Below are 115,343 nucleotides of genomic sequence, written 5' to 3' on the forward strand. Positions count from 1 at the left end.
AGCGCCGGAAGTGGTAGATTAGTAATACAGAATGTACAAAAAAACATTGAATTTCAGACATCTGAGGTTCAATGGGATAATCACTGGGTAATGCTTTAGAATGATGCTTTTCTAACCCTTTGTTTTGAAAGATTCATAAAAAATCCGATAACGAAAATTGTGACGTTTGCCATACTAAGATCTCTAAATGGAGGTGGTGCATGGTTTTCGCTCGCATGCTTTTTAAGACACTACTGGTTTTCGCTTTGTTTCCACTCTCAGTGTGGGCAAATGTAGGCAATGTTGAGCCAAACAAACCGTCTGAAAATGCAATTACATGGATACAACAAGCTGAAGCTGAATCGGGTGTAGTGACCTACACCCAAGATTTGGCTGTGATCTACGAGTACTTTTCTTTCTCCCCAATTTGGCACGATTACCGTGCAAAAGATGAGCTCGAAACGCAGGTCAATATCATTTCGTTAGCTGGGATCAGCCAAGAATTTGAGTGGCGCGCCGTGCTGCTCAGAGAGCTGAGAGTGAGCGGCGATTGGCGTGCCTATGACGTGTTTGCAACAGACAGTTTGCTAGCGCTGATGAGTTACAACGCACAAGTGCCACTGCACGGCAAAAGCTGGTTTTTCGGCACAGACATTAACGAGACGTTTCCTGCACCAACAAAAACACAAACCACAAACCTTTTGATGGCTGCTAGCCGAAATTCACTTTACGACTATGTGTTTTCGTTGCGTCCTGATACCCCACAATACCGCGAAATGGCAAAAGCCATCGTGGCACTGCAAGATGAAAACACCAGCTATTGGCCCAAGTTCACGCAGCGTGGGTTGATCAAACATGGCAACAAGCTGGTGGATTCAGACAGCTTGATCACCAGCCTAGAGCGTCATGGTGTGTTGAGTACTGAAGACGCTCAACGCCTTAAGCTAAAACATGTGGGTTTCTATAACGCGGTAATGGTACAAGCGGTGAAGCGCTTCCAACAAAGCCATGGCCTAAAAACGGATGGCGTGATTGGCAACAAGACCCGCTATTGGTTGAACAAGTCTGTCGATAATCGTATTCAAATCCTCGCGCTAAACATGGAGCGCCTGCGTTTGTGGCCAACCGGGCGCGACCGAATTCTGCTGGTTAACATTCCAAATTACGAAATGGAATTGTGGATGGATAAGCAGCTTATTCTCGACAGCAAGGTTGTTGTGGGAAGACCAAGCCGCCGTACGCCCTTGTTCACATCGCGTTTGGATTCCGTGGTTTTCAATCCACATTGGAATGTGCCTGTTACCATCATGCGCAAAGACATTCTTCCGAAAGTGAGTGTCGACAATGATTACCTCTCGAAGCACAGATATACCGTGTTGAGCAGTTGGTCTAACGGCGAAGTGATCCCGCCTGATTCGATTGATTGGGAGACGGTCACACCGAACAATTTCCCGTACCGATTGCAGCAATCGCCGGGTAACTTTAACGCGCTAGGTCGTTACAAATTCAACACGCCGAATGGCAATGCGATATACCTTCACGATACGCCAGCCAAGGGTTTGTTTAATCGTGCGAGCAGAGCCTTCAGTTCGGGGTGTATTCGTGTCCAAAAAGCCGAAGTGTTGGCAGAGGTCTTGCTCGATAAATCGGGCCTTGAGATGGGTGACTACGATTACTACCGCAAAACCCCTGAGACCAAGTGGGTCACGCTGCGCAAGAAAATCAGTGTGCATACCATTTATCAAACCGCTTGGGTTAACGAGGAAGGGGAAGTGCAATTCCGCGAGGATGTGTATGACTACGATGCGCGTCCAAAACGCAGCAGCGATCCATCAGCATCTTTAACGGCGAGCACCAATCAATCCTAAGGACGAGCTCTGAACTTTAACGCACCAGATTCTTTAAAGGATCGGGTGTAGAAAGAGCAGGTAAGTGAATTAACGCGCAGTGATGACATTTTTCACCACTGCGCTTTTTTGTGGCCGCTAGGTAGGCAATCCTGTGAAAATACGCTCCATGCAACACAATTGCATATTTTTACATTTTACTGACAATGCTAAAAACTGACGAGAAATCATCACGAAACGCTGCTATTTACAGCGATTGACTCACTTAAGACACACTTGTGGGTTTGATTCCTTTCTTCGCTCCCGTTAGATTTCACGGTGTTTCGAGAGTCTTTCTTAAACAAAGGCGTGTTTCGCTAGTCGTTCGGACTCTTTTTATAAGATCTACTTTTGGGAAGTTGTAACTTGTGAAAAATGGTTTGGATACCCAACGTCGTCGTCTGATTCTCGGCGGAGCGGCGTGTGTAGTTGCGGCAGCACTACCGAATGCAGCGTTTGCGCTGCCCCTAACGGCAGGGAAACCGCGTAATTTGGCAATGACAAGCATAAATACAGGTGAGCACCTTGATGTTTGTTATTTCAACGGCCAGCAGTACATTGAGAAAGAACTGCAAGCGCTTAACCACCTGTGTCGCGATCACCGTCGAAACGTTGAAACCGAGATGGACCCACTTCTTTACGATCAACTCGCTGCAATCTGCGGGTTGGTTAACGCTAAATCGCCGATCACCATGGTGTCAGGTTATCGCTCGCCAGCGACGAATGAAATGCTGAGAAAGAGCGGTGGTGGTCAAGCGAAGAAGAGCTATCACATGACAGGGCAAGCCATGGACATCTTCATTGAAGGTGTACCGCTCGCAACGCTAAAAGATGCGGCGCTTTCGCTAAAAGCCGGTGGCGTTGGTTATTACCCTCGAAGCGGATTTATCCACGTTGATACAGGTCCCGTTAGAACATGGAGAGGTTAAACCCTCACGCGCGATAACATTCCCCTGTAGAGAAATGAAAGGCACATTGCGTGCCTTTTTTTGTTTCTCGCTTTTGCTTTTCCGCATTCATCTTTCCGTTTTCACCTTTCCGCTCTCACTTAACCCTATCAGCGCTAAGCCTGTTTCCAAGCGAATAACTGTGTTAAGCGGTTTCTGGTTCGGCCTTTTTCAGGTTCGTTGTGATGTATCGCTGTCGCTTCTTTTCTTTTAGCTTGGTGATGTCCACCATGACTAAACCATCAATACAGTCCGCGAAGTCAGGGTCGATATTGAAATCGATGAATTGGACGCCCCCGGGTTCACACAGCTCGCTGTATTGTTTGTAGAGTGTGGGAATGCCTGTTTCTAAGTTGTCTAACAATGCCTTGAGCGTTTTTAAGTCAGACTGATAGTCATTGCCTCGAAAGTGTTGAACCAGCTCACTTTCTATTTGTGTATCCAGATGGAACGGCCGTTTAGAGTGCGCCACCGAATGATTCGCCCCAAAATAGGTGCGATAGAAAAAGATAAGTAACTCTTTAGCGGCTTGTGGCAAGGCGTTGCTGATGGTGACAGGGCCAAATAAATAACGATAGTGCGGATGTTTGGTTAGGAAAGCACCAATGCCGAGCCAGAGGTATTCCAAACTGCGCTTGCCCCAGTATTTCGGCTGCACAAAGCTGCGCCCTAATTCGAGCCCTGACGCTAATATTGGCGTCATGCCTTTTTCAAAGTTAAACAGGGTGTGGGTATACAAGGCTTCTTTGCCGTGTTGTGCGATCACCGCTTGGGTATCGCAGAAGCGATATGCGCCGACAATATCCAATGCTGTTGGATCCCACAGCACGAGATGGAAATAGTGTTGGTCGTATTTGTCGATGTCTCTGCGCTGTCCCGTTCCTTCCCCAACAGCACGAAAGGCCACTTCCCGCAATCGTCCAATTTCTCGCATGACGTGAGATTCCGCTTGATAACGGTATAAGTAGATTTCTTTTCCATCGGGTGTTTCACCAAGGCGTTCACTTTGCGTGATTTCTTCTTTTAGTGCCAACCTTGGCTCAGGGGCTGCAATGGCTGACTCGGTGGGGAACACACCTTCTTTGCCTTTACCGATGTTGTAGAGGTGTTTTTTGAACAATCTGACGCGGGTTTTACTGGGTAAATTGGCGCTGCTGCTATAGCTCGAATAAGGGATACTTTCTCCTATGGTGAAGGTGATTTTGTTGTCTTCTTGCGCAAACATTTCATTGATGAGAAGTAAGGTTGATAGTGGCTTGTACACCAAGGACGCCCCATAAAACATCGCTGAATTTCGTCCATCGACATGAATCGGTAAAATGGGCGCGCTCGCTTTGCTCGCCATGCGCAGAAAACCGCTGTGCCACACCTTGTCTTTCACGCCTGTCGCGCCCATGCGTGAGACTTCGCCTGCGGGGAAGATGATTATCGCACCCTCATTGCGCAGCCAGGCATCAATGTTTCTGAGGTTTTCTTTTGGTGTCCCTCCTGACATGTTGTTCACGGGGAGCAGGCAACTGTGAAGTGGTTCAATTTGCATGAGCAGGTTATTGGCGACCACTTTAACGTCAGTGCGAATCTCGCGAACCAATTTGAGTAAGGCTAAGCCATCAAGCGAGCCAATGGGGTGATTGGCGATGATAACAACGCGCCCGTTGGAAGGAATACGTTCGCGTTCTCTGTCACTCGTTGCGTAACTGAATGTGAAGTAATCCAGCACTTGTTCTACAAACTCGAACCCCTTGAGGTAGGGGTATCGCTCGGCAAAATCGACAAAGGCTTGTTGATGCAGAAGGCGTTGAAGTGTGGCACTGACAGGGCGTGCTAACCAGGGCTTGTGCGCCAAGGCAGGGTATTTGTTCTCTAAAAGCGCGTCGATATTAAACATAGTGTTCCTTTCACCCATTGTGCGGCTTACGCGGCTTGGTCTTCCTGAGCGGGTTGTTTGTAGGAGGCTTGTGGCAACAAGGTGTTGTATACCGCAATCAGCTCTGGCTTTTCCGTCCACCGAATCAATTCAAGCGCGCCGTCGTCTTGCTCTATTAATGCGGTGCAGTTTTCAATCCAATCACCATCGTTAAGGTACAAGGTGTCACCCATGGTTTTCATGTCTGGGTGATGGATGTGTCCACACACGATGGCGTCAGCTTTTTTTCGCTGGGCATATTGAACTGCGGCGCTTTCGAAACGAGAGATTGCCACGTTGGCAGATTGCACACGTAGCTTGATATAGGACGCCAGTGACCAGTAGGGAAAGCCCAATTTTTGTCTGATACGCGATGTCCAGCGGTTGAGGAAAAGTAGAAAGTCATAACCCACATCGCCCGCGATGGCGGTTAATCGACTGTGGCACACCGCGCTGTCAAACTCATCGCCATGCACGGCCAATATCTTTTTCCCTTGCACTGTTTCGTGCATGTGATGCGCACGCACTTCAACTTTGCCAAAGTCGAACTTCAAGTATTTTCTGACGACATCATCATGGTTGCCCGGAATGTAGATAACGCGTGTGCCTTGGTGGGCGCGGTCAATCAGGAGTGATATCACTTGGGTGTGACTGTCTGGCCAATGGCGCGAGAATTTCATTGAATAAAAATCAACGATATCTCCGACCAAAATGATGGTGTCGGCATGATGTCGTTGAAGGAAGTTAAGCAGGTAATGGGCCTTACAATCTTTGTTGCCTAAATGGAGATCTGATATCCAAATCGTTCGAACGTGTATGGGGTTCATAAGCATCCGTTGATGAGTGATTAACAAGTTGATTCACGGTTTTACGCTACTGATCCTTAATGACGTTGTTGTTTCATTGTGGTGACAAGCTGATGGCAGGGTGCTTTCAGGCGGATGACCAGCGAGGGTATGGCTCATTAACCTTCTGATTATGCGTGTGAAATGCAGGGGATGTAGGCGTAGCACAATGCGTTGGCGTTAAACTCTTGGCGCACCCATGCTATGCTTTGGCCGTTTTCAGTATTTTTCGATAATTCACGGATTCTTTTATGGCATTGAAGTTTGAAATTGTTCCCGTTACTGGCTTTCAACAAAACTGTTCTATCGTTTGGTGCGATAAAACTAACGAAGCAGCGTTGGTTGATCCAGGCGGTGATGTGGCAAAGCTCGTCGCGAAGGTGAACGATCTGGGCGTGAATATCACAAAGGTATTACTGACGCATGGTCACTTAGATCACGTCGGTGGTACCGAAGAAGTGCGAGCGGCCTATTCCGTGCCAGTGATTGGTCCAGAGAAGCAAGATGCATTTTGGCTGCAAGCATTGCCAGCGCAAAGTGACATGTTTGGTTTTGCTCGCACGGAACCGTTTGACCCAGACCAGTGGTTGCAAGACGGTGATGAAATCACCTTGGGTGAGAGCACATTGAAAGTGATTCACACGCCAGGGCATACGCCTGGTCACGTGGTACTTGTGAGCGAAGAAGATCAACTCGCATGGGTGGGTGATGTGCTGTTCAACGGCAGCATTGGCCGTACCGATTTTCCGAAAGGGGACCATGCGACGTTGATTAGCTCGATCAAAAACAAGCTGTTCCCACTGGGTAACGACATCACGTTCATTCCGGGACACGGTCCAACGTCGACGTTTGGTAACGAAAGAAAGAACAATCCGTACGTGGCTGATGAAATGCCAATTTGGTAATTCACTTCGTATGAAAATGACACAGTAGCGCTGACTGCTGTGTCATTGCTCAGACGCTGAAAGCCTGCCAGCCGATGCCAAATATTGGCGTGTTAACCCTACAAAATCTTCCAACGGTCTATCCAACAAATCTTCGCTAACGAAAACATCGTAGCCTAACAGTTCTCGGTTGTAGGCCATGCGATTTGCCAACATTGCAACCAAACCTTTGTAGGTTTTTCCAGTAGAAGAAACGTACGGCTTATCGTCAAACATCATGTCTTCTAGGGACGTGGAATTGGGTTCTTCCGCACGTCGATACGCACTCAGTAACAGTCCTCGTTGCTCCATGATGATATGACTTGCTAGGCGAAAGCTGATGCTGTCCAAGAACGGTTCATAATCTTTCAGACGAATGCCTACCCAAGGTAGAGGGTGGTGCCAACCTTCTTGCGACACACTCGGGATACCGATCTCGCGAATGTCTCGCCATTTAACGCTCCAGCCGCCTTTTGGGGTGTGGTGTTGGATGTGCATGTTTGACAGCGAGAAGGTGAGGCGCTGCTCATCGACGACGCGTGAAATATACAAACCCAAGCCACCCAATAGACATAGTCCTAAAAAGGCAGGCACGGCTTTTATTTGCGGATTTAGCAGAATTAACGACAAGACGATGATGACGAGCGCGATAACTGCGACCGTAAAGTATTTACCGACATGTTGATTTGGGGGATAAATCAGCAAATTCTTTTTCACTTCTGTTTGGGCTTCCTTTTTTATTACCTTTGTTAAGCGTAGTCAGATCACTTGCTCAGAGGAATGTGTCTGCGCGATAAATAAACAAAATCACAAGAGGTTTCCGAGACTTGACTCAAGTTTCGCGTCAGTGCTGCGTTAAAGCTACAAAACGGGTCGGTTTTTTGGTATAAAACGCGCTTTGTTTTTCACCCTGCGGTTTCAGGGGATGCTGAACGTAGTGCATCGGAGTAGGACGATTTAATGAAAATCTCTCATAAACGTAAAGTTCAACTTAAGCTTCAAAAACACATCAAAGCAGCAAAATCATTTGCAGCTAAAACTGTGACGAAAGAAGCACCAGCGAAAGTTGCTGCTGTAGCAAAGCCGGTTGTTGAGCCAAAAGCCGAAACGGCAAAAATTGTTTCAGAAATTTCTCTGACACCTAAACAACAACAAGTGCTAGACATTGTTCGTCAAAATGCAGAAGGCATCAATCCTAAAGGCATTGGTCTTGCTGCAGGTCAAGAAGAAGCAAAAGCCGCTTCTTGGGCGACATCAGCATTGAAAAAATTGGCGGAAGAAGGCGTTGTTGAACGCGTTCAATTGGCAGGCAACAAAGTGATGTACAAAGCACTTTAATCGCATTTGCTAACTCGGCAGAGTTTTTCTGTTTTTAAGCCAGCCTTAGGGCTGGTTTTTTTGTGTCTATTTTGAGGTGTATATTAAGCGTTTGTTAATGGTAAGTAGCTGTGTTTTATGTGTTTATAGTTCGAATGAATTTAAACGATGATCAGTGCCAAAGTTTTTATTTTTTGCCAAGATTTTGTAATTTATAAGCTTATATTGGTCTTAAGATACAACGTTCTAACGACACGGGTGAAAGGAGCAAATTGTCACCTTCTGACGTGTGTTATTTAAAACTAAAACAAGAAACTGATCACTAACGGAGCGCAGGATGACGGGCCGTTTCGAACATACTGAAAGCATTATGTCGCATGCTGTAAATTTTGATTACACCCACTTTTTAAGTGAGTCTAGCCGGGAACATTGGACGTTTACACAGGCTCTACAAGCACAAATCTCGCGATGGCGTCGTAAAACCATTGAAGAGTATGATGACTTCCCAAGTGAAGCTTTCTTACATTCCGTGAGCGGCACGCTATCGGCGCATTACAGCGATGTGTCTAATCTCATTCGCTTGATTGAAGAAGCCAAAAAACAACATATCACCGCACTCAATATCACCTTGCCATATGCGCTGGATGACAGTGAACTGGATAAAATTCGTCGGCGTACACATTGCGACATTGTTCAGCACAAGGGCGAGACTGAATGGCTGTGTGTTGCAATGAAAACGAAAAACGCCACGTGATGTGGCGTTTTCTTTTTAACTGCGCGCCGATGATCGTGTCGGTGCGTTACTGCAGCGTTGCGCCACTGAACACCAAATACCCCGCAGCACACCCCGCAATGAGAATGAACGCGAGCAACAAGCGGTTTCGCCCTTCAAAAGCCACTTGATGATTCTCTTGCTTCGCGGCCATGTAAAACGCGATGCCCGGTAAATAAAGCAAGGCGGCGAGCAGCAGATGGTGAAGACCGGAAGCAAACAGCAGCCAGCAACCATAAAGCGTTGCGAGTGAGGCAATGGCGCGAATCCGTGTATTGCGCATTTCGGTGAACGACAACTTGAGTAAGTAACTCGCCACCAACAGATAAGGCACCAAAATCATCTCGGATGCAATGGTCAAGAGGTCGTCATACCCACCGCCAATCAGATACATGACAATCAAACAAAATTGCACCACGCAACTGGTGAGCATTAGCGAGTTCTTGGGTGTACCGTTCTTATTGGTGGTGGCAAAACACTTGGGAAACATGCCATCTTTAGCGGCCGTATAAGGGGTCTCGGTTGCCAGTAACGTCCAGCTTAAAAACGCCCCGCAAACTGAAATGATTAACCCAACGCCAATGATCACCACGCCGGTTTCACCAATCAAGGCTTCAAGAATTTTTGCCGTTGATGGGTTTTGGTATTTTGCCAATTCAGGCGTAGAAACCACACCCATAGAGAGCAAGGTAACGGCGACGTAGAGAAACAAAGACGTGAGAAGGCCTAGAATCGTTGCGCGTCCTACATCTTTTCTGTTCTCCGCGCGGCTTGATACGACTACTGCACCTTCAACCCCAATAAAAACCCATACAGTGATCAGCATGGTTTCTCTTACCTGATCAAACAGGCTCTTTCCTCCCGGCATATGCACGCCAGTAAAATCTAAGGTGAAGGTATGCCAGCGAAATGCGATGAGTGCCGCCACGATAAAAACAATGATCGGAATGAGTTTGGCGATGGTGGTGATGTAATTGATGATCGCCGCGGTTTGTACACCTCGTAACACCAAAAAGTGCATCAACCAAATCAACAGCGAAGACAATACGACAGACAGCAGCGTATTGCCGTTACCGAATAACACGGCGGTGTCTGTATCGAAGAATAACCCGAGGGTGCTAAACACAATGACAAGGTAGGAAACGTTCGCCACGGCAGCACTTAGCCAATAACCCCACGCTGAGAAAAACCCGCACAAATCCCCAAAGCCTGCTTGCGCATACCCGAACACACCGCCAGTAATCTGTGGCTTTTGCTCTGTGAGATATTGGAAAGACAGTGCAAGGCATATCATGCCGAACCCCGTAATCACCCAGCCAATTGTTACTGCTGCAGGGCTTGCTACCGCTGCCATATTCTGGGGAAGGCTAAATACGCCGGCTCCAATCATCGAGCCAATCACGAGCGCAGTTAGCGCTTTAAGGTCCAATTTATTACTCAAAACACTGCCTTTAAATATGCCATTGAAAGTGAAAAAGTATAATGAAAGGTCCTTTCAGGCGTTTTTCAAAGTTGCGATTAGCGTTGTGATTTAAGAAGGCTTTGAAGTGTTTAAACTTCTCGTGAGGAAAATGAAGCGGAAGGTTACGCCTTCGTGGCCTGCTATGTAAAGCATAAATAGCAGGGCAGTGGCCACGAAAGCGGTGTCAGAAATGCAAACAGAGATTGCGCATTCTAAATGTTAAGAAATCAATGCAAGCGGCTCGGTAATCCGTTAATCACGAAGCAGGGTGTTGCGTTGCTTTCATCGTCATGGGTCGCGGTGAAGTTCTCGATGTCACCAAAAGCGATAATCGCCGCAGAGGTGTCTGACTGAATCGCTTTTTTCATCAAGGCTTCTGGATTGTGCGTTGATGTTGCGCGAGCAATACGGATTTGTTGTGGGCTGATGCCTGCCTGCGTAAACAGCGAAAGACAAAATGAGGATGGCGGTGCAATCAGCGTGATCCAACGGTGGGTTTGGCTCAAGGTTTTTAGCATTCTTAGCAGGTAAGCCAATTCGCTCATGTTGTTTTGGTAAACATTGACAGAGACAAGGTTGCCAAACGACTGACCGCGCTGTGAAGCGGCGGTACGTGATACGCGTTGATAGTGACGAGAGCCTGCTGCTAGGCGCGCATAATGTTCACGCACAGCTAGAGAAGTCGCTTGTGTGTGTTGTGCTGAATGAGAGATCGCAAACGTGTTTTTCATCTGTCTGTCCTGCTTATATATCCAGTACTGTATGTGTATACAGTAGTTATATTTTTATCAGATCACAATAGGAAATAAGAAAACAACGTGAATTAGATCGACTTTTTTCTTTATCAATAGCGAATTAGTGTGCGCTCTATCAGTATTGATAATTGTTCGTTGCTATGTAGATTCTCAGTAACGGTTGTTATCATGCAGGTATTACGGGTTTATACAGAAAGAGTTACGTCATGGATCAAGAGTTTTGGCACGGCCGTTGGGCGGAGAATCGAATTGGATTTCACTTAACCGATACCAATCCGCTATTAGTGAAATACTGGCATGCGTTGTCACCAACACGTGAGCAGTCAGTGTTGGTGCCGATGTGTGGCAAATCGGTTGATCTGTCTTGGTTAGCCTCGAAGCACGATAATGTGGTTGGCGTTGAACTGAGTGATATTGCGGTGAGAGCCTTCTTTGCCGAACATTTGTATACGCCGCTTGTTACACAAATCAGTGGGTCACATAAGCTGTATGAGTTTGATGAGTTGCGGGTATACAGTGGCGACTTCTTTACTGCGCCGCTTTCAACGTACCCGCTTATTTACGATCGTGCTGCACTGATTGCGATGCCTGAATCGTTGAGAGAACACTATGTTTCTCATCTCCTATCGCTGCTTGCGCCTGGTGGAAAGATCCTGCTTATTACGTTGGACTACCCTCAAGATGAAATGTCGGGTCCGCCGTTCAGTGTGAATGCGGACATGGTAGCGGCATTGTTCGAGGGATGTAACGTGACGTTTTTGCATCGTGATGATGACGCGTCGCGTCCACCCTCGGGCAAAGGGGCGAGCTACTTCGCAGAAGAAGTCTGGTTGATTGAAAAGCCATAATCGGCTTTCCCTTCATCTGTCTCGTTTGTCCGTATGATCGCTTGTTGAGAATCGAGATAAATGAGAAGCGTGATAAAAAAGCGCCTGCGTGTTTACCACTCAGGCGCTTTCGTTTATCTGGCACTGCCCAAACGATTTGGTTTGGACTGAAGGTTATTTATTGAAGTGAATGGAGACTGCGCCAGCGGCGGTAACCGCTTTCGTGATTGCGCTGTCTACAGCATCGCAGCGTGTGAGTGCGACACCTAATCGACGGCGACCGTCGATGTCTGGCTTACCGAACAAACGTACTTGTGTGTCTGGTAACGCAAGTGCATCGCTCAGACCACTAAACGAAATGTTGGTCGATGTGCCTTCGCCCAGAATCACGGCGGATGCAGAAGGGCCATAAAGGCGGATTGCACCCACCGGCAAGCCAAGGAATGCGCGAACGTGAAGGGCGAATTCTGACACGTCTTGCGAAATCAGGGTCACCATGCCGGTATCGTGCGGGCGAGGGGAGACTTCGCTAAAGAGTACATCATCACCTTTGATGAATAGCTCAACACCGAACAAACCGTGTCCACCCAATGCCGTCACCACTTTGCGTGCAACGTCTTCCGCCGCTTGACGTGCTTTGTCGCTCATTGCTTGTGGCTGCCATGATTCGCGGTAATCGCCGTCTTCTTGGCGGTGACCAATCGGCGCACAGAAATGAATGCCATCAACCGCGCTGACCGTCAGCAAGGTGATTTCATAATCGAACTCAACAAAGCCTTCAACGATCACGCGACCAGCGCCTGCGCGGCCACCTTCTTGCGCATAGCTCCATGCGGAATCAATGTCTGATTGTGATTTCACCACGCTTTGCCCTTTGCCTGAAGAGCTCATGACGGGCTTCACCACACACGGTGTACCAACGCGCTCAATGGCCGTAACGAACGCCTCTTTTGTATCCGCGAATTCATAGGGGGAGGTGGGTACGTTAAGTTCTTCTGCGGCGAGGCGGCGAATGCCTTCACGGTTCATCGTTAATTGGGTAGCACGCGCGGCAGGGACAACGTTGACGCCTTGCTTTTCTAGCGCAACCAATCGATCTGTCGCGATGGCTTCGATTTCAGGCACAACGTAATCTGGCTTTTCTTTTGCAATGATGTCGGCGAGTGCATCACCATCCAACATATCAACAACGTGGCTGCGGTGAGCAACTTGCATAGCAGGCGCGTTGGCGTAGCGGTCACAAGCAATAACTTCAATGCCTAAACGCTGGCACTCAATGGCGACTTCTTTACCCAATTCACCAGAACCGAGAAGTAAAACGCGGGTCGCGTCGGGACGTGTGGCAGTTCCAAACATGATATTCATCCATCAAAGCGAAATTCTGGCAGTGATTTTACCTTAAGCAATCGTTTGCGCAAGCGTTTGCTATTGTGACTTGTGTTAGCCAATGTGCAGTTATGCTTCTGATTTGATTAAAAAGAAAGCAATGGGCGGATGAATTCATCAAGGATGAAAGTGAAGCGAAAAGGGGAAGAAAAAGCCGCCATGAAGGCGGCTTGATGATCATTGTGCGTTTTTAGGTTTTCGCGTTTCCCAGTGAGTGATGAAGAACACTGCACCAATAATGATGGCGGCACCTAACCAGAGTCGCCCTGGTGGTACCCAGCCAAACACAAGGAAACCAAAGAGTACGTTCAATGGCAGTTTGGCGTGGTCAAAAGGCTGCACGAAGGAAGCGTCTGCAACCGCATAGGCTTTAGCGATTGCCCACTGAGCCAATGCCGTGAAAAGCCCTGCTCCAATCAGCATGCCCCATACGAGGTTGCCTGTTGGCATTGTCCAGTCAGGGACGGCAAGCAGTATGTTGAAAGGGGTGATCAGTAGCAGAAGGTAAACCACCATGGTGGTTGGGCTGTCGTGATGGGACAGCTTCTTCACCATCAATGAGTAGGTCGCCCAAAAGAATGCCGCACCAACTGGCAACAAGGTCGCCCAGCTAAAGTTATCCCCCCAAGGTTCCAAAATGATCATGGCCCCAACAAAACCACTGATGGTCGCAAACCATCGCGCAGGCCCGACACGCTCACCGAGGAACAATCCTGAACCAATGGTGGCGAATAAAGGGGAAGTCATAAGCAGGGCTATGCCTTGCCAAATTGGAACGGGGTAGGCAAGCGCCCAAAGCCAAAGCTGAATGCCAATCACGGAGAAAAACACACGTAAGCAGTGCATGCCTAAGTGTTCTGTATTCAACGCGTTTCGGATGCCCATGCTTCTCAGCCATGGCACCATGACCACCAATGCGATGAAATATTGGATAAAGGCAACCGTCGTTGAAGGAAGCTGCATTTTGAAGCTGACGTACTGTGCAATGCTGTTCACCATGGCAAAGCAGATACCAGCGGTTAGCATCCAAGTCGCGCCGAGAATGGGGTTATGTGGTTGGCTCATGCGTATGTCTAAATTTGGATAAGTGACGGTGATAGTAGCGAATATTTTGCGAAGGGAAAGTGTTAATAACGAAAACGCCGGAGATCTCCGGCGTTTTGCTGCAATCTTGATGCTTATTCCATCAAGCTATGGACTAGATGGCTAAATAACTCAGAGGAATATCTGGGTTTAGCGCTTCTATCATGCCTTGCGTGTCTTGCAGGTAACTGATGCTGCTGTTTGCATTCTCAACCAGCATCACTTCTTCGATCTCTTTTTGTGCCACATCCGCAAGGTTCATGGCAATCAATGCCACTTGAAGCGGCGGCAAACTCGGGTTGAATGCAGCATTCTCTGCGTACATGCCTGAGAAGACTTGGCCGCTTTTATCACGGATGGCAACACCACAGAAGTTATTGGTGTAAGGCGCATGGCTCATGTTTGCGGCAAGGATCGCCGCATTGGTCATTGGGCAGGTGTCATCCGCAGAAAGGCCATGGCTTTTCGTTGCAAGCAGTGGTTCATTGATACCTAAATCTGACGGGCCGAAAGGCTCTGGCAAATAGCTGTGAAGTGATTGTGCTTCACGTTGTGGCAATTGCACTTCGAGATGTTCAGCGCCATTCAGTTCATTCATAAACTGACGACAGTGACCGCATGGGCTGTAGTTAATGGTGATGTCTTTGAGGGACGTTTCACCCTTAATCCACGCATGGCTGATCGCTGATTGTTCCGCGTGTACAGATTGGTTGAGTTGAACGCCTTCAAACTCCATGTTGGCACCAAAGTACAAACGACCAGAATTGCCACGCGCAATGGCACCGACGTAGAACTTTGAAATAGGTGCAATGGAATAGGCGGCAGCAATGGGTAACAAGGCAACGCGCAGATCCGCATCGGATAAACCGCTTAGGCTTTTCAGAGAATCAAACGCATCAGCACTGATGGTCGCATCAAATTGCGGGGCATTGGCAATTTCTAACATCGCCTCGTTAAGAGGTGCAGGCAAAGCATGAATTGCTTCTAAAACACTGGCTCGCATGTCGGCTCCGTGTGTTGTCTTATGGGCGACTATTGTAGTAGACAATTGCAGAATGTTAATGTGATCAGTGTCACTTAAATATTGCAACGCATGTTGTAATTGCACTGATTGGAGTGACATCACATGTTCACGATTGCATTTGATCTGGCACTACTTCGTGATGAAATCCAATGCAATCATCATGAGGTGGAAAACCAAAGGTGCCAGTAATGCCGTGAAAATGCCGCAGATCACCAAGGCTAACGAGCTAATCGCGCCTTCTTGGTAATTCGATTCCGCGGCTTTTGCTGTACCAATAGCGTGAGATACCGCGCCAATGGATAACCCGCGTGCCAACGGTGATTTGATCTTCAGCACATTCAACAACGGATAGCCGATGAGTGCACCAAATAACCCTGCCACAACAACCAAAGCTGCCGAAACAGCAGGTATGCCGCCAATTTGCTCTGCTGTGCTTAAAGCGAAAGGGGTCGAAATGGATTTTGGCAGAACCGACGCTGCGATTTGCGCATTCCCTCCGACAAGCAACGCAAACGTGGTGCCGATGATCATGGAAGCGATACTGGCGCAGGCACACGCCATCAAAATGATGCGCCAATGGCGTCTGATCAAATGTAACTGCTCATACAGTGGATAAGCCAGCGCGATAACCGCAGGCCCCAGCATCAGATGAATAGGTTGGTTTTCGGCAAAGTAGGTGTGGTAAGTATTGCCCGTGTAAAACACAGCAGGCATGAGCACCATCAAGCTGAGTAGCAACGGATTGCAAAGAGGGTGGTTCACTTTCAGGGCAATCTTACGTGCGATGAGATAGACCACGATGGTCGCGATAAACCACATTACTTGCTCTCCCCTTGGTGTTTATCGATCACTTTCGCCATCACGATCAAGACGATAAGGGAACTGACGAGGGTTGAGCCAAGTAAAGGCAAAGACTGGGAGAACAAAAGATCAAAGTGATCCATCAGCCCCATACTGGCTGGAATAAAGAAAAGCGGCATGAAGGTGATGAGCAAGGTACAGGCATCTTTCACCCATCTTGCAGGCACTATCCCCGTGGTGAGGCTAAGAAACAGCAATAGCATGCTGATGATGCTGCTGGGTATCGGGAGTGGAATAAGTTGGGCAAGAAAGTTACCAAGGAAGTAAAAAAACGCGATAAGCGCAAAACCCAAAACATATTTCACGACGAAGACCTAACGGTGACAAGAACCCCACCATTTTAAGCCAAATGGACGACATCAACCAGAAAACCTTTAAAGGTTGGTCTTCGTAAAAATGAAAACACTGCTTCCGTTAAAGTAACGAGAAACAGCGTTCGCGTGGTATGACGTAGAGATCGTTGTACTAGATCATGTACAGATAAGCACCAATCGATAGCGTGAGTGCAGCGATGGCGCTTACCACTATTCTTGGCATGTAGGATGCTTTTGCAGGCTGTTCGAGCATGGGTTCGTCGATATAAATATCAAGCACATCGGGCGTCGAGGGGTCTGGCACAGGTTCGGCTTCGCGCTGATACGTTTTCTGAGGCAATGAGATGCGATAACCATGATCACCGACCACATCAAGGGGCAACACTTTATGGCCTTGGTGGTAGGACTTTGAGAGCAATGAGCACAAGGTATTTTGATGCTGAGAGAACGATGAGTCGGGAAGGGACGTCGCCGTGTACAAAACACGTGCAGAGATCACCTCGCCGGCATGGTAGCACAGCATTTCAAGCAGACGGCATTCTTCGTATGTCAGCGTTGTTACCGCGCTATCTCTCCAATATAACGAGCGACTCTCTGGCTCGAAATCAACCTCTGGGAACCGATAGCATCGGCTGTTTACCTTTGTGACCATTTCTTCATCCATACTGCAATTGCCTTATACAAAAGTGTGGACGCAATTCACGAAATATCAAATGTAACACAGCCGATTTTACACGGTTTTTTAAAGGTACGTCGGACGGTAACTCGTCGTTTTTAAAGAAAAATGCTAGGACACAAGGGATTCGACGTAATGATAGACCGACTTGAGTATCGTCATTTTTTTCGCATCATTTTGATGCTCTTCTGCCAACGCTTCGAGGTTAGCCATGTAACCCGGTAAATGGGTTTCGAAAAAATCACGACGATGCAAATGCCACTGTTTCTGTTCTGCATCCGTCAATGTGTTTGGATAGTGACGGGCACGGTAACGGAACAGCAAGGGTTTAATGCGCGCATCTGCCACTTGGATATCCAGCCCCGCCAAGTTTTCAGGTTTGGTTTGGCGAATAATGTCCATGGTTGAGCGATCGGAGGGTGAGAAGAAGCCGTCGTAAAGTGCAGTATCAACATTGCGTGCGCGCTCGTACTCGGGTTTGTCCGCATAAAGTGCAATCAGTTTCTCGCGCACATCAGGCCTTGCTTGTAACTTCTTCAAGTTTTCCAAACATTGCTGCCTATCAATGCCTAAGCGCTCTGCATCTTCAGGGCGAAGGGTTTTGGCTTCCGCAAGGACAGGGCACTTATTTATGTGGATCAGTTTGATTGGCGCGGGCAGTTCGTCCGGTGCAAGATCAGCATGGCGCGTGTACAAACGCTCTCTAAGGGCGTCTGTATCGAGATCAAACAGCGGCGATGGGTCACGACCCAAATCCACAGCGATAACCGCATTCTTGTTATCTGGGTGCCATGCAATAGGCACAATCCAGCTGGTGTTTCCGCGTTCCGTCCCAAACATGCCTGAAACATGCACAAGCGGCTTCATCGACACAACGTCTATCAGCGGCGTGAGTTTGTTCTTGTTACGGTAGGTATACAGGTAATCAAACAGCCTTGGTTGCGCGGATTTGAGCTTCTTCGCCATTTCGATGGTGGCGATCACGTCAGCCATTGCATCGTGCGCATTGGCGTGTTCAATGCCGTTCGCGACAGACAAATGTTCCAGCTTAAAGCTGGTGAAGCCCTCATCATTCTCAGGCCATTCAATCCCATCAGGGCGAAGGGCATAGCAAGCGCGCATTGCATCCAGCAAATCCCAGCGTGAGTTGCCGTTTTGCCAACTCCAGCCATACGGGTCGAAGAAGTTGCGGTACAAGGTGTAGCGTGAGACTTCATCATCAAAACGGATGTTGTTGTAACCCACTGCACAGGTGCCTGGCATGGCCAATTGCTCGTGGATCTTCGCAATAAATTCAGGCTCTGGCAGGCCACGGCTCACTGCTGTTTGTGGCGTGATGCCAGTAATTAAGCAGGCTTCGGGATTTGGCAAATAATCATTGGGTGGCTGACAATAGATAACCAAAGGTTCGCCAATGATATTGAAATCTTGGTCGGTTCTTACGCCTGCAAACTGACAAGGTCTGTCGAGAGCAGGGCTAACGCCAAAGGTTTCATAGTCGAAGAAGAAAAATGTAGATTCGCTGCCGTTTGCCACTGTGTTATCCAAGGGATTGATAGACAGAAGGATGTTACCGCAAATTGCGTGACAAATCTCGGCTAAAACAGGATGAAAATAGCGGGTACAGAAGCATGAGCCCGTGTTGAAAGTAAGACAATGAAACCCGTGGATTTTCTTATTCTTAATGAAACCCTTTCGTTCTCATTCTGTAGTTGTCATGCGCCGTCACTTTTTCGCGTGTGTAGAAGGACTGATTATGTACCGACAGATCGTATTGCTCCCCGTCGCGGTGTTTACTCTCTTTGGCTGTTCAAGCGCGCCATCGCTCGATGCGTATTCTTCATTTGCCACCACAACAGAAAGCGTCTCTTCCGACATGACGGCCTATTTCTCCGAGTTTTCGACCGTGTCCGTTGAGCATCAATTGCATTCTGTGGCTGCAACCTACCAAGGCGCTCAGGCCGCTAAGTTGGAACCTGAAACCATCACTTTGATCTCTTCACCGTTTGAAGACAGAAAGCGTGCCAATGCCCTCACGCTTTACAAGTCGGCAGACGCGCTACGCAAGTATGCCGCTTCGCTCAACAGCCTTGCGAACGCAGTGAATGAAGACGATATAAAGCTCGCGTCCTCGCAAATGCTTTGGTCAATAAAGGGCATGTCAGAGCAATACAGCGAATACACAGGCAAATCGCTGGGCGATTATGAAAAGTACGGCTCGGAGGTGACGGCATTCATTTCCACACTGGGTACGTCTTATCTCAATCGGGAAAAAGACAAAGCGCTACGTGAAATCATTATTCAAGCGGATGAGAGCGTGTCTTTGTTGATCGGCGAAATGGTGTCCGCATTGGAAAACGGCGGTGTCGTCGTGCTTTATCGCATTGCCAATGAAAGTGAGATTAATGACATGGTGTTGAATTATCGGAAGGTTGCGAAAGACCCTGATACGTCTTACCAAATGCGCCGAGATCTCGTGACATCTATCTATCAAAAATCGAAAGAAATGGATGCCTTTGAAGCGCGATCTCTGGTGACCATCAACGCACTGAAAGAAATAAAATCAACGCACAACACCATGGCAACGGCGTTCGCGGAAGATGACATCAACAAGGACACCATCATGAACGCAGTGGGGCAGTTGAAGTATGCGCATGGCAGTTACCGTTCGCTGAATAAGCTGATTGAGAAGTGCACGGATGGTGTGACGCGCGTTGATAACGTGTTGACGTGTAAATAACCCGAAGTTGAGGAGCGACAATGGCGACGATTCGTGAAAACTTAGTCAATGCAATTAATGACCTCAACAAGTTATTGCTGATTGCGGAGACCGACGCGCAGCGTGCGCAAATTCGAATAGACAGGCTGGCGCTGTATCGGCAGCTAGAAGACGTGATTTTTGCCGAACTTAATCACCAAGACGAAGACGTAAAAGCGGCGCTTGAGGAAGTCGAATCGTTAGCGGGTTTGGCTGATGAGGCGAAGCGAGATATTCAGAAAATTGAAAAGCTGTTTAAGAAGGTGGCGAAAGCGGTGAAAGCCATTGAGAAAGCCGTTAAAGCCGCGGGAAAGGTCCTCTAGGGTCTTCTTCAACACAATCACGAGTGTCAGAACCCATGCTTTTGTCGGCATGGGTTTTTTATCCGTTGCGCTTATTGATCCGCCATCGTTGAGCGGTTGCGGCCACGACGTTTAGATTCGTACAGCGCTTTATCTGCACTTTTGTATGCCTTAGCAAAGGTGGTATCACGCACAAATACGCCACCGATTGATAACGTAATTGCCAGACCGGCAATGGATTCTTGCGCGACAGCTTTTCGAATGGTCTCGGCTTTCACACCCAGTTGGCAATGCGTCATGTTATTAAACAAGATAAAGAATTCATCGCCACCCCATCGAATCGCAATGTCTTCAGTGCGTATTTGCGTCAGGATGCGTTTGGCGCACTCTGAAATGATTTCATCGCCTTTATTGTGACCGTGCGTGTCGTTGATCTCTTTGAAGTGATCGATATCGACAATGAGCATGGCAAAGCGTGTCATTTTCTTCAGGCGTGGTTCGTAATAATCACGTCGGAAAAAATTCGTCATTTCATCTTTTCTGATCGAACGCGTACGGCGGCGAAGCAGGCCGATGCTGAACTGATACAGAAACGCGATGATCAAAGAAGGCGCGACTGACGCTTCAAGCACTTTTAGGTAGTTCACGCCAATGTGCACCGGGTCTTTTTCAGAACAGATGAACAGAGCCTTTTTGGTGTACAAACTGTATTCGGGGGTGCTTGTCAGACTGGTGTATTTGCTGTCGTTGTATCGCGCAATGCGTTTATCAATGTAAGACTCTTTGATATCAACAGCGACCAGTGCACTTAATGATTGTTTGTTGTGGATCGGGAAATAAATGGTGCGCAGATGCTCTTGCGTGCCTTCTTCCACGTAGGAATCGGTCATGCGAATGTTACACCCATAGAACTCTTGATAGGTGTTATCCAGCTTCTCGCGCTTGACGATGTTTTCGAGCACGTCATTTTCGTCGTATTGGCTGAAGGCTTGCTCATAACCCGTTCGCAATGGGTCAAAGAACGCATAGGTGTTTGGATTTTCAAAGACAGCAATCGTCCAAACGCTTTCAGGCGCACATGTTTGTAAACGTTTTCTTAAGCGTCGAATGCCTTCGGCGAGATCTTTGGTTTCAGCCTCATCACTGTGAACATACGTACTCACCGAGTCATCAACATAAATACCTTTTCGTAGCGTTGTTGAAGGTGCATTGTTGTAAAACGAACCAAAACGACGAATCGAGGTATACATTCGACCGTAGCTAGCGTTTAGGTCTTCGATCAGTTGTTGAACGTGTAATGCGTTGTAGGCACTGTAACCCGTCGACACAATTGCGAGCGAAAGTAGGCTAGCTTTTAGCAATGATAAGATCTTAATTTCTTTCATTTTCTCACGCAGATTGAGTCAATTTAATTCTGATATGCAGATGCAACGTCAGTAACACGTGGCAATGGTGCTGCATACAGAGAGGGCGGATGAGTTTAACCCTTCTGCAATTGCCTTCAACGAAAGGTTTTTATTGTGACGATGAAAATATCTTATTGTTGTCGTTGCTTCATACTTAACGTCAGTGTTTCATGTCGTGTAATTCATGCTGTCGCTGCAATCGAATTGGCAAAGAAAAGGTCTATAACCCAACTATCTCATTATGCTCGATGATGAAGCGCATCAGCACATTCCACGTTTCAGGGAAGAAATATGCACGTTACCCCGTTATCACAACACATCGGCGCGTTAATTGAAGGGATCGATCTTAACCAGTGCGACGAAAAAGAGTTCGCTTTTATATACCGCGCGTTTCTAGAACACAAAGTTATTTTCTTTCGTGACCAGTTCTTATCACCCAAGGCACAGCTCGCGTTAGCGGCGCGTTTCGGTGAGTTAGAAGCCCCGCATCCTTTTTTTCCTCATGCCGAGGGTTTTCCTCAAGTCAGCCTGATTGAAACAACCCGTGGGAATCCACCAGGTAAAAGTTTTTGGCATACCGACATGACGTGGCAAGACGCGCCACCGAAATGCTCTGTGCTGTCAGCACAACATTTGCCTGATAAAGGCGGGGATACCATCTGGGCCTCGATGGAAGCGGCGTATGATGCATTACCACGTCATACGAAAGCCGCCATCACTCACGCGACAGCAACGCACGCGGTTCATGGTTTTTCTGGCAGCCGGTTTGACAGTGAAGATGACAGCGGCAATAGCCGTGTTGAAGGCATCACGAAAAACATCAACGCCGTGCATCACCCGCTGGTGGTTAAGCACCCCGAAACAGGAAAGCCTGCGCTTTACGTGAATGAGCAGTTTACCCGATTCATTGATAAGCATGATGAAGGCGACGCGTTGCCCGAACTGTCGGCGCTGTTTGAACACAGTCGCGGTGAAGCGTTTCAGGTACGTTTCCAATGGGAAGTAGGCAGCGTTGCGATTTGGGATAACCGTTGCACGCAGCATTTTGCGGTAACAGATTATGGAGATACCCCACGAAAGTTGCATCGTGTTGTCGTAAAAGGATCGATACCTGCAAGTTATGACGTTTTGGGCTAGCGACATTTTTCTAACAGTCAGAAAAATCGAAAGAAAGTGCACTACATTGAAAGGTATGCCTTTATGTTTGAGGTATGCCTTTTTTGATGCTTTGTGAATAACACAATAAGTGACGCGGTCACTGAATAGAGAGGACGTTAACATGACACATCTTTTTACCCGGTGCGCCGCTTTAGCAGTCCTCTTGTCTGTTGCCTCATTTGCATCGCTCGCCACCGAGCCAGAAAAGCCCCTCAAAATTGGCATTAGCCAATACCCGACCAGTTTGCATCCTTTGCTTGGGTCGTCTGTTGCAGGTAGCTACGTGTTGTCGACAGTTTGGCGGCCCATGATGATCTATGGCAAAGAGTGGCAACCCCTCTGTCATCTGTGTCAAACCGTGCCGACATTTGAAAATGGACTCGCTGAGAAAATCGTGTTGGACGATGGCAGGGAAGGCATTCGATTATCTGTTACGCTCAAAGATCATCTTTTTTGGGGGGATGGGGTGCCCGTAACCACCAAGGATGTCGTTCTTGGTTACCAAATTTCGACGGATAAACGTGTGAAAGGGAACCCTGGTTATGAGGAGGACCAAACCCTCGAGCGTATCGAGGTCGTTGATGAAAAGCGCTTTGACGTGATTTTGAATAAACGTATTTTCAACTATCGCACTGCTGTGCCGTCTGCCATGCCGGAACACCTCGAAGGTGAGATATATCGCCGCGACCCTGAGAACTATGACAAGACCTCGTTATATACCACATCACCGTTAACGGCGGGTTTATATAATGGCCCGTATCTTATCGACAGAATGTCGTCAGGCAGCTTTGTGTCAGTGGTGCCAAATCCACACTGGAAAGGCAACGCGGTGTTTTTCGATAATCTGGTGTTCAAATCCGTCGAGAATACGGCAGCACTTGAAGCGCATTTGCTTTCCAAGTCCGTGGACATGATTGCAGGCGAATCCGGGTTAACGCTTGACCAAGTGTTGCGCCTAGAACAACGTCAGAAAGGGAAGTACCAATATCACTATGAGCCGGGTTTGCTCTACGAGCACCTTGACGTCAACTTGGAGAATCCGCACCTCGCCAAGAAAGCCTTTCGCCAAGGGTTATTGCTCAGCATCAATCGCCAACAACTGGTCAATCAACTGTTTGAGGGCAAGCAAATCGTCGCACATACTGACACCAGTCCTCGCGACATCGGCTATTCAGACGATGTGACCCAATATGAATACGCCCCTGAAAAGGCCAAAGCACTGTTCCAGCAAGCGGGTTACCGTTGGCAAGGAAAAGACATGGTGGATGCCGACGGAAAGCCCGTTCAGATTGAACTCATGACCACCGCAGGCAACAAAACCCGAGAGTTAGTACAGCAAGTACTGCAATCCCAATGGAAGAAAATGGGGATCACCATCCGCATCAATAACCAGCCAGCACGGGTTTTCTTTGGTCAAACACTCAAAGAACGCAACCACAAAGGGTTAGCTTTGTTTGCGTGGTATTCCGCGCCTGAAAGCCCCCCAGAAACCACCTTGCACTCAGAAAACATTCCAACAGAAGCGAACAACTGGGGTGGTCAAAATTATGCGGGTTATAAAAACGCAGACATGGACGCCTTATTGGATGAAATAGAAACGGAACTTGATGCGGATAAACGCGAGGCGTTGTTTGCCAATATTCAGCGTATTTATGCAGAAGATCTTCCCGCACTCCCTCTGTACTTTCGCGCCGACAGCTTTGTGTTGCCGCTGTGGTTAAAGGGTGTCACGCCAACTGGACATATGTTCCCGTCTACACATTGGGTTGAAGAGTGGCATAGATAGTCTTTTTCGTCGGTTTTTCATTCAAAGATTTGAATGTTTAGTGCTGTAACATAATGATTCGTAACTAAATATTTTATCTGTTTTGATGAAATGCGACTGAGGCAGGGCTTTTCAGCGACAGTGCTTCCTGTTTGATTGAATTGTATACATTGCTGGCTCGACAATGATTGAAACATATGTTTAACATTGGTCTGTTGCGTGCAATTTTTCACTGCATTTGTTTGGTGAGCTAAAGAATTCTCCTTTGCACGCACAGTATCTTAGCAACTGAGCGATCAGTTGATGGGATATCCAATGGGGTGACGGATTTGCCCTCAGCTTTGACAAAGGACATGACTGTATGAAAAAAACGCTTCTCGCATTGGCCATGACAGCGCCAGTTGCCTTCTCTTCCGTTTCTGCAAATGCTGACACACTTAAAATTGGTATGTCTCAATACCCCGAAGGCCTTCATCCTACTTTGGTGTCGAATGTTGCTGCGTCTTATGTACTGAATACCGCTTACCGTAAAACCGTGATTTACGGAAAAGACTGGCAACCGCAATGCAATGTGTGTGTAGAGATCCCGACGTTCGAAAATGGATTGGCAGAGCGTGTAACCCGTGACGATGGCTCAGAAGGCATCAAGCTAACCGTGACGGTGCGTGATGATTTGTTCTGGGGAGATGGCACGCCACTGACCACGAAAGACATTCAGTTAGGCTATGAGATCCAAAAAGACGAACGCGTGGGTAATCCGGGTCTCCAAGAAGCAAAAACCATGGAGAAACTGGTTTTGCTTGATGACAAAACCTTTGAGGTGTACCTGAACAAAGTCAGCTTCAAATACCGCACCGATTATTTTCCTGATCCGCTTCCAGAACACGTTGAAGGTGCGCTGTACCGCGACGACCCAACGAACTACAGCAAAACCACCAAATACGCCACTGACCCGACCAACGCCGGCTTGTATTACGGCCCTTACGTGCTGAACAAAGTCAGTCCGGGTAGCTTCATCACAGCGCAACGTAACCCGCATTGGAAAGGTAAATCCCCTGCCTTTGATGAACTGGTCTTTAAAACCGTAGAAAACACGTCAGCGCTAGAAGCACATTTGCTTTCAGGCTCGGTGGATTACTTGCCGGGTGAAATTGGTTTGTCTCTCGACCAAGTGCTGCAAATCGAAAAGCGCCACGGCAAGAAGTTCAATGTGCACTACGAGCCTGGCCTGCTTTATGAGCACCTAGACACCACGATGAACAACCCGCACTTGGCAAAGAAAGAAGTGCGCCAAGCCTTACTGTACGGTGCGAACCGCGAACAGCTTGTCGATAAGTTGTTTTCGGGAAAACAGCCTGTTGCTGATACCAATACCAGCCCGCGGGATCTTGGCTTTTACCCAGACGTAAAACGTTATGAGTACAACCCGAAGAAAGCCAAAGCGCTGCTGACACAGGCAGGTTATACCGAGAAAAACGGTGTGATGGTGGATGCCGATGGCAATGAACTGCACATTGAATTGGCGACCACGGCAGGCAATAAAACGCGTGAACTAGTGCAGCAAGTCTTGCAGTCACAATGGAAAAAGATTGGCGTGAAAGTGTCGATAAACAATCAGCCTGCGCGTGTGTATTTCGGCGATACCTTGACTCAACGTAAGCACAAAGGCTTGGCCATGTTCGCGTGGTATTCAGCCCCTGAAAACCCACCGCGCACCATCTTGCACTCAAAGAGCATTCCAACTGAAGACAACGGCTGGTCAGGACAAAACTACATTGGCTATCAAAACCCAGAAATGGATGCGCTGCTAGAACGTGTTGAAGCCGAACTGGACGACGAAAAACGCAAGGCGATCTTCTTTGAAATTCAGAAGATCTATGCTGAAGACTTGCCTGCCTTGCCGCTGTACTTCCGAGCCGACAGTTTTGTGATGCCGAAATGGTTGGAAGGCGTCACCCCAACAGGGCACATGTTTGCATCAACCAACTGGGTTGAAGAGTGGACGACCACCAAATAGGAGCCGTAAATGGATCAGACGATATTAGATGTGCGTCGTCTGCGGGTAGCCTACAAAGGCTACCCTGCGGTTAACGATGTCAGCTTTCATATTGATAAAGGCGAAATTCTTGGCGTCGTGGGTGAATCAGGTTGTGGAAAAAGCCTTGCTGCGCTGACGCTGATGGGGCTTCAGCCGAATGTCATGAAAGCCACTGGCGAGGTGGTGTTTCGTGGCAAGAACCTGCTAGAAAACGGCGATGCTGATTGGATGAAAGTCCGCGGTGAAGGCATCGCGATGATCTTTCAAGAGCCCATGACGGCGCTCAATCCTGTTGTCACTGTGGGCGATCAAATCGCAGAAATGTTCGAGCTTCACCGCGGCAGCAACAAAGCTGAAGCGGCAGAACGTGCCGTTGAAATGCTTGAGCGGGTACATATTCCCGATCCCGTGCGCCGTGCTAAAGCATTCCCGCATGAGTTATCTGGCGGCATGCGCCAGCGTGTGATGATTGCCATGGCGCTGGCCTGTGAACCTGAACTCATCATTGCAGATGAACCAACCACTGCGTTGGACGTAACGGTTCAAGCCCAAGTGCTCGATCTGCTAGAAGAACTTCGTGATAGCACTGGCACCGCCGTGCAGTTTATTAGCCACAACTTAGGCGTTGTTTCTCAACTCGCTGAACGTGTCATTGTGATGTATGCGGGGCGAGTGGTGGAACAAGCCACGTCTGAAGAGCTGTTTGCGAACCCTCAACACCCATACACCCAAGGCTTACTGGCGACCTTGCCACGCATCGGCGGCGCGCGGGATGTGCTTCCCGCCATTCCCGGTGCAGTACCGCCGCTCGACCAGCGCGGCAGTGGTTGCCCGTTTGCTGACCGCTGTAGCAAGGCCTCGCCAACCTGTGTGGCGATGATGCCTGAGACCGTCGCGTTGAATGACATTCACGCTGTGGCTTGTCATCACCTATAAGGAGCGCCCATGACACTATTAACACTGAATAAGGTTTGTCAGCGCTATCCTGTCGGTCAAAAAGGGTGGTTTGGTAAACCTGCACAAGAACTGAAAGCGGTGAACGATATTTCGTTAACCTTAGAAGAAGGCGAAACCGTTGCCATTGTTGGCGAATCAGGGTGTGGAAAATCGACCCTTGGGCGCATGGTGGCGCTGTTGGAATCGCCAATTGAAGGCGACGTAGAACTCGCGGGTATCGCGACAGCAGGGCTAAAAGGGCAAGCACTGAAAGATCTTCGTCGTAAACTCGGCCTGGTGTTTCAAGACCCTTATTCTGCGCTCAATCCTAGGCTGCCGATTTCTGAACTCGTTGGTGAGCCATTAGATGTTTATGGCATCGGCGATAAAGCATCGCGTCGTGCGAAAGTGCTTGAGACGTTGGAATCGGTCGGGCTAAGCGAAGACGCACTGGATCGTTATCCGCATGAATTTTCTGGCGGGCAGCGACAGCGTATTTGTATCGCCCGCGCTTTGGTGCTCGATCCAGCACTGATTGTGGCGGATGAGCCCTTGTCTGCACTGGATGTGTCTGTGCAAAGTCAGGTGCTGAATCTGTTTGCCGAACTTAAACGAGAGCGCAATTTATCGTTTTTCTTTATCAGCCATGACTTAGCGGTGGTTGACTATCTGGCGGATACCATCGTCGTGATGTACCTCGGCCAAATCGTCGAACAAGCGCCGCGCGATGCGTTCTTTGCTAACCCTGCACACCCGTATAGCCGTGCCTTGTTGGCCGCCGTACCCGAAGTGGGGAAGGGCAAGCGTCAACGAGGGCTCGCGTTACAGGGTGACGTTCCGAGTCCAATCAACCCGCCGAGTGGCTGTGCATTTCATCCACGTTGTGCCAACGCCACCGAGACCTGCAAAACCATCGCACCATCGCCTCAAACGTTTGATGGCGACGATAAACACATTGTGGCCTGTCATTACCCAGGAGCGGTGATTGACCTAAAAAAGCCCCATAGCAAGGAAGCCATGGTATGACGCAGTATGTATTGAGTCGGGTGTTCCAGAGCCTGTTGGTTCTGTTCTTTGTGTCTTTTGTCTCTTATGCCTTGATTGGTCTTATGCCCGGAGACCCCATCGATCTGATGCTGACATCGGATCCCAACATGACAGCGGAAGACGTGGCGCGTTTGAAAGCGCTGCAAGGGTTAGATAAGCCGCTGGTTGAGCGTTATTGGCATTGGTTGTTGGGCGCACTTCAAGGTGATTTCGGCTATTCTCGTTTGTATTTGCAACCTGCTGAAGATGTGTTGATTCCTGCGGTATGGAACACCGTGAAACTGGTGGGCATTGCCACTGTATTGTCACTGCTTATCGCGATTCCTGTGGGTGTGTTTGCGGCGCTTAAACACCGCACATGGGTGGATTACATCATCAGTTTCACGGCGTTTGTTGGTTTTTCTACCCCAGCGTTCTGGTTGGCCTTGATGTTGATTCTGGTGTTCTCCGTGACCTTAGGTTGGTTACCTGCGGGTGGCACAGGGGAAGCGGAAGGTGGCGGTTTTTGGGTGCAAGCAAAACATTTGGTGTTGCCGGTCATCTCTCTGACAGTGTTGAACGTTGCCAGCCATTCTCGGTATGTGCGAGGCACCATGCTGGAAGTGATGCGCCAAGATTACATTCGCACAGCCATCGCAAAAGGGGCGTCTAAAACCCGCGTAATTTTCGCCCATGCGTTGCGAAATGCCATGATCCCGCTGGTCACGATCATTGCACTGGATATTGGCTTCATGCTTTCCGGCGCGTTAATCACTGAAACCATCTTTGCATGGCCGGGCATGGGTAAGCTGATATTCGATGCCATCATGGGCAATGATTACAACTTGGCCTTGCTGGGCTTGATGGTTATCACGTTCACTGCATTACTCGGAAACTTGTTGACAGACATTGCATACGCCAAGCTCGATCCGCGCATTAGCCTGACAAAAGGAGCATCCGCATGACACAACCTATGATGGATGCTGCACCGAATGCGGCAATCAAACGAAAAGCTTCATCGCCGTGGATGCTGGTTTGGCATCGCTTCTGCCAACACAAAGCCGGTTTGATCTCAGCGGTGTTTGTTTTTCTGCTTACGTTACTGTGCTTCAGTGCGCCCTTGTTAGCGGACTGGTTCGGACATGATCCGTTCGAAGTGGATTTCATGACGCGTTTTGAACCTGTCAGCGGTACACATTGGTTAGGGGCGGATGAACTTGGCCGTGATGTGTTCTTGCGATTGCTCTATGGGGGGCAGGTTTCACTGGCGGTTGGCGCGGTTGCGGCGCTGGCGACGGCGGTTCTGGGCACGCTGGTGGGCGTGTTTGCAGGATATTTTGGCGGTAAGTTAGATGCGGTACTCATGCGTATTGCTGATTTCACGCTGTCGCTGCCGACCTTGCCTTTGATGATCGTGCTGGCAGCGGTGGATCTCAGCAAGCTGGGATTACCTGAAAGCTGGGCACAGGGTGAAAATGCCAGCTTCATTCGTATTATCGTGATTGTTGCGTTATTCGGCTGGCCAACCACGGCGCGCTTGGTGCGCTCAGGGACCTTGTCAGTGCGTGAACGTGATTACGTGAAAGCCGCGATTGGCTATGGCGCATCACCGTGGCGCATTATTCGCCGACATGTATTGCCGAATGTATTGTCTCCCGTGATCATCGCGACCACCATGGCGTTGGGTGGCGTGATACTGCTAGAAAGCGCATTGTCCTTCCTCGGTCTTGGCATTCAACCGCCCATGCCGTCATGGGGAAACATGCTGCAAAATGCACAAGAGGTGATTTGGCAGTCTCCAGGGCTGGCGATATACCCGGGCGTGGCGATTCTACTTACCGTGATGGCATTTAACTTCTTGGGTGATGCACTACAAGATGCGCTGGATCCGAAAGCAGGCCAGTAGGCCATCACGAGATTCTCGCTAACCCCAAAGAGAAGCTGGTACATCCAGCTTCTCTTTTTTCTATCTCTTTGCACTCTCTTCTCGTTGCTTGTGTCTCTTTTGCGCTTATGCTTTTCTCGCATCTCGCATCTCGCATCTCGCATCTCGCATCTCGCATCTCGCATCTCGCATCTCGCATCTCGCATCTCGCATCTCGCAATATGAAATCAGTACTACCTTTTCTTTAAACATGTAACTATAATGCATCTTATGAAATCCAAACCTCAGCAGGCGTCAAGATGATTAACATTGTCGATAAAGCAAAAGAAGATCGTATTCCCCCCATCCTTCGCTTGGGGTTCAGACCTTTCTTCTTTCTGGCCGCGAGCTATGCGGTATTTACCGTGAGTGTTTGGGTGTGGTTGTTCACGTCAGGGCAGGCGTCGCCGCTGAACGTTCCGCCGATTTGGTGGCATGCGCATGAAATGCTGTTTGGGGTCGCGATGGCCGTGGTCGCGGGATTCTTGCTGACTGCCGTACAAACGTGGACAGGGGTTAAAGGGACGAGTGGTTTCCGCCTTGCGGTTATTGTTGGGCTGTGGTTATTAGCACGAGTGCTATTTTGGACAAACACACCGCTGTCAGTGATTGCCATTGTTGATGCGGCTTTTCTTCTCGTGTCGGGGTGGGAAGTGGGTTATCGCGTTGTGATCACCAAGAAATGGCGAAACCTGTTTTTCATTCCTATGTTACTGGTTGCTGTCATCGCGAACTTGGCGAGTTATGCAACCGTCAAAGGCATGCCCCCGTTTCCAGCCAGTGTGCTTTGGCAGGCGATGATTTGGTGGTTCATGATGCTGATATCCATCATGGGTGGTCGCGTTATTCCCTTCTTTACTGCAAAACGTTTTCAGCTAGATCCGCCCACGCCCATTTGGTGGTTGGATATCTGTGCCATCTTCCCTCTGCTGTTGCTGGCGATCATCAGTTTCTTTCCCATGGTGTCTGATGCCCTTGAAATGGCCCTATTGCTTGTCGCGGGTAGCGCTCAACTTGTGCGTTTGTATCGCTGGCAGGGATTGAAAACGTTCTCTGAGCCTTTGGTGTGGTCACTGCATGTGTTCTATCTGGCTTTGCCAGTGGGATTGATCGCCAAAGCATTCCTGTTAGGTAACACCTGGGCATCACATACAATGCTGCATATGTTTGCCATGGGCACCTTGGCAGGCGTGGTACTGGCAATGATTGCGCGTGTCACCATGGGACACACGGGACGAGAAATCTACAAAGGCCCTTCATTTCACTTGGCTTACATTTCGCTGATTGCTGCGACGCTGGTGCGCGTTATCGGCCCGATTATGTGGCCTCAGCACCTGATTTTGTCTGTAAGCATTGCGGCAATAGGCTGGGGAATTGCGTTTACCTTGTTTGTCATAATCTTTGGTCCCATGCTTTGGAAGCCGCGATTAGACGGTCATCCCGGCTAACACAATGAAAATATTACGCCTTCTTTGGTCAGTAGCACGGCAATTACCGAAAGTTACGTCATACTGATAGTACGGTAGTTAAAGAGGGCAAAGGAATGTGCAGATGGTTGGCGTATCAGGGAACGCCGTGTTTTTTAGATGAAATGTTGCTTCAACCTGCTCATTCATTGGTTATGCAAAGTATGGAAGCGACCAAAGCGGTGACGGCGGTGAATGCGGACGGTTTTGGACTAGCATGGTATGGGTTATTGCCGACGCCTGCTGTGTATCACGAGGTGATGCCTGCATGGTCTGATGGCAACTTGAAATCCATCGCGGAGCATACGTTATCTCATCGATTCATGGCGCACGTAAGGGCTTCCACAGGGACAAACACCTCGCGCGAGAATTGCCATCCTTTCAATGTTGATAATTGGCTGTTTATGCACAACGGCCAAATTCCCGAGTTTGAATCTCTTCGCTATAACATGGAGCGTCAGCTTGATGAATCATTCTACCTCAAGCGTCGAGGCTCGACGGACAGCGAACTGATTTTCCTTCTCCTGCTTCAAAAAGGGCTTCTCGATTCTCCGCGCGATGCACTTTGCAGCGTGATTGATGACATTGAAGCTGAAATGCGTGCGCGAAACATCAAAGAGCCGTTTAAGGCATCACTGTGCCTCAGTGATGGTAAGCAATTCTGGGGGCTTCGTTACGCAACCTCAGGGAAGCCGCCGACATTGTTCTACAAAGAAACGGAAGGGGGCGTTGTGCTTGCTTCAGAGCCGTTTGATGAGAAACGCGAAGGATGGACAACAGTGCCTCCGCAGTCGTTTGTAGATATTCAAGGGAAGGAAGTGTTGATCACGCCCTTTCGGTGTGATGCCTAACACGCGCATTTGATCGGCGACACGATTCACATTGCAACCGAACTAAAAAGGGCGGCTTTTCAATAAGCTGCCCTTTTATTTGGGGTTGAATTTTCCTGTTACCGTCATTACTGACGCAATTACACGGCCACGCTCAGTGGTTGGTATGTCTGCCATGCTTGGTCATACAAGGCACGAGAGCTTTGACGCAAGCGATTGATTTTCGCAAATTCATGCTCACTCAGTTCGCGTTTCTCAAGGGTTGCTGTGCGTTCTATCTTTTGGATTTCGCGATAAATTTCATGTTCCTGCCCGTTCTTGATGTCCGCGATTTTCTTCAAATGCAGCTGAACTTCGGCAACCATGTGTGTTTCTGGTAGTGCAACAAGCACTTTCAAATCGCGGTAGCCAGAAGGGCGAGGTGTATGGAAACGGTTAATCACTTCTTTGGTTTGTGTTGATGCTGCCAGTTCGGCATATGCCGCGGTCAATGCATCGACTGAGTTAACCTCGACAGTGACACGAACGATATCGGTAAGCTGAGAGGCATCACCGCCTAATTCGCCTTCTACCTTTTGCTTCGCGCGGGCTTCGCCTTTGATGCCTGCGGAGTAAACGGTGCCATCCACATGGTCAGCAATTTGATTGGCCAGGTCTTCCAATTCTTGCTGTGCGCTTGGGGCTACATCGTAAAGTGATTCTAGGGATTGGTGTGGCTGACGTACGTCAACCGCACGGAATGATGGAATGGAATACAAGTCGGAAAGGGTGTCGGTTTTCGTTGTTACGGGCTGTTGGTATGAAATGCACTCGCTAGATTTACATTCTTGAAAATCAATACCTTCTGCGTGAGCCGGAACGCGAATCACAAGGATTGGTACGATGATCAACGCCTTAAACATTCTTCCCATTAAAGTTCCTCTTATCTGGCTTGGAGAGCGTCCACAACTCTATCCTAGCGTTGGAAATTGAATGTTAGCTGAACAGATTCCCGATGAAAGCGCGCTACCTCTCAAAGTGATTTGGTGTATTTGGTGAACTTCAAATTATTTGAAACAAGACACTGCTGAGGCGCTCTGTTGTGGAATATATGTTCAAATATTAACCTTTGGGTGATTAATATGACTTTACAGGTTTGGCAAATTTGTTGCCTTGGTTTTAACTGAATGTAAGGGTTGTCATCGGTGTCGATTTACCAAATCGAACCGATTCACGGAAATGATGGAGGACGTAACATGTATCATCCAGATTACCTCATGCAGCTATGTCATATCAGCGACCATGCTGTTAGGGAATTAGAACCAAGTTTTGCCGCTCTGCCTACTACCCCTTATGCAGATGGGCAATACCGACTCAGACGCTACTCGGTTGTGCGCTGCCAAGATGGCGACGTACATCAAATGCAACACCATACCTTTATGCAATCCCAAGACATCAATCATCATCAAGGTGGTGTGGTACGCAACTTCGAAGAGCTGACCTCAGACGTGATTCATTCCCAGGGCTTGTTTGAGCTGTGTCAATTGTTCAAAGACAACAATGAGCTGGATGATGAACAAGACATTGAGATTCACCAGATGCGGGTGATCACTCTTGATGACATCACGCCAGTGTCGCCTGAAGGGATCCACCAAGATGGCTTTGATCATATCGCCATTGCGGCAATCCACAGGGAGAACGTGCAGGGCGGCGAGATTCTTGTCTACAAAGACAAAACGGAGCGCCCGTTTTTCTCACTCGCGATGAACGATGGCGATGTGGCTTTGCTTGATGATCACGCCGTGTGGCATAACGCAAACCCGATTCGGCCGCTTAATCCTCGCCACCAAGGCCATGTCGATCTCTTCGTGCTCACGGCAAGAGAGCACTAGGATTCGCAAGTCGTGTCGATGCTTTGACTGAGGAGAGAAAGGGGTGCAGTCGCTACCGTAAGTCTGTGCCTTTCTCTCTGCTCGTTTCTCTTTGAGCCTGCCACGCGGGCACATAGCCTGCGCTGGTGGGCGAGCGCCAAGCAGGGAGCGTGGCGCAATGGATCTTATCCTCCGTTCTAAGCCGCTGTATTCATGCCTTTTTCCGCTGAAAAATCTCAAGGTTCGCGTACACTATATCGATGTCACTTTCATCAATGCAGACAATGTCATGGTTTTACGCAACATCCTTACGCTTCCTTCTTTCGTCGCGAGTGCCGCTATTTTTACCAGTATGGGGGCGTTTGCTGCGTCTGAACCTTTACCCCAAGACGCTATCGTTACTGAAGACGCACATGCCGATGTAGAAACCTTGCGTTCAAAACGCAGTGAAAACTGGGGGATTGCCGCCACCATGCGAAGCGCTGGCATCCCTTACAAAGACACTGGCAGCGATTATGTGTCGAGTTTTGTGCCCATGATGTTTTATCAAGATGAGGCGTTCTTCATCAATGGCACGGAAGGGGGGATTCGTCTTTGGGAGAAAGACGAGTGGCGACTCAATGCCATTCTGCGCATGCGCTTTATCGACTTGCCACGTGATGTGCAAAACGACATCGGCGGCGACACGGGGGATTACGGCTTTCAACTCAAGCGTGATTTTGGCGATGGCTGGTATTCCGACCTCGAGTTTCTTTCCGATAAAAGTGAGCGTTTTCATGGTATCGCGACCCTGGGGAAAACGTTTGAAAGCGATGACTACTTCTTGGATGCCACGGCGTCAGTTCGCTATAAAGATGCCAACTTCAACAGTTACTACTATGGGCTGTCGGAATTCAGTGATCGCGGTGAACGCTTGGGTGCAGGCGCAGACATCAAAGTCGGTGTAAGAGGGCGCTACCACGTTTATTCCAACCTTTATCTCGTTGGGGCTACTTACGCGACGTACTTTGACAGCAATGTTCGCAATGCGTCGTCTATCGATGCGGATTGGCAAGGCGAAGTCTTTGCAGGCTTTGGATTCTTCAATGATAACCGCCGACACGGCGAGCGAGAGCTTTCAACGCGTCCATACTGGCGCTTGGCGCACGGATGGGCAACGCCATCAAACATCGGTGACATCATCGCGGGTGATAGCGAGAAAGATCCGTTCAACAACCAGCTCACTTCGTTGTTCTACGGTCATCCGCTTACAGATTCTTTGTTCGGTGTCCCGCTTGATATTTACCTGACGCCGGGCGTGGTGTGGCATTGGAACTCTGAGGTTCAAGCATCTTCCTCTGAGTTCGTTATGGCGATTAAAGCTTTCTATGAAGTGGATTGGCCGATGAAATGGCGCATCGGTGTTGCGGAAGGCTTGTCTTATGTGAACAACATTACCTACATCGAACAAACCGAGTTGGACGAAAAGGGGTATGAGCCAAGCAATCTCTTGAATTACATCGACCTGTCGTTAGACGTCAATCTGGGTGATCTCTTTAATGTTCGTGCGCTCGACCGCGCGTGGTTTGGCTACTCGATTCATCACCGTTCCGCCATCTTCGAAAAAGCGAGTCAGTTTGGACGGATAAAAGGTGGGAGTAACTACAACACCTTGTATGTTCAGGTTGAGTTTTGAGGGCGAAGACCCGAGATAACAAAACGTGAATTGCTAGAGATGAGATTGCGAGATTCGAGAGATGAGATTGCTAGAAACGAGAATACGAGAATACGAGAAACGAGAAAGGTGCCGAGAAGAAGGTAACAGGTCTTGAATGACGTATGTCATCACATAGCATACTGCCGAACCTCGAACCTCGAACCTCGAACCTCGAACCTCGAACCTCGAACCTCGAACCTCGAACCTCGAACCTCGAACCTCGAACCTCGAACCTAGAAGAATAAAAAAAGGCTCCGAAGAGCCAAACGCAAAAGCCCACAGCGCGCGAGATCACTCCCGTACGCTGTGGGTGTTGGCAACTTTCCCTTGTCTAAACCAAGGACAATAGGGTGCGACGTGCACTTTCCATTGATGTTTCTGCAGTCTCAGCTCCCATGGCGAGGCCTTCGCAATAAACAAATTCGACATCCGAAATTCCAATAAAACCTAACACTGTCTTCATGTAACCCACGATGTGGTCATTTGGCGTGTCTTTATGAATGCCACCACGGGTGGTGACAACAATGGCTTTTTTATCGGTGAGTAAACCTTTAGGACCTTGCTCTGTGTAGGCGAAAGTCACACCTGCACGCGCAATAAGGTCGATCCAATTCTTTAATTGAGTGGGCACACTGAAGTTATACATAGGTGCTGCAATAACAAGGGTATTGCTGGCTTGAATCTCTGTGATCAATTGGTCGGAAAATGCCAAAGCGAGTTTTTGGCCTTCATTGAGATCCTCTGAACCACGCAAGCCCATCATGATGTCATGATCGAGCACAGGCACTGGATGTGCCGCTAAATCGCGTTCAATGATCGAGGTTGTATTACTCAGATTATTCACTAACTCATCAATCAGTGCTGAAGAGGAAGAGTTGTCGCCAAGGATGCTTGATTTAAGAACCAGTAAACTTGCCATGTGTTGCTCCACAAAAAAATGAACGATTTGTCCATCAGTGCAGCAAAATATAAAGGGTTGGCAGAGTAAGAAAAAGCGGAAAAATCTGGGGGTATCGTTCTAAAATTTTGAACAATAAAGAAAACCTAGAAAAAAGGACTTCCTAGGAAGCCCTTTTTCAGCGTGTATTAATTGCGCATTAACCGCACTTTGAATCACCGCAGTTTAGACATGTTTGGCAACCGTCTTTAACGATCACTGCCTTGTTGTGGCACTTGTAGCAAAGGGTTGCGCTTGGTGGGAAACCCGTGTTTACAGGCTCTTCTTCCTTCACGTCTTCTTTCGCTGCGTTTTCTGCACGCTTTGCTTCAAGAAAGGCTTTCTGATGCTCATCCATTTCTGGGTTTTTCAGCATGCCGATTTCCATCAGGTGTTGTTCAATCACGTTGCCGATTTCAGCAATCAATGAAGGCACGTATTTCCCTTTATTCCAGTAGCCGCCTTTCGGATCGAACACGGAACGAAGCTCTTCCACCAAGAATGTGCAATCGCCGCCTTTGCGGAACACCGCAGAGATGATACGGGTCAGCGCAACGATCCACTGGTAGTGCTCAAGGCTCTTGCTGTTGATGAAGATTTCAAATGGGCGACGCAGCTCGTGGTCAGTGCCTTCATTCAATACAACATCATTGATGGTAATGAACAGAGAGTGCTCTGAAACGTGCTCAGGCGTTTTGAGTTTGTATGTCGTGCCAAGCAGTTTCTCTGGGCGCGGCATTTCTTCATGCATGGTTTCAAGCTTCGGTGCTTCTGGAACAGCCTGCACAGGCGCTTCTTGAATCGCATCTTTGCTTTTTACTTTATACGCGACAATTTTGCTTTCGATTTTACGTGTCATGATGAACTACTTCTTTCTGACGAGAGCAGCACCTCTGCTGCTCCCATTTTACTGAATAGATGCGATTAGAACTTACCGTAGTAACCTTCTTTCAGCGCATCGTAAAGGTTAGCGGCAGAGTGCAGCTCACCGTCATATTCAATTTTCTCGTTACCTTTGGCTTCGAAGGTCGAACCGTCTTCCAGCGTAAATACGTAGGTGGTGTTCTCGAGATCTTCTTCTTTCACCAATACACCTTGGAACACTTCTGGGTTGAAGCGGAAGGTGGTGCAGCCTTTGAGGCCTTTGTCATACGCATCCATGTAGATGTCTTTGAAATCTTCAAACGGGAAGTCGGTAGGGACGTTAGCCGTTTTAGAAATCGACGAGTCAATCCAGCGCTGAGCTGCGGCTTGAACTTCTACGTGCTGGCTAGGCGTAATGTCATCAGCGGTAATGAAGTACTCAGGCAATTGCTCGTCTTCTTTGGTGCTGTATGGCATTGCTTTTTGGTTGATAAGCTCGCGGTAAGCCAACAATTCAAAGCTGAATACATCAACGCTTTCTTTCGATTTCTTGCCTGATTTGATCACGTTGCGCGTGTAGTGGTGCGCAAAGCTTGGCTCAATGCCGTTACTTGCATTGTTTGCTAGCGACAAAGAAATCGTGCCCGTTGGTGCAATTGAACTGTGGTGCGTGAAACGGCCACCATTCGCTGCCAGTTTCTCAATAAGGTCTGGACGCACTTCGCCAATCAGCTGCATGTAGCGGCTGTATTTCGCGTGAAGGACTTTACCTGCAACTTTGTCGCCTAGCTTGATGCCGTCTTTCGCCATTTCAGGGCGTTGACGAAGCATCTTCGCGGTAACAACGAATTCTTGATCCATCACAGGCGCTACGCCTTTTTCTGCCGCGAGTTCAACAGCTTGTTCCCAACCTGTGATCGCCATTTCTTGTGCCACTTGTTCCGTGAAGGCAATAGAGGCTGCGCTGCCGTATTTGTGACGAAGCATGGTCAGGGTAGAGCCCAAACCGAGGAATCCCATACCGTGACGGCGTTTGGTTTGAATTTCTTCACGTTGTTTTTCAAGTGGCAATTGGTTGATTTCAACCACGTTGTCCAGCATACGTGTGAAGGTTGCAACCACCTTGCGGTACATTTCCCAATCGAACTGTGCATTGTCAGTAAACGGGTCACGAACGAACTTAGTGAGGTTTACAGAGCCAAGAAGACACGCACCGTAAGGTGGAAGAGGCTGCTCACCACATGGGTTCGTTGCGCGGATCTCTTCACAGAACCAGTTGTTGTTCATCTGGTTAACTTTGTCGATCAGAATGAAGCCTGGTTCCGCGTAGTCGTAGGTCGACGACATGATCACGTTCCACAGGTTACGCGCAGGCATGGTGCGGTAAACTTTACAGGCAACTCGGCCTTTTTCATCTTCCACCAAGTCGTCGCTGTTCGGCCAGTCTGCCCACACCACACTTTCGTCTGTGTTGAGATCTAGCTTGTCTTGGCGAGCTTCTTTGGCAGTGATAGGGAAGATAAGCTTCCACTCGCCGTCGTTCTTAACCGCTTCGATGAATTCTTCAGTGATCAGCAGCGATAAGTTGAATTGGCGTAAACGGCCATCTTCACGTTTCGCGCGAATGAATTCGGTCACGTCTGGGTGACGGATGTCCATGGTGCCCATTTGCGCACCACGACGGCCACCTGCAGAAGACACGGTAAAGCACATCTTGTCGTAGATATCCATGAACGACAGTGGGCCTGAAGTGTACGCACCTGCGCCTGATACAAAGGCACCACGTGGGCGAAGTGTTGAGAAATCGTAACCGATACCGCAACCTGCTTTCAGGGTGAGGCCTGCTTCGTGCACTTTACCCAGAATATCGTCCATTGAATCTTGAATGGTGCCGCTAACGGTACAGTTGATGGTAGACGTTGCAGGCTTGTGCTCAAACGCACCCGCGTTAGACGTAATACGTCCCGCAGGGATTGCACCGTGACGAAGTGCCCACAAAAATTCCTTGTACCATTTTTCTTGAACTGACTTTTCTTCAAGATCCGCAAGTGCACGCGCTACACGTTTGAATGTGTCATCTAGCGTGACATCGATAGCATCGCCGTGCTTGCTTTTAAGACGGTATTTGCTGTCCCAAATTTCCATTGACGTGTCTTGGTAAGGAACAGAAAGTACGCCTGTGGTTTCGATATCAGAAGCTGACTTGGTTTTAGCCATTATGAATTGCACCTCGGAAGTAATGCGGTCGTGTTGAGCGTTTATTATTCAAAGACGCTATATTGTGTCTCTGATTGGCAAGGGCGCAGATCAAACCACTATATCGTGTGATCTTCAAGTCTTGACAAGCACTCTTTCTGCATCAATTTTTCATGCGGGATTCACTGCAAAGAATAGCGTATAAAAAGCGCTCTCAGGATGTCACTAATTTGAAAGAGAAAGCACGAAGAATCGCCAATATGCGCAATTGAGAAACACTTGATTGGAAAGTTTCAAAAAAGCGTTGCGTCCGCGTTTTTGCTCCCTATAATGCCGCCCCGTAGCCAGAGAACATTCTCTGAATTGCTTGAAATTTCATTTCAGCAACACGTTGGCGCGTTGGCAGAGTGGCTATGCAGCGGATTGCAAATCCGTGGACCTCGGTTCGACTCCGGGACGCGCCTCCATCTTTCCTCTTCCCGTCTTTCTTTTTTTTCTTTACCCAAGCTCGTCGCACTGTCATCTTTTCTCGCTATCTCGCTATCTCGCTATCTCGCTATCTCGCTATCTCGCTATCTCGCTATCTCGCTATCTCGCTATCTCGCTATCTCGCTACGTCGTGATCTAATCACCTAACCTCTGCGTAACCACAGAAAACACACAAAGGGGAAGATCATGTCTAATGCCGTTCGCCAAACAGAGAAAGCCGTTATTGTGAGTTGTATTGATACCAGCAAATACCTTGTCGGTATTGAAGCAGGGAAGGGAACCATCACTTATCAACGAAGCCCACAGGGCGAGCTGATGTTCTATGGTTGCTTAAACCTCGCCAAGGCGTCCTTGGTTGAGCAAGGATTTGAAGTTGCCACCTTGGTAATGGACAGTCCCTATGACGAAATGATTGGCGAGGAAGGGCACGAGAGTGCATCCCACGAAATTCCGCTTGTGTAAACCCAAGCGACCTGAATCCTGCATTGAAACTGTTTGGGTTTAATCGACCCAGACCTCACAAATTTTGAATAAATACAGGCCGCTGTTCACTGCGGCCATTTCTTCGTCACAAAAAATCACTACACTGTGCGCCAGCTTTAATGTGCGTCTACTATCTCTAGAATGTTGCCAAGTGTGCATTGATGTAAATTTGATGTTATTTGTAGGCGCCGTAGAGGGCGCTGCGCAGTGTCAAATCAGCCTTGAGAACTGTGTGATTTTAAGATTTGAGGAATGGCGCGATGTATTTGTTTATGCTGGATGTCGATGGAACGCTCATCGACAGTTATGACTTTGATTCGGAATGTTTTCGATCTGCGATTGAAGAAGTCATGGGAATCCAACTTACCGACGAGTTGGGTGCGTTTTTGAACGTGACGGACATCGGTATTCTAGAAGAGCTTATTGAGCAACAAGGTATGCGCGAGAATCGCATGAAGATCCTCCGCGATGTTAAGAGTGTGTTCCTCACCAAACTTCGTGCGTATATCGCATCCAACAGCCACGAACTCCAAGCCTCACCGGGTGCGATTCAATTTGTTAATGACATGAAAATGCACCCTAACGTCGTGCTTGCTATTGCAACGGGCGGTTGGGAGGAGTCCGCGCGAATGAAACTTCGCGCAGCCGGGTTTGATATCAGCCACGTAAGCTTCGCTTCTTGCTCTGATGCCATGACACGTAGCGAGATCATGGCGTTAGCGGCGTTTCGTGCAAAACAAGACACGGGCGCACTGTTTACCCGCCGTGTGTATTTTGGCGATGGTGAGTGGGACAAAATGGCCACAAATACGCTCGGTTATGAGTTCGTTGCGGTAGGAAACAAAGTTCAGCACCACACGCGTATACCTAACTTCGCCCATTACGACGCGATTTTCGGCAAGTTGGGATTGAGCGATATGCTGAAGGTAAAAACTGCATAAGCTTAGTTCATAGAAGAATACTCATAAAAGAAACCGCAACGCATACAAAAACAGCGCCTATATAGGCGCTGTTTTGCTTTCTGATTCAACGATAAACAAGCCGTCAGTGCGACAGGGCTGCCACTGCGAAATGATTACGCGTTCGCTTGGTTTGACGCTGCGCGCCTCTCTTTCACTTTTTGCTTCAACTGATCAAAGTAAAGCGAGGTTTCTTGTGCCACCACGTGACGGAGAATGATCAAGCCAATCAGGTTTGGTACGGCCATTAATCCGTTTACGATATCCGCAATGAGCCAAATCATATCCAATTTGATAAATGCGCCCGACAATACCAAAGCAACAAAGATGATTTTGTAAGGTAACACAGCACGTTGGCCAAACAGATAAATCGCACATCGCTCACCGTAGTAGTTCCAACCCAAAATGGTGGTGAACGCAAAGAACATCAAACCGATCGCAACCACGATGGGGCCATACTCTTGGTTCAGTCCGATAGAGAATGCTTCTGTCGTCATTTGTGCGCCAGCGATATCCATCGACCACACGCCGGTCAATACCAATGCAAGGCCCGTCATGGTGCAGATCACAATGGTGTCCAAGAAGGTGCCGACCATGGAAATCAAACCTTGGCGAACACACGAGTTCGTTTGTGCAGAGGCTGCGGCCATTGGCGCACTGCCTAAGCCTGATTCATTCGAAAATACACCGCGAGCAACACCCGATTGAATAGCAAGCATAATGCTCGCCCCCACAAAACCGCCTGTCGCCGCTGTTTGTGTGAAAGCAGATTCAATGATCACACCAATAGCAGAAGGGATTGCGTCCGCATGGTTGAACAATATGGCTGCACATGCCGTTACGTAAACCACCGTCATGGTAGGAATCACTTTGCTGGCAATGCCTGCAATGGATTTAATACCACCAATGGTGACGGCTGCAACCAAGGTCGTGAGTACAATCGCGGTGATTTCATGTGGAATGTTGAAGGCAATATGGCTTGCATCAACAATGGCATTCACCTGTGGGAACGTACCAATACCGAAGCAGGCAACACCAATGGTAAAGAAGGCGAAGAGGCGTGCTAGCCATTTCTGACCTGCGCCTTTCTCAAGGTAGAGCATTGGGCCGCCAAGCATATTGCCAGATGCGTCTTTTTCGCGGTATTTCACTGCCAGTAAGCATTCTGCATATTTGGTCGCCATGCCGAACAGGGCAGCCATCCACATCCAAAAGAGTGCGCCTGGACCACCAAGCTTAATGGCCGTTGCAACACCCACAATGTTACCTGTACCAATGGTGGCAGATAGCGCAGTACACAGTGCAGCAAAGCTGGAAACATCACCTTTGCCTTTGACCCCTTTTTCTTTTTTAAAGATGTAGGTCAGTGCAAGTGGCAGTTTGAAGATCTGAATCGCGCCGAGGCGAAACGTAAAATAGACACCTGTGCCAACAAGTAGCAGAAGTAGGGGTGGACCCCACACAAGGTTATCGATGGTTTGTAGCAAGTTATACAGTGAATGGTTCATTTATCCCCCTTTAGATTCAAAGGAGGAGAGTAGCCGCAAAAAGTAGCAGCAAAGTGGGTACTTTGTTGCGGTTATCTCCTCTGTCCTTTTGCCTGAGAGTTTCACTCGCAACCACTCAACATACATTGAGTAAGCAAGCTTGCTCCTTCGGCGTCCGATTTAACGGATCTCTCCAGAGGCTCCTCCAACAACAGTCCATACCTGAACGCAAATGGCGTTCTCAGGTGCCTGAAAGATTTACTTCTTCGGCGGATGGCGAAAGCCATCTCTCTCCTGCTGTCTTCATCGGAACATCAAATTTTCGCAAGTATCATAGATCACAAAATTACGATTGCAATGAAAACTAGGGGCTTTGATTGAAATGATGGGTTAAGTGGGTAAAAAATACATAATTGTGTTAATGAAACGTTTCGGTGATGAAAAATAAAAGGAGATATACAGCAAAGCATCGGTTTTTTACGGCGCAGAACATACGGGGAATGGCTATCTTATATATGAGACGCGACGGCATTCGAAATATGGCTTCAATTTTCTCCTTGAAACTTCCCGCGCTCTCTCAAGGAACTGTTATCTCGGCCGATATATTATCATCTTAGCTGGCTTGTTAGTGTAAATGACTACGTTTAACGATTTACTCGGAACCTCTCCAAATACCCCCGCTGCCACTGTAAAGCAGCGTTACAAGCTATTATCTGCCCGTGTGCATCCAGATAAAGGCGGATCACCGGCGCTCATGCACCTTGTGCGTCATGCCTATGAGAACGTGGCGAAAGGGAAAGGACAAAATCTGCTGACCATTCCTGCGTCAGCCTCTGTGCGGGAAGGCGGCACATTCGAAAGCGAGCTGAATAAACTTAGAAAAGAAAAAGAAGAGCTCTCTGCGTTAAATCAATTGTTAAAAGGTCAGCTAGCGCAGGCCAAGAAGGGCACAACGTCGCGAGAAGGACCGATAAAGAACACGGAGCTATTGAGAAAAATCTCACTACTTGAAGGCGAAATCGTGCTGCTCAAAGATGAGCGAAGCCGTTTGATGCCTCAGAAAGACGCAGCAATCGCTGAGCAGCAAAAGCTTGCAGCAGAATTGCGCCGTGTGCTTTCTGAAAACGAAATGCTTGAAACCGAACTTGATAGAACGCGCGGTGTAAAAAGCCCTGGCTTAATGCCTTGGGCAAGCAAGTTTTGGTTACCGGCTGTGATCGTTTCTCTGTGTATCGCCGTTTTCATCATTGGCGCAAAGCAAGTCAATTGGCCTGCTTATACCCTGTGGTTTGACGACGTGCCCAGCGAGCCAAAAGCGCCCACGGTCAGGGTGATTTACGCGAATGATGAGACGAATGACCAACAGGAGGCAGTGCTCGAACCTGTCGATGCACAACAAAAAGCATTGAGCAATGAACCGCTGCCTTTCTTGCAGCTAACAAACAAACCCGGTGTGTGGTCGCTTTCCAGCTTTACGGTGTCTGAAGAGCCTTACATTGCTATACGGAGCGACAGAGGCTCTTACGTTGTCTCGGATTGTTCTGGTGGTTTTAATTTGTACTTAAACAAACCATACAAACCATTGCGCGTGCCAGCCAATTTAATTTATTTGCATCAAAATCAGCACTTTCATGTGTATGACATACCTTATGGCCAAGGGTCGTCATCAGAAAGCTGGATGCAAAGCCGTAAACTACAAATCAATGATGAATATTTTACGAGTAATGAATTCAAAACCAGCGTGATGGCACTTTTAGAAAAATGCAGTAAAGGTTCGTGAACTGAGAGCAAGGCAAAAGATTGACCAACTTTTAATGTCATGCATACGCAAAAAGTGAAAACCCGTAATAAGCTTATGAATAGCTAGAGATATTTGGAGTACCTCCACACATGTCACAAGACAGTTACTTGTTGCATAAGTTTAAACCAGAGCGTCAAGACGTGGCGAAGGGGATCCTCGCTCGTCAACGCTTGGTGGTGAGTGACTGTGTGGGAGTGAAAGGCTATGTCACGGGGATTGGTATACCGGCTTGGTCAGACGACAATGAACCTTCAAAATTTGATGCACAAGTGGTGCAGACCATCATGCAATCAGGTTGCCGACTCATTGGTAAAGCGCAGGTTGATGATTTTGGCACGAGCATCAGCGGTACAAACCCTTTCCTTGCCAGACTGGCCAACCCTTTCTCTTCTGAGCGTCGTTTAGGCGGTTCGTCTTCTGGGGCGGCGTTAGCCATCAATAAGGGAGCGGCCACACTCGCGATTGGCAATGATTGCTGTGGTGGTGTGATCATTCCTGCTGCTTACAATGGGCTTTATGCTTATCGAGCGTCGCCCGAGTTATTAGACATGCGCGGCATCGCCACGGTGTCGCCATCTTTTGATGCTGTGGGGATCATGTCTAAGCAGCTGCCGCCTTTGCATCAAATCGCAGAGAAATGCTGGACGAAACCGCTTCGCCCCGTAAAGTTCAAGAACGTGAAGTATGCATCTAGCCTGTTCCAAGATTTGTTGCCGATCGAAGCAATGTTGGAATGGGAAGTTTTCTTTTCCACCTTAAAGATTCCGAGAGAAGATGTTGCAACTTTTAGCAAGTTGATGCTGACGCAGGCGCAGAACATTCATTCGGTGATCCTAGGAAGAGAAATCGATTTCGAATACGGCCAATGGCTCGATCACTACAAGCCTAAAATTTCTGAAGAAACGGCAGAGTATATAAAGCGCATTCGTGGTAAGAGTTTTAAAGAGTTTGTTGAGACGAAGAAGAAGCGCGAATTTTTTACCAATACCTTTCAAGGTTTGTTGAGCAGCGGTGAGTTGTTAATGATCCCGACATCACCTGGACCCGCCGCAGAGCATGACGCTTTTGATCTCGATACCTTCCTCATTAACCAGCGTCGGCTTTACGCCATTGCAGAAGTCGCAGGTTTACCGCAACTCACGCTCCCGTTACTGACCGTTGATGGCATGCCGATGGGTATTTCATTGATTGCACTTCCTGGAGAAGACCGCCTGTTATTTGACACTGCTGAGCGTTGGTTTATCTGAAATAACACCGTGATACGCAACAGGTTTATCTTCCCAGATCTCGGTGCTCGTAGCCCATAAATCCCCCCTTTTAGTGACGAGCTATTTCATCAACAGGTCAAGAAAAATTTATTTTTTTGACAAAAACCCACTAACTAACTGTATATAAAGAAAATATTAGTGGTTGGCCTACTACTGACCTATCAACAGAATCTGTGGATAACTAGGTGAATTAGTGGATGTTATTATGTATTAAGTCATTGTTTTATATTGATATTAATTGGCTTTAAGGGTGGTTTTGTATCAGGTTTTCTCCTGTGAATGGTCTCTCTTTCGATAAAATGAACAAAGTGGCATGTTTTTGTATCAAATATCTTACGTTGTGGGTCTGGTTGAAGAACAACATTTTGTCACAGTGTTGTCTAAATGAGATCAATAAAACCCGCCTAACCGGGCGTTGGAGTCCACCGTCAAATGTTCCACGCTTTTGCCACTTTTTCACGATCAATTTCGCTGAATCTTGCGCTTTCAGATCGTTGGGGTATAGATTCGAAGAAAAGGCCTGATTTACTGTGGTTTTTTTCGATGGGACGCTAAGACGGTAGACGGTGCGAACCTTTTCATTCGAAACCTGAGGTTTCTCAGCCTTTTCCGCGTTTTCTCTCGAAGAGAGTCAGTGGCCGATGTAAACTCCAACCCAGATTGAACTTCAAACACTGAGGCAAGAAATGCAAGTGAACGCGGCTTATGTAAAAACACTTCAAGACGTATTCGGTTTTGATGGATTGCGCGGTGGTCAGCAGCACGTTGTTGAAAATGTGCTCGCGGGACGCTCTTCGGCCGCGATATTTCCGACAGGCTCAGGCAAATCACTTTGTTATCAACTTCCTGCTTTGCACCTTCCTCACCTTACGTTGGTTATTTCCCCTTTGCTTGCATTGATGAAAGATCAATTGGATTTCCTACGTGGAAAAGGTATTGCGGCGGCATCGATAGATTCTTCACTGACCTATGATGAATCGCGCGAGGTGATGCGTTCAGTAAAAGCGGGCGAAACAAAGATCCTGATGATTTCGGTGGAACGTCTGAAAAATGAACGCTTTCGTCAGTTCATTTCTTCTGTTCCGATTTCCTTGCTTGTGGTTGATGAGGCGCACTGTATTTCGGAATGGGGACATAACTTCCGACCAGACTATTTAAAATTGCCCGCTTACCGAGCGCAATTAAACATCCCACAAGTGTTGTTGTTAACCGCGACAGCGACACCGCAAGTCATAGACGATATGCAGAACAAGTTTGGTATTGCGCAGGAAGATGTGGTGGTGACGGGCTTTTATCGACAAAACCTCGATCTGAATGTCTTTCCGTGTAAAGAAGACGAGAAGTCGGCGGCGTTGCTGCACCTGATCCAGACCGCTCCAGCCCATCAGCCGACCATTGTTTATGTCACTCTGCAGCAAACTGCGGAGAATGTGGCGGCAATATTGAGTGCAACTGGCATCGCTGCCAGGGCTTACCATGCGGGTATGGCGAGTGAAGATCGCCAACGCATTCAAAACGGTTTTATGCGTGGAGAGATCAACTGCATCGTTGCAACCATTGCATTTGGCATGGGTGTGGACAAAGCCGATATTCGCTCGGTGATTCACTACGACTTGCCAAAGTCGATTGAAAACTACAGCCAAGAAATCGGACGGGCAGGGCGCGATGGGCAAGCATCAGTGTGTTCAGTCCTCGCTAACCGAGAATCAGTCAGTGTTTTAGAAAACTTTGTGTACGGCGATACGCCAGATCTCAATGCTATTCGTGCCGTGATTGACGAGATTGGTGCGACGCCAAACGGTAACACATGGGAAGTAATGCTGAATAGGCTCTCGAGAGAATCCAACGTTCGTCAGCTGCCGCTTAAAACCTTACTGGTTTATCTTGAGCTCGCGGGCATTATCGAACCTCAATTTAGTTACTTCGCCGATTATCGCTTCAAGATGTCTGTTTCTGTCGATCATGTATTGAGCCAATTTGAAGGCGAAAGAAGGCAGTTTGTGGATGCTGTTTTCCGCGCATCGCCAAAATCACGGACGTGGCACACGGTGGATTTCGAGGCGTTGTGGCAAGGCTATCATGCTGAAAGACAGCGCGCTGTGACAGCGTTAGATTACTTTGCCGATAAAGGCTGGATAGAACTAGAAAGTAAGCAAATGACCGATGTTTTCCGAGTGCTTGCACTTGATGCGTGTCAGGGTAACAACGCGGTTCAGCTCAGCCAAGAAATCCATAAGTTGTTCTTGTCTAAAGAAGAAACGGAAATTAATCGTGTTCATGCCATGTTGTCTTTATTCGAAACCAACGTATGTCTAAGTCATCGGTTAGCGAGTTACTTTGCGGATGAATATGCACCGACACAATGCGGACATTGTTCAGTGTGTCGAGGTAATGTGGCTGTATTGCCTAGCGCCAATCACCTTGGTGATATAGACATGGGGTTGCTAGAGCGCATGACTCAGCCTTTTCTTGATGCTGCAACCAAAGAGGGACTGAATGTGTCGCCTGAAGCGTTGACTCGGTTTCTTTGTGGCATTACCACTCCTCTTTCTGGACGACTACGTGCCGGAAAAATGGAGGGGTTTGGTCGGTTCTCACAGTACCCATTTTCAACAATAAAAACGGAGGTAGAACAGGCATTCTACCCTTAACTTTATTTAACTGATGTCAGTAATCGAACGCTATTAGTGCATACCTTTAATGCAGGCATAAGAGCGCGATGCTCTCTACGTTTTTAGGATCAGGGTACCGATATCCTAGAGTACATAAGTCATCCAGCGCAAAATACTGTTGATAAAAGACGCGTGGCTCGTCGGAAATTGTTCTTGTAAAAGCACTGTTTTGATCTATCGATTCGAATGAAAAATCGAACTCTTCGGTATGATGATCTTCTTTGTTTGTATTTCGAGAGTAATGGGTCACGAGGATATTTAAGTTATCCTTGAACTGCTTGATATGGGTTGAACGAATTGTGTGTGGTCCCGTGACATTTCCCGTCCACTCAGAAGTTTGGTGAGTTGTAGCAACCGCGATTGCTACATTCAACACTGCGAGTAAAACAATCGCTATCCAAAACTTACGAACAGTCAAGTTCATGGCTCTCTCTCTCATAGAAGCACACTAGGTTGTTAATCGTTACTTTCTTTTTGCTCTCGTTCGCTGTGTCTTCTATGCCAGAGAACTGGACGGAAAATCGCGTCGTGATGTAATCGTGTTTCAAGGTGTAGGCTTGGTAGAAACTCAAAATATTGATGACGGTGAAACATAGCAATGCGGTAATAGCAGTTAGACGGAGCTTATGTGCATTCTCTAGCCACCACGCTGGAGAGGTTGTTTCGGCTAGAGGCTCATGGCTTTCTTGGACCTCTACCGCAGGTGTATTTACGTCTTCTTCCGTTTTTTCTACTTCTATTGCTTCTGCTGTCTCTGAAGAGCTTATCGATCGCAGGTTTTCCGCCTTAGACGCCGTCAAGGCATAGCCCACACCAGGGATATTAACGATGATGGATTTGTTTTTATCGTTAAGCGCGGCGCGCGTGCGATTGATGAGCTGAGGCAAACTCTCGGCAGAGATAAACTCGTTGCCCCATACATTCATCACGATGTCTTGTTTAGAAGCAGCATTTGGATAAGCATCGGTCAGACAGCAGAGCAAATCTTGTTGTTTTCTCGTCAGCCTTTTAATGCCCGAAGATGTCCCATCCGAGTTGGCGCTATCTGACAAAGGCACCAGTGCATGCGTGTTTCTTTCCCAACGAAACTTCCCAAGGATGAGTGAATCGAGCTGTTTCATACTGATCTCGTGATTAAATATGTCTAACAAAAACGGCAGGGGATTATAGGCTACACGCCAAGTAAATCAACGATCCTGTATTCAACAGAAAGCGTTATTTACTTTGCAGTGTTAATTTATTTTCATATTATTCAATCAATTGAATTAAATATGCACTAATGTTGCAAATCTCAAGTTGGTTGTGTTGTCTTACTGTTAAGTCAGGGTTGGCTGTTAAATTTACACCGTTACGTAACAATTAAGGTGAATATTATCTGAATAGCCGCACGACATGTTTGTGACGAACGACAAGTCTTGCACTCACGGTTTACGCTTGTTTGCCGTGTTCGATTTTTGGCACATAAAACTTGGATGCTCACTGTGTGATTTGAGCTTTTGAGGGAGAATTTTTTCTTAGCCAAGATCATGCTTCAGGGTTTAATCTACTAAGATGCTATCTCAAAATTAACGGTGGAGACTTTTATCAATTGTAGTAGTGCGTACCAATCTCACCTTTATTTATTAGAATGTAACTAAGTATATTTGGTTAAATTAGCATGAGAGCCTTAAATAATCCAAAAGAAATCAAAACTACACACTTATCTCATTTGAATAAAACCAGTACTTGGATTGTATTTTTGTTTCATGAGTGAGATGTCGTGATGATTTTATAAAAGAATTATTGAAAGAATTTTGGAACCTATCAATGAGAAGGTACGCATTAAAATCATTGAACGCCTATGACATAAATGTAATGTAAAACATGACATTAAGTGCTTTCTTGCTGTGTTTTTATGCTTAATCTACGTGAAGCTATTTAGCCTTGGTAGTGCATTGATTTTGAATTCTGACGCGATTTAAAACAGCGTATATGTCTTTATCCTGTTTGACGCTGATAAAAGCCCTTGATAACATTTTGCCAAAGAAGAATATACTCACAATGCACTATTATTTGTGTAATAAATTCATTGGCTTAAAGGTGGTAATATGGGTCAAAATATAAAAAGTTCGCAATATTTAACGGAGTCTCAAATATCTGAAATATTAAGTCGTTTAGAGTCGGAGTCAGAAACTGCGATTGCAGCGAAAGATATTTTACCTACGATGTCGTTGCGTGAAGATCTAGGAATGGATTCCATGCAAGCTGTTTCTCTTACACTCGACTTAGAAGATTCTCTGTCTATATCTATAGATGATGAAGATTTAGTTAAGCTCGATACCGTGAATGACCTTTTTGAAATCATTGAATCTAAGCTAAGTCAAAACAATGGATAGTCGCAGACGTGTTGTTGTAACCGGTGTTGGTGTCGTTTCATCAATAGGCAATGACTTTGACACACTGACGGAATCCTTAAAGCTTGGTCGCAGTGGTATTCGTGCGGTCGAATCGTGGTCTGAGTATGGGTTAACGAGCCGTGTTGCGGGTTTAATTGATCTTGACGAGGCTAAAATACAGTCCGCGAACATTCCCCTGAAACTCCGCAGAGCGATGCCTACCTCAACGCTTTATTGCAGTGTTGCCGCTAGTGATGCTATTTCGTCTTCTCGTTTGACCCCTGAAGAGCTTGCTGATCCCCGAACTGCTTGCCTTGTTGGCAGCGGTGTGGCTGATGTCGGTGTGATACACAGAGAGGGGGCAAGGTGTTACGAAGGGAATGTTCGCAGAACAGAGCCCTATACCGTACTCAAATCCATGAGCAGCACGGCGAGTGCAATCCTCACGAAACTCTTTGGTATCACTGGGCGCAGCTATTCGATCTCGTCTGCGTGTGCGACGGGCGCGCACAACATTGGCCATGCTTACGAACTGATCCGTGACGGGGTGATTGACCGCGCCGTAACGGGTGGCTGTGAGGAAGTGAATGAGTTGATCGTTGCTTCTTTTCAAGCATTGAGAATGGCCCTTTCTACAGGGTTTAACGACACACCTGAAAGTGCATCACGTCCCTATGATACTGATAGAGATGGGTTTGTGATTAGTGGTGGTGCTGGTGTGCTTGTCGTAGAGTCGCTTGATTCAGCGTTAGCGCGTAACGCTCCCATTTATGCAGAAATCATGGGTTACGCGGCGAACTCAGACCCTTACGATCTCGTCCTGCCTCAAGCAGACGGCGGTACATTTGTTGATTGTATTGCCAGTTCATTAGACGACGCGGGCATTTCCTCTGTCGATATTGATGCCATTAACACGCATGGAACAGGGACTGTCGCGGGCGATGTGGCCGAAGTGAATGGTCTACGCAGGGCGTTTGGTAACAATGTTCCAAGGTTCTCGTCGACAAAATCAATGACAGGGCATGCGATCGGTGCAGTCGGGGCCATTGAGTTGATCGCTTGCATTGCGATGCTGAAAGAGGGCTTTATCGCCCCTTCTATCAATATCGATAATCTCGATCCTCTTTTTGCTGATGCCCCTATCGTTCGAGAAACCACAGAGGCTGATTTGAAGACAATGCTGTCTTTGAACTTTGGTTTCGGTGGAACGAATGCAGCGACGGTCCTGAGAAAAATGGACTGACACTTTGGTATCTGTGACTCGCGATGATGAATAGACGTTTTATTGATGGGTTGAGGGGGCCGCAAGGCCACCTAGAAAAAGAGGCTATTCGCGCGATCTTATCCTACGGCGATGCCTTTTTGTTTGTGGACTCCGTGAGCCATTTGACTGATTCGGATATCGTCGCGCAATACCACATCCCCGAATCATCTGAACTGATTGATGCACACTTCAAACATGCCCGCATGATGCCGGGTGTTCTAATGGGCGAAGCATTAGCACAAGCCGGTATTGTGTTAGTGCATTACCGAAGTGAGTTTGAAGAAGAGACAGATGTGATTGCGAGTACCGTCAACCAAATGCGGTTTAAGTCTCCCGCATTGCCCGGAGATACCTTAGAAGCACGCGTCAGCATAAAGGCGATCAATCGTCTTGGTGCGAGGCTCATCGGGCATTCCTACGTCAATGATCGCGAGGTGTTGTCTGCCACGTTTGATCTCACGTTTATAAAGCGAGAGAACCTTATTGAACATCTCTCTCAACACGTCACGCGTTGAGAGCAGGCGTATCCTATTTTTTCGCCCAATCATCAAATTGCTGCATGCCTATACAAGGTGAATTCGAGTACATGGAAGTCGTTTGGGTAAACTTCAACTGCCGTGTGATAGACATTTTGGACGTTGTTTCATCATGCGTTAAACAATATGAGTGGGGATTTTAGTGTCCTTTAGACTAGCAACGGTAAATGACTTTATTGATGTAACGCCATCGCGTTTTAGGTGCTCGAGTTATAAAAATTCAGCATATCCTCTTGGGTGTTCAATGTCAGAACTTGATTCAGCGTTGGGAGAGGGAGATTTTGCTGTTTTTGATGACACGACCAACGTGGGATTTATCAGAATAAAAGCCATGTTTCATGGCATCGCCTATCTTGATTTCCATTTGCTCAGTGGTGTGGCTGACAAAGAAGTGCAGTCTGTGTTGAGCTGGTTATCTGAACACTACGATATCGGAAAATATTACCTGCAGTTACTTCCCCATGAACAGCTGGAGCTAGATTGTTTAACGCGTTTAGGTTTCACCGAAGAAGCGCGTTTAAGAGAGCAGTTGTTTGTTGAAGGGACATATTGCGACTTAATCATGATGGGAAGTGAGGATAAACGTGTTTGACAGTGTTCGTGGAATCTATTGCGCTATACGTCGCCCCAATCTCGAAGACCTGGATACCATTACTCGCTGGCTGGATGATCCTTACCTGAATTCGACCGTTTTTGACAGTTCAACCTTTGTTAACGGCGCTCAGGAACAAGCGATGACGTGGCTAGAACAGAACGCGACTGTTTATGGTGCAGACAACCTCTTGGGGTTGGTCTGTTCTGTGAAAAGTGGCAAGCCAATCGGGATGGTCTGGTTCAACAACATTGACTGGAAAAGCCGCACTGCAGACCTTCGCTATTTGGTCGGGGAAGCCGAGTATCGTACCAGTGTGTTCGGGCCTGAAATCGCGCTGCTCAGCCTTCAAATGGCTTTTAATGTGATGAATTTACATAAGATTTTTGGTTATGTTTTGTCGGGGAATGAGAATTCAATTAGCCTGGCAGAATTTGGAGGCATTAAAGAAGGTGTGCTAAAAAACTACGTGCGAGTAGGCGATGGATGGAACGACTACCATCTCTATGCCATGTTCTCAGATGACTTCCGGGCATTTTTACAAAAACACAAAGATGGGGTGTTACGCCGCCACTTTAAGAAAGGCCTATTCTAAACGTGGGCCTACTTGCTTTACTGCTTACGTTTGTTGTTTGCGTCTCTTTTTTATACCCGCGAGTCATCGGTGATCGCCTTGGCTTCATGTTCATGCTCCCCGTGCTTGCCTACACCGTGATTTTCTATGTGGACTGGCAGTTTGCGTCTCTGATTCAACTTTTTACGATGATTGTCGGTGGGGCATGTGTCGGTATCGGTTTGCTGTTCGCGGGGTTACCCTTGAGTTCACCTCAACCAAAAGCATTCATGGTAAACAGCATGCGCGGGTTGAGCAGCCTTAAAGAAAACAGGCCTTATCTCTTATTTCAAGTTGGGATAACGTGTTACGAAGAGCTGATTTGGCGAGTATTTCTGATCAGCACATTGTTGTTAGTGCTGCCTGCTTGGGCAGCAATCTTCCTTTCTTCTGTCCTTTTCTGGACCGTTCACGGGGAAAACAGACCGTTAGGGTGGCACTCATTAGAGTTTTTTATCTTCTCAATGGTGCTTGCTGTTGCTTACAACCTGTTTGAATCCGTGCTCTTTGTCTGGGTTATTCACCTCACCAGAAATGTCCTTATTCTTTCAGCCTCGGACTATGAGCAACGTCAGGCTAGCCCGAGCTAAAAGGCTTGTTTACGCATCCCTGAGCGCATCTACTGGCTTCATTTGAGCCGCTCTTCGCGCAGGCACATACCCCGCAACCAATCCAACCAAAATTGACACAAAAAGGGCAATACTGATGCCTAACATTCCCGGAAATAATGGGAAGCCGGTAAAAATGTCTAAAACAACCCCAATGAGCATCCCCACGGCCAAACCCGCAAGGCCACCAATCAAACAAATGAGCACTGATTCGACAATAAATTGCACCATGATATGGCTGCGATGCGCGCCAATGGCCGCACGAATACCGATTTCCCGTGTCCGTTCAGCAACCGCTGTGCTCATGATACCGGCAACACCTATTGCCCCAACGATCAACGCGCTAGAGGCGGCAATAATGCCAATAATGGTGACACCGCCAAGAATGTTATCTGTGGTTTTGATGTATGACGCGAGGGTTTCACTTTGATATTCAAACACGCCTTGATAGCGTCGCGACAGCACCCCTTTTAGCTGAGCGGCGGCGGCTTCAGCGGCTTCGACCGACGTGGCTTCAACTTGTAGGTAGTTAACATCGCTATTTCCATTCAGTGTTTGAATAAGCGGGTAGCTCACTAAAATGCGATTATTCACATCTCCGCCTGCAGAGCCGATGCTAGCGAGCAAATCTCGACTTTTAGATCGCAGAACACCAACAACCTGATATTCACGACCTGAGATTCTGAGTGTGCGACCTAAGGGATTGGGCATTCCAGGAAACAGGTCAGATGCCACGGTTTCGCCGATAACGGCGACAGGTCTACGATTTCTGATTTCTACTTCTCGAAGGCCTCTTCCGATACGTAACTGGTCATTGTTGATGGCGAGGTAATCGACGTTGACGCCGATGACTTGCGCGTTGTTGTAACGATTGCCCGCTTGAACGACAGGGGCGGGACCTCTCGGGTTTACAACAGGACTGATGAGACTGACTGAAGGACAACAATCACCTTGAAGGGCGATTAAATCGCTGTTGTTGATGCCTGTTCCTGCGCGTATACGTCTGTGCGGGTCTTTGCTGCTATGCGCCCGATATACCCAAACAGATTTCAGGCCGAACGTTTCTAGTTCCTGCATGACGAATGCTTTGCCACCGGTGCTGACGGTATCAACCGTCATCACGGCGGCGATACCGACCGCAATGCCAATCATACTCAGCATGGATCTGCCCCAATTAGCGAGCATGGCCAGTCGTGCTTCTTTAAACAAGTCGGGCAGGATGCGGAGTGTTTTCATATCACTATCCTGCCGTCTCGCATGTGTACCACTCTGTCAGCCGCTTCGGCCAAATGTGCATCGTGAGTGACCATAACAATGGTATGCCCGTCAGCATGTAATGCTTTGAACAAATCCATTACCTGCTGCCCAGTTTGGCTGTCTAATGCGCCAGTTGGCTCATCTGCGATCAGTAATTTTGGCTTGTTCACCAACGCTCGAGCAATCGCCACACGTTGTTGCTGTCCACCGGAGAGTTGATTCGGGAAATGCGTTGCGCGATCGGCGAGGCCCACGCGTTCGAGTGCAGATAAAGCCAAGTCTTTGCGCTGGGAGGACGGGGTGCCTTGATAGACTAAAGGAAGCATGACATTCGCCAACGCATCACGGCGTGATAGCAAATTAAACGATTGAAAGATGAATCCAATTAACGATGAACGAAGCGTTGCGAGCCCATCATCACCGGTTAGATGAACAGCGGTGCCGTCCAAATGGTAGGTGCCTTTGTCGGCGTTGTCTAAGCAGCCAATAATGTTGAGAAGGGTGCTTTTTCCTGAACCAGAGGCACCCATAATCGTCACGAATTCTCCCTGCTTAATGCTCAGATCAACCCCTTGTATGATGGGTAAGGGCGCGTCTCCGCTGAAGTAGGATTTATGCAGGGATTCAATCTTGATCATGCTTCGCTGCAAACCTTGCTGTACGGCCATTTTCAAGATAGCCGCTATCAAACAGGGCGACCTGTTGCCCTTCCTGAACGCCGCTGAGGATTTCAACATGTGTGTCCGTTTCTAACCCTGATTCGACAGGCTGCAACCGAATGACGCCTTGTTCTACCAATGCAACTTCAAAGTGCCCAGGCTCGCGTTCACGCAGGGCGCTGTAGGGCAGCCTAAGCACATCGCCTCGTTCTTCTATCACGATTTCAATATCCAGTTGTTGCCCGAGCAGAAGTTTAGGGGCATCGGCGCCTAACCCCATGCGTACTGGAAACGTATTTAAGTGGCGTGCTGATGTACGCTCGATAGCGGGGCCAATCCAATGAATTTGCGTTTGCCAGCGCTGGTTGGGAAACGCATCTGATGAAACGTTAACCAGCTGGCCAACGTGAATTCTTCCTGAATCAACGGCATCCAGATTCGCTTCTATTTCCCATCCCTCAATCGCCACGAGTTGGAAAAGATCCGTACCGGCTTCAACCCATTGTCCAGACTCAGTCCACTTATCCACGATAACGGCGTCGAAAGGGGCGTTTAGCTTTTGCCAATCTTGTTCAAGTACACGCATTTGGGCGTCAGCTTGGGCAATCGCAACGGCGGATTTTGCTTTCTCCAATTCATACTGCGCTTGGTCTAACGCTTCAACTGACACCAGTTTTCTGTCAGATAATTCGGATAATCTGTTGTAACGCTGTTGTTGCTCTCTTAAATGCACAGTTTCTTGCTGAACGACGGCTTTAGCGCGTTTTAGTCGGGTGATTGAGGCGCGGTTATCCATGGCGGCCAAGGTGTCATCTTTGTTGACCAAATCACCATGAGCAACAAAGACCTGTTCGACGCGACCGTTCACTAAGGCCGTCAAAGTAACGGTGCGATCATTGATCACTTCTCCCGTTACTCGAATGATGTAGGCCATCTCATTGCGTTGTACGTGCACGCCTGACACTTCCAGAGGGGGCGTTTGATAGAAAAAGTAGCCTGTGGCAGCAGCAGAAACCAGAATAAGGATAGCGAAAGTGCTCTTGAAGTAGCCTCTCACGGATTGCCTACTAGACTGCTTCAATTTCATAAGAGGTGCTCTCAATTCTCTATCCCTACTGCTCATCAATTACGAGGACGTTAGCGCTTTTCACTCTTATATCGTTAAGAGGCCATTTGGGGAGTATATCGCTTCGTGTGTCGAACATAAGTCTCAGTTTCGCTTAAACATTCAGTCTTTGTCAGCGAGTGAGAACGGATGACGTTTCTTGGTTAAACGAACCTACGCTTGGTTAACCTTTTTTAGCGCAGTTTCAGTCACGCGAGTGGCGTTACTTAAGCTGTCATTCTCCAGATAGACGATGCGATCAACCGCTTCAAATAGGCGATCATCATGGCTGACAATCACCACAATTTTTGACTGTTTTAGGTCGCGTATAACATCAATCAGCAGGGTTACCGCTTCACTGTCTAAGTTATTCGTCGGCTCGTCCATTAGCAAAATCGGTGTATCGCGCAGTAATGCACGCGCGAGGCCTAGTTTTTGGACTTGGCCTCCTGATAGCTCTGAATGCGCATTTTTAATGACATGATCAATGCCTTGGTCGAGGCGCTCAACCCACTTATCGAGCCCCACCAAAGAGAGGGCGGCTTGAATCTTTTCTTGCTCAACGTCCATGCCAAACGTCACGTTGTTACGAATGGAGTCAGAAATGATGTGGATCTTTTGTGGCACCATTGAAATCCACTGAGACCGGCTTGGTAGGGAATTGAGGCGTATAGTGTCGAGTGCAATGTGCCCTGATTGCGGTTTGAGCTCTCCGCTTAGAATGGTGAGTAGCGTTGATTTTCCAGCCCCGTTACCGCCGTTAATCAAATGTGCTTGGCCTTTATTGAAAGCCAAGTCTAGCTCGGTGAATAAAGGGTAGTCGTGCTGGTAGGAAAAACTCATCCCCTCTATACGCATCGACGCAATGGTGGTTGATGGGTCGATGTCGACACTCACGCGATCAACCGAATCTTGCTGAGATTGCGCTTGCGCTAAATCATCCAGTTCTTTTACGCGCATTAATGCCGTCAATTCGTTAGGCATACTTGAAGCAAACTCAATGATCCTAATCAGTGAAGGCACCATCAAGTTGAGTGTCGCTGTATAGGTGATGATCAAGCCCACGGTCAACTGTTCTTCAATGACCATCGCACCGCCAAGATACCAAATGATAACCACGGCTAGCATGGGGATCCCCATAATAATCATGCTCACTTTGGTATCATATAACTGACGGGTGAAGCGCTTTCGCTCCAAATCTTCAACGGCTTTTCGGCAATATTTCGAAAAGAAATTGCCAGCATCATATATTTTTATTTCTGCATCAGCTTCTATGGTTTCTTGTACGACAGTGAATTTTGTTGCGGAGGCATCCGTTTCATCTTTAGACGATGACCACAGAGCACTGTCAAATCGCATGTAAACAAGGATAGCTGCGGGTAACAAGACAAGAAGAATGGCACTTAATTGCCAATTCATGAAAAAAACGATCACTAATAAAACGAGCGATAAGACGAGATGGTGGATAGCGCTTGATAGCCCATAAGGCATGATGACTTCAAACTGGTCTATATCCCTTGTGACGCGCGAGAGCAGGTCACCGTTGTTGATTCTTAGTCGTTGATTAAAATTCAAACCCAGAATGCTTTTAATTACATCCTGATTAAAATCAATCATTATATCTTCGCGCACTTTTAGACGAAATCGCGCGTTAACATAACTGGTCACCAAATAACCGCTGTAAAGAATGGCGAGCAATGAAACGGTCTTTAGCAGTAAATCTGAATCTGCGCTAGGTAGCACTTGGTCAATGAGATGACCTGATAAGTAGGGCAGTGGTGCTTGAAATGCTGTTAGCAATAAAGCTAACAGTAGAAAAGATAAAGAATGATACTTTCTTTTTTTATAGATGAGCTTATATAAGTAAGAAATTCGGGTCACAGTCCGATCCGGGTTTAGAGGAAAAACCATTTCCCCAGAAAATATGTAAAGTGGGGATTTAACATCATCCCCATTTTATTATTAATACCTAATATAGCGTTAGCGTATATTAAGGTGTACCACAACAAGGGCCTGGATTAGGAGGCGTAGGAGGCGTAGGCGGATGAGTAGGCTTTTTATGCTTCGTAGCCAGTACAGGTCCTTTTTTTGCAGCAAAGCTTATTTTTTTCATAATCTTTCCTTTTTTAATGAAGCCAATTAATGACGTAATTACTGTGTGTATTTGATTTATCGAATAAATAAATACCATGGCATTGTTGTGGTGATTCTTTTGGAAGTCAACTTTTAAGAAGTGACGAACTGAGCCTATATATATTAAATCGTTAAAATGATGAGAATGTCGTTTATTTGAGAATGCATAAGGCAATACTTTGCCATTAATTTCTCATTAATGCTTTACCCGTCACTCATTAATTTTTCATCCTCACCCCATCCATTTCCCATTTATTTTTATGGTGTTTTACTTATGGTTAAAGTTTGAACGCCATTGGTTTGGAGAGGATAGGACGAAATGGTGGGGAATCCGTGAAGCAAGATCACTGCGACATCAAAAACGATGTTTCTGTTTCGATGTCACAGTGAATGGAAATACTTCTCATCTCCGCCGTCGCCTTCTCATTCAACGCAATCGTTGGGCCTACTTATATCCAAGAAAGTACGCCGGCAAAAACAGAGATATTTGCGGAATAAAAGTGATAAGAAGAAGCGCGCCGATCATGGTGACAACCCAAGGTAGTATCCGTTTCGCGATGTTTTCAAAGGGGATCTCTCCCACTTGTGCGGCCATAAAGAGGTTTGCACCAAGAGGCGGAGTGACAAATCCAATGGCGAGCGCAACGATCATCACAATGCCAAAATGCACCAAATCCACACCGAGTTTGGTGAGCACGGGCAGCAACACTGGCGTCAGGATGACAATCGAGGCAAGCGTTTCCAAGAAGGTACCGATGATCAGGAGCAACACGAGTATCGCAATGAGGACGAGATATTTGTTTTCCGTGCTTGATAAAACAAACTGCGCCAACTCGGTGGGAATTTTCTCAAGTGCGATGATGCGACCAAACGCCACGGATGCCCCGATGATCACCAGCACGGCAGAGACTAGCATGGCCGACTCCAGCATGATTTTTGGTAGTTGTTTCATGGGAAGTTCACGGTACACCAAGCAAGAAACAATCAAGGCATACACCACGGCGACGGCAGAAGACTCCGTTGGAGTAACAACCCCGCCATAGATGCCGCCGAGAATAACGATGGGCATGATGAGCGCGAGTTTGGCTTCATTGAGCACATGGAAGATTTCTTTACAGGTGGCGGGCTCTCGAATGTGTCCCATGTGCGCATGACGGTTCTGTCTGCGGTGAAAGTAGTTATACGTTATTAAGGTGATAGCAATCACAAGACCCGGCAGAATCCCTGCCATAAATAAGGCGGTGACGGAAACACCCGCCGCAACGGCATACACAATCATGACCACTGACGGTGGGATCATCACACCTAATCCGCCAGCACTCGCTACCATAGCGCCAGCATAAGCGCGGTCATATCCTCGCTGAACAAGCGCGGGGATCATCGCCAAACCCACCGCTGCGACAGTGGCTGAGCCTGTACCTGATATGGCTGCGAAGAACAGACAAGCCATGATAGTGACGGTGCCCAAATCGCCTGGAGCGCGCCCAAATAAGGTATCCGCAACGGCGATCAAACGTTTGGAAATCCCGCCTTTGCTCATGATATTGCCTGCAAGGGTGAACAACACAACAGCAATCAAGGTGAAGCTGTTGATGCCACTGACGAGCCCAAGCGCATACAAATCGGGCTTGAGAAAAGGGATGTACATAATGGCGAGAAGCGATGCAGAGCCAAGGGCGATACCAATTGGCACACCGATGAGCAACATGCCAAAGAAACCTGCGAAGAGGATCAGTGAAGTCATGATGGCGTCTCCTCGCTGTTATATACGCTCAAATCACCGCGCACACCAATTTGGTACAGCGAGTAGAGAAGTCGCAGGCTACAGAGCAATCCTGAAAAAATGATGGCAGCGTAAAGCACAGAGGTTGACCATTGCGTGGCAGATAAGGTTTTCCCTCGCTCTATGGCTTGCTGTGTAATTTGTACGCCTAGGTAGCAAACCGTGACTGAGTAGATGAGGAAGATGGATTCGCTGATAAACATCACAACACGTTTTTTCTTCGTCGAGAATTTGTCGACAAAGTAAGTGACGCGCATGTGGCGATGTTCTCGGATGGCGTAACTAATACCAAAGTAAATGAGGTAGACGAAGCACAGCCTTGCGATTTCATTGGCGATAACGATAGAGGTTGAGAACGCAAAGCGTGCTATGACATCTGCAAACACCAGCACGATGATCGCGAAGAGGCTGATGACGATAATGGTAGGTTCGAAGTACTTTTCGATTATCCGAAACATGGTGGGTGATTCTCCATGACAACCAGTTTGAGAACGTTGAACTCTCGTCAAACACAGGGCTTCTCAATCGATGAAAAGCCCTGTATCGCCACTAAGGTTGAAGGTTCGACATAAACTGGTCGTAAAAATCACTGCCCACTTTTTTACGGATGTCGGCTTCTATCGCGGTGTTCATGGTTTTACCCAAACGCTCGCGGTCTTCTAACGGTAGGCTGTTGACCTCGAGTCCTTTTTCTTTGAGTGCTGCTAATGTTTCGTTGTTTGTCTTCAAGGTTAAGTCGCGTTGAAGCAAAATGGTCTCTCTTGCGACTTCATCAATCAATTTGCGGTCTTTGTCATCGAGATCGTTGTACCACTCGAGATTCGCCATCCAGAGTTCAGGCCAGTAAATGTGATTGGTGAGCGATACGTATTTCTGTACTTCAAAGAAACGCTCAACAAGCATGGAGGAGAGGGCACTTTCTTGACCAAAAATCAGGTTCTGCTGGAGCGAAGAATAGATTTCTCCCCATGCCAGTGGGATGGGCACGGCATCAACAGATCGCCATGCACTGATGGCGATAGGGTTGTCTGCCGATCGCATACGCAGCCCCGCAAATGCGTCATAACTATCAAGCGGTGCGCGGTTGTTGGTGAAGCTTCTAAAGCCTAACTCCATAAAGCCCATTGACTTCAAACCGCGTTTTTCCATGGCTGCGCCCAATGATTTGCCTGCTTCGCCATCAAGCACATTTCGTGCAGTGTCTTCATCGGCAAACAGCAAGAATTGGTCAAGTACAGCCAACTCATTCACCGTGGAAGACAGGTGGACGGACGCGCCCGTTGCCATGGTGATGTTGCCGGACTGAACAAGTTCGGTCATTTCCCTTACGCTACCGAGTTGGCCGCCAGGGTAGATTTCAACATCGATGTCTCCGTTAGAGCGTTTCTCCAATTCTTCCTCGAAATAAAGAAGCGATTGATGAATGGGAGAAACTTCTGGTGTGGCGTGGCCAATCCGTATGGTGGTATCAGCATAAGATGCACTGGTGGAAAGTAATCCGGCTATGACGGTCATCATCAATGAAAATTTCATGGTGTACTCCTTTTTTGAGCCGTAAATGCCTGCACCGCTCAGTATGAGCAGCGTGGTGGTGTTTCTGTGTTCATGAGTCTTGCGTTGGTGTTGTCTCAGCGCATCGAGATCACGCGAGACGATGAAAAACGCTAAGTTCGCACACGCTCGAATTCAGCCCATGCTTGTTCGAATCGGTCAAAGTTGAAGCCTTCTTCTCTTGCGGCTTTCAAAATGATTTGTTCGTTACTGAGTAAGGTGTCAATCGCATCAGCGAGCACAGGAACAATGTCTGTAGGGATCACCACCGCGCCATGTCGATCGGCGTGAATGAGGTCTCCATGCGACACGCGTAAACCAAAAACTTCGACAGGCTCGCCAATGCTCTCGATATGAACGAAACCATGGCTAGGGCCCACCGACCCTGCGAGAACGAGGAACTCCTCAGGTAAGTCGCCAAGATCGCGCATCACACCGTTGGTTAACACACCACTCAACCCCAAGCCCTTGTGGACATTGGTATTGATCTCCCCCCAAAACGCACCAATAGCATCAGGAAAATCCAAATCTTCGATTACCGCAACGGACGGGAAAGGGGTCTCTGACATGTATCGGTAATAGTCCATACGCAGCTTTTTTACCTCGTCAGCGGGCAAGTTAGACGGTTCAAGTGCCGCTATTTGTGCGGTTTTTGCATAACCCACGATTGCGGGACTTTCCGGCGCTGATGCTTGCAACGTTCCTCGCGTGAAATCGTTGAAACCGCGTTTTCCTTGTGCGATTTCTATGGCGTTACACACCGTTGGCGTGTCCACACTGATCAGTAATTCGTAGAGCGCTTTATCCATTAACTGTTCAACCACGTAGCGAGCGCGCGCGTGGTTGCCTCCGGTTGTTCGAGAGTGGGAAGATGGCCTGCTTTTTTGATGACCACATAATCTGCATGAGGGATCAGTGCTTTGATCGCATCATGTCTGTCTTTTGGGCACAACTGATCGTCTTCACCCATTAAAATCAAGGTGGGAACATCAACATGCTTCAGCGTGTCTTGTTGATCGGGCCTGTCTCTGAGCGCCAGCGATTGATTGACGAATGCCATGTCGCCGAGGCTTTTCGCCATGTGAAGACAGAGCGCTTCGATATAGGGGTTGGGGTGTTCGCGATGAAGGTATTTGGGAATCATCATCTCTTGCATGACACTCAGAAGCTCCCCGTTGGCGATGCGATCAAGTTGAGCTTGTCGTCCTGCTTTTACCTCGTCGATTTCTGCACGCGGGTTGGTATCCATGAGTGCTAATTTGCTGATGCGATGAGGTGCTTGCCGATAGACTTCCATCGCCAATATGCCGCCCATTGACAGCCCCGCAAGCGCGAAACGCTCAGGGGTATTTTTGAGCACTTTTTCGGCGAGGGATGCCATCGATTGTTCAGAAGAAATATCCATCACGATGACGTTTCGATCCGCTTGGAATGCGGCTATTTGTGGCGCAAACAGGCGCTCATCACACATCATGCCGGGAAGAAACACCAAAGGTTCAAGAGAGGCGCGGTTCATTACGATGCACCCATCCAGGTTAATCCTGCCGTATCTTGAGTGCGTGTCACGCGGAAAAGACTCGCCTCACCCGACACGTTCACGTCAAGGTTGTAATCTGTTCCTTCAGGCAGCCAAACCGTGTCACCAGGGTTAAGCGTCAGTGTGTCGTTTTCCCATGTGAGCGCCCAATGCCCGCGCATCACCATCAATACGACGTCTCTTTCTGCATGTTGTGGTTGCTGTTGAACAGAGGTGCGGGTAAGAAAATCAACGTTAAATCCAGGTTTATCTTTGAGTAATCCCTTTTCACCGATAACAAGCACCGGTTGTTTCGCAGCCATGGCGACCATGTCCCAGTAGCGCGCAACGTAATGTTTCACCACGGTTGCGGCATCGGGGCGAAGCAGGCTGTTTAGCCATTCCTGCTCGGGCAACGGCATTTCGTTCTCACCGTTCGGCAAGGTTTCATTTTTCTCTGTGTCGTATAAACGGCCGCTTTCGCCTAATACCAATCCGTGGGCGTCGGCAGCTTCTCGAACATGGGGTGCCCAGATGACACCGCCGCCAGCGTCATCACCCCCTAAAATCGACATGATCATGCCGTAGTCGCTACCGATGTTTTCAAAGCCACGAAACATACGAGTGGGTATATTGAAAATATCGCCTTCTTCCAGCACCACTTCGCCGTCTTCTCCGGTTTCTCCCCAAAAGAAGCGCCAACGGCCTTTGAGCACAAAAAACACTTCTGCTGTGTTGTGTGAGTGAAGTGAATTGAAACAACGTGGCGGCTGGCCGGCTGCGCCAATATTGAAGCCCGGTGTGGCTTGAATATGAACATGTTGGTCGGGGCTTTCAGATACACCACCACCGATAATGGTAAAGTTTTCTTTCTGATCAGAACCCGGTGTGTGTGCGTCGATAAATGCGGTTCGACACGGTATAAGTTCACCAAACCTTACCCATTGCGGCTGTTTCATTGAACATTCCTTGTTGTGGCGGCTAACCCGTATGCAGGGCGATTTGTTTCCAAATGGCCGTTTCGTCAAAAACGACAAACTCACGTCGAATGCCGTGCGGCCCAAATTCAACATGGGCTGCACCCATGACGTAGACATTCGCGCCCGTCGGTTGGCCAAAACGTCCCCATCCGTCATGTTTTCCGTGAAGGGAAAAACGAATGGCAGCGCGAGGAGGCATTAACGGATCTTCTCGCCCAATTTGGTGCTCAATGGTGAAATCAGCGTTGGGGAAGCCGGCACGTAACCCCAACCAAAACGCTTCTACTGCAGACCAGGAATAACCTGATTCACCGCTTGGGTGTATGACGTGACAGGCGCGATCGTAATCTTCAGGAATACACGAGTATTCTGCGCTCATCATGCGTTTGAGGGTTTCAACATAGGCTTCGCCCCAAATGTTGTCGTTACCTTTGCCAAGATAGGGGCCTAGGGTGTCTTGGTCTGGCGTAAAAGGTCGGTTGCAGTTGCCTGCGCCGCCTTCGGCATGAATTTGATCGATGGCAAACTGTTTGGGGTCATGCCCAAGTTGCTTAACGATCGATCCTTGGTCTCGAATCAACCATTCATCATTAATTTGGTTATTAATGGCATGGCAATCGGCGATCACTTGGTAACACAGCGTTTTGCCGGTGGCTTTGCCAAATTGCCCATCACGGCTGTGTGTGGCTTGTGACAAAATGCGGTGGGATGACAGCATGCCTTCTTCTGGTGTCCCTGACCAAATGACGTCTTCTCCCAGTAGTACCCGATCGGGTAATTCGTTGAGCACGGAGCTGGTCTGGGCGATAACATCTTTGTTGCCGATAGAAATGCCTGCGGGTGTTCTCACCACAATGTCTGACGAGTAATAGTCGTGCAGTGAGTGGATGTTTCTTCCTTCCCAGATCTCTTCCGTGATAGACAAAATGTAATCGGGGAAGTCAGTAAACTTACTATCAAAGCCTTTCATGATTTCCAACCTTCCGGGATTTTTGCTGAGGTGCGTACAACCAGTGGAGAACCGATAGCAACTTTCTGTGGGGTATCGTTCTCATGACTGATTTGTTGCAAAAGGATGCGCACCGTTTCGTTGACCATGATGTCGGCATGCTGGGCGAGGGTGGTGAGGCCGTAGCTTGGCCAACTTGCTGCGGGTACATCGTCATAGCCAACCACGGAAACGTCTTCCGGCACACGAAGGCCTAACTCAAACCGAAGGGTGTCCATGACAGCAAGCGCCATGTGGTCGTTGGCGACAAAAAGGGCATCGGGCGGATCTTCTTTAAACATGGCTTTGGTTGCCGCACTGGCTTGTGCCATATCGAACATGCCTTCGCCGCGTGAGTGCAGTTCTAATCCCGCTTGCTGCAAACCAGCTCTGAACCCAATTTCTCGATCCCGCTGGGTTGATGTGCACTCAAGGCCGGCGATGTAGCTGATCTTCTTATGCCCACCCGCCACAAGAAACTCTGCCGCGGCCATGCCGCCACTAAAATTGTCAGAGGTCACGGAAGAGAATTCTCCCCCTTGTTGCGCGCGGTTAAAAAGCACAATAGGAACCCCAACAGAACGGCATCTCACTGCCAATTCTGAAGAAAGCTCTACGGATGCGGCAATGATCCCATCGACTTGGTAATCCAGAATCTCTTCAATGACTTCATCAACCACGCTGTCGACATTGTTCGCCATAAAGATCAGGACGTGATAACCCTCTTCTTGAAGCAAATTGGAGAGCTTTTCTAATGCGTCGGGGTAAAACTGATTGTTAAGGTAGGCAACAACAAGCCCAATCACGCGGCTTTTTCCTGACACCATCGCGCGAGCAAGTACATTTGGGCGATACCCTAATTCTTCTGCGGCCTTTTTGACTTTTTCGATGGTTTTCTTTGACGCTGAACCGCCGGGCGTAAATACACGGCTAACCGCGGATTGGCTTACGCCAGCGTGTTTTGCTACATCGGTTGACGTGATCTTATCGTTTGCCATTATTCTGCTGTCCAACCTCCGTCTACTTTCAATGACGATCCCGTCACCATCCCCGATGCGCTGGAAGCGAGGTAAAGCACTGCGCCCATTAAATCTTCAACTTCACCCACGCGATTTAACTTAATGTTGCTTTCAAGCCAGGCTAATTTCTCAGGATCTGCGAAGGTGTTTGCGGTGAGTTCGGTTTTGATGAACGTAGGGCAAATCGTATTGACGCGAATGTTTTGTTTACCCCATTCAATCGCCATGGCCTTCGTAAAACCTTCAACCGCGTGTTTGCTGGCGCAATACACGGCACGGTCAATACCGCCAACATGCGCCATTTGACTGGAGATGCAAATAAAACTGCCGGGTTTCTTCGCCTCCATCAGACGACGCGCAGCGAATTGGAAGAGGAAATACGCAGCTTTAACATTCAAATTGAAGACGCTATCGAAGTCAGCTTGTTGCGTGTCGAGCGCGGGTGAATGAATGGCGAGTCCAGCAGAATTTAAAACAATGTCGTAAGGTTCTCGCGCATTCAGCGCCTGCTCAAGCGCATCAAGCTGGGTCACATCCAACACCAAAATATCGGATTGATAACCTTCTTGGTCAAAGGCGTCTTTTAGCGCCACTAATTTCTCTTCACGTCGCGCGACGAGGGTGACATGCGCCCCTGCTCTGGCGAGTGCGGTCGCGCATGCAAGTCCAATACCTGATGACGCGCCGGATACAAGTGCGCGTTTGTTAAAGAGATCAAATGAGGGTGTGATTGGCAGCGATATGGTCATAGCCTTTCCTTTGGCAAAACGACGGGGCCCGTCGGTCTCGATGTATTGAATGCTTTTAGTCTCGCAAAAACATCGACCCCAAGTTGAGCATAAATGTCTAATAGATCGATAAGCACCCAGTTTTCTTTGATTTTCTCATCTTCGATGCGCCAGAAATCGAGACTGCGCAGGGTGATTTTCTTGTTTGTCGGCGCGATGCCGAGCCAGCCATCGGCGGACAAGGTTTGACTCATGTTTGGCCAACCTGTCACCGCGACGTAGTTCTCTTGGGCAAAAAAATGCAGCGTGATGTTTTCATTGTCCAAGCCACGGTCGGGCATCGCGTTTAAAAAAGGAATTTGATGCCATTGGCGAAACCCTGAAAAACCGCGACATGTCCCGATTCCTGATGGGCCGTACCAGGTTAAATCTTCGTGCCACGCCTCGGGCAGCTTCATCACGTCAGGGCCACCTTGAGAGGGATGTCGTCCGAGGTTGTCGAGCATGCGGATGACAATATCAAGGCTGTCACTTCCGCTTAGCTCCCCATTCATCGGTTTAAGGCCGTCGAGAGTGGCAGGGGCAGGCACCAAACCTTCGCGGCCCAGTGAGGGGGCCATGGGCCAAGCGTTGGCTTGTTTCATGACTTCAACGATGTCCCAAATTGCCTGTACCTCTTCGATGCCATTCTCTGAAACGCGATAAAACTCGTGATATCGCATGTGCACGAATTGGCCCGTTGGCGGAATGTCTAAAAATGGTGCGATGAAGGTGCCACAGTAATACCCACAGCAACCAACCCAACGACTGTCTTGTTGGTCTTGCCCGCTGATGACAATGGTGTCTCTTCTTTCTGCATCAGGGATGGCGTCGACCAAAGCTCGATAGCTGGTGTTGATCCATGCACGCGCGCTAGGCTGCTCCCCAAAAGGATGACACATGTGAATACGGGCGTTATCACTGAACATCTTTGATGCGATGTCATCGAGTTCAATGACATTCACACGCTGCTGGCTTTCTCGCCAGCGCGTCAGCATGTGCATCCATGTTGTAAGGTCAGCTGCCTGAGTCATCACACGTTAACCCCGAGGCGCTGGTTGACCGTAAGGAACGTGTTTTTTCCCATAGCGTCTGACGCGCACGTTGCATTGTTCTGCGTGGCCAACAAAGCCTTCTAGCATGCAAAGGCGAGAGCCATATTCACCGATGGTGGTTGCTGCTTCGTCGGTCGTGATTTTTTGATAGCTGTGGGTCTTTAAGTATTTACCTACCCAAAGCCCACCGGTATAACGCCCCGCTTTTTGTGTCGGTAGGGTATGGTTTGTACCGATCACTTTGTCGCCATTGGAGACGTTTGTGCGTGGGCCAAGGAATAGGCCGCCATAACAGGTCATGTTTTCAAGGAACCAGTCATCGCGATCTGTCATCACTTGAACATGCTCGTAGGCTTTCTCTTCTGATACCTCCAGCATCTCCTCATAGGTGTCGCAGAGGATGATTTCACCGTAATCCTCCCAACTGACCCTTGCGGTATCTGCAGTGGGCAGAATTTTCAGTAAGCGGTCAATTTCAAGCAGTGTGTCGTTGGCAAGTTTCTCGCTATTGGTCACTAAAGCAGCTGGGGAGTTATAGCCGTGTTCTGCTTGTCCGAGTAAATCCGTCGCGCACATTTCCGCGTCAACGGTGTCATCTGCGATCACCATGGTTTCTGTCGGGCCTGCAAACAAATCAATGCCTACACGACCAAACAGCTGACGTTTCGCTTCGGCAACGAATGCATTGCCAGGACCTACCAACAAATGCACGGGATCGATCGTTTCTGTTCCCAATGCCATCGCTCCTACCGCCTGAATACCCCCCAGTACGTAGATTTCGTCGGCGCCACCAAGGTGCATGGCGGCGACCACTGCCGGGTTCGGTTCGCCTTTAAAAGGTGGGGTGCAAGCAATAACGCGAGGCACACCCGCAACTTTGGCTGTGGCGACGGACATGTGTGCAGAGGCAACCATGGGGAATTTGCCCCCCGGTACGTAACATCCCACGCTTTGAACGGGGATGTTCTTATGACCAAGGATCACGCCTGGTAGGGTTTCTACTTCAACGTCTGTCATTGAGTCGCGTTGAATCTTGGCAAAGTTGGTGACCTGTTCATTGGCAAAGCGAATGTCTGCCATGTCTTCTGGTGATACTTTTGCAATCAAGTCCGCAATATCTTGCTCGGAAAGAAGGAAGGACGCTGGTGCGTAATTATCGAACTTTATCGCCAGTTCTCTGACTGCAGCATCCCCTTCATTTTCAATTTTCTTCAAGGTGTCCGAAACGATCTGAACGACTTTTTCGTTATCGCTGACTTTGTCTGATTCAGATTTGCCCGTTTTAAGGTACGTGATAGCCATCTATGTGTTTCCTATTGAACGTGTTTCCCCATGAATGGAGCAAACGGAGCGACTCAATGTGATTGAGAAGGGGTGGGTGGTGTTTTTTGGTCGTTGTCGAACGCTTCCCAGCCTTCGCCATCAAAAACATCAACCCCCAGTTGATGAAGAACATGAGGGAAATCAACCATCACCCAGTTATCGACGATTTTTCCCCCCTGAACTTTCCAAAAGTCCATATAGCGGATTTCAACCGTTTGGTTGGTGGGTTCGATGCCCATGAATGTGCCCGTGTGTTTTGCAGTTTGGTGTCCAAATGCGGCGGCCCATTCACCCATGTAAAGCCGAGCTTCATCGACGCAAATTTTGTCTGAAAACGCCGCTTGAAATGGCTTCTGCCAATTGCGTTGAAAGGCCTCCAAACCCACTTTTGTTCCGCATCCTCGGTTGCCAAACCAGCGAAAACTCTCCGCGAAAAACTCTCCGATATCGCTTATTCGATGGTCGTTTAGCCCATCCACCATGGATTCGATAACGCGCCGTGTTTCGTCTGTTTGACGCATATCGGTTTCTTTGGTCAAACTCGCTTGCTCTGGCCGTGAGCCTTTCATTCTGGTTGGCTCCTGTTGTTGATACGCTCACCCGTTTTTGCATCAAAAAGGTGGCAAATTGAGGCAGGGATATTGGTTGAAAACACATCACCTATCTCAGTTGAATAGTCTTTGTCAGCTTTTACCGCGACCAAGGCATCATCCACTTTAACGGTGATCATGGTGGCTTCACCGAGCAGTTCTATGGAGAAAACATTGGCGTTGATGCCGCTGATTTCAGTGATGTCTGGTGAGCTACCTGCGGGATTGACCGTGGCATCTTCTGCGCGAAAACCAAGGGTGATATCCCCAGATAAAGAGGTATCTAATCCTCGAATCGTCATGTTTTCCGCGGTAAAGACGCCATCATGAATCTTGCCTTTCACAAGATTCATGGCAGGGGAGCCGATGAAGCTCGCCACAAACGTGTTCGCTGGGTAGTTGTATATTTCCGTCGGGGTGCCGACTTGCTGCACGTTTCCAGCACTCATCACGACAACACGATCTGCCAGTGTCATTGCTTCAATCTGATCATGCGTGACATAGATGGTGGTGATTTGCAGTTCGTGAGACAGGTTTTTAATCTGGGCGCGCGTGGACACCCTGAGTTTTGCATCAAGGTTAGAGAGAGGCTCGTCCATCAAAAATACGTTGGGCTCGCGCACGATTGCACGCGCTAGTGCAACACGTTGGCGTTGTCCGCCAGAAAGATCAGCAGGGCGGCGGTGCAGAAAATCGGTCAGTTCGACCATTTTGGCTGCCCGCATGACTTTCTCATCATGCGTAGCGGGGTCGACATGTCTCACCTTGAGTGGAAAACGAATGTTTTCATATACCGTCATGTTGGGATAGAGCGCATAGCTTTGGAACACCATGGCGACATCGCGATCCTTTGGTTCCAAATCATTCACCACTTTTCCACCAATAAGAATGTCGCCGCTGGTGGCATCTTCAAGGCCTGCAATCATTCGCATCGTGGTGCTCTTTCCACAGCCGGAAGGGCCAAGCAATACGAGAAACTCTTTGTCTGGAATGGTTAAGTCGAAATCTTTTACCCCGACGAAATCCCCCCATCGTTTGTCGATATGACGTAATTGCACTTCTGCCATGACTGCTCTCCATGTTCCGACACGGTGTGTGTTTGTGTGAATGGGTACGTATTCAAAATAAACAGCCAAATGCGCCTCAGCAAACATGCTTATGCTGTATGTTTGAGTGCGATCACATAAATATATTTGTATGTGTTTGAATCTCAAACTCAAGAAATTGTTGTTAATCAACTGCTTATCGAGAGCGTTATTGAATGGGTATGTCAAATAATTCCATATTAATCAATGACAAAGTGCGCGTGACAAATGTGTTAACGGCGGGTTAATGTGCTGGTTATTGCCACTTGCGAAGTTATCGATAAGGCATAATTATTTTTGCATACGTAATCAAAATGGAATCTTGTTGCTGTGGTCTTAGAAGGGATCTGGCTTCAAGTGTGTCGTACTTAGAGTGCTTGTTACTGTAAGACGAAAACCCTTCTTGTGAAGTTGGAGTGGAAAATGAAAGTCAAACTGATAAGGACGTTTGCTGCGGGTTTGGTCACTTTGTTCAGCCAAACATTGAGCGCAGAACAAATAGATTGCGGTGTTGAAGCGGGGAATGTGAGCATTCTTTCCAATGATTTTCCTGCATTGCACGCTGTCGCTGCCATGGCTGAAAGGTGTGCGACAGACAAGGTTGTTGTGACCAAAAACCAGTCTAAAGATCATCGAGACATTCAATCCGCCGCATTGAAGGCGAAACCCTCCAAGTACTCCACGGCCATTGTGTCGACAAGTTCAATCGTTCCGTTACTCAATGAGGGGTTGATTCAGCCCCTCGATGACTTAGTGGCGAAATATGGTCAGAGTTTGCAGCCCACGCAATTGATTAAAATTGATGGCAGCGTCATGGCGGTAGCCTTCATGGCCAATGCTCAGCACCTTTTTTATCGTAAAGACATCCTCGAAAAAGTCGGGGCGCAGCCGCCTAAAACCTATGACGAGCTGATTGCGACGGCGAAGAAGATACAAAAAGAAGGGCTGATGAAATACCCCATCGCCTTAAACACCAAAACAGGCTGGAACCTTGGGGAAGAGTTCATCAATGTATTCAGTGCCACAGGGGCGGGTTTCTTTAAGCCTGGCAGTGCGATACCTAACGTCAATAATGCGGAAGGGATAAAGGCGCTGAACACGCTGAAAGCACTGACGGCATTGTCTAATCCAGACTTTTTGACGTTTGATTCCAATAGCACACAAGCCCTTTGGGAAGACGGTAAAGTGGCCTTCGCCCTTATGTGGGGGTCGCGAGGCACTGCGATTCTGGATAATGAAGGGTCGACGCCTGAGGTTGTTGGCTCAACGGTATTAACCAACTCGCCAGCATTCAATGTGGATGGCACGCCGGGTGCGACCTTGTGGTGGGACGGTTGGACCATCGCCAGCAACCTGTCAGATCAAGATGCCGAAGCGACGTTCAAGGTGATGGTACAAGCGATTTCACCTGAAATGATGAAGGGAAACTCGGAAAAAGCCGTGTGGTTGATTGAAGGTTATCAACCGGATGCCTCAGCAATGGGTGTCATTCATACCGTGCAACAACAAGCTAACCCTTATCCGATGCTTCCTTATATGGGGCTTTTACATTCAGCGCTGGGCGCGGAGCTTCCTGACTTCCTTCTTGGCAATGAATCGGCAGAACAGGCGCTTAAAGATATCGAAGCTGCGTATATGACGTCTGCGCGTGAGCAGGGCTTCCTTTAATTTTGTTGCCTCGTAGGAATCGGGGCTTCTAACGGCAAAGGAGTGGATCCATGCCACATCGTACGTTTATGAAGTTTATGTGGCCGTCTTTATTGGTCATGTTTCTGCTTATTGCATTGCCTATCGTGTCTGTATTTGTTCAGTCATTGCACGTAGAGCATGAGCAGATAGTGCTTGAGACGGAAAACTGCGGGCCGTTTGGTTGTAAGAAAACGGTATCCGTTGATAGGGAAGCGACTGACAAACTGCGCGAAGAAGAGCCCCTTGGACGCTTTAACGGGCTAGATACCTATACAAACCGCAGCCATTTGGCCTTTGAAAATGTGTCGGAAGCGTGGCGTTCAACGGATTCGCTCGGCAGTTTTGTCAACGGCTTGATGAACCTGCCTTTCTATAAGGCGTTGGTTTTCACTTTGGCATACACCTTTATCGTTACACCCTGCGTGATCTTTTTCGGCATGGTGGTCGCTCTGTGTGTGAATGCGTTGCCCAAGTTGGTAAAAGGCCCCACGATTTTCTTGTCGCTCCTGCCCATGATCGTGACGCCATTGATTGGTTCATTGATCTTGTTTTGGATGATAGATGCGGATGGCGTTATCGGTGCAACCATTCAAAACTGGTTTCAAGACGATAGCTTATCGTTAAAAGCATCGCCTGCTTTGACCTGGATAACGCTATTTGTGTATGGCATTTGGTCTTCCATTCCTTTCTCTTTCATTGTGTTTTACGCCGGGCTACAAACGGTGCCTACAGACACGTTAGAGGCCTCAATGATAGACGGTGCATCACGTTGGGAAACCATCCGATATGTTGTGATGCCGCACATGGCGCCGTTGGTGACGTTTGTGGCCTTGATGCAGCTGATGGACAACTTCCGTGTGTTCGAGCCCATTGTGGGTTTTGCGGCGGAGGCACATGCGACGTCGTTAAGTTGGTTGATCTTCAACGATCTTCGCGGCACGGATTCGCAATTGTTTGGCTCCGCAGGGGCGACCTCCATGCTCACTATTCTTGGTGTGGCTATCTTGCTTATGCCTGTGTTCATCAGAACATGGCGTGATTTCAACCGTAAATCGGCGTAGGAGTTCATCATGGAAGAAGTGCGTAGAAAGCCGATTTGGCTGAAAACACTGTCGATTGGGTTCGTGATTGTTTGGCTATTGATTGCCGCAGGCCCGTTCCTTTGGACTGCGTGGGGTTCGTTTAAGGTTCAAGCGGATTTTTTCTCAAAATCTGATTGGATGAATGCGATTTATGGCGTGAAAACCTTACTCGAAACGGGTGGAGAATTTACGGGGCAGGGCTACTACGGCGCTTGGATTGAGCAGGATTTTTGGCTTGCGGCGATTAACACGTTCGTTGTGGTGTTTTCTGTTGTGATCATTTCACTCACCATTGGCACCTTGGGTGGGTACGCGTTGGCGCGTTCTGGCTTTCGATATTCACTGTGGATTTTGATGATTGCCTTGGTGCTGCGTGCAATGCCACACATCACCTTGGTGTCTGGTTACATGTTGCCTTTCTTTGAATGGAATTTATGGGGGCATTTAGGCACCACCATTATTGTGTTGGTCGCGATTAATCAACCCTTCACGCTTTGGATGTTGCACTCCTTCTTCTTGAACATTCCGAAAGACATGGATGAGAGCGCCATGGTGGATGGCTGCACGCGATTCCAAGCATTCCGACATGTGATCATTCCAGTGATGTGGCCGGGGGTGATTACGACTGGCTTGTTCAGTTTCTTGCTCGCTTACAACGATTTCGCTGTAACAGGCATGTTGCTGAGTCAAGACAACCAAACCATGGTGCCGAAAATCGCGAGTTTCTTGGGGACGACACAGGTTGAAGGGAACGTGATGTTTGCCGTTGCCGCTGTGGTTTCTGCGATGATCCCTTTGTTCTTCCTTGTTCTGTTCTTCCAAAAACAAATTGTGTCAGGCTTAACTGCCGGTGCAGTGAAGGGGTAGGGAATGCCACAAGAGTTACAAGATGCCAAGCAACGTGTTTTGGCGTTCTATCGAGCGCTTGATCGTGCTGCGACGCTAGATGTACCAAAGGTGCTGGAAACACATTGCAGTGCTGATTACCAGTGGCGCGGTTGCCACCCCTTCAATGAATTGGAGGGGCAAAACGCCGTCAGTGAGCAATTCTGGCAACCGTTGAAAACCAGTCTAAAAAAACTGCAACGCCGTCAGGATATTTTCATGGCGGGTGAAAACAGCTTGGCGTCTGACGGCTCTGTGTGGGTGGTCTCTATGGGCCATCTGATGGGGTTGTTTGATTGTGATTGGCTCGGCATTACCAAAACCGGACGCATGGGTTTTCTGCGCTATTGCGAGTTCACACAGGTGGTAGAAGGCAAGATCGCGCAGTCAGCCATGTTTATGGATATTCCAGGCTTGATGGTTCAAGCCGGTGTGAACCCCTTCATGCCGCAAACCGGCGCACAGCTTATTCAACCAGGACCAATGAACCATTATGGTTTGATGTTTGATGAACAACGCGCTGAGGAGTCGGCAAAAACACTGTCAGTGATTAATCAAATGATCACCGACTTAGGTAACTGGGATCATGACTTGAGCCTTGAAGAAGAGCTTGCCTTGAGTTGGCATGACGACATGATCTGGTGGGGGCCGACAGGCATTGGTGCGAGTTATTCCATCGAGCGTTATGCCAAACAACATTCTGGGGTGTTCAGGTCAAGTTTCTCTGAGCGTGTCTTTAACGGCCATGTGTGTAAGTTTGCAGAAGGCGAGTTTGGCGGTTTTTTTGGTTGGCCAAACCTTTCGCTTAAACCCGCTGGTGGGTTTATGGGGCTGCCCGCCAGCGACACGTTCTTCGACATGCGCGTGATCGATATCTATCGACGTGACGGCAATAAGTTAGCTGAAAACTGGGTATTTATCGATTTACTGCATTTCTTCCATCAACAGGGCGTCGATCTTCTGGCGAGAAACCAATACCTCAACGCGGAAACCCAATGTGACGTCACAACACGTTTGTAGCCGCTGAGGTGACTGCGTTGCCAATACACAAAGACGGGTGTCGTGACTTTTTTCTTTTGGCCCTGCGGGTATCGCTTATTTTCTCTTAAGCATCGGTGGTATTATCTACGGATGAAATGAAACGGGAAATGCATACCCGCGACGGAGTCAAAATGGCAAAACTATCGTTACAAGAACAAATGTTACAAGCTGGCTTAATCGACAAAAAGAAAATGAAAAAAGCCGGTAAGACATCGAAAAAATCACGCACTTTGGCGAAAGAGGCGAAAGCCGCGGTCGAAGAGAAGCGCACAGCCCAAGTCGCTCAAGATCAGGCGCTCAATCGTCAGAAAGAAGAAGAAGCGAAGAAGAAAGCGATCGCAGCCCAAGTGAAGCAACTTGTGGAAATGAACAAGATTGATCGTAAAGACGGTGACATTGGCTACAACTTCACCGACGGCACGTTGGTGAAGAAGCTCTACGTTGATAAAGACACTCAAGCGCAGCTAGTGAATGGACGTTTGGCCATTGCTCGCTATCTGGATGGTTATGCCATCGTTCCTGGCGTGGTCGCGGATAAAATCAGCCAGCGTGATGAAGAGACGATCATCGTGAACAACACGGTTGATGAACAAGCCATTGATGAAGATGACCCATACGCAGACTTCAAGATCCCTGATGATTTGATGTGGTAATCTTCAAAGAATAACCAAAACGTCGTGGGTTGTGCTTTTAAGCGAATTAGCGATGTTATTCAAACGAACACCCCCAATGGCTAAATAGGTCATTGGGGGTGTTTGATTTATGGCTAGTAGAAACAGCGGAAAGCTGAATTTAGAAGCGTCATTTCTGAACGGCCACTAAAGACGAGTGAGCATTGTTCGTCAATATAGTAAGCGCGACTGTGTCGAATCGTCGATGGTTCATCATTGCCGAGAACAATGTAGTCACCGCCTTTGGATTTATCATATTTGTAGTGATAATCAGTTGCTTTAAGGTTCACCTCAGCGTCATCTAACTTTGAATAAATGGCTTTACCTACCAATTCCGTCTTGTGCAAGTTAATGTACGTTGCCCAACGGTGTCCAAGCGCTTCCATTTTGCCAAACATCTGTACTGTTGAACTCTCAGCAACATAGAGAAGCAGGCCATTCAATGCCAACAGGCATAACAGAATGGTGACCTTATGAGCATTGAAGTAAAAGCTGATTTTTTTCATAGATGCATTCATGGTTATCAATTATCACGATGGTTTTGCCATTTTCTAACGTTTTCATGTCTGGGTAGGGCCTAGCATGAAAAACATTTTCAAAATCTGCTTTGTAGTAAAGTGCTCTGCCTGCTTCCCATACATTGAAAACAGTGAGAAGCCCTAGGACAATAAATACGCCAACCCAGCATTTATGGAGGCGCGTGCTAGGGTTAGCGTTCAAAGGCAGCTCAGGGGAGAGCGTTCTTTCTTCGTCTTCTTTAGGCTCAGTGGCGGCATCAGAGAAAACCGGCACTGACGGAGATTCGAAATTCAGTGAATAACCTACACTTGGGGCGTTAACCAAAATACGCTTGGTATCGTCTTCAATTGCATGACGTGTCCGATTAATGAGCTGAGGCAAACTTTCAGCAGATGTGTGCTTAGAACCCCACACATTTTCAATGATTTGGTCATTCGTTAACGTTTTTGGATGCGCATCATAAAGGCACTTCAGTAGCTGGTACTGCTTAAGCGTGAGTATAATTTGCTTCTTGCTGTCCGTTGATTCCGAACCTTCTATTCGGGTCAAGGTTCGAGACTCCACTTCCCATGTAAAGTTACCTAATATCAATTTATTACAATTTTTATTCATGGGTAAATAGCGATTCAGGCTGGTTTTGATGGTCAGAGAACTATACGCGATTACAGAATAAATGTGAAGTTCGTCACCTTATCGTGTTGTTGATTCTAGTCATCTTATTGTGAATAACTATGTTCATTTGAACGAAAAATTGACGAATATGCTGACATGTTCAGAGGTGGGTAGCTTTGGCTTTGATCGGCACACGCAATCGTAATAAAAAAGCCCCTGATCGTTTACGATTGAGGGCTTCAATGTCACGGTTTGCGTTGAAGATTAATCCAGCGCAACAGGCCCCTGAAGCTCTTTCAGGATCATTTTTTGAATGTCGATACCTATTGTCATAACGATTAGGCTCCAGTTCAAAAAGGGCAGAGACCCATTCTCAATGCCGTGCGCGAAGTTCGATGCATTCCAATGGAAAACCGTCGAAAGCCTCTCTGTCGTTAGCGACTCATAGTTTGCATTATCTATCAAATTGCTGAACTGTTCTGGCGTCGGGCAAAGGAACTTGTCATTTGGTCTAAAAGCCGTTGGCTTGAAGTAGGACAGCACCTTCCTCACATTCACCTCAATAACGTCACCGTTACTTTGAATGTTCGGCTTACCCGCTAGCGCACATAAGAAACACCAACATGGATAAGGGATTGAAGAGAGGTTGTCGGGTTCGTTTTTGTAACGTGCTGTCCAAGCATTCACGTTCTTCGGTTGCAATCCTGTCACTTTTGCCAATTGAACGGCGTCATAACCATTGTCTTTCAATAAGTTAATGATTGCTGCAACTTCCGACACAAAGGGTTTTGTCCATCGGCTAAAAGGCGCAAGTGTTGTATCTCTAATCATGGCTGAATTAAATCTTATCTTTAAACAAACAGTAGGTTTGCTTCATTGTAACCTTGACCGGAATCATACGTGCCTCGCCTTATAAGTCCACATTTATCGGGTGTGCGGTGGAAGGTAAAACGAACGTGTGTGTTTGTCATTGGAACCCCGTGCCTGTGGCTATTTTGGTCTGTTCACTGTCTTCGCGCATGTTAAGCCTATACCTCCATATGAAATTGTAGGCACTGTCGGCTATTCCATTTCTTCGTATCCAGTATGCGACAAAATACATATAGGTCTATATGGAATTGATTGCGTGAAATTTTTTGTCATCTCACGCCCTCTTAAATTTCTGGAAGGGTCACCCTTTTCAAAGAAAGTTAGACATATCTAATAGAGGACGTGATGACAAAGCTCATTCAATTAATTCAAGAAATCAAACGAGAATATAGCCCTATATCCTTAACCTTTCTTAATCAGCAGCTTAGGAGAGTGCAGAGGGATAAGCCTTATGCGGGAAAAACGATATTACATAATTTGCCTCTTACCCATGAAACCTTAATAAAGCTCGAAGTGTTGTATGCAGGCGGTGCTGACGTCTTAGTGACTTCCCCAAGTTTCATGGAGGTAGAACCAGACCTGCTTGATCGATTTATTCAGGCGGGTGGACGTTGGTTTGATGACGTCCCTGAGGATGCACACATTGATATTTGCCTTGACTGTGCAGGCGAGTTGATTGGAAAGGTCAGGCCCAGTATCGGTTGTGTAGAAATCACGGGCACGGGGACGAACAAATACACTGCCGCAAACCTCGATTATCCGGTGATATCCGTGGACATGAGCAAGGTAAAGGCACTCGAGGCGATGCTAGGTACGGGGGAAGCGTTTGTTCGTGCATTCAGTGAACTGACAGAGACCACTGTCGATAATCAGCACTTCTTGGTCATGGGGTATGGAAAGGTGGGGCAAGGGATTGCGCACCATTTGCAGCCACATACATCCAGTATCTCTGTCGTAGACAAAAAAGCCGAACACTTAGCGTTAGCTAAGCAAAGAGGCTTCAATGCTATCGATGCTGCTGACAAATCACTCGTTGAGGCCGCTGCAAGAGAATCTTTTTGTATTGTTACTGCAACGGGCATTGAGAGTGTGGTTTCTGACAATTACGATGCACGGGAGTTTCTTCACGCACAGTACCTCGCCAATATGGGCGGGGAGGATGAATTTGGTACAGGCTTCCCTGCTGGTCGAGTGATGTGTGATGCTAAGCCCATCAATTTTTTTGTTGATAGCCCTACCTTAATGCACTATTTGGATCCCGTCTTTTACTCACACAATTTAGGCGTAGAGTTGTTGAGTTTCTCTCGGTTAGCGCCTGGTGTGCATGCATTCCCTGACTTTATTGCTAATGAATTGGTTGAGCAGTGGCAACGCCTTCACCAAGAGGGAGTGCATATATGAAGCAGCTTAAGACGTTATTGACGGAATGCAAAAAGAAAGCGCGTCGTGGTGAAAGATGTGCAATTTTTACCGAAGTAGAATCTGCGTATAAAAATCACTACAAGATCCCTCATTACAGTTTCAATACCAGTGACACTTTGAGCGCCAACATCGGCATTCAAATTGCGGACATTTATGATTCGGCTGAATCTCTTCCCCAAAATGTGTTGGTGGCAGCGGCTTATCAAAAAATGATTGATGAAGTGATGGCTCAATTTGAATATTTGCAACAAAGTAAGATGGCATTGACGGTAGAACCCTACTTTTGTAACGGTGAACCGTATGCATCGAGCGCTGAAATGCTTTTAGATTTACTCGATTTTCATATGTATTTTTTGCCGACACAAAGCGCTTTTGGTGAATCAATACCACACGAAAATCATCCGATGTTAGAGAAAACGGGGATGATGGTGGGGGACTATGAACTGGTCGTGAATGATGTATTTCGTATCGTCCATGATATTTTCGGACATGCTTCCTACGGCTATAGCTTTGGCCCAATCGGCGAGGACATGGCATGGCTGGTTCACTCTCGCATGTTTTCTCCTTTGGCGCGCGCTGCGATTACCACGGAAACGCGAGGGCAGAATAGTTGGGTTAATTGGGGGCCTCACATGCGCAACCGTGATAATCAACTCATACCTGAAAACGATAGCGCTTGGCTCGCGCCCGATCAGAGGCCATTTGCGGAACAAAAAATATTCTTGATGCCAGAATACGTAAGCGGGGTGAAAGTCTACCTAGATGATGAACAGCGCGTTTGTGCTGAGGAAATCATTGGGTGGGATCCTTACATTAGTTTTTGTAAACCCAAGGAGGCGTCACGTCATGTTGCAGTTTGAGCAAGCGTATTTAAGCACCATATATCGCGTGTATTCCCCTTCTTGTGAGGTCGATATCCGTATTAAGCAACACAACCAAGCGTTGGTTAATTTGTGTAAAGACAACGGGATTAATACATGGGCTGTGATTACTGGTTTTAACCCTCATTCGCAAGAGGCTGATGCGTCGTTTAACCTTGAGGCCAACCAAACACTTGGTCGAGAGTTAACACAGTTGGGTTTCAAGCATCTCTCCGCAGATGGCGTACCTGCTGATGACAGTTGGCAACCCGAAGCCAGCTTCTTTGTCTTTAATATTTCTTTACCACAGGCCGCATCACTGGGACGGAAGTTTAGGCAAAATGCCATTGTTGTTGGCGATGAGTTAGGGTTTTCTGAATTGGTATGGCTTAGGTAGAAAAACGGTGGCCATGTAAGATTGGCCACCGTTTTATGGTATTGATGGTGCGCATGGTTGTCATGACTGCGCTAAGCACAATTAGCTGTGATGCCTTGCTGGAACCATTATCCTATTTCTTTGCATACTCTTTGAAACACCAATGTGTCCATACTTTTACTCTTGAGGGTTTACGCGGCATATAGTTTGGCATGGTTCTCAGTCGTTCAAACTCTATCGTGAAAGATGCCAACTGCTTTTCTTTGGGCAACGCTTGGCTATTCCATTGCTTGCAAAGATAGCCGCCATAACCTGAGAGTGCTTGTTTGTTGCGCTTAGATTGCAGCCTTCCAAAATATTTTCTCCAACGATAATTTTTAAATTCAGTGGATAGAAGTTCTGGTATTACCCGGCTAGGTGCCTCAGCCTTCATCTTCCAAACATCTACCACGTCTTTCCCTCTAGTTCTGCCTTCGATGACGGGCATCAAGGTGTACTTAAAGGGGGAAGGCGCAAACATACCCCAGTGTTGGTCAATGCGAAGTACTTTCGCGGGTATCGAGACATGTTGAGGGCGCTTAATGTGAAACTGCTGAACGCCACTCACGTTGTAGTAAGTCACAATGTAAAGAGCACCCAAGGCAACGCAATTTTCTATGTAGCCAGCGTGATCTTTTTGGTCGTTATAAGGCAGAAAACGCTCGGTGATTCTTCCCATTTTATCTCGATTATCCGCGATCCAACGATAGAGTCTATTTCCAATCCTCAATAGGGGTTTCCATCCCATAACAATACCGATGAGTCTAAAAAGGATCGACACTTTAAACAGGTATTGCACGCCATTCCAGTGAGTGTGTAAGCCACCTTGATGATCGCGAAGTACCCAACTGTTTTCTCGTTCCATGATGGGATAAATGTCGGGGTTCTGCTGTGCAGGATGTATTTTTACGCTGTCTGGCAGAAGAAAGTTCCGCAGAATTAGGCAGGTTTTCTTGCAGAAACCACAGCCTTCATCATAGAAAATAACGATGTCCCTTCGTTTCGGTTTGGCATTGAATTTCGCTAGCCAGTCCCAACACACTCCCGGTATGAGCAAGCTCAGTGACATAAAGTCGATAAATGGGAAAAGGACAATGTGGAGAGAAAGAAAGAAGGCACAGTGCATGACGATCAACAGTGCAAGTGTCAATAATCGCAATTGAACGTGGAAAATAGGTGAGAAAACCAGAAATATCGCAATGATTTCTAGATACCAGACGAAGTAAGTGCCAAAGGTCAAAAGTAGCGGAAAGTCTCTCATCCAAACGGCAAACACAGTGGCGAGTTGATCGATATGAACCGCGTAGTATGCGGCGTCCATGGTGACCCGCCAATCATCTGATGTTTTCAATAATGCGGTGAAAAAATACAAATACATCACTTGAAGAAGAACGGCGACCGAGACAACTGAGAAGTATTTGTGGTCGGCAGGTATTGCATTTTCATCCGCTTTATATCGACGATTTAGCGAACTATCTATTGAAAACCTTGCACCAATAGGCAATAGGATGGCCCAAAAACACATAACGACGAGCAGTACATCACCGCCACTTACAATCACACTGTTTCGATTTACGATAGAGAAAAGAAAAATCCAGCTAATAAACGCCATGATTCTGGATTTGTAGCCAACGAGGAGCAGGAGAGCGACGAGTGCAGCGATGACAAAGAGCAGTGTGGCGAACCATTCACTGCCATTCATCCAATAAAGTGAAAGCCGATATTCGGAGGAAAGCGCCATGGATGCTGTGCGACTCAGTAGCCCGTCATCCGTATAGAACGTAGTGATGTCACGCGCTCTACTGATCAGATCAATCAGAATCATTAAAGCGAGACCGATACGGAATAATGCTAATGTACGTAAGTCGATACCGAATACTGTTTTGAAAGAAGTCATCAACAATTCCACTGCTTGCTAGTTATTTGTGCGTTGAGTAAATAGAAATGGACATTAACCAAAGTGTTACTCATTAATAAAGGTTTTTATTATAGTTGTTACAGTTCTTTTTAATGTGCTAGGCCTTATATTTGCTCATGACGATTTGGCGTATTCTAATTATTCCAACTTTCAATACTTCTATCGGTGCTGTGGATTAAGTAGCGCCCTTAAGGGGAAAAAAAGAGGGGAATCAAGATGTGCTCGTTGCAAAAGAGTTGGTGCTGTGAGCTTCATAGCGATATGGATGTAGTCTCAAAGTGAAGGTTGAAGGAGCACAACACTCTCAAGAGTGCCGAAAAGGGGCGGGCTTAAAAGGCGATGAGTAGCGCCTTGTCCATTGACTTCAACGAGCAATCATTCATCCGTAAACAAAGTGATTTTTTCTAGTTAGGGCGCAAAGTAAAAAAGCAGCCTTAGATAGCGTGAATTGAATAGAGAAACTCTAAAGCAATATTCATTTATTTAAATGTTTTCATCCTATATTTAACCCTCAAATTTTCTTTATCTGGTAAATTTCGGCGAGTCGTGTTCCTATTGTCTTTACTACGCGGGATAATCATTTTTTCTGGTGCGTGGCTTTGTTTTTTTCTATTTGTTCAGCAGTTAAAGTCAATGTTATCGACGTTATTTTTCGTAGAGGTTAATACATATTTTGCGTGAACTTCAGCATGACAGCGGCTTTCTTAATAATGCCGTGTTTCCCGCGAAAATCACAAGCGCAGCACTTGGCTGCGCTTGTGGTCAATTAATCATTCAAGTAACGTTGAATCAAATGTTGCTTAAAGTATTCCGGGTTCAGCGGCTCCCCCGTCGCCTGAATGACGAGCTCTTCGGTGGAAAGCGTTGAACCTTTCGACCACACATTTTCTTCCAACCACGCACTGATTGGTGCCAAATCGAGGTTCTTTAAACACGCATCCACATCGACGGTTTTGCGCATTGCAGCCATGAATTGCGCCGCATACATGGCACCTAATGTGTAAGACGGAAAATAGCCGAAACTTCCGTCGGTCCAGTGGATATCCTGCATACAGCCATTGGTGTAGTCGCCGTCTGTTGATAGACCTAAGTATTCCTGCATTTTCTCATTCCATAGGGCTGGAATATCTTCGACGTCAATCTTCCCTTCCATCAGATCTCTTTCGATTTCATAGCGGAGAATAACGTGTGCGGGGTAAGTCACTTCATCGGCATCTACACGAATAAAACCGGGTTGAACGCGATGATAGAGTGCGTTCATGTTATCGACTGCAAATGCAGGGTCGGACTGTCGGTCAAACGCTTCTGAAGCCATCTTGGCGAGGTGTTCGACGAAGAGAGGGCTTCGTCCTAACTGCATTTCAAAAAACAGACTTTGGCTTTCATGGATGCCCATAGATCGTGCTTCGCCAGCCGGGGAGTTGTGAAAGGCTTTCGGCAAGCCTTGCTCATATCGCGCATGGCCAGTTTCGTGGATCACGCCCATGATCGCTGAGGTAAAATCTTCTTCATCGTAGCGAGTGGTGAGACGAACATCTGACGGCACGCCGCCGCAAAATGGGTGGGCGCTGACATCGAGGCGGCCGTGATTGAAATCGAATCCAATCACTTCCATGAAGCGCTTGCCCAGTTCGGCTTGCAATGACGTGTCGAACGGCCCCTTAGGCTGATTTACATCAACAGATTTCTGTTTTTCGATCACGGATTGCGTGAGTGCTGGAAGCCATGTTTTGAGATCGCCAAAGAGGGCATCCAGTTTCTCTGTGGTCATGCCCGGCTCATAGAGGTCAAGCATAGCGTTGTATGGCGTTAAACCCGTTTGTCTAGCGCGAATCTGTGCTTCTTGGCGAGAGACGTCTACAACGCGCTTGAGGTTGGTAGAAAACCCTTCCCAGTCGTTGTTTGGGCGTTGTGCGCGCCATGCGTGTTCACAGGTTGAGCCCAATAACGATTTTGATTCGACAAGATCCGCGGGCAATACGGTGGCTTGTTCCCAAACTCGTTTCATCTCGCGAAGGTTGATTTTGTCAGAGTCACTCAATGATGCCATGTTGGTTTCTGCATCTTTTATCCATTTGCCCATGTCATCGGCGGTGAGGGTTTCGTGACACAGCAAGGCTAAATCGCTCATGGCTTGCGCGCGAACATCGTTGCCGCCTGACGGCATCATTGCAGCTTGGTCCCAACCGCAAATCGCAGCAAGATGCTGATAGCTAGAGAGCTTCTTGAATTGTTGTTCAAGTTTTTTCATTGAATCCATGGGGTTCTTCCGTTTTAACGCGTTTTCTTGATAAGGGAAATAGTATCAGGAGAAACGTGATCCTCCACGGCTTTGACACATCGGAGTGGCGTGTATTGCAAAAAGTTGTTTTTTCAGGCGCTAAGCTTGACATTAGCACGTGGTAAACGCGTATTCTTTAAGAAAAACAACGGGTCTTTATTATGTATATCTTTGGCTATGGCAGCCTGATCAATGATGAGTCTAGGAAGGTGACGGGTGATACAGGCCAAGCCGTGCCAGCGGTGGTTTCTGGGTTACAACGTCACTGGGGAAAAACGGGTTCGCCGAATATGTCGCATCTCGTTGTGAAGGAAGCGGATGGCGAATGTAACGGCGTGCTGATTCACATCGACAGTGAAGCCCTAGAAGTGTTTGATATTCGCGAAGCAGGCTATCAGCGTGTTGAGCTAGACAGCCAAAGAATACAGTTGCTCGATAAGGCGTTCTCTATCGACGAGCCTGTCTATGTTTACGTGACCGATGACGTGGTTTCGCCTTGTTACATTCAGCCTATTGCGCAAAGTTATGTCGATACCGTGCTTGCGGGTTGCTTGAGGTATTCTGCCGAGTTTGCCCAAACGTTTATTTCTTCAACACAAGGCTGGGAAAACCCACGCATTGATGATCGCAGAGAGCCGGTTTATCAGCGTGTAGCAGGTGTTGATGATAATGCGAGAGTGGAAATCGATCGCTTGCTGGCGGGTTATCCAATGGTGAAGTAAATGCGAGTAGGCAAGGGCACTCAGCCTGAAACGAAAAAGCCACGTCCGAAGACGTGGCTTTTATATTTTTTCGCGAGTAAAGATTACTCTTCGTAAACGAATTCAGGCGATTCGATTTCTACGCGACGGTTCTTCGCACGACCATCTTCAGTGTCGTTTGAAGCAACTGGGTTGCTTTCGCCTTCACCAACAACGCTTAAGCGGTCAGCGCTAACGCCGTTTGATGTGAAGTAGTCTGCAACAGACTGAGCACGTTGCTCAGACAGCTTTTGGTTGAACGCTTCAGAGCCAACGCTATCAGTGTGACCGATGATCACTGCCGTTGATTCTTCAAAGTCTTGAAGGCGCTTAAGCATAGGGTTCAATGCTTGTGCTGCTTCAGAAGAAAGCTCGCCTTTACCGAATGCGAACAATTCTACTTCGTCTGCTTCAGAGAAAACGTACTTCTTCGTTTCAACAACTTCAGCAACAATGACTTCTTCAACAACAACCGGCTCTGGCGCAGGCTCAGAAGAACGACCGAAGTGGAAGGTAACACCTGCAGAAATAAGGTGGTTGTCAACGTCTAGGTAACCGTCGTTCATATCAGGTAGGTATTGGTACTCCAGACGAAGGTTAACAAGGTCAGTTGCGCGGTGATCAACACCGACTGCTGTTAGCAAAGATACATCGTCTAGGTCGCCTGCACCGCTGTTCCAGTTCCACCAAGCAGCACCCAATTTTGCGTAGATGTCTGTTTGATCAGTAACACCGATGTTGAATTTTGGAGCAAGTGTTAGCGTGGTTAGGTCACCCGCTGACGTTGCGCCTGCTGCGTTCGTGTTTGCATCGAAGCGGCCTAGGTAATCGTAGGTAGACTCAATCGCAAAGCCATTTGCGAAATCGTAACCCAGGATCACACCACCTGCAGCTTCTTTGTCATCACATGAACCGACTTCACACGCATCTTCTAGCGTAGAAATACCAGTACGCGCACCAAGGTAGAAGCTTGAATCATCTTGAGCATAAGCCAAAGGCGAAAGAGCCACCAATAGGCCCAGGCTAGTCACTGCTTTTTTCATTTTGTTCTCCATTCCTTCTAGAGAGGGTTTGGGATGAAAGACTCTATAGGGGGTTTTAGAGTCACATTCCGGAGTTTGCTTATCGCAAATCTATTCTCGATCATCATTCGATTGATGATTTAATAACCTAGGCTAGGGTTGGCTAGCTTGCAATACAAGGGTTGAGAATGAAATTCAGGCTTTTTTAATACAACAGTGTTCAAAAAAGAGTGATTTTGCGGGTTGGAGTTGAATTTGCTGAAATTTTTTGGCGACGAACTTGGCAGGAAATTGTGGGAATTATTTAAAGAAAAAGCGCCTATCTAAGGCGCTTCAATTCGCGGGCTCCCGACACGGGACGATTGACGGAAACTTGTTTTCCTTTCTTCATTCCCTTCTCGTAATCGTCGGTAATGCCTTTCATCGCATCGCGAAGCTGCTGCTTGAACGTTTCGCGGTCGATGTTTTTAAATTGGCTGTCAATGTAGTCCTTCATTTTCTTTTCATTGTCTACATCGGGGGCAATGTTTGGCAACTTTGCCATTGCGCCTTCAAGCCAACCAAACGTAAAAGACTGTAAGCGTCTACTCAGCTCGGTTTGAGAGGTGCCAGTACCTGCAAAACTGTTACGGAACTGCCCTGTGTGTTCATTCATCTCGCGGTAAACGATATCAAAGGCGAAGGCAGCGAAAATGGCACGGTTTGCGTCACCAATGAATTCGGCTTTTTTCAAACCTTTGTGGTTGGTGAGAACACATTCAACGCCGAAGCGCGTGTTAATGCCCCTGATGATTTTCAAAACGGCATCGCTGATCGAAGAAGGGAGCAAGGTTTCAGACGTGGTTTTACCCATGCTGATAAAATCGATGTCCTCCTGATCTAAGCCATACTTGCGCATCAGGGTTTGCGCCATCTTTATGGCCGCCGCAGCCTCGTTGATGTTGGCTGAGTTACCCAGTTCAAGGCATTTGGCAATCTTCTTTAATGCTTTGCGTTTTGCGTCGGACATTCATTTCACCACAGAAAAAACCGGAGCGGTATTTTACCGATTGCAGCGCGTTTTACCAATCATAAGATGATAGCTTTTGATGATGGCTTATGCCTATTTGATGTTTTAATCGCCGAGGTCGACCATCTTTCGGTAGGCGTGATACGTTGACTATCAACCGATTTCCAAAAAGTTCCGTAAAACTCAATATAGTTCTCAGTTTTTCTCATTCTTGTGAAAGTTCTTTGAACTCAATGCGGTCAAGTTAGCAAGAGATAAAAGGATCGCAATCAAATGAAGATATCAACGCGGATGGAAGTGAAAAATATAGTGATGGCAGGGCTCGCCTTATTGTTCTTCGCCGCCAATTCTGTTCTGTGCAGAATGGCGCTCGCGAACACCAATATTGACCCTGCGTCATTTACGTCTATTCGTTTAGCGTCTGGGGCTGCCATGCTGTTTTTCCACAGTTTTCTGTTTCCGGTGAAACAAAAAAGTGACGAGGACAAGCAAGTCACGGGGTTTAATTTTATTCATCAGCCAGTAGAGCATTGGCTCGCGGCAGCAATGTTATTCCTTTATGCCGCCTCGTTTTCTTTCGCCTACATGTACCTCGATGCTGGCATGGGGGCGCTGATCCTTTTCGCGTTCGTTCAATTAACCATGTTTGCGTATAGTCAACACAAAGAAGGCGGTGCGACGGGGCTTGAATATATCGGCGCACTAACGGCGATATGTGGTTTAGGGTATTTGGTATCGCCCGGCATGGACTCACCAGACATGTGGGGGACGATCCTCATGGCCATTTCGGGCATTGCATGGGGTGCGTATAGCGTGCTCGGTAAAGAGATAAAACAACCTCAACTCAAAGCGAACTGCATCAATTTCCGATTGAGTTTGTTCTTTGTGGTCCCGTTTTTCCTCATGAACATTCCGATGAACACCTTGTCATCAGAAGGTATTTGCTTAGCAATTGCGTCTGGGGCTGTGGCGTCTGCTATTGGTTATGCGATTTGGTATTGGGTTGTTCTGCAATTTAAAGCGACCCAAGCTGGCGTGCTTCAACTCACTGTGCCTTTGATTGCTGCGGTGGGCGGGTATCTTATTTTGGACGAAGCCTTAACGCTGCGCATGCTGATAGCGGCATCGGTTATTTTGCTTGGGATCATGGTGACCTTCTTAGGTAAGCAGCGTAAGCAAACCTCAGTGGCCTAATACTGCCAGTGAAACATAACTGATCATAACGACAGTAATTCTTGTCGAATCCTATATACTGCAAGGGACATATCGAATTTCGAGGCCACTTTGCAGTATCACGATGGATTCCTGATCTCTCGTCACAGTCGTGACATGGGTGATCAGACAGAACTTATCTTTTGGGTTCAAACCGACAATGGCCCCGCCAAACTGGTTATTCAACAAGAATCGCCGGTTTTCTTTATTGCCAATGAACACGTTGAAGAAGCTCAGCGTCACCTCATTGCTGCCAATATCCCTTTTCAAGTGCGTTCTCTCCCCCTGAAAGACTTTTCTTACAGCGAAGTGACGGGCTTTTACTTCACCACATTAAACGCAGTGAATCGCGCCAGTCGACTACTGCAAGTGGAAGGTCTGAACGCACTAGAAGCCGACGTGCGCTTACCCGACCGTTTTCTGATGGAACGTTTCATTTGTGGCGGGATCACCTTTGCAGGCAACGCAACGCAACGTAACGGGTATGTGGAATACCGCAATGTAAAAGCCAAGTCTTCTGATTACTCGACAACATTATCCCGTGTTTCTCTCGACATCGAATGCTCAGAAAAGGGCGTCTTGTATTCCATTGGTCTTGATAGTGAAGCTGATAGTCGCGTGATCATGATTGGTGACAAGCCAGAAAATGCAGAAGACATGCAGTGGATCGAATGGGTAGAGTCCGAGCTCGCGTTGCTAAAGGCATTGAACGCATGGTTTGTGCGTTTCGACCCTGATGTAATCGTCGGCTGGAGCGTGATTGATTTTGATTTTCGACTGCTTATCAAACGTGCCGCGTTTAACAAGATAGATCTTCGCTTGGGGCGAGGCGGAGAAAAAGCGCACTGGCGAGATTCCAATAACAGTCGGCAAGGTTTCATTACCTTACCTGGACGTGTTGTGATTGATGGTATTGATGCACTGAAAACTGCCACCTACAGTTTCCGTTCCTGGTCGTTAGAATCAGTGTCTCGCACCATGTTTGGTGAAGGGAAGGCGATTGATAATCCCTACGATCGCATGGATTCAATCAACCGCATGTTCCGTGACGACAAACCCGCGTTAGCGAAATATAACCTTCAAGACTGTGTGTTGGTTAACCGCATCTTTGAAGAAACCCATTTGTTAGAGTTTCTCATCCAGCGCAGCCGTTTAACGGGCATTGAGCTTGATCGTATTGGTGGTTCGGTCGCCGCATTTACCAACCTCTATTTACCACGACTGCACCGTGCGGGATACGTTGCACCAACCTTGACCAGTGAAAACTGGATTGCCAGCCCTGGCGGGTATGTGATGGACAGTAAACCGGGTCTCTATGATTCGGTGTTGGTATTGGATTTTAAGTCTCTGTACCCGTCGATTATTCGCACTTTCTTGATTGATCCTCTTGGGCTGGTGCAAGGGCTCATTGCAGAAGACGAAGCCACAACAGTGCCCGGTTTTCGTGGAGGCGTTTTTCATCGAGAGAAACACTTCTTACCGTCTTTGATCGAGGATTTGTGGAAGGCAAGAGATGAAGCCAAACGACAAGGTGAAAAAGCGTTCTCACAGGCGATTAAAATCATCATGAACTCCTTTTATGGCGTGTTGGGTTCATCAGGCTGTCGATTCTTTGATCATCGGCTTGCTTCTTCAATCACGATGCGCGGCCATGAGATCATGAAAATGACGCGTGAATTGATCGAAGCCAAAGGGTTTGAAGTGATTTATGGCGATACAGATTCGACCTTTGTGTCGCTAGGCAAGCGTTATGAAAACGAGGATGCCGATACCATTGGTCAGTCTTTGGTGGAGCACATCAATGACTGGTGGATTGCGCACCTAAAAGACACCTACAACATCGATTGTGCCCTTGAGATTGAATATGAAATTCACTATCAAAAATTCTTGATGCCCACCATCCGAGGCCAAGATACCGGGAGTAAAAAACGTTACGCCGGACTCGTGAATAAAGACGGGGAACGCCGCATTGTTTACAAAGGATTGGAAACGGTTCGCACGGATTGGACACCCCTCGCACAAGTCTTTCAGCAAACCCTTTACCAGAAAGTGTTCGATGGCGAAGAGGTTGAAGATTACGTGCGTAAAACGGTTGAGGATACGTTACAAGGTCACAATGATGATGCGCTTATTTACCGTAAGCGGTTGAGACGTAAGCTTTCTGATTACGAAAAGAATGTGCCCCCGCATGTGAAAGCCGCGCGGAAAGCCGATGCGTATAACGAAAAACGAGGGCGGAATCTGCAATATCAGAACGGCGGTTGGATTGAATATGTCATCACATTAAACGGACCAGAACCGTTAGAAGCGATCGACAGTCCGTACGACTATCAACATTATGTCGATAAACAACTCAAGCCGATCGCAGACGGTATTTTGCCCTTCATTGGCAAGCATTTTGATTCGTTGGCTGCGCCGCAGTTAGGTCTCTTTTAGAAAGAGAAGACGCTAACAACAGACATGGAAATCAAAAAGGCCGGGGACAATCCCGGCCTTTTTATTGCGAGTACGAAGTTTAGTATTAGAAGAAATTCACACTTGATACTTGGGCTTTACTCGCGACAACAGGGTCAAAGCAAATGGCACCGCGGTTTGGGGTACAGACTTTGAATACATCCCCACAATCATAAATCGCGATAACCACTTCATCTTCAGCACCAAAACAACTTGGCAGTGATTCGCCAACGTTTGCACTGACTTCTTGGCCTTCGTGTGTCCAAGCAAGGTGGGCGATACGCTGCTCGCTGACCGGCGCGTTAACATTTTTCGCAATGCTCGAATAGATGGATTCAGCATGCGCTTGGGATTCGGCGGACGGTACAAAAAAAGACATAATTCCTCCTAAATAATGTTCTTCCCTGAGTCTTCAATACAAATAAGTATGCTATTTAAAGACAATAACCCAAAAGGTTATGTGGTTAAACTAGCAAACTTAGACCTCTAAACGCAATCTTAATTTTCGCCGCGATGAAAGGATTTTCTGATAAAAATATAGGCAAATGTCAGGCACGGTCTGGCGCGAGCATTGATGGAAAATGAGAGACTGTTTGCTGGATTTTTATACATTCACAGCAGGAAATTTGCTTTTCAGTGCAAAACTCGCTTGAATGAAAGCAGATTCATGTTAATCGCTGATTGAGCTTATTTAAGTAAGGAGTGCTTTTGGAGCAACTGGACTTTTTTAATGTACCCAGCCCGTGCATTGGCGTTTGCCAAGCCAACAACAAAGGGTATTGCAAAGGTTGCTTTCGAAGTCGGGAAGAGCGATTCCATTGGAATGATTTCAATGGCGAGCAGCGTCGAAACGTGGTGAGGCTTTGCAAGCAACGCTACCAACGTATTCTGAGAGCGAAGCAAGCACATGAAGAAGCGCAGCGAGACGTGGCGGAGGAAAGCCCACAACAATCTTTGTTTGGTGATGATGATTAGTCGCAACAGACGCTAATGTTTTTGCTTCAACCAAAAATCAGAGATAAAAAAAAGCGCCCATTGGGCGCTTTCTCTTTCAAGCTCAAAAGCATTAGATGCGGATGAAATCCATGTGCATAACTTTTGGCTTGAACGGGTGACGTTGGATGTCCTGAGGCTTAACGTTCACTTCTTGACCGTCGATTACTAGAGTAATCGCTTCGTAGAACTCAGGCTTGTCCATTTGGTTGATCACGATGTGGTGCTCAAGCGCGATTGCAACTGGAGCTGCTTCGCCACCGTAGATAACTGCTGGGAATTGATCAGCGTGACGCAGGCGGCGGCTCGCACCTTTACCCTGCTCAGTACGTACTACTGCATTGAATTTCATAATAAATACTCTTAAAAATAGAGAGTTATAAATAAGTATCTAACTTGCGACCAATCTAGATACCAAGTAAATCGAGCGCGGATACTACCACCCAGACTCAGGAATAACAAGGGTATTAGGGGGTTCAGCGGGCTTTTTTAGCATGAAAAGTCCTGTTTGGATGAAACGTGTACGTTCTTGTCTCTGTTCAATAATTCATGCCAAAAGAACGGGCTTACTTTCTTAAAACTCGCCTTGCGTGTTTTCTTATTGAGCTTAGGGTGAAACGCTGCGCAATTAGCGAATGTTTTGCGCCTCTTTTCGTATCATCTCGTCGACCTCTTGCTGCGAGGCAAATTGCGTGAGATCGAAGATCTTGTCGCGGATCGCCCAGAAACGCCCGCTCTTACGTGCCACCACAAAATCAGGGAACCGTAATCTGTGTTCTGCATTCGCCACTTTAGAGGGCGCAGTGTCAGTGAAAGGGCGGTGACGGTCAACCAAATGGGCGTTGATGAACTTGGCCAGAAACTCTTGTTTTTGGCGTTTGGTTGAGAGCGGCCACACCTCGTGAATTTCCGCGCCATCATGTCCGACGTAGGTCACTTTTAGTTGCGGCTTATCGAATTTATTTTTGCCTGCCGTTAGTCGCATGTCGGCACAGGCCATGATCATGGCATCTTTGAGCTTGAGTGCGTCTCTTAGCTTCTTGTCAGGATCAACAAGGGCATGATCGCATTGATGACAACGTCGCGCCGCAATGTCGTTATCAGCGCCACACTCGCTACAAAATTTTGCACGAAAACGATAGCCACAGATTTCTCGCTCGCCTTCGTCATCTTCAAAAAAACCTTGGCAACGACGCCCGTAATGTTCGATCAGGAAGCCATTGTTATCGAGCTTTCCCCAGAAGTTGTTGTTGAATCCGCATGCAGGGCAGGGAACAGTCACGATTTCGCTGTCACTGTCAGGTTTAGGGTCGCCGATCTCTGGCTGATACAGGTCGTAGACGTTGCCGGCATAATCCAAAATCAAACAGTCTTCTTTTCCAGGAGAAAGACGTAAACCACGCCCTGCTATTTGCTGATAAAGACTGACAGATTCTGTCGGACGCAAAATCGCGATGAGGTCAACGTGAGGCGCATCAAACCCTGTGGTAAGCACAGAGACATTCACCAAGTATTTCAACTCGCGACGTTTGAAGCGCTGGATGATGCTATCTCGCTCATCTTGCGGCGTGTCACCAATGACCAAGGCCGAATCTGCTTCAGGCAACAGCGTAAGAATTTCCTGTGCGTGTTTCACTGTTGCAGCAAACACCATCACGCCGTGGCGATCTTTCGCATAGTCGAGCACCTGTGTGACGATTTGAGGGGTAGCACGAGGGGCGTTTTCGATCACACGGTCGAGATCTGCTTCTTTATAGAAGCCAGTCGGTGAAGCCTTGAGTGATGAAAAATCATAACTAAGCACCGGCGCATCCAGTACTTTCGCTTCTGTCAAAAAGCCTTCATCAAGCAAGAAGCGAATCGGCAATTCGAAAATGCAGTCTTTAAAGAAACGTGGTTTTTCGCTGCGCACACGCCCTGCGGTATGGAATTGATAAATCCAGCCTAAACCGAGGCGGTAGGGGGTTGCTGTCAGCCCAAGCACTTTGATGCCAGCATTAACGGATTGAAGGTGTGAAATCACCTTTCGATAGCTGCTTTCTTCGTTATCGGGCACGCGGTGGCATTCATCAATAACAAGCAGTGAGAACTGTTCTTTGAACGCATCAAGGTTGCGCACAACAGATTGCACCGAGGCGAACACGACCTTGTCGTCGCTTTCTTTACGGCCTAATCCGGCAGAAAAAATGCCACCTTTGAGTCCGTACCCTTCGTATTTCTCGTGGTTTTGCTCGACCAATTCTTTTACGTGCGCCAACACCAGCACTCTGCCTCGCGCCAGTTTCGCTAACTCGGCGATCACCAAGCTTTTACCCGCGCCTGTTGGTAAGACAGCAACAGCAGGCGTCGAGTTTTTTCTAAAATAGTGAACAACCGCTTTTACGGCGTCAGATTGGTAGGGACGAAGGGTATACATGGGATCAAAAAGGCAGCCAATAATGGCTGCCAGTGTAACGATGCGACTAATGAAAGGCTAGGAATTAGCGAGGCTTATGCTTTTACATTAAGACGTTTAGACATGATGCAGTGTTGTCTTCTCGGCATGTAGTCAAACTGCTCATAAAATTCACGAGCACCACTGTTACCGATGTTCACTTCTAAAATGATCGATTGGCAGTTGTGCTTTGCTGCATGCTCTTCAAGGGTAGGAAGAACGTGAGAGCCCACACCTTGGCGACGCCACTCTTGCGTGAGGAATATCTGGTCAATGACTGCGATCTGTCCACCGAGCTCAACACTGAAGCTGTAGCAAACAACAACGAATCCGATGATTTCGTTTGTACCGTCGCTATCTAAGTTAATTAGAAATACATCGCCGTGCGTCGGGTTCGAAAGCAAATAGTTGAAGGCAGACGTCACGTGTTCAACATCGAAAGAAAGTGCTTCATGATCATGAAGTTCTTTTGATAGCGCGAGAAGGCGCGGCATTGAATCGATGGAAGGCGATTGCAGCGATACGTTCATAAATTCTTCCCTGATCAATAAGTTAAAAGGCAACTGATTATAATCAAAAATTGGGAGGCACAGGATTAGACTGTAGTGGAACTGTTAAGTTCGACATCTCTTAGTTATAGGAAGGGGAAAAGCAGAGCGCAATTTCATCGTCGTTTAAAAAAACTGAGTGCGGTTTTCACTGTACCTTTGCTGACGACTTCCTATAATGCGCCTTTCGAGTACATAGCGGACTATAAAAATCATGATTAGGCTAGACAAATTTCTTTGTGAAACCGTGGGTGTAACCCGCACCCAAGCAGCAAAACTCCTCAAAGAAAAACGTATCACGCTTGACGGAGATATCGTTAAAAGCGGTGCCATCAAAATTGCTGAAGATGCAAACGTTGAATTTGATGGTGCACCGTTAACATTGTCGGGGCCACGCTATTTCATGATGAACAAGCCAGAAGGGTACGTGTGTTCACATGAAGACTCGAGCAACCCAACGGTATTCGTGTTGCTTGAAGAAGTGAACGCAGAAAAATTGCACATCGCTGGACGTTTGGACTGTGATACCACGGGACTGCTGCTGTTGACGGATGACGGTCAATGGTCACATCGCGTGACATCACCAAAACACAAATGCGATAAGACATACCGTGTTTGGTTGGATGATCCCATTGCGGACGATGTTGCTGAACAATTCGCGGAAGGCGTGATGTTGCGCGGTGAGAAAGCCGAAACCTTGCCAGCACAAATGGATGTCGTTGATGAGAAAGAAGTGTTGCTAACCATCCATGAAGGCAAATACCACCAAGTAAAACGCATGTTCGCGGCTGTCGGTAACAAAGTGGTAGGTTTGCACCGTGAAACCGTTGGCGAGCTGGTATTGGATGAAACCCTTGAGCCTGGCGAATATCGCGAACTGACCGCAGAAGAAATCGCACTGTTCATGCCTTCAAAGTGAGCATGTTTACGTCACCGCGAATATCGGTGATGTTAGCCAAAACAACACCGTTAAACATTGGCTAAGTGTTGTTGCAAAGAGCGCTACAAATGAGTCTATTTGTGGCGTTTTTTGATCGTGCTTTCTCATCTCGTTGAGTTTATTCGGAATCATGCTCGATGAGAACGATTGAACAATGTGGCTATCTTTTAAACAGATTGCGCAAAATACAGAGGGTGTATTGATTTCATTCATGATTCTGTCGCTTTATCTCGTCAAATAAGAAAGTCATCATTTCCTCAAGAGAAACAATCATAGTGCTATTATGTGACGAATGTAGTGGTCTGGCTTTTCTCGCCAACAACGCTTACCTGTCTTCTCTTTTACTTATTTCTTCTCTAAGGCATACATGACAACAAATGCTATAAATCCGCCAGCGCAACAGCTGACGCTTCTTTTGATACTTGTGTTGGGTGCGATTGCAGCCCTAACGCCGCTCGCCATTGATATGTACTTGCCCGCCATGCCAGAAATCGCCCGTGATTTAATGGCGACCCCAGGGCAAGTACAGCGCACACTGGCGGCTTACACCGCGGGCTTTGCGATTGGTCAGCTCATTCATGGGCCTATTTCTGACAGCTACGGTCGCAGACCTGTGCTGATGGGCGGCGTCGCGCTGTTCTTCGTTGGTGCGATTGTTAGCGCATTGGCAAATGACATTGAAACCCTCACTTATGTGCGTGCTGCGCAAGGTTTCTGTGGTGCGGCTGCAGCCGTGGTGATCCAAGCCTTGGTTCGCGATATGTTCGATCGCGAAGAGTTTGCACGTACCATGTCGTTCATTACTCTCGTCATGACGGTCGCGCCGCTTGCCGCACCGATGATGGGCGGGTATTTGGCGGTCTGGTTCGGCTGGCGTTCAATCTTCTGGCTGTTGGCGGGTTTCGCCGTGCTGGTTTTTGTATTGATTGTGGCATTGATTCCAGAAACCTTGTCGATGGAAAAACGTCCGCCACTCCGTATTGGCTCGACGTTGCGTAATTACCTCAAGATCCTGCGTTCTCGCTCTGCGGTAGGGTATATCTTTGCCTCTGGTTTTTCTTTTGCAGGGATGTTTTCCTTCCTGACTGCGGGTTCGTTTGTTTACATCGATTACTACGGTGTCAGCACGGAAAACTTCGGTTACTTGTTCGGTTTGAACGTTGTCTGCCTGATCATCATGACGTCTATCAATGGCAAGTTCGTTCGCCGGGTGGGCAGCGAAAACATGCTGAAAATCGGCCTACTCATTCAACTGTGTGCGGGTATCGCATTGATGGCGGCACAGTTCCTTGAGTTGGGGCTTTGGGGCACGGTCATCCCCGTGATCTTCTTCATCGGCACGATTTCAATCGTCGGCAGTAACTCAATGGCGTGTGTGTTAAGCGCATATCCAGAGCTAGCGGGCACTGCATCCTCATTGGCAGGTACAATGAGGTTTGGTACAGGCACCTTAGTTGGTGGTATAGTCGCGGCCATTCCGGTGCACTCAGCATGGCCGATGACAGGCGCAATGACTGGATGTGCCATTCTCTCCGCCCTCTTTTATTGGGGCTTAGCGAAAAAGTAAGAACAATGAGCTACGTAGAAGATATTAAATTGCTCGTCGATACGGCGATGACGGAACTGCAAGACGCAAAAAACAACGGGAAAGTGCAGGCTAACCCAAACAGCGAAGAATCGTTCCTCTGTCGTTGGGTCGCGCAGGCGGGCAAAAAGCAACGCTTCAATCCTTCTGTCACGCCAAACATGACGGAATGGGTTCAACAAGGCCGTAGTATGGGTAAAAATGCCAATATTAAAGGCCGAATGGCACACATCGCTGCTGTTTATCACCATCAGTTCCCGGTGGGCGACGAGCATGCTGCCATCACGCGCGGGCAATTTGATGCGCTTGTGACGTCTTTGGAAGACGCTGATTGGATGGTACATACCGAGCATGAAATCACTCGTAAAGTGCGTGTACTGTCTGACGGTCAACATTCTTTCGCTGTGTGTGCCAAAGCGTTGGCTGCAAGCTTTAACGAAGCGGGTGAGTTGACCAAACCGTTGAGCTTGTATGTGCGTGGGCAAGAAGCGGGTTTTGTTGAACTGCTGCTTTCACATGGTTTGTTAGCGACGAAAGTGACAGATTACAAATCCATTGTGAAATATCACGGCGAATATAAAATCTGGCCAAACAATCGTGCAACGAGCTTGGTGGTATTGCCAGAAAGCTTAAAGCCAGCCAGCTAACGAAAAAAATCTGCATCTATGGGTGGCGTGAAGGACGAATGTCTTTCGCGCCACTTTTTTTTGCGAGCGCAAAGGCCATTCCACGAAAGATAAAGAGGTGCGCAGGCATCATGGCGAACCAATAAAGCAGCCCTCTAAACCCGGCCGGGTGCCACCACGCACAAATTTCGAGCGTCCGGTAATCACCGTGTTCTTCGATAGAAAACTCCAACCTACCGAGCCCCGGTGCCTTCATGCCGAACAGAAGTGAGAGGAAACGGTTCTCTTCACATTGAATGACTTTCCAACTGTCAATGTAATCACCGGCTGACAGTGTCTCGCCGTCTGGTCGTCGCTTTTTCAGCGCGTCACCACCTATGGCAGCGTCCATGTAGGCGCGGGTTGTCCAAAGGGCGTTGCCAAAGAAATAGCCTTCATCGCCGCCCACTTTTTGAATCATCGCCCAGAGTGACGCCGTCGTTGCATCCGTGTCGACGCGGTATCCGGCTTTTTTCGGGTAGTACCCATAGCTTTTATGCCAGCGTGCCAAGGCGTCTGGGTCATACCCCCAGATGTCGTTTTTAACCACATCACTTTCTTGTGCCAGCGCGGATTCAACGGCGTGTTCGAACGCAATGTCAGGTAAGGGCATTATCTCCGAGAGTGGGGACGCTCCGGATGTGCTTCGGTTAGCAGGAATCAAATCATGGTTGAGGCCTTGAATTAACGCTCGCGCAATGGGTTTTGGCACTGAAGTAACGAGCGATAGCCAGGCCGCAGAAATGCGAGGTGTCAACCAAGGCATTTTGATGATCCAAATGCGTTTGTTGATGACGCGAGCAAAGCGCCGCATTTGTCCTTCATAGCTAATGGCTTCAGGCCCGTTGGCATCAAAGACGGGAGAACCTTCAAGGGGGAATGAAATCAGGCGGGAGAGATACTCCAGCATGGTTTCCAGTGCAATCGGACAAGATTTCGAGGTGACCGACGCGGGCGTGGTGATCACTGGAATGTTCATAACAATGTCACGCATCACTTCAAATGCCGCAGAACCTGACCCGACAATAATGCCTGCACGCACTTCGACAATTTGCTTGCCGGATTCGCGCAAGATGTTACCCGTCGCTTTTCTTGCCGATAAATGTAACGACTCTTCGCCTTCAGGTTGTGTTGCGCCGAGGTAAATCACACGCGAGACATGACTTTTATTGAGTTCGCGAGAAACATGGCGGGCGATATCGAGCTCGTATTGGTAAAAGTCATTGCCCGATGCCATGCCATGCACAAGGTAGAACACTGTAGAAATGTCGTGGAGGAGGGCTTGTAAGTTGCCTTCATCTTTAAGGTTTAACGTGGTGAGATCCACATGTGGGTGGGCGTGCCATGGCTGTTTCTGGAGTTTAGACAGCGAGCGGCCTGTGGCGGTGACATGAAACCCCATGCCGAGCAACTTAGGAACAAGATGGCTGCCTACATACCCGGTGGCACCAATGACTAATACCTTATGATCTTCCATGTTATGCCGCCTGTAACTGATCCAAATGTATCTACTCTAACGACCTGAACCCTGAAGATGCAGGCTGTTTGGGTATCGCCCAAACCGTGTTGGTGAAAACAGCATTTGGCGTTTGGTTGAGTCGAAATGATTGACGAATCGCGTTCTGTTTGTTGATGAATATTAAAGTGATTGTATATAAAGCCAAGGGAAGTGATGCATTGATGAGAGATAGTGGCATATCTCGTCAGAACTTCCTGTCATTTATCGGGTTTGGGCTAGAAAAGCATACAATAAGTGTTGATATTAAGACATGTTCGTCGAGACAAATTACGCTTATATGTAGTCTTATAGTCAGCGACTTACGTAAAGATTACGTCAATTTTTATTTCGAGCCCTGTAAAAATGTGCGCTTGATTCAAATATCTTTCTTGGCGTTCAATATTGCTGTAAATTGCTTCTCCAGCCGAGGAAGACGAACTGAATTGGCGAGTGTGTTGAATCTTGAGAGGGGAAATGATGTTAGAACTGATGGGGCTTTGCAAAGGTTACGTCGACGGGGGAGAGTTTCACCCTGTCTTGCAAGGTGCAGAACTAACATTAACGAAAAGCGACCAAGTCGCCCTGATGGGTGAGAGTGGTTCTGGCAAAAGTACATTGCTGAACCTGATTGGTGGCCTTGACAACCCGGACTCTGGAGAAATCTGGATCGATGGTACGGCTCTTCACACCTTGCCAGAGCGCGAACGCACGCGTTTTCGTCGTCACTCCATTGGCATGGTATTCCAACAGTTTAATCTCCTTCCAACACTGACCGTTGCCGACAATATTCGTTTCTGCCGCCAGCTCAAAGGGCTTTATGAAGATGAAAGCCTATGGCGACAAATCATGTCGGCGCTTGATCTTATGCCGTTATTAGGCCGATACCCTGAAGAAATCTCTGGCGGGCAACAGCAGCGCGCTGCCATTGCACGAGCGCTCTACATGGAGCCAAAAATCTTATTGGCCGATGAGCCGACGGGTAGCCTCGATGAGCGCAACGCTGATGCGGTAATGCGTCTATTGACGACGCTGACAACTGCGTTGGACTGCTCTTTGCTGGTGGTGACACACAGTGAAAAAGTGGCTGATTACTTAGGCCATTGTGTGTCGTTGCAAGGGGGCGTACTTAATGTCCGTACCCGTCGCTAAAGCCCTTTTCGGTCATTATCGCCGACATCCGTTTCAAGTATTGCTGGTTTGGCTCGGCCTGACATTGGGCGTTGCGCTCTTGGTTGGCGTTATGTCTATCAACCAACATGCGCAAGACAGCTACCAAAAGGGTGCAAACCTTTTTACCAACCCTTTCCCATATGTACTCCATCACCGTGAGCGCGGCGCACGCATCGACGAATCAACGTACATTTCGATGCGTCGTAATGGCTACAACCAATGTGTGCCTATCGATTTGTTCCGCACACGCACTGACGATGGTCGCGACATTCAATTGATGGGTGTCGATACGGTGGCCATGTTTGCCTTTAATGCCGCAAACCCTAGTTCTCAGTATCAAGAAGAAAGGCCTTTCGCTAATGGCTATGGCACACAATGGGTGAGTGCAGAACTCGCAAACCACTTTGGTTGGCGAGAAGGCCAAATGCTTGCGTTGGAAGACGGTCAACAAATTGGTCCTCTCAAACTGCTTGATGGCTCTCGCATTGGCGCAGGTACGCGTTTGTTTGGTGATATGTCTGTGATTCGTGGTCTGTCTGATCATTATGGCTTTGCGCTTGTCTATTGTGGCGAAATGAGCAACGAAGACCGCGAAGCATTGCGCAAGGATTTGCCTTCTACAGTGACGTTGTCACGCACGGAGACCGCGCAGCTTGGGCCACTCACGCGGGCTTTCCACTTAAACTTATTTGCAATGGGCATGCTGGCATTTGTCGTTGGCCTGTTCATTTTCTACCAAGCAATTTCCTTGTCGATGGCCCAGCGTCAGCCGCTTGTTGGCATCATGCGTGAACTCGGTGTTGGCCGTAAGTCATTAGCTGTGGTTGTTTCTATCGAAATGCTGATATGGCTTTTGCTTGGCCTGGTCGGCGGCAATGTCACGGGTCTACTGTTGGCACAAAAGCTGATGCCAACAGTGGCGACTACCTTGAGTGACCTCTATGGCGCAAACGTTGATTTAACCCTGCAGTGGCAATGGGAGTGGGGGCTTTACAGCTTCCTGCTGGGTGTGTGTGGTTTTGTCCTTGCTTCTGGTTGGCCGCTTTACCGATTGCTGACCACGCCGCCTGCGCGTTTGTCGAAACGCATGTCTTTGGTGCGCTTCTCAGGCCGTGAGTTCAGTTGGCAAGCTTTGGTGGCATCAATCTTCTTGCTTGTCGCCATGCTGGTTTATATCGCGCCCCAAAGTCAGGCGCAAGGCTTCACCTTGATCGCGCTTATTTTGATCGGTGGCGGCTTGCTGTTGCCATTCATGATGTGGAAAGTGTTTTTGCTGGTGTCAGATCGTGTGAAATCTGCCCGTATGCGTTGGTTCTTGTCTGATGCGTCAGCCAGTTTGACTTACCGCGGTATCGCCGCAATGGCATTCATGATGGCTATTGCAACGAACATTGGCATGGAAACCATGGTTGGTAGCTTCAGAACAACAACGGAAGGATGGCTGCAACAGCGCCTTGCAGCAGATATTTATATCCGTCCAGATAAGGAAATTGCAGCCGATCTATCCTCTTGGCTAGAAGAGCAAGACGGCGTTCAACAAAGCTTGGTGCAATGGCGCAATGATGTCGAAACCGCGCAAGGCACGGTTGAGGTTTACACCATTGGCACAAGCCGTGAAGAGCGTGAAGCACTCGCCTTGAAAGTGACCATGCCAGATTACTGGAGTTATCTGCACCGCGATAACAACATGCTGATCAGCGAATCGCTAGCGCTTAAATTCGATTTACAGCCGGGTGATACCATCAATCTACCTGCGCCGTTCGGCGCTGCCTGGAAGGTCGCAGGTATCTATTTCGATTACGGAAACCCTTACAGTCAGGTGATGATTTCAAATCGCTCAGAGTTAATTCCTTGGATGCAAGCGCAAGGTCGCGTCGGTGTTGCTGCATTGCTTGAAGAGGGCATGAATGATGAGCAATTGGTGTCGCGCCTTCGCGATGAGTTCGGTCTTCAAGAAACCCAAGTGAGCAACCAGCGCGATATTCTCGACCGTGCAATGCGTATTTTCGACCGCACCTTCTTGGTCACTGACACCTTATGTACGCTTACACTGATTATCGCCATCTGTGGTTTGTTCTTCTCAACGTTAGCAACCGAGCTCTCTCGCCAACGCCAATATGCATTGCTGCGCTATATGGGGATCTCAGGTCGAGAACTGGCATTCCTTGGCGGCGGGCAGCTGATGATGATTGGTTTGTTCTCCGCGTTGTTTGCATTGCCGTTGGGGTTGATGATTGCTGAAGTGTTGATCAACATCGTGTTGAAATACTCTTTCGGCTGGACGATGTCGGTGTCCTATTTCCCAATGAGCTATCTCATTACGCTTGGTGGCTCATTGCTTACTCTCTTATTGGCAGGGTGCTGGCCTGTGTGGCGATTGATTAAACGTTCTGCCGTTTTGTCGCTGAGGGAGGCGCAATAATGTCTCGTTCTGATAAGCCAACGTCAACCATGGTGAAGATCATCGGTTGGAGCGCGATGACGCTACTGTGTTTTCTCGCGTTGTTTGGCTCTGTACTCTTTCACCACTCAGAGCCGGAACGCGGTGCCGTTGAGATGTTATTAGCCAGCAGTGATGAAGGTTTTGACCAGGTCACACCGGGTAAAGCACTGGTTTTTCCTGATGATTACGGCGTGCACAATAGTTTTCGTCAAGAGTGGTGGTACATCACGGCGAACCTTTCAGACAAGAATGGTCAGCAATACGGTGTGCAGTGGACGCTGTTCAGAAGTGCCATGTCGCCTGAGCAAAAAGAGGGTTGGAACGACAACCATATCTACATGGCTCACTTTGTTGTGACATCCGCCAACGAAACCTATTCGGCTGAGCGCTTTGCGCGTGCGGGAATTGGCCAAGCAGGCGTGACGCTATCACCTTTTGAAGCGTGGATTGATAACTGGAGTTGGTCGTCTAAAGGTGATTTACCGTTTCCCGCCATGCTGACTGCTCAGCATCAAGATGTGGGTATTGACCTGAATATGACGGCCAAGAAGGCTGAGATTTTGCAAGGTCAACAAGGCTACAGCCAAAAACACGCCACTGAAAACGTCGCTTCCTATTACTTTAGTGTTCCTCGTATCGAAATGTCGGGCACGCTCACCATTGGTGGTCAAACTGTCGATGTATCAGGCCTTGGCTGGATGGACAGAGAGTGGAGCACAAAAGCCCTAAGCGATGATCAGCGAGGCTGGGATTGGTTTTCACTGCAGCTCAATGACGGACGCTCGTTGATGTTAGCGCAAGTACGCAGTGAAGCTGGGCCATATCGATTTGGTGCGCTGGTGGAAGAAGATGGGAAATCACGCACGCTGGCTTCAGAAGAAATCACGATGATGCCGATGTCCTTTTCGAAAATGGAAGAGGGGCGCTACATTCCGACAGAATGGCAAGTGTCAGTGGCCAGCGAAGACATCGCCTTGACCACAGAGCCACTGAATAATGATAACTGGTTGCCTTTCATGTTCCCGTATTGGGAAGGGCCCATTCAGTTTGAAGGTTCGCATTCAGGAGTGGGTTTTATGGAAGCAACGGGCTACTGAACAGACACTTTGAGTAGACACAAAAACGGAGGCAAAAGCCTCCGTTTTTTATGCCCCTTTTTCGCCTCAATATATCAAGGAATCAATATGTCGTGGCGAGAGCACTTGACGTTGCAGGTTGATTAAACGAAATCAAACATGCTTGAATCAAGATCAGACGCAGTGAACTTATCCAGCACAATCTTGGTGTTCGCGTTATCGAATGTCATGATCGTATCTTCACCAGATTGGCGAATGTTGATGTCACCAAGCTTGGTCGCCAACGTTTTCTGAATTTGGATGGTATCCAGGTTCTGTTGGAAATCGAGGATGATGTCGTTTTCGCTGCTGTTGTTGAAGAAGAAGGTATCTGAACCCGCACCACCGGTTAAAATGTCGCGTCCCATACCGCCGTCGATAAAGTCGTTACCGCCGCCGCCATCGATGCGATCTAACCCGTCATGGCCAAAGATCTTATCGTTACCCGCTTCGCCCCACACTTTATCGTTACCCAAACCTGCGCGGATAAAGTCGTTACCCGACCAGCCATACAACAAATCATCACCAATGTGTCCATCGATGTAATCATTGCCCAGGCCGCCGTAGATCTTGTCATTCCCTTCAAGGCCAATCAGACGATCGTCATCTTCCTCACCAAGAATAATGTCATCACCAGAGCCGCCGTTGACAAAGTCTTTGCCTAAGCCGCCACTCAGGTAGTCGTTACCTGCGCCGCCATAGACTTCGTCATCGTTGTCACGACCGTAGATCTCATCGTTGCCAAGACCGCCGTGCACTTCATCGTTGCCCAAACCAGCGTTGATGTAATCATTGCCTTCGTTACCGTGGATAAAGTCGTTACCTTGTCCTGCGAAGACGATGTCGTCGCCAGTCTCGCCATAAATGGTGTCGTGACCATTATAGCCGTAAAGGGTGTCATCACCGTCGTTACCGTTGATGACATCATTGCCTTCGCCACCATCGATGTAATCGTCACCAGCTTGACCAAATAACTCATCATCACCGTCGTTGCCGAAGATTCTGTCGTTGTCTTCTTGGCCAAAAGCTGTGTCGTTACCCGCGCCGCCATTTAGAATATCGGCACCTGTCCCACCACGCAGTGCATCATCACCATCACCGCCATTCAGGGTGTCGTTACCGGCTTCACCCCAAAGTACGTCGTTGCCTTTGTCGCCATTCAGTGTGTCGTTGCCATCATTACCAAACAACACATCTCTGTCAGCGCCGCCATGAAGGGTATCGTTACCCTCACCGCCAATCAGACGATCTTGACCAGCGCCACCGAAAAGGGTGTCATCGCCTTCATTACCAAACAAACGGTCAGCACCGTTTCCGCCATAAAGGAAGTCAACACCTAGGCCGCCTTCTACAAGGTCATCACCATCATCACCGTAGAGGAAATCGTTACCAAAGCCACCACGCACCCAGTCATCACCCGTGCCACCACGAACTTCATCATCATTGTCACCGCCGATCACGGTGTCATTACCTGCACCACCATCGACATAATCTGTGTCTCCGTCAGCGCGAATAAAGTCGTCGCCGTCATACCCATAAATTTCGTCCGCACCCGGCGTGCCGATCAGAGTGTCATTCCCATTTGTGCCTTGAATAATATTGGCCATTTTATCTTCCGTATTCTTATAGGTTTAGGATCGTATAAATACACAGACATTACTGTGATTGCGTGTTCGGCAAGATTTGCTAAAGCGAAGAAAGCGCTTGCCGCACTGCAGAGTAATGATGCCATTTGAACGGAAAAAATTTCTCTCACAGACGAAACACCCAGAAAGAGCAGGGATAATCGATGGTTTTTACATCAATAGGGTTAATCGTTTTTTCATCGGTTTATCATTCTTTTATGTGTAGGTGTTTATGGTAATACGAGTTTATTGGGCGATATTTCTCCCAAAATAACGCTAGTTGGCGATTTAAAAGCAAGAATTGAAATCTTGTTACATCTAAGGGACTGAGTGCATATTGCGCTTTGAAATATTCTGAAACATTCCGTGCAAAATTTGATGAAAGTAAAATTTGATACTTTTCTGAGAGTTATATAAGCAATGCCTAAAGTAAAGCGGAAGGTTTCCACATCTATGCGCCCATAAAGGCATGACAAGGCAAAGTGCCTCTAAACCGGAAATAAGGCCTAAAGAGAAAAATCTGTGATCTTACACGTCTAAAAGACTGAGGTTTTTATGAATGCGAATCCGAATCGTTGTTGTAAATACCTAGCCTGACTATGGTTAATGAGAGAGTTAACAACAATGCAACATTGTCGGCACAAGCGGGCATGTTCGCTTCGTTAGGCAGATAAACATAGGTGAATTCATGCTCCCAGTGATTTTAGGCACAGCGAAATTTGGCACCTACACAGATAAAGCGCATAGCTTTGACGTGTTAAACCAGTTCACCGCATTGGGAGGGAAACGCATTGATACCGCAAACAATTACGCCTGCTGGCATCCTGAAGGTAAAGGGGGAGAAAGCGAAGCCATTCTTGGAGAATGGATTGCAGAGCAGAATAGAGACTGTATTGAAGTCATGACCAAAATTGGCGCACAATCGGTCGATGGGTTTACTTACGATCAACTTGATGGCTTAGCGCCTGACAACATACTTCGCTCCATAGATGAAAGCCTAACGCGTTTGCAAACCGACCATGTGGATGTACTTTATGCGCATGTTGATGACGTAAATACGCCGCTACTTGACACATGGAAAACACTTTCAAGCTTGGTTGAGCAGGGGACAGTAAAGCGTTTAGGTATTTCTAACTACCAAGAACCGCGCGTGCTTGAGTTGGCCAATGTGATCGTTGAAAACGACCTTGCACCTATCTCCCACGCACAATTCCGTTACACCTTACTTTCTCCCAATATCACAGCGAATTTCTCGCCGCAGATCGTGATGACAGAGCATCTATTCGGCACATTGAAACATCTTGATGTAAGGCCTGAGATCATTGGGTATAGCCCTTTGCTAGATGGGTGTTATGAAGGTTCTGCTGATGAATTACCTGAAACGTATGACAATCTCTTAAACTGTATGCTCGTGGAGCAACTGCAAGAACAAGCCAGCGCAATGGGAATGACCACATCCGCTTGGGTGCTTAAAGTTATCCACGACTACGGGATAACACCCGTTACTGCCGCCTCACATCCTGATAGACTCAAGACCAATCTCTTCGCCTTTCTTTAAAATGGCACTTCGAGCAAAGCCAAGTGTCTAAAAAGTGACCTTGTATTGGCTGATTGGGTATACATCATAGGTTTAGCTTGTGCTAACGTAGTAAGTGTAAAGTTTGAAACTGTTGTAACCCTTAACCAAAACATGGATACATTTGAATGATTAAGCCAATGGTTGCCATCGGGCTGGTTTCTTTGCTTGCCGCGTGTTCATCCTCTCCAGACCCTATGGATGAGCGTATAGAAGCCGCCATTAAACTTTGTCAAAGTGACAGCGCAAAGGCCTTTTCCAATACTGTTGATGGGCTGCGCGTCATGTGTCACAGCGGCAGTTCGTACATTATTCGTGGTGACATCTCGTTGGATCAGATTGTAGAACTTGACCGTGTTTACTGCTCAAGCATGGGGATCCGAGACTTCGTGTCCACGAAAGATGAAGAGATTAAGCTGTCTTGCAATGATGGCTCAAACTACGTTCTATGATGCCCTGTTCTATCGAATGACCAAGCAAACAGCATTTTAAAAACCAATTACTAAAAGCGAGCACAACAATGAAAAAACTACTTATATCGCTGTTCTCCGTTGTCGTCATGGCGGGCTGTTCATCCCTAGAAACGGCAGAATCCATGCCTAACCCCGATCAACGCGTTGTCGATAATCGTCTCAATATTTCAACGGATCTGAACGCAACCTACTGTGAAGGCAAAGGCTTTGAGAAATACTTAGAACGTGAGAAATATTATACATTTACGTGTAAAGACGGTGCGTTTTTCAACATCGCAAAGTGATGCAGAGAAGCTAAAAAGTTTTAATGTGATTTAAAAAAACGCTGACTTCGGTCGGCGTTTTTTTGTTTTGATGCTCTATGTTTGTAGCTAAACCCATGCAGAACAGTCACTTCCAACCCTGCATCCATTTCTCTTTGTTTTTAAGTTCAGTCCAATCGATAGGGTATTGGTTCTTCGAAAGGATAGCTTCCAAGTAGCAGGACACCACAACGCCTTCTTCATCAAACTCGATGTCAGAGACGAGGAAATGTTTCTCTCGGTTCTTAGGTGTTACTGCCGTCCATTTGCTGTTGCGAAGCTTGGTTGGGTTAATCCGGTTCACGCGTTCTCCTACATGACAGTCATTTCTAGTTAATAGAAGAAGTTACGGCGATTTCTGATTTTCAGTTCATCTAGGTGTCAACGCAATGGGTTATTCACGCCATTTGGGTTTACGCGGCACGACTTCAACACCACATTGATAGCGTTTTGCAATGGCATTCAACGTCAGTTCCAGCGCGTGCTCGCTGATGAGTTCAAATTGCTGCGGTAAGGAATGCACTTTCAGCGGAAGAAAGTCCAACATGCGGTTGTCACCGAAGGTTGCGAACTGCATCTTTTGTCCGATTTCAGGGTGCACCAACAATGCATCAAGCACGCCTTCAAACAGTGTGTATGACGTCGTGAGAATGGCATCTGGCAGCAATCCCATTTTGTACCAGTCAATGACGATGCGTTTTCCTTCTTCTTGCGAGAAGTGATCACCGTAAGCCACTTGAGTCAGCACATTGCCTTTTCGTGCGGCGGAGAGAAAGCCTTGCTCGCGTTCTTTTGACACGCCTAACTCAGGCACAGCCCCTACGAGCCCGACGGATGCAACGTCGTTGTCGATAAGCTTTTCAGTCAAAGAGAAAGCGCCGTCAAGATCTTCGCTGATCACACTGGCAAAGGTTTCGTCGTCTAATGCACGGTCAATGGCGATGACAGGTGTGCCTGATGCTTGGATGGATGGATAGAACTGTGTATCGGCGGGCAGGGCTGTGGCTACAATCAGGGCGTCTATTTTTCGGCTTACTAAGGTATTCACTACCTGCATTTCGGTTTCAGGATCGTCATCTGAGCAACTGATGATGACCTGGTAGCCTGCTTGACGCGCATTACGTTCGAGCAACTTGGCGATTTTGGCGTAGCTGGTGTTTTCGAGGTCTGGGATCACCAAACCGAAAGATCGGCTGGTGCCTGCGCGAAGGGCGCTCGCGGCGTGGTCTGGGCGGTAATTGTGTTGATTAACCACTTCCATGACTTTCTGTTGCGTGCGTTCACTGATGCGATATTTCGCTGACTTTCCATTAATCACATAGCTTGCAGTGGTTCTCGACACACCGGCTAAGCGCGCAATTTCATCTAACTTCATTCGATGACGATCCTTGTTCTGTGCGCGTGATCATAAAATGCGCTAAGGAAGATTAAGACTCTTTGCATTATAGGCTGAATGGATTCAGCATTAAAGCTGAAAGGTTTCAGCAAGCTTTGAAAATGTGCGAGAAACCTATTTTTTCGATTGAAAGCTGAAACGATTCAGCTAGCGCGTTCAGCTTAGCGTTAAAGCGAAATCTCAATCGAAAAGACGGTCGCTGAAACCAATCAGTAACCACGACAACGAATTCGAAAGGGCAGATAGTGCTGCCCAAGGTTGAGGAAAGAACATGTTGGAACTGACCACGCAAGACATCCTTTTAGGAAAGCATGCCAGCAGCAAAGAAGAGGCGATAAAGCATATCGCGACCGATCTCGTGTCCAAAGGCCTTGTTGCTGAAGGTTACGAACGTGGCATGTTGGCGCGTGAGCAACAAAACTCGACGTTTCTTGGTAACGGTATAGCCATTCCTCATGGCACGACAGATACCCGTGACTTAGTAAAGCAAACCGGTGTGCAGATTCACCATTTCGCCAATGGCGTTGATTGGGGAGATGGTAACACCGCATTTCTGGCCATTGGTATTGCGGCTACGTCTGATGAACACCTTGGCATCTTGAAACAACTGACGCATGTGCTGTCGAGCGAGGGTGTTGAAGACGCGCTGAAAAAAGCAGAGAGCGCTGAGCAAGTGTTGGCGGTGTTAAAAGGTGAAAACCAACAACCCCTGCTGTTTGATGAATCGTGCGTGACGCTGCATTTTCCTGTCTCGGAATTAACCTCAATGAGTGCAGTGTGTGCAGGAAAACTTAAGAACGCGAACGCGGTGAACAATGCATTTGTCGCAGACCTCGTTGCGAAAGCACCAACGCATATTGGTCAGGGCTTGTGGGTGACATCTTCAGCAATGGGCGTGAATCAAACCGCGCTGGCTTTGGTCACGGTCGAACGTGAGTTTTATCAAGATGGACACCCAGTGAAAGGCTTACTGACGGTGGCAGGTAAGGGCGCTGAATACGTTGAAGCACTCAATAATGTGACCCACTTGCTTGCGAACAACACGCTAGGAGAGGTGTTCAATGCCTCTGCAGCGGATGCCGTGAAACTGCTGCTCGAAGTGCGTCAGTCGGGTTTGAGTGCCACCTTCAAAATCAAAAATGCTCACGGATTACATGCGCGTCCAGGGGCGTTATTGGTGAGTGTGGCGAAGAAGTTTGATTCGCAAATTTGGGTGACGAACGTGACCGCGGAAGGTAAACAAGTGAATGCGAAAAGCTTGATGAAAGTGATCGCACTAGGCGTGAAACAAGGCCATGAATTGGAATTCGTTGCAGAAGGTGCGGATGCCGAACAGGCGTTAGATGCTATCGGCGCGGCGATTTCTAATGGTTTGGGTGAGGGGTAAGTCATGAGCACTTTAAATGTCGTCACAGTGACGCTAAATCCGGCGCTTGATATGACAGGCGCGATGGGTGAACTCAACGCCGGTAGCGTTAACTTGATTTCATCTTCAAACCTGAACCCTGGTGGCAAGGGCATTAACGTTGCAAAGGTGCTGGCTGACCTCGGTGCAAATGTCACCGTGACAGGGTTCTTGGGGGATGAAAACCAAGATCCGTTTGTACATCTGTTTGAACAGCAGGCGATCACCGACAAATTTGTCCGCGTCGCTGGTGCGTCTCGCATTAACGTGAAGTTGGTTGAAGAGAGTGGCCGTGTCACCGATTTGAATTTCCCCGGTGTAGAAGTCAGCGAGAAAGACGTCTCAGTGTTTGAAGCTACCTTGTTTTCGTTAGCGGATACACACGATGTGTTTGTGATTGCAGGCAGTTTACCGCGCGGCATAACGCCAGACACCTTGAAGGGCTGGATCCTTGCTCTGCGCGAGCAAGGTAAGAAGGTCTTCTTCGATAGCAGCAATGCTGCGTTAACCGAAGGGCTTAAAGCCGGCCCGTGGCTAATCAAACCTAACGATGAAGAGCTGTCGCAGTGGGCAGGCCAAGTGCTGACATCACAACTCGCGTTGATGCAAACCGGTGAAGCACTTGCAGAAACTGGCATTCAAAACGTGGTGATCTCGCGCGGGGCTGACGGCGTGCTTTGGTTTGCCAACGGTGAGTGGCTTCAAAGCCAGCCGCCAAAAATGCAGGTGGTGAGTACTGTCGGTGCGGGCGATACCCTCGTAGCAGGCATGTGCTGGGGCGAATTGAACCAATGGCCGCGTGAACAAACCCTTGGCTTTGCAACCGCGCTCTCTGCACTGGCAGTGACACAAGTGAATGTGGGCATCGAGAACATGAATGACGTTGACGCTCTGAAAGCTCAGGTCAGCGTGAAGCATATTACCAACGAAAAAGAACAGGGATAATGCAGATGAAAGCAGTCATCATTACAGCTTGCCCGAGCGGTATAGCGAATACCATCATTGCAGCAGGTTTGCTTGAGAAAGCCGCCTCAGCGTTAAAGTGGCCCGTTTCTATCGAGTGCCAAACGCGCGTTAAAGCCGTTGAAAAGGCGTCGTTGGAAACTATCGACAACGCAGAGTTCATCCTTGCAGTGGGTCCCGTTGCTGATATGGCGCGCTTTGCAGGTAAGAAGGTGTATCAAGCATCGGTAGACGCTGTTTATCAAGATGCTGCCGCACTGTTGGAAACTGCCGCATCAAATGCGACACCTTATGTGCACACGGAAGTCAGCACGGAATCTGTCACTTCTGCACAAAAGCGTATTGTTGGTATCACGGCATGTCCTACGGGTGTTGCTCACACCTTCATGGCAGCAGAAGCGCTGGATGAAGAAGCACGTGCGCAAGGCATGTGGGTG

At 47.9% G+C, this 115,343-nt stretch carries 107 protein-coding genes, 1 tRNA gene and 1 riboswitch (2 of these 109 cut by a window edge); of the genes, 56 read left to right on the forward strand and 52 right to left on the reverse strand.

Annotation, left to right across the window (positions count from 1 at the left end):
* The 3 genes from EQP46_RS05075 to mepK form a co-directional block, all read left to right on the forward strand.
* Positions 1 to 99 carry the 3' end of a DUF1513 domain-containing protein gene (locus EQP46_RS05075; RefSeq protein ID WP_240671657.1) on the forward strand. The gene continues 1,005 nt to the left of window position 1, outside the view, so only the last 99 of its 1,104 coding nucleotides appear in the window; its start codon lies off the left edge, out of view; the stop codon is at positions 97 to 99.
* A gap of 101 nt (positions 100 to 200) precedes the next feature.
* On the forward strand, positions 201 to 1,847 hold the full coding sequence (locus EQP46_RS05080) for a L,D-transpeptidase family protein (RefSeq protein ID WP_129492616.1): 1,647 nt from the start codon (positions 201 to 203) through the stop codon (positions 1,845 to 1,847).
* Positions 1,848 to 2,233: 386 nt separating this feature from the next.
* Positions 2,234 to 2,794 carry a peptidoglycan L,D-endopeptidase MepK gene (gene mepK, locus EQP46_RS05085; RefSeq protein WP_129492617.1) on the forward strand — a complete coding sequence of 187 codons (561 nt, stop codon included), beginning with the start codon at positions 2,234 to 2,236 and terminating at the stop codon, positions 2,792 to 2,794.
* A gap of 163 nt (positions 2,795 to 2,957) precedes the next feature.
* On the opposite strand, the gene olsF is transcribed toward mepK, so the two are convergent.
* Positions 2,958 to 4,700: a bifunctional ornithine lipid synthase OlsF gene (olsF, locus tag EQP46_RS05090; protein WP_129492618.1), complete on the reverse strand. Its 1,743-nt coding sequence runs from the start codon at positions 4,698 to 4,700 to the stop codon at positions 2,958 to 2,960.
* A gap of 26 nt (positions 4,701 to 4,726) precedes the next feature.
* Entirely contained in the window at positions 4,727 to 5,545 is an 819-nt protein-coding gene (locus EQP46_RS05095; protein ID WP_129492619.1) for a UDP-2,3-diacylglucosamine diphosphatase, read from the reverse strand.
* 269 nt (positions 5,546 to 5,814) lie between these two features.
* On the opposite strand from EQP46_RS05095, the gene EQP46_RS05100 reads away from it, so the two are divergent.
* Complete coding sequence (locus tag EQP46_RS05100; protein ID WP_102392112.1) at positions 5,815 to 6,468, forward strand: MBL fold metallo-hydrolase; 654 nt, start codon at positions 5,815 to 5,817, stop codon at positions 6,466 to 6,468.
* A 42-nt stretch (positions 6,469 to 6,510) separates the two neighbouring features.
* Here the strand turns inward: EQP46_RS05100 and EQP46_RS05105 are convergent, their stop codons facing one another.
* The gene (locus EQP46_RS05105; RefSeq protein WP_129492620.1) at positions 6,511 to 7,203 is read right to left on the reverse strand and encodes a DUF2982 domain-containing protein; all 693 of its coding nucleotides are present in this window, start codon (positions 7,201 to 7,203) and stop codon (positions 6,511 to 6,513) included.
* A gap of 243 nt (positions 7,204 to 7,446) precedes the next feature.
* Here EQP46_RS05105 and EQP46_RS05110 point away from each other — a divergent pair, with 243 nt between their 5' ends.
* Entirely contained in the window at positions 7,447 to 7,824 is a 378-nt protein-coding gene (locus EQP46_RS05110) for a MarR family transcriptional regulator (RefSeq protein ID WP_129492621.1), read from the forward strand.
* 316 nt (positions 7,825 to 8,140) lie between these two features.
* Complete coding sequence (locus EQP46_RS05115; RefSeq protein WP_129492622.1) at positions 8,141 to 8,557, forward strand: hypothetical protein; 417 nt, start codon at positions 8,141 to 8,143, stop codon at positions 8,555 to 8,557.
* A gap of 46 nt (positions 8,558 to 8,603) precedes the next feature.
* Here EQP46_RS05115 and EQP46_RS05120 read toward each other — a convergent pair whose 3' ends face one another.
* Positions 8,604 to 10,016: a basic amino acid/polyamine antiporter gene (locus EQP46_RS05120; RefSeq protein WP_194956725.1), complete on the reverse strand. Its 1,413-nt coding sequence runs from the start codon at positions 10,014 to 10,016 to the stop codon at positions 8,604 to 8,606.
* 248 nt (positions 10,017 to 10,264) lie between these two features.
* Positions 10,265 to 10,768, reverse strand: a complete 504-nt coding sequence (locus EQP46_RS05125) for a hypothetical protein (protein ID WP_129492624.1) — start codon at positions 10,766 to 10,768, stop codon at positions 10,265 to 10,267.
* A 230-nt stretch (positions 10,769 to 10,998) separates the two neighbouring features.
* Here EQP46_RS05125 and EQP46_RS05130 point away from each other — a divergent pair, with 230 nt between their 5' ends.
* Positions 10,999 to 11,640: a thiopurine S-methyltransferase gene (locus EQP46_RS05130; protein WP_129492625.1), complete on the forward strand. Its 642-nt coding sequence runs from the start codon at positions 10,999 to 11,001 to the stop codon at positions 11,638 to 11,640.
* A 153-nt stretch (positions 11,641 to 11,793) separates the two neighbouring features.
* Here the strand turns inward: EQP46_RS05130 and purT are convergent, their stop codons facing one another.
* The 7 genes from purT to sbcB all read right to left on the reverse strand — a co-directional run bounded on the left by purT (position 11,794) and on the right by sbcB (position 18,499).
* A complete protein-coding gene (purT, locus tag EQP46_RS05135; RefSeq protein WP_129492626.1) occupies positions 11,794 to 12,975 on the reverse strand; it encodes a formate-dependent phosphoribosylglycinamide formyltransferase in 1,182 nt (393 codons plus the stop codon).
* A 207-nt stretch (positions 12,976 to 13,182) separates the two neighbouring features.
* Positions 13,183 to 14,070: a DMT family transporter gene (locus EQP46_RS05140; RefSeq protein ID WP_129492627.1), complete on the reverse strand. Its 888-nt coding sequence runs from the start codon at positions 14,068 to 14,070 to the stop codon at positions 13,183 to 13,185.
* A gap of 133 nt (positions 14,071 to 14,203) precedes the next feature.
* Positions 14,204 to 15,091, reverse strand: a complete 888-nt coding sequence (cdd, locus tag EQP46_RS05145) for a cytidine deaminase (protein ID WP_129492628.1) — start codon at positions 15,089 to 15,091, stop codon at positions 14,204 to 14,206.
* 150 nt (positions 15,092 to 15,241) lie between these two features.
* Entirely contained in the window at positions 15,242 to 15,931 is a 690-nt protein-coding gene (locus EQP46_RS05150) for an LrgB family protein (RefSeq protein WP_129492629.1), read from the reverse strand.
* A complete protein-coding gene (locus tag EQP46_RS05155) occupies positions 15,931 to 16,278 on the reverse strand; it encodes a CidA/LrgA family protein (RefSeq protein WP_129492630.1) in 348 nt (115 codons plus the stop codon). The genes EQP46_RS05150 and EQP46_RS05155 overlap by 1 nt, the downstream gene beginning before the upstream one ends.
* A 160-nt stretch (positions 16,279 to 16,438) precedes the next feature.
* Positions 16,439 to 16,951, reverse strand: coding sequence for a hypothetical protein (locus tag EQP46_RS05160; protein WP_129492631.1), 513 nt, complete (start codon positions 16,949 to 16,951; stop codon positions 16,439 to 16,441).
* A gap of 123 nt (positions 16,952 to 17,074) precedes the next feature.
* A complete protein-coding gene (sbcB, locus tag EQP46_RS05165) occupies positions 17,075 to 18,499 on the reverse strand; it encodes an exodeoxyribonuclease I (RefSeq protein WP_129492632.1) in 1,425 nt (474 codons plus the stop codon).
* Between the two features lie 220 nt (positions 18,500 to 18,719).
* On the opposite strand from sbcB, the gene EQP46_RS05170 reads away from it, so the two are divergent.
* Positions 18,720 to 19,703: a hypothetical protein gene (locus EQP46_RS05170; protein ID WP_129492633.1), complete on the forward strand. Its 984-nt coding sequence runs from the start codon at positions 18,720 to 18,722 to the stop codon at positions 19,701 to 19,703.
* Positions 19,704 to 19,723: 20 nt separating this feature from the next.
* Positions 19,724 to 20,044 carry a hypothetical protein gene (locus EQP46_RS05175; RefSeq protein WP_129492634.1) on the forward strand — a complete coding sequence of 107 codons (321 nt, stop codon included), beginning with the start codon at positions 19,724 to 19,726 and terminating at the stop codon, positions 20,042 to 20,044.
* 71 nt (positions 20,045 to 20,115) lie between these two features.
* On the opposite strand, the gene EQP46_RS05180 is transcribed toward EQP46_RS05175, so the two are convergent.
* Positions 20,116 to 21,408, reverse strand: coding sequence for a GGDEF domain-containing protein (locus EQP46_RS05180; RefSeq protein WP_129492635.1), 1,293 nt, complete (start codon positions 21,406 to 21,408; stop codon positions 20,116 to 20,118).
* A 312-nt stretch (positions 21,409 to 21,720) separates the two neighbouring features.
* Here EQP46_RS05180 and EQP46_RS05185 point away from each other — a divergent pair, with 312 nt between their 5' ends.
* The 9 genes from EQP46_RS05185 to EQP46_RS05225 all read left to right on the forward strand — a co-directional run bounded on the left by EQP46_RS05185 (position 21,721) and on the right by EQP46_RS05225 (position 32,593).
* Positions 21,721 to 22,566 carry a TauD/TfdA dioxygenase family protein gene (locus tag EQP46_RS05185; RefSeq protein WP_129492636.1) on the forward strand — a complete coding sequence of 282 codons (846 nt, stop codon included), beginning with the start codon at positions 21,721 to 21,723 and terminating at the stop codon, positions 22,564 to 22,566.
* Positions 22,567 to 22,897: 331 nt separating this feature from the next.
* Complete coding sequence (locus EQP46_RS05190; RefSeq protein WP_129492933.1) at positions 22,898 to 24,373, forward strand: peptide ABC transporter substrate-binding protein; 1,476 nt, start codon at positions 22,898 to 22,900, stop codon at positions 24,371 to 24,373.
* A gap of 340 nt (positions 24,374 to 24,713) precedes the next feature.
* Positions 24,714 to 26,369, forward strand: a complete 1,656-nt coding sequence (locus EQP46_RS05195; RefSeq protein WP_129492637.1) for a peptide ABC transporter substrate-binding protein — start codon at positions 24,714 to 24,716, stop codon at positions 26,367 to 26,369.
* Between the two features lie 9 nt (positions 26,370 to 26,378).
* Complete coding sequence (locus EQP46_RS05200; RefSeq protein WP_129492638.1) at positions 26,379 to 27,326, forward strand: ABC transporter ATP-binding protein; 948 nt, start codon at positions 26,379 to 26,381, stop codon at positions 27,324 to 27,326.
* A gap of 9 nt (positions 27,327 to 27,335) precedes the next feature.
* The gene (locus EQP46_RS05205; protein WP_129492639.1) at positions 27,336 to 28,352 is read left to right on the forward strand and encodes an ABC transporter ATP-binding protein; all 1,017 of its coding nucleotides are present in this window, start codon (positions 27,336 to 27,338) and stop codon (positions 28,350 to 28,352) included.
* Complete coding sequence (locus EQP46_RS05210) at positions 28,349 to 29,317, forward strand: ABC transporter permease (RefSeq protein WP_129492640.1); 969 nt, start codon at positions 28,349 to 28,351, stop codon at positions 29,315 to 29,317. Before EQP46_RS05205 ends, EQP46_RS05210 begins: the two co-directional genes overlap by 4 nt.
* On the forward strand, positions 29,314 to 30,258 hold the full coding sequence (locus EQP46_RS05215; RefSeq protein ID WP_129492641.1) for an ABC transporter permease: 945 nt from the start codon (positions 29,314 to 29,316) through the stop codon (positions 30,256 to 30,258). Before EQP46_RS05210 ends, EQP46_RS05215 begins: the two co-directional genes overlap by 4 nt.
* Positions 30,259 to 30,536: 278 nt before the next feature.
* Complete coding sequence (locus tag EQP46_RS05220; protein WP_129492642.1) at positions 30,537 to 31,724, forward strand: NnrS family protein; 1,188 nt, start codon at positions 30,537 to 30,539, stop codon at positions 31,722 to 31,724.
* A 95-nt stretch (positions 31,725 to 31,819) separates the two neighbouring features.
* On the forward strand, positions 31,820 to 32,593 hold the full coding sequence (locus EQP46_RS05225; RefSeq protein ID WP_240671661.1) for a class II glutamine amidotransferase: 774 nt from the start codon (positions 31,820 to 31,822) through the stop codon (positions 32,591 to 32,593).
* A 119-nt stretch (positions 32,594 to 32,712) separates the two neighbouring features.
* Here EQP46_RS05225 and EQP46_RS05230 read toward each other — a convergent pair whose 3' ends face one another.
* The gene (locus tag EQP46_RS05230; protein ID WP_129492643.1) at positions 32,713 to 33,483 is read right to left on the reverse strand and encodes a nucleotidyltransferase family protein; all 771 of its coding nucleotides are present in this window, start codon (positions 33,481 to 33,483) and stop codon (positions 32,713 to 32,715) included.
* 324 nt (positions 33,484 to 33,807) lie between these two features.
* On the opposite strand from EQP46_RS05230, the gene EQP46_RS05235 reads away from it, so the two are divergent.
* The gene (locus EQP46_RS05235) at positions 33,808 to 34,443 is read left to right on the forward strand and encodes a 2OG-Fe dioxygenase family protein (RefSeq protein ID WP_129492644.1); all 636 of its coding nucleotides are present in this window, start codon (positions 33,808 to 33,810) and stop codon (positions 34,441 to 34,443) included.
* Positions 34,444 to 34,711: 268 nt separating this feature from the next.
* Positions 34,712 to 36,097 (forward strand): MipA/OmpV family protein, encoded by a 1,386-nt coding sequence (locus tag EQP46_RS05240; RefSeq protein WP_129492935.1) that lies wholly within the window; start codon positions 34,712 to 34,714, stop codon positions 36,095 to 36,097.
* Between the two features lie 352 nt (positions 36,098 to 36,449).
* Here EQP46_RS05240 and EQP46_RS05245 read toward each other — a convergent pair whose 3' ends face one another.
* From EQP46_RS05245 to EQP46_RS05255, 3 genes are all read right to left on the reverse strand, one after another.
* On the reverse strand, positions 36,450 to 37,037 hold the full coding sequence (locus EQP46_RS05245; protein ID WP_129492645.1) for an FMN-dependent NADH-azoreductase: 588 nt from the start codon (positions 37,035 to 37,037) through the stop codon (positions 36,450 to 36,452).
* 178 nt (positions 37,038 to 37,215) lie between these two features.
* Positions 37,216 to 37,914, reverse strand: coding sequence for a TSCPD domain-containing protein (locus EQP46_RS05250; protein WP_129492646.1), 699 nt, complete (start codon positions 37,912 to 37,914; stop codon positions 37,216 to 37,218).
* A gap of 65 nt (positions 37,915 to 37,979) precedes the next feature.
* A complete protein-coding gene (locus EQP46_RS05255) occupies positions 37,980 to 40,136 on the reverse strand; it encodes an adenosylcobalamin-dependent ribonucleoside-diphosphate reductase (protein ID WP_129492647.1) in 2,157 nt (718 codons plus the stop codon).
* Positions 40,137 to 40,508: 372 nt separating this feature from the next.
* Here EQP46_RS05255 and EQP46_RS05260 point away from each other — a divergent pair.
* From EQP46_RS05260 to EQP46_RS05270, 3 genes are all read left to right on the forward strand, one after another.
* Positions 40,509 to 40,582, forward strand: a tRNA-Cys gene (locus EQP46_RS05260).
* Between the two features lie 208 nt (positions 40,583 to 40,790).
* Positions 40,791 to 41,066, forward strand: a complete 276-nt coding sequence (locus EQP46_RS05265; RefSeq protein ID WP_129492648.1) for a DUF6482 family protein — start codon at positions 40,791 to 40,793, stop codon at positions 41,064 to 41,066.
* A 281-nt stretch (positions 41,067 to 41,347) separates the two neighbouring features.
* The gene (locus tag EQP46_RS05270; RefSeq protein ID WP_129492649.1) at positions 41,348 to 42,028 is read left to right on the forward strand and encodes an HAD family hydrolase; all 681 of its coding nucleotides are present in this window, start codon (positions 41,348 to 41,350) and stop codon (positions 42,026 to 42,028) included.
* Between the two features lie 134 nt (positions 42,029 to 42,162).
* On the opposite strand, the gene EQP46_RS05275 is transcribed toward EQP46_RS05270, so the two are convergent.
* Complete coding sequence (locus EQP46_RS05275; protein WP_129492650.1) at positions 42,163 to 43,554, reverse strand: alanine/glycine:cation symporter family protein; 1,392 nt, start codon at positions 43,552 to 43,554, stop codon at positions 42,163 to 42,165.
* Positions 43,555 to 43,624: 70 nt separating this feature from the next.
* Positions 43,625 to 43,740: riboswitch (glycine riboswitch) on the reverse strand.
* A gap of 427 nt (positions 43,741 to 44,167) precedes the next feature.
* Here EQP46_RS05275 and EQP46_RS05285 point away from each other — a divergent pair.
* From EQP46_RS05285 to EQP46_RS05295, 3 genes are all read left to right on the forward strand, one after another.
* Entirely contained in the window at positions 44,168 to 45,313 is a 1,146-nt protein-coding gene (locus EQP46_RS05285) for a hypothetical protein (RefSeq protein ID WP_240671663.1), read from the forward strand.
* A gap of 110 nt (positions 45,314 to 45,423) precedes the next feature.
* Entirely contained in the window at positions 45,424 to 46,581 is a 1,158-nt protein-coding gene (locus tag EQP46_RS05290; protein WP_129492651.1) for an amidase family protein, read from the forward strand.
* Positions 46,582 to 47,288: 707 nt separating this feature from the next.
* Positions 47,289 to 49,253 carry a RecQ family ATP-dependent DNA helicase gene (locus EQP46_RS05295; protein ID WP_129492652.1) on the forward strand — a complete coding sequence of 655 codons (1,965 nt, stop codon included), beginning with the start codon at positions 47,289 to 47,291 and terminating at the stop codon, positions 49,251 to 49,253.
* A 46-nt stretch (positions 49,254 to 49,299) separates the two neighbouring features.
* On the opposite strand, the gene EQP46_RS05300 is transcribed toward EQP46_RS05295, so the two are convergent.
* The gene (locus EQP46_RS05300; RefSeq protein WP_129492653.1) at positions 49,300 to 49,698 is read right to left on the reverse strand and encodes a hypothetical protein; all 399 of its coding nucleotides are present in this window, start codon (positions 49,696 to 49,698) and stop codon (positions 49,300 to 49,302) included.
* Entirely contained in the window at positions 49,679 to 50,395 is a 717-nt protein-coding gene (locus tag EQP46_RS05305; protein ID WP_129492654.1) for a winged helix-turn-helix domain-containing protein, read from the reverse strand. The genes EQP46_RS05300 and EQP46_RS05305 overlap by 20 nt, the downstream gene beginning before the upstream one ends.
* Before the next feature lie 966 nt (positions 50,396 to 51,361).
* On the opposite strand from EQP46_RS05305, the gene EQP46_RS05310 reads away from it, so the two are divergent.
* From EQP46_RS05310 to EQP46_RS05335, 6 genes are all read left to right on the forward strand, one after another.
* Positions 51,362 to 51,649, forward strand: a complete 288-nt coding sequence (locus EQP46_RS05310; RefSeq protein WP_129492655.1) for an acyl carrier protein — start codon at positions 51,362 to 51,364, stop codon at positions 51,647 to 51,649.
* Complete coding sequence (locus EQP46_RS05315; protein ID WP_129492656.1) at positions 51,642 to 52,892, forward strand: beta-ketoacyl-[acyl-carrier-protein] synthase family protein; 1,251 nt, start codon at positions 51,642 to 51,644, stop codon at positions 52,890 to 52,892. The genes EQP46_RS05310 and EQP46_RS05315 overlap by 8 nt, the downstream gene beginning before the upstream one ends.
* A 23-nt stretch (positions 52,893 to 52,915) precedes the next feature.
* Positions 52,916 to 53,428: a 3-hydroxyacyl-ACP dehydratase FabZ family protein gene (locus EQP46_RS05320; RefSeq protein WP_240671664.1), complete on the forward strand. Its 513-nt coding sequence runs from the start codon at positions 52,916 to 52,918 to the stop codon at positions 53,426 to 53,428.
* A 265-nt stretch (positions 53,429 to 53,693) separates the two neighbouring features.
* Entirely contained in the window at positions 53,694 to 54,041 is a 348-nt protein-coding gene (locus EQP46_RS05325) for a GNAT family N-acetyltransferase (protein ID WP_129492657.1), read from the forward strand.
* Positions 54,034 to 54,636: a GNAT family N-acetyltransferase gene (locus tag EQP46_RS05330; protein ID WP_129492658.1), complete on the forward strand. Its 603-nt coding sequence runs from the start codon at positions 54,034 to 54,036 to the stop codon at positions 54,634 to 54,636. Before EQP46_RS05325 ends, EQP46_RS05330 begins: the two co-directional genes overlap by 8 nt.
* Before the next feature lie 2 nt (positions 54,637 to 54,638).
* A complete protein-coding gene (locus tag EQP46_RS05335) occupies positions 54,639 to 55,244 on the forward strand; it encodes a CPBP family intramembrane glutamic endopeptidase (RefSeq protein WP_129492659.1) in 606 nt (201 codons plus the stop codon).
* A gap of 9 nt (positions 55,245 to 55,253) precedes the next feature.
* On the opposite strand, the gene EQP46_RS05340 is transcribed toward EQP46_RS05335, so the two are convergent.
* From EQP46_RS05340 to EQP46_RS05425, 17 genes are all read right to left on the reverse strand, one after another.
* Positions 55,254 to 56,498: an ABC transporter permease gene (locus EQP46_RS05340; protein WP_129492660.1), complete on the reverse strand. Its 1,245-nt coding sequence runs from the start codon at positions 56,496 to 56,498 to the stop codon at positions 55,254 to 55,256.
* Complete coding sequence (locus EQP46_RS05345; RefSeq protein ID WP_129492661.1) at positions 56,495 to 57,157, reverse strand: ABC transporter ATP-binding protein; 663 nt, start codon at positions 57,155 to 57,157, stop codon at positions 56,495 to 56,497. Before EQP46_RS05345 ends, EQP46_RS05340 begins: the two co-directional genes overlap by 4 nt.
* A complete protein-coding gene (locus EQP46_RS05350; RefSeq protein WP_129492662.1) occupies positions 57,144 to 58,265 on the reverse strand; it encodes an efflux RND transporter periplasmic adaptor subunit in 1,122 nt (373 codons plus the stop codon). The genes EQP46_RS05345 and EQP46_RS05350 overlap by 14 nt, the downstream gene beginning before the upstream one ends.
* Before the next feature lie 192 nt (positions 58,266 to 58,457).
* Positions 58,458 to 60,134, reverse strand: coding sequence for an ABC transporter ATP-binding protein (locus EQP46_RS05355; RefSeq protein ID WP_338068747.1), 1,677 nt, complete (start codon positions 60,132 to 60,134; stop codon positions 58,458 to 58,460).
* A 727-nt stretch (positions 60,135 to 60,861) separates the two neighbouring features.
* Positions 60,862 to 62,160, reverse strand: coding sequence for a TRAP transporter large permease (locus tag EQP46_RS05365; RefSeq protein ID WP_129492665.1), 1,299 nt, complete (start codon positions 62,158 to 62,160; stop codon positions 60,862 to 60,864).
* Complete coding sequence (locus EQP46_RS05370) at positions 62,157 to 62,657, reverse strand: TRAP transporter small permease (protein ID WP_129492666.1); 501 nt, start codon at positions 62,655 to 62,657, stop codon at positions 62,157 to 62,159. Before EQP46_RS05370 ends, EQP46_RS05365 begins: the two co-directional genes overlap by 4 nt.
* 91 nt (positions 62,658 to 62,748) lie before the next feature.
* Complete coding sequence (locus EQP46_RS05375) at positions 62,749 to 63,732, reverse strand: TRAP transporter substrate-binding protein (protein WP_129492667.1); 984 nt, start codon at positions 63,730 to 63,732, stop codon at positions 62,749 to 62,751.
* Positions 63,733 to 63,863: 131 nt separating this feature from the next.
* Positions 63,864 to 64,559: an RraA family protein gene (locus EQP46_RS05380; RefSeq protein ID WP_129492668.1), complete on the reverse strand. Its 696-nt coding sequence runs from the start codon at positions 64,557 to 64,559 to the stop codon at positions 63,864 to 63,866.
* Positions 64,559 to 65,266: an alpha/beta fold hydrolase gene (locus EQP46_RS05385; RefSeq protein ID WP_129492669.1), complete on the reverse strand. Its 708-nt coding sequence runs from the start codon at positions 65,264 to 65,266 to the stop codon at positions 64,559 to 64,561. Before EQP46_RS05385 ends, EQP46_RS05380 begins: the two co-directional genes overlap by 1 nt.
* Entirely contained in the window at positions 65,266 to 66,225 is a 960-nt protein-coding gene (locus EQP46_RS05390) for a cupin domain-containing protein (RefSeq protein ID WP_129492670.1), read from the reverse strand. Before EQP46_RS05390 ends, EQP46_RS05385 begins: the two co-directional genes overlap by 1 nt.
* A 22-nt stretch (positions 66,226 to 66,247) precedes the next feature.
* Positions 66,248 to 67,216 carry a nuclear transport factor 2 family protein gene (locus tag EQP46_RS05395; RefSeq protein WP_129492671.1) on the reverse strand — a complete coding sequence of 323 codons (969 nt, stop codon included), beginning with the start codon at positions 67,214 to 67,216 and terminating at the stop codon, positions 66,248 to 66,250.
* Positions 67,213 to 68,232, reverse strand: a complete 1,020-nt coding sequence (locus EQP46_RS05400) for a LacI family DNA-binding transcriptional regulator (protein WP_129492672.1) — start codon at positions 68,230 to 68,232, stop codon at positions 67,213 to 67,215. Before EQP46_RS05400 ends, EQP46_RS05395 begins: the two co-directional genes overlap by 4 nt.
* Positions 68,232 to 69,002 carry an SDR family NAD(P)-dependent oxidoreductase gene (locus EQP46_RS05405; protein ID WP_129492673.1) on the reverse strand — a complete coding sequence of 257 codons (771 nt, stop codon included), beginning with the start codon at positions 69,000 to 69,002 and terminating at the stop codon, positions 68,232 to 68,234. The genes EQP46_RS05400 and EQP46_RS05405 overlap by 1 nt, the downstream gene beginning before the upstream one ends.
* On the reverse strand, positions 68,999 to 70,054 hold the full coding sequence (locus EQP46_RS05410) for an ester cyclase (protein ID WP_129492674.1): 1,056 nt from the start codon (positions 70,052 to 70,054) through the stop codon (positions 68,999 to 69,001). Before EQP46_RS05410 ends, EQP46_RS05405 begins: the two co-directional genes overlap by 4 nt.
* A 6-nt stretch (positions 70,055 to 70,060) precedes the next feature.
* Positions 70,061 to 71,377 carry a histidinol dehydrogenase gene (gene hisD, locus EQP46_RS05415; RefSeq protein ID WP_129492675.1) on the reverse strand — a complete coding sequence of 439 codons (1,317 nt, stop codon included), beginning with the start codon at positions 71,375 to 71,377 and terminating at the stop codon, positions 70,061 to 70,063.
* A 53-nt stretch (positions 71,378 to 71,430) separates the two neighbouring features.
* The gene (locus tag EQP46_RS05420) at positions 71,431 to 71,967 is read right to left on the reverse strand and encodes an ester cyclase (protein WP_129492676.1); all 537 of its coding nucleotides are present in this window, start codon (positions 71,965 to 71,967) and stop codon (positions 71,431 to 71,433) included.
* Positions 71,964 to 73,055 (reverse strand): ABC transporter ATP-binding protein, encoded by a 1,092-nt coding sequence (locus EQP46_RS05425; protein WP_129492677.1) that lies wholly within the window; start codon positions 73,053 to 73,055, stop codon positions 71,964 to 71,966. Before EQP46_RS05425 ends, EQP46_RS05420 begins: the two co-directional genes overlap by 4 nt.
* A gap of 441 nt (positions 73,056 to 73,496) precedes the next feature.
* On the opposite strand from EQP46_RS05425, the gene EQP46_RS05430 reads away from it, so the two are divergent.
* The 5 genes from EQP46_RS05430 (at position 73,497) to EQP46_RS05450 (ending at position 78,423) form a co-directional block, all read left to right on the forward strand.
* Entirely contained in the window at positions 73,497 to 74,741 is a 1,245-nt protein-coding gene (locus tag EQP46_RS05430; RefSeq protein ID WP_129492678.1) for an ABC transporter substrate-binding protein, read from the forward strand.
* Between the two features lie 50 nt (positions 74,742 to 74,791).
* Positions 74,792 to 75,823, forward strand: a complete 1,032-nt coding sequence (locus tag EQP46_RS05435) for a carbohydrate ABC transporter permease (protein ID WP_129492679.1) — start codon at positions 74,792 to 74,794, stop codon at positions 75,821 to 75,823.
* A gap of 9 nt (positions 75,824 to 75,832) precedes the next feature.
* Entirely contained in the window at positions 75,833 to 76,711 is an 879-nt protein-coding gene (locus tag EQP46_RS05440) for a carbohydrate ABC transporter permease (protein ID WP_129492680.1), read from the forward strand.
* A gap of 3 nt (positions 76,712 to 76,714) precedes the next feature.
* Positions 76,715 to 77,749 carry a nuclear transport factor 2 family protein gene (locus EQP46_RS05445; protein WP_129492681.1) on the forward strand — a complete coding sequence of 345 codons (1,035 nt, stop codon included), beginning with the start codon at positions 76,715 to 76,717 and terminating at the stop codon, positions 77,747 to 77,749.
* Positions 77,750 to 77,901: 152 nt separating this feature from the next.
* Positions 77,902 to 78,423: a DUF2058 domain-containing protein gene (locus EQP46_RS05450; protein ID WP_129492682.1), complete on the forward strand. Its 522-nt coding sequence runs from the start codon at positions 77,902 to 77,904 to the stop codon at positions 78,421 to 78,423.
* Between the two features lie 113 nt (positions 78,424 to 78,536).
* On the opposite strand, the gene EQP46_RS05455 is transcribed toward EQP46_RS05450, so the two are convergent.
* The 3 genes from EQP46_RS05455 to EQP46_RS05465 form a co-directional block, all read right to left on the reverse strand.
* Positions 78,537 to 78,947 (reverse strand): hypothetical protein, encoded by a 411-nt coding sequence (locus tag EQP46_RS05455; protein ID WP_240671666.1) that lies wholly within the window; start codon positions 78,945 to 78,947, stop codon positions 78,537 to 78,539.
* Positions 78,913 to 79,509, reverse strand: coding sequence for a winged helix-turn-helix domain-containing protein (locus tag EQP46_RS05460; RefSeq protein WP_240671667.1), 597 nt, complete (start codon positions 79,507 to 79,509; stop codon positions 78,913 to 78,915). The genes EQP46_RS05455 and EQP46_RS05460 overlap by 35 nt, the downstream gene beginning before the upstream one ends.
* A 327-nt stretch (positions 79,510 to 79,836) precedes the next feature.
* The gene (locus EQP46_RS05465) at positions 79,837 to 80,403 is read right to left on the reverse strand and encodes a hypothetical protein (protein WP_129492685.1); all 567 of its coding nucleotides are present in this window, start codon (positions 80,401 to 80,403) and stop codon (positions 79,837 to 79,839) included.
* Positions 80,404 to 80,919: 516 nt separating this feature from the next.
* On the opposite strand from EQP46_RS05465, the gene EQP46_RS05470 reads away from it, so the two are divergent.
* Genes EQP46_RS05470 through EQP46_RS05480 form a run of 3 tightly spaced genes read left to right on the forward strand, consistent with a single transcriptional unit; the run spans position 80,920 to position 83,121 of the window.
* Positions 80,920 to 81,843 carry an NAD-binding protein gene (locus EQP46_RS05470; RefSeq protein ID WP_161972840.1) on the forward strand — a complete coding sequence of 308 codons (924 nt, stop codon included), beginning with the start codon at positions 80,920 to 80,922 and terminating at the stop codon, positions 81,841 to 81,843.
* Entirely contained in the window at positions 81,807 to 82,724 is a 918-nt protein-coding gene (locus EQP46_RS05475; RefSeq protein WP_129492687.1) for a hypothetical protein, read from the forward strand. Before EQP46_RS05470 ends, EQP46_RS05475 begins: the two co-directional genes overlap by 37 nt.
* Complete coding sequence (locus EQP46_RS05480; RefSeq protein ID WP_161972841.1) at positions 82,711 to 83,121, forward strand: DUF3293 domain-containing protein; 411 nt, start codon at positions 82,711 to 82,713, stop codon at positions 83,119 to 83,121. The genes EQP46_RS05475 and EQP46_RS05480 overlap by 14 nt, the downstream gene beginning before the upstream one ends.
* Before the next feature lie 112 nt (positions 83,122 to 83,233).
* Here the strand turns inward: EQP46_RS05480 and EQP46_RS05485 are convergent, their stop codons facing one another.
* Complete coding sequence (locus EQP46_RS05485) at positions 83,234 to 85,036, reverse strand: DCC1-like thiol-disulfide oxidoreductase family protein (RefSeq protein WP_129492689.1); 1,803 nt, start codon at positions 85,034 to 85,036, stop codon at positions 83,234 to 83,236.
* Between the two features lie 787 nt (positions 85,037 to 85,823).
* On the reverse strand, positions 85,824 to 87,317 hold the full coding sequence (locus EQP46_RS05490; RefSeq protein ID WP_129492690.1) for a carboxypeptidase M32: 1,494 nt from the start codon (positions 87,315 to 87,317) through the stop codon (positions 85,824 to 85,826).
* A gap of 182 nt (positions 87,318 to 87,499) precedes the next feature.
* On the opposite strand from EQP46_RS05490, the gene EQP46_RS05495 reads away from it, so the two are divergent.
* Positions 87,500 to 88,060 (forward strand): gamma-glutamylcyclotransferase family protein, encoded by a 561-nt coding sequence (locus EQP46_RS05495; protein ID WP_129492691.1) that lies wholly within the window; start codon positions 87,500 to 87,502, stop codon positions 88,058 to 88,060.
* Between the two features lie 83 nt (positions 88,061 to 88,143).
* Here EQP46_RS05495 and EQP46_RS05500 read toward each other — a convergent pair whose 3' ends face one another.
* A complete protein-coding gene (locus EQP46_RS05500) occupies positions 88,144 to 89,121 on the reverse strand; it encodes an OmpA family protein (RefSeq protein ID WP_129492692.1) in 978 nt (325 codons plus the stop codon).
* 298 nt (positions 89,122 to 89,419) lie between these two features.
* Positions 89,420 to 90,109 (reverse strand): DUF2786 domain-containing protein, encoded by a 690-nt coding sequence (locus tag EQP46_RS05505; RefSeq protein WP_129492693.1) that lies wholly within the window; start codon positions 90,107 to 90,109, stop codon positions 89,420 to 89,422.
* A 273-nt stretch (positions 90,110 to 90,382) separates the two neighbouring features.
* Between EQP46_RS05505 and EQP46_RS05510 the strand changes: the two genes are divergently transcribed.
* Together EQP46_RS05510 and EQP46_RS05515 are read left to right on the forward strand one after the other, a co-directional pair.
* On the forward strand, positions 90,383 to 91,303 hold the full coding sequence (locus tag EQP46_RS05510; RefSeq protein ID WP_129492694.1) for a DMT family transporter: 921 nt from the start codon (positions 90,383 to 90,385) through the stop codon (positions 91,301 to 91,303).
* Positions 91,304 to 91,393: 90 nt separating this feature from the next.
* Positions 91,394 to 93,757, forward strand: coding sequence for a DNA polymerase II (locus EQP46_RS05515; RefSeq protein ID WP_129492695.1), 2,364 nt, complete (start codon positions 91,394 to 91,396; stop codon positions 93,755 to 93,757).
* 85 nt (positions 93,758 to 93,842) lie between these two features.
* On the opposite strand, the gene EQP46_RS05520 is transcribed toward EQP46_RS05515, so the two are convergent.
* A complete protein-coding gene (locus EQP46_RS05520; RefSeq protein ID WP_129492696.1) occupies positions 93,843 to 94,154 on the reverse strand; it encodes a hypothetical protein in 312 nt (103 codons plus the stop codon).
* Positions 94,155 to 94,483: 329 nt separating this feature from the next.
* Between EQP46_RS05520 and EQP46_RS05525 the strand changes: the two genes are divergently transcribed.
* Entirely contained in the window at positions 94,484 to 94,750 is a 267-nt protein-coding gene (locus EQP46_RS05525) for a DUF1289 domain-containing protein (protein ID WP_129492697.1), read from the forward strand.
* A 91-nt stretch (positions 94,751 to 94,841) separates the two neighbouring features.
* On the opposite strand, the gene rplY is transcribed toward EQP46_RS05525, so the two are convergent.
* The 3 genes from rplY to EQP46_RS05540 all read right to left on the reverse strand — a co-directional run bounded on the left by rplY (position 94,842) and on the right by EQP46_RS05540 (position 97,732).
* Positions 94,842 to 95,120, reverse strand: a complete 279-nt coding sequence (gene rplY, locus EQP46_RS05530) for a 50S ribosomal protein L25 (protein ID WP_017009723.1) — start codon at positions 95,118 to 95,120, stop codon at positions 94,842 to 94,844.
* 276 nt (positions 95,121 to 95,396) lie between these two features.
* Complete coding sequence (gene radD / locus EQP46_RS05535; RefSeq protein WP_129492698.1) at positions 95,397 to 97,184, reverse strand: DNA repair helicase RadD; 1,788 nt, start codon at positions 97,182 to 97,184, stop codon at positions 95,397 to 95,399.
* A gap of 74 nt (positions 97,185 to 97,258) precedes the next feature.
* Positions 97,259 to 97,732 (reverse strand): GNAT family N-acetyltransferase, encoded by a 474-nt coding sequence (locus tag EQP46_RS05540; protein WP_129492699.1) that lies wholly within the window; start codon positions 97,730 to 97,732, stop codon positions 97,259 to 97,261.
* Between the two features lie 235 nt (positions 97,733 to 97,967).
* Here EQP46_RS05540 and rsuA point away from each other — a divergent pair, with 235 nt between their 5' ends.
* The 3 genes from rsuA to EQP46_RS05555 all read left to right on the forward strand — a co-directional run bounded on the left by rsuA (position 97,968) and on the right by EQP46_RS05555 (position 100,922).
* Positions 97,968 to 98,669, forward strand: a complete 702-nt coding sequence (rsuA, locus tag EQP46_RS05545) for a 16S rRNA pseudouridine(516) synthase RsuA (protein ID WP_192545479.1) — start codon at positions 97,968 to 97,970, stop codon at positions 98,667 to 98,669.
* A gap of 388 nt (positions 98,670 to 99,057) precedes the next feature.
* Positions 99,058 to 100,257, forward strand: coding sequence for a Bcr/CflA family multidrug efflux MFS transporter (locus EQP46_RS05550; protein WP_129492701.1), 1,200 nt, complete (start codon positions 99,058 to 99,060; stop codon positions 100,255 to 100,257).
* 5 nt (positions 100,258 to 100,262) lie between these two features.
* Complete coding sequence (locus tag EQP46_RS05555) at positions 100,263 to 100,922, forward strand: DUF2913 family protein (protein WP_129492702.1); 660 nt, start codon at positions 100,263 to 100,265, stop codon at positions 100,920 to 100,922.
* Positions 100,923 to 100,938: 16 nt separating this feature from the next.
* Here the strand turns inward: EQP46_RS05555 and EQP46_RS05560 are convergent, their stop codons facing one another.
* Positions 100,939 to 102,417: a DUF2867 domain-containing protein gene (locus tag EQP46_RS05560; RefSeq protein ID WP_129492703.1), complete on the reverse strand. Its 1,479-nt coding sequence runs from the start codon at positions 102,415 to 102,417 to the stop codon at positions 100,939 to 100,941.
* 498 nt (positions 102,418 to 102,915) lie between these two features.
* Between EQP46_RS05560 and EQP46_RS05565 the strand changes: the two genes are divergently transcribed.
* From EQP46_RS05565 to EQP46_RS05575, 3 genes are read left to right on the forward strand one after another with little or no spacing between them, the layout of a single operon-like run.
* Complete coding sequence (locus tag EQP46_RS05565) at positions 102,916 to 103,587, forward strand: ABC transporter ATP-binding protein (protein ID WP_129492939.1); 672 nt, start codon at positions 102,916 to 102,918, stop codon at positions 103,585 to 103,587.
* Positions 103,568 to 106,030, forward strand: coding sequence for an ABC transporter permease (locus tag EQP46_RS05570; RefSeq protein ID WP_129492704.1), 2,463 nt, complete (start codon positions 103,568 to 103,570; stop codon positions 106,028 to 106,030). Before EQP46_RS05565 ends, EQP46_RS05570 begins: the two co-directional genes overlap by 20 nt.
* Positions 106,030 to 107,148 carry a lipocalin-like domain-containing protein gene (locus tag EQP46_RS05575; RefSeq protein WP_129492705.1) on the forward strand — a complete coding sequence of 373 codons (1,119 nt, stop codon included), beginning with the start codon at positions 106,030 to 106,032 and terminating at the stop codon, positions 107,146 to 107,148. The genes EQP46_RS05570 and EQP46_RS05575 overlap by 1 nt, the downstream gene beginning before the upstream one ends.
* 122 nt (positions 107,149 to 107,270) lie before the next feature.
* On the opposite strand, the gene EQP46_RS05580 is transcribed toward EQP46_RS05575, so the two are convergent.
* A complete protein-coding gene (locus EQP46_RS05580; RefSeq protein ID WP_129492706.1) occupies positions 107,271 to 108,773 on the reverse strand; it encodes a calcium-binding protein in 1,503 nt (500 codons plus the stop codon).
* A 706-nt stretch (positions 108,774 to 109,479) separates the two neighbouring features.
* On the opposite strand from EQP46_RS05580, the gene EQP46_RS05585 reads away from it, so the two are divergent.
* The 3 genes from EQP46_RS05585 to EQP46_RS05595 all read left to right on the forward strand — a co-directional run bounded on the left by EQP46_RS05585 (position 109,480) and on the right by EQP46_RS05595 (position 111,124).
* On the forward strand, positions 109,480 to 110,349 hold the full coding sequence (locus tag EQP46_RS05585) for an aldo/keto reductase (RefSeq protein ID WP_129492707.1): 870 nt from the start codon (positions 109,480 to 109,482) through the stop codon (positions 110,347 to 110,349).
* Between the two features lie 146 nt (positions 110,350 to 110,495).
* Positions 110,496 to 110,819, forward strand: coding sequence for a hypothetical protein (locus EQP46_RS05590; protein ID WP_129492708.1), 324 nt, complete (start codon positions 110,496 to 110,498; stop codon positions 110,817 to 110,819).
* A gap of 68 nt (positions 110,820 to 110,887) precedes the next feature.
* Positions 110,888 to 111,124: a putative periplasmic lipoprotein gene (locus tag EQP46_RS05595; protein ID WP_017013503.1), complete on the forward strand. Its 237-nt coding sequence runs from the start codon at positions 110,888 to 110,890 to the stop codon at positions 111,122 to 111,124.
* A gap of 106 nt (positions 111,125 to 111,230) precedes the next feature.
* Here the strand turns inward: EQP46_RS05595 and EQP46_RS05600 are convergent, their stop codons facing one another.
* Both EQP46_RS05600 and cra read right to left on the reverse strand, forming a co-directional pair.
* Positions 111,231 to 111,446, reverse strand: coding sequence for a TIGR02450 family Trp-rich protein (locus EQP46_RS05600; protein ID WP_129492709.1), 216 nt, complete (start codon positions 111,444 to 111,446; stop codon positions 111,231 to 111,233).
* Positions 111,447 to 111,536: 90 nt separating this feature from the next.
* Complete coding sequence (gene cra / locus EQP46_RS05605) at positions 111,537 to 112,517, reverse strand: catabolite repressor/activator (protein ID WP_129492710.1); 981 nt, start codon at positions 112,515 to 112,517, stop codon at positions 111,537 to 111,539.
* 292 nt (positions 112,518 to 112,809) lie between these two features.
* On the opposite strand from cra, the gene fruB reads away from it, so the two are divergent.
* The 3 genes in view from fruB to fruA are tightly spaced (at most 5 nt apart) and all read left to right on the forward strand, a layout consistent with a single transcriptional unit that may run on beyond the window.
* Positions 112,810 to 113,925 (forward strand): fused PTS fructose transporter subunit IIA/HPr protein, encoded by a 1,116-nt coding sequence (gene fruB, locus EQP46_RS05610; protein WP_129492711.1) that lies wholly within the window; start codon positions 112,810 to 112,812, stop codon positions 113,923 to 113,925.
* A gap of 3 nt (positions 113,926 to 113,928) precedes the next feature.
* Complete coding sequence (pfkB, locus tag EQP46_RS05615; protein ID WP_129492712.1) at positions 113,929 to 114,888, forward strand: 1-phosphofructokinase; 960 nt, start codon at positions 113,929 to 113,931, stop codon at positions 114,886 to 114,888.
* A gap of 5 nt (positions 114,889 to 114,893) precedes the next feature.
* Positions 114,894 to 115,343, forward strand: partial view of a PTS fructose transporter subunit IIBC gene (gene fruA, locus EQP46_RS05620; RefSeq protein ID WP_167482751.1) — the beginning only. Its footprint extends 1,284 nt past the window's final position; 450 of the gene's 1,734 nt are visible here — the first part of the coding sequence; the start codon lies at positions 114,894 to 114,896; its stop codon lies beyond the right edge, outside the window.

This window comes from Enterovibrio baiacu (genome assembly GCF_004120195.1).
GTDB classification, from domain to species: domain Bacteria; phylum Pseudomonadota; class Gammaproteobacteria; order Enterobacterales; family Vibrionaceae; genus Enterovibrio; species Enterovibrio baiacui.

Excerpts from the sequence above, each read along its gene's own strand:
- fruB (WP_129492711.1), top strand. The coding sequence starts at position 112,810 with ATGTTGGAACTGACCACGCAAGACATCCTTTTAGGAAAGCATGCCAGC.
- EQP46_RS05180 (WP_129492635.1), bottom strand. The coding sequence starts at position 21,408 with ATGAAAGAAATTAAGATCTTATCATTGCTAAAAGCTAGCCTACTTTCG.
- EQP46_RS05485 (WP_129492689.1), bottom strand. The coding sequence starts at position 85,036 with ATGACTTCTTTCAAAACAGTATTCGGTATCGACTTACGTACATTAGCA.
- hisD (WP_129492675.1), bottom strand. The coding sequence starts at position 71,377 with ATGGCTATCACGTACCTTAAAACGGGCAAATCTGAATCAGACAAAGTC.
- EQP46_RS05445 (WP_129492681.1), top strand. The coding sequence starts at position 76,715 with ATGCCACAAGAGTTACAAGATGCCAAGCAACGTGTTTTGGCGTTCTAT.
- EQP46_RS05595 (WP_017013503.1), top strand. The coding sequence starts at position 110,888 with ATGAAAAAACTACTTATATCGCTGTTCTCCGTTGTCGTCATGGCGGGC.
- EQP46_RS05450 (WP_129492682.1), top strand. The coding sequence starts at position 77,902 with ATGGCAAAACTATCGTTACAAGAACAAATGTTACAAGCTGGCTTAATC.
- EQP46_RS05270 (WP_129492649.1), top strand. The coding sequence starts at position 41,348 with ATGTATTTGTTTATGCTGGATGTCGATGGAACGCTCATCGACAGTTAT.
- EQP46_RS05220 (WP_129492642.1), top strand. The coding sequence starts at position 30,537 with ATGATTAACATTGTCGATAAAGCAAAAGAAGATCGTATTCCCCCCATC.
- EQP46_RS05350 (WP_129492662.1), bottom strand. The coding sequence starts at position 58,265 with ATGAAATTGAAGCAGTCTAGTAGGCAATCCGTGAGAGGCTACTTCAAG.
- EQP46_RS05215 (WP_129492641.1), top strand. The coding sequence starts at position 29,314 with ATGACACAACCTATGATGGATGCTGCACCGAATGCGGCAATCAAACGA.
- EQP46_RS05520 (WP_129492696.1), bottom strand. The coding sequence starts at position 94,154 with ATGTCTTTTTTTGTACCGTCCGCCGAATCCCAAGCGCATGCTGAATCC.
- EQP46_RS05115 (WP_129492622.1), top strand. The coding sequence starts at position 8,141 with ATGACGGGCCGTTTCGAACATACTGAAAGCATTATGTCGCATGCTGTA.
- EQP46_RS05375 (WP_129492667.1), bottom strand. The coding sequence starts at position 63,732 with ATGAAATTTTCATTGATGATGACCGTCATAGCCGGATTACTTTCCACC.
- EQP46_RS05575 (WP_129492705.1), top strand. The coding sequence starts at position 106,030 with ATGTCTCGTTCTGATAAGCCAACGTCAACCATGGTGAAGATCATCGGT.
- EQP46_RS05210 (WP_129492640.1), top strand. The coding sequence starts at position 28,349 with ATGACGCAGTATGTATTGAGTCGGGTGTTCCAGAGCCTGTTGGTTCTG.
- cra (WP_129492710.1), bottom strand. The coding sequence starts at position 112,517 with ATGAAGTTAGATGAAATTGCGCGCTTAGCCGGTGTGTCGAGAACCACT.
- EQP46_RS05585 (WP_129492707.1), top strand. The coding sequence starts at position 109,480 with ATGCTCCCAGTGATTTTAGGCACAGCGAAATTTGGCACCTACACAGAT.
- EQP46_RS05285 (WP_240671663.1), top strand. The coding sequence starts at position 44,168 with ATGACTACGTTTAACGATTTACTCGGAACCTCTCCAAATACCCCCGCT.
- EQP46_RS05345 (WP_129492661.1), bottom strand. The coding sequence starts at position 57,157 with ATGATCAAGATTGAATCCCTGCATAAATCCTACTTCAGCGGAGACGCG.
- pfkB (WP_129492712.1), top strand. The coding sequence starts at position 113,929 with ATGAGCACTTTAAATGTCGTCACAGTGACGCTAAATCCGGCGCTTGAT.
- EQP46_RS05410 (WP_129492674.1), bottom strand. The coding sequence starts at position 70,054 with ATGACTCAGGCAGCTGACCTTACAACATGGATGCACATGCTGACGCGC.
- rplY (WP_017009723.1), bottom strand. The coding sequence starts at position 95,120 with ATGAAATTCAATGCAGTAGTACGTACTGAGCAGGGTAAAGGTGCGAGC.
- EQP46_RS05570 (WP_129492704.1), top strand. The coding sequence starts at position 103,568 with ATGTCCGTACCCGTCGCTAAAGCCCTTTTCGGTCATTATCGCCGACAT.
- EQP46_RS05505 (WP_129492693.1), bottom strand. The coding sequence starts at position 90,109 with ATGTCCGACGCAAAACGCAAAGCATTAAAGAAGATTGCCAAATGCCTT.
- EQP46_RS05125 (WP_129492624.1), bottom strand. The coding sequence starts at position 10,768 with ATGAAAAACACGTTTGCGATCTCTCATTCAGCACAACACACACAAGCG.
- EQP46_RS05590 (WP_129492708.1), top strand. The coding sequence starts at position 110,496 with ATGATTAAGCCAATGGTTGCCATCGGGCTGGTTTCTTTGCTTGCCGCG.
- EQP46_RS05195 (WP_129492637.1), top strand. The coding sequence starts at position 24,714 with ATGAAAAAAACGCTTCTCGCATTGGCCATGACAGCGCCAGTTGCCTTC.
- EQP46_RS05365 (WP_129492665.1), bottom strand. The coding sequence starts at position 62,160 with ATGACTTCACTGATCCTCTTCGCAGGTTTCTTTGGCATGTTGCTCATC.
- EQP46_RS05390 (WP_129492670.1), bottom strand. The coding sequence starts at position 66,225 with ATGAAACAGCCGCAATGGGTAAGGTTTGGTGAACTTATACCGTGTCGA.
- EQP46_RS05500 (WP_129492692.1), bottom strand. The coding sequence starts at position 89,121 with ATGAAAAAAGCAGTGACTAGCCTGGGCCTATTGGTGGCTCTTTCGCCT.
- EQP46_RS05510 (WP_129492694.1), top strand. The coding sequence starts at position 90,383 with ATGAAGATATCAACGCGGATGGAAGTGAAAAATATAGTGATGGCAGGG.
- EQP46_RS05200 (WP_129492638.1), top strand. The coding sequence starts at position 26,379 with ATGGATCAGACGATATTAGATGTGCGTCGTCTGCGGGTAGCCTACAAA.
- EQP46_RS05235 (WP_129492644.1), top strand. The coding sequence starts at position 33,808 with ATGTATCATCCAGATTACCTCATGCAGCTATGTCATATCAGCGACCAT.
- olsF (WP_129492618.1), bottom strand. The coding sequence starts at position 4,700 with ATGTTTAATATCGACGCGCTTTTAGAGAACAAATACCCTGCCTTGGCG.
- cdd (WP_129492628.1), bottom strand. The coding sequence starts at position 15,091 with ATGCGAGCCAGTGTTTTAGAAGCAATTCATGCTTTGCCTGCACCTCTT.
- EQP46_RS05300 (WP_129492653.1), bottom strand. The coding sequence starts at position 49,698 with ATGAACTTGACTGTTCGTAAGTTTTGGATAGCGATTGTTTTACTCGCA.
- EQP46_RS05160 (WP_129492631.1), bottom strand. The coding sequence starts at position 16,951 with ATGGATGAAGAAATGGTCACAAAGGTAAACAGCCGATGCTATCGGTTC.
- purT (WP_129492626.1), bottom strand. The coding sequence starts at position 12,975 with ATGTTTGGAACTGCCACACGTCCCGACGCGACCCGCGTTTTACTTCTC.
- EQP46_RS05565 (WP_129492939.1), top strand. The coding sequence starts at position 102,916 with ATGTTAGAACTGATGGGGCTTTGCAAAGGTTACGTCGACGGGGGAGAG.
- EQP46_RS05385 (WP_129492669.1), bottom strand. The coding sequence starts at position 65,266 with ATGAACCGCGCCTCTCTTGAACCTTTGGTGTTTCTTCCCGGCATGATG.
- EQP46_RS05290 (WP_129492651.1), top strand. The coding sequence starts at position 45,424 with ATGTCACAAGACAGTTACTTGTTGCATAAGTTTAAACCAGAGCGTCAA.
- EQP46_RS05580 (WP_129492706.1), bottom strand. The coding sequence starts at position 108,773 with ATGGCCAATATTATTCAAGGCACAAATGGGAATGACACTCTGATCGGC.
- EQP46_RS05230 (WP_129492643.1), bottom strand. The coding sequence starts at position 33,483 with ATGGGAAGAATGTTTAAGGCGTTGATCATCGTACCAATCCTTGTGATT.
- EQP46_RS05495 (WP_129492691.1), top strand. The coding sequence starts at position 87,500 with ATGTATATCTTTGGCTATGGCAGCCTGATCAATGATGAGTCTAGGAAG.
- EQP46_RS05480 (WP_161972841.1), top strand. The coding sequence starts at position 82,711 with ATGTTGCAGTTTGAGCAAGCGTATTTAAGCACCATATATCGCGTGTAT.
- EQP46_RS05100 (WP_102392112.1), top strand. The coding sequence starts at position 5,815 with ATGGCATTGAAGTTTGAAATTGTTCCCGTTACTGGCTTTCAACAAAAC.
- EQP46_RS05095 (WP_129492619.1), bottom strand. The coding sequence starts at position 5,545 with ATGAACCCCATACACGTTCGAACGATTTGGATATCAGATCTCCATTTA.
- EQP46_RS05170 (WP_129492633.1), top strand. The coding sequence starts at position 18,720 with ATGTACCGACAGATCGTATTGCTCCCCGTCGCGGTGTTTACTCTCTTT.
- EQP46_RS05370 (WP_129492666.1), bottom strand. The coding sequence starts at position 62,657 with ATGTTTCGGATAATCGAAAAGTACTTCGAACCTACCATTATCGTCATC.
- EQP46_RS05150 (WP_129492629.1), bottom strand. The coding sequence starts at position 15,931 with ATGTGGTTTATCGCGACCATCGTGGTCTATCTCATCGCACGTAAGATT.
- EQP46_RS05255 (WP_129492647.1), bottom strand. The coding sequence starts at position 40,136 with ATGGCTAAAACCAAGTCAGCTTCTGATATCGAAACCACAGGCGTACTT.
- EQP46_RS05540 (WP_129492699.1), bottom strand. The coding sequence starts at position 97,732 with ATGAACGTATCGCTGCAATCGCCTTCCATCGATTCAATGCCGCGCCTT.
- EQP46_RS05190 (WP_129492933.1), top strand. The coding sequence starts at position 22,898 with ATGATCTATGGCAAAGAGTGGCAACCCCTCTGTCATCTGTGTCAAACC.
- EQP46_RS05455 (WP_240671666.1), bottom strand. The coding sequence starts at position 78,947 with ATGAAAAAAATCAGCTTTTACTTCAATGCTCATAAGGTCACCATTCTG.
- EQP46_RS05305 (WP_129492654.1), bottom strand. The coding sequence starts at position 50,395 with ATGAAACAGCTCGATTCACTCATCCTTGGGAAGTTTCGTTGGGAAAGA.
- EQP46_RS05400 (WP_129492672.1), bottom strand. The coding sequence starts at position 68,232 with ATGGCAAACGATAAGATCACGTCAACCGATGTAGCAAAACACGCTGGC.
- EQP46_RS05140 (WP_129492627.1), bottom strand. The coding sequence starts at position 14,070 with ATGAGCCAACCACATAACCCCATTCTCGGCGCGACTTGGATGCTAACC.
- EQP46_RS05320 (WP_240671664.1), top strand. The coding sequence starts at position 52,916 with ATGATGAATAGACGTTTTATTGATGGGTTGAGGGGGCCGCAAGGCCAC.
- EQP46_RS05435 (WP_129492679.1), top strand. The coding sequence starts at position 74,792 with ATGCCACATCGTACGTTTATGAAGTTTATGTGGCCGTCTTTATTGGTC.
- EQP46_RS05130 (WP_129492625.1), top strand. The coding sequence starts at position 10,999 with ATGGATCAAGAGTTTTGGCACGGCCGTTGGGCGGAGAATCGAATTGGA.
- EQP46_RS05175 (WP_129492634.1), top strand. The coding sequence starts at position 19,724 with ATGGCGACGATTCGTGAAAACTTAGTCAATGCAATTAATGACCTCAAC.
- EQP46_RS05080 (WP_129492616.1), top strand. The coding sequence starts at position 201 with ATGGTTTTCGCTCGCATGCTTTTTAAGACACTACTGGTTTTCGCTTTG.
- EQP46_RS05250 (WP_129492646.1), bottom strand. The coding sequence starts at position 37,914 with ATGACACGTAAAATCGAAAGCAAAATTGTCGCGTATAAAGTAAAAAGC.
- EQP46_RS05185 (WP_129492636.1), top strand. The coding sequence starts at position 21,721 with ATGCACGTTACCCCGTTATCACAACACATCGGCGCGTTAATTGAAGGG.
- EQP46_RS05325 (WP_129492657.1), top strand. The coding sequence starts at position 53,694 with ATGTCAGAACTTGATTCAGCGTTGGGAGAGGGAGATTTTGCTGTTTTT.
- EQP46_RS05560 (WP_129492703.1), bottom strand. The coding sequence starts at position 102,417 with ATGGAAGATCATAAGGTATTAGTCATTGGTGCCACCGGGTATGTAGGC.
- radD (WP_129492698.1), bottom strand. The coding sequence starts at position 97,184 with ATGTATACCCTTCGTCCCTACCAATCTGACGCCGTAAAAGCGGTTGTT.
- EQP46_RS05395 (WP_129492671.1), bottom strand. The coding sequence starts at position 67,216 with ATGAAAGGCTTTGATAGTAAGTTTACTGACTTCCCCGATTACATTTTG.
- EQP46_RS05240 (WP_129492935.1), top strand. The coding sequence starts at position 34,712 with ATGGTTTTACGCAACATCCTTACGCTTCCTTCTTTCGTCGCGAGTGCC.
- EQP46_RS05340 (WP_129492660.1), bottom strand. The coding sequence starts at position 56,498 with ATGAAAACACTCCGCATCCTGCCCGACTTGTTTAAAGAAGCACGACTG.
- EQP46_RS05110 (WP_129492621.1), top strand. The coding sequence starts at position 7,447 with ATGAAAATCTCTCATAAACGTAAAGTTCAACTTAAGCTTCAAAAACAC.
- EQP46_RS05405 (WP_129492673.1), bottom strand. The coding sequence starts at position 69,002 with ATGACCATATCGCTGCCAATCACACCCTCATTTGATCTCTTTAACAAA.
- EQP46_RS05555 (WP_129492702.1), top strand. The coding sequence starts at position 100,263 with ATGAGCTACGTAGAAGATATTAAATTGCTCGTCGATACGGCGATGACG.
- EQP46_RS05420 (WP_129492676.1), bottom strand. The coding sequence starts at position 71,967 with ATGAAAGGCTCACGGCCAGAGCAAGCGAGTTTGACCAAAGAAACCGAT.
- EQP46_RS05310 (WP_129492655.1), top strand. The coding sequence starts at position 51,362 with ATGGGTCAAAATATAAAAAGTTCGCAATATTTAACGGAGTCTCAAATA.
- EQP46_RS05265 (WP_129492648.1), top strand. The coding sequence starts at position 40,791 with ATGTCTAATGCCGTTCGCCAAACAGAGAAAGCCGTTATTGTGAGTTGT.
- EQP46_RS05430 (WP_129492678.1), top strand. The coding sequence starts at position 73,497 with ATGAAAGTCAAACTGATAAGGACGTTTGCTGCGGGTTTGGTCACTTTG.
- EQP46_RS05465 (WP_129492685.1), bottom strand. The coding sequence starts at position 80,403 with ATGATTAGAGATACAACACTTGCGCCTTTTAGCCGATGGACAAAACCC.
- EQP46_RS05295 (WP_129492652.1), top strand. The coding sequence starts at position 47,289 with ATGCAAGTGAACGCGGCTTATGTAAAAACACTTCAAGACGTATTCGGT.
- EQP46_RS05550 (WP_129492701.1), top strand. The coding sequence starts at position 99,058 with ATGACAACAAATGCTATAAATCCGCCAGCGCAACAGCTGACGCTTCTT.
- EQP46_RS05245 (WP_129492645.1), bottom strand. The coding sequence starts at position 37,037 with ATGGCAAGTTTACTGGTTCTTAAATCAAGCATCCTTGGCGACAACTCT.
- EQP46_RS05225 (WP_240671661.1), top strand. The coding sequence starts at position 31,820 with ATGTGCAGATGGTTGGCGTATCAGGGAACGCCGTGTTTTTTAGATGAA.
- EQP46_RS05490 (WP_129492690.1), bottom strand. The coding sequence starts at position 87,317 with ATGGATTCAATGAAAAAACTTGAACAACAATTCAAGAAGCTCTCTAGC.
- EQP46_RS05440 (WP_129492680.1), top strand. The coding sequence starts at position 75,833 with ATGGAAGAAGTGCGTAGAAAGCCGATTTGGCTGAAAACACTGTCGATT.
- EQP46_RS05380 (WP_129492668.1), bottom strand. The coding sequence starts at position 64,559 with ATGGATAAAGCGCTCTACGAATTACTGATCAGTGTGGACACGCCAACG.
- EQP46_RS05275 (WP_129492650.1), bottom strand. The coding sequence starts at position 43,554 with ATGAACCATTCACTGTATAACTTGCTACAAACCATCGATAACCTTGTG.
- EQP46_RS05425 (WP_129492677.1), bottom strand. The coding sequence starts at position 73,055 with ATGGCAGAAGTGCAATTACGTCATATCGACAAACGATGGGGGGATTTC.
- EQP46_RS05315 (WP_129492656.1), top strand. The coding sequence starts at position 51,642 with ATGGATAGTCGCAGACGTGTTGTTGTAACCGGTGTTGGTGTCGTTTCA.
- EQP46_RS05205 (WP_129492639.1), top strand. The coding sequence starts at position 27,336 with ATGACACTATTAACACTGAATAAGGTTTGTCAGCGCTATCCTGTCGGT.